Here is a 100,196-nt window from a genome sequence, read left to right on the forward strand (position 1 = left end):
CCTTTCAAAGCTTCAACTTCTTGACGTAAAGCTGCATCATACAGTTCGTCATACATCATTGCAACTGGGTTTACCCAATCCAGGTTCGGTTTGCCAGCGCCACCTAAAGTGAACTCTAAACCACCGTAACCGTAAGAGTATTTGTCACGTGATGGATAACCTCTTTTTAATGCATCTAAGTTATCGTCATCAGTGAAGTTCATGGTGTAACCTAAGTTCAAGGCAACTGCATCAGATAATCTGAATTTAACACCTGCACCAACTGGGATTACTAAGCTTTTTACATAATGTTTGTCGCCATCAGCGTTCAGGTATTCACCAAAAGCACCGTTAGCTGTGTGGTAAGTTGGGTGATACCAAACCATACCCGCACCACCTGTAACGAAGAAGTTAACAGAGTTTTTACGACGAATGAAGTCGATAGTAGCAACGTTAACAACACCGCTTAAAGTAGCAGACCAGATACGGGTATCATAATCTTGCATACCATCACGGTAACGGTTAGTAGCGCTAAAGTTATCGCCAGATACGCTACCACCATGTCCGTCTAATTGTAAGCCGAATGAGTGAGCCAGCTGCCATCTTGCAGACACGCCATAACCTAATTCAATGTTTTGGTCAGTATAATCATGTACTCCGCCGATAGCAACTACTGGTGATAATACACCTGCGTTGATACCTAAGCTAAAGGTTTTGTACTGGCCTCTGCCACCGAATACTTTTGCAGTACCGATAGATCTGCTCGCTGTTGAGTCTGTAGTTGAAGTGGTAGTAGTGGTTGAAGTTTGAGCTTTTGCCGCACCAACTGCCATTAAAGACGCAAACGAAAGAGCGACTGTTTTCTTTAATGTAGAATAGTTCATAGTTTTAAGATTAAACAATTTTAATTGTGATTTTACTTTTAAAAATTAGTACTTATGTTTGATGCACTACCAAACATTGTTCCAATTCATCTGATATTGGAGACAAATAAATGGAAAATATTGTTTTATAAAAATTAAAATCAACATAACCATGAAATATCTGCCTATAAGCGAAAACTTATTTATATATAATAGAAAAAATTTCGTTTCAGGTATAAAAGCCAATTCTGTAGCTTTATTCTATGCCAGTGACGAATTTCCGCGCAGCGGCGATCAAACCTTTTTATTCAAGCAAAATGCCGACTTCTTTTATTTAACAGGCATCGATCAGGAGCAAAGTATTTTGTTGCTGTACCCGGATTGTCCTAATCCACTGTACAGAGAAGTACTCTTTTTAAGACAAACGAGTGAACACATTGCCATCTGGGAGGGACACAAGTATACCAAAGAGGAGGCACGCAAGGCATCGGGAATACAAAATGTTTATTGGCTGCAAGACTTTGATGCCATTTTGCAAAGTATAATATATTATGCTGACAATATATATATCAATACTAATGAAAATGACCGCTACGCGCATACCGTGCCTTACCGCGATTTGCGTATGCTTCAAGAATTGCGCGCTAAGTTTCCATTGCACAACTATGAGCGCTCGGCGCCTTTACTGCGCAACTTACGCGTAATAAAATCGGATGTCGAAATTGAATTGACGCAAAAGGCCTGCAACATTACCCGTGATGCCTTTGTACGTGTGCTGAAGTTTGTAAAGCCCGGTATAGCCGAATATGAAATTGAGGCCGAAATTATTCACGAGTTCACTCGTCAGCGGGCAACCGGCCATGCTTATAACCCCATCATAGCGTCGGGCCGTAATGCTATAGTACTACATTATAATGATAATAACCAGATTTGTCAGGATGGCGATGTCATTCTGTTTGATTTTGGTGCCGAGTATGCCAATTACAACGCCGACCTTAGCCGGTCTATCCCGGTAAATGGCCGGTTTACGCCGCGCCAGCGTCAGGTATATGATGCAGTATTGCGGGTGATGAAAGAAGCTACCCAGATGATTGTAGCCGGTGCTGTCTGGAATGAATACCATGAAGAGGTAGGTAAAGTAATGACCAGTGAATTGATTGGCTTAGGCTTGCTGGACAGGCATGATGTGGAAAAACAGGATCCTAAAATGCCATTATATAAAAAGTACTTTATGCACGGCACCTCGCACCATTTGGGATTGGATGTGCACGACTATGCCAGTCGTTACAAGCCATTTGAAGTGGGTAACATCCTTACCTGTGAGCCTGGCATTTATATAGCCGAAGAAAATCTGGGCATCCGTTTAGAAAATGATATACTGATTACCCATGATGGTAACATTGATTTAATGGCCGATATACCATTAGAGGCCGAGCATATTGAGGGAATCATGAACGGATAACCTTTGCAGTTAGGCTAACTACCTTTTGCACTTATATATAACTAAAGGAAGTTGAAACATGTGGTGCCCATATATTTGATAATGTATGGGCACCACATGTTTTAAACTGTTTGTGTGCCTCAGTCAAAAAGCGCTTCATCTATTATTCTTAATTATAGAGGCAAACATTCAATAAAAACCTATATGTTATTTATACTTAAGTGAGTATAACTTATGAGTTTATTGTTGAGATTGCTTTTTCGAAGATGAGTCATTCAGGCAAATGGACTACTGATGCGGTTAAAAGAGGTCAAGCAATTAATTAAGTACAAAATTGTAAGTAAATTTGACACCTGAATACAATTTTTCAGTGCGTTAATTAAGAAATGACCGATACTCCATTAGTTTCTATTGCTTTATGTACCTACAATGGTGCTAAATATTTGAAGCAGCAAATAGATACCTTATTAAATCAAACCTATACAAATATCGAGATTGTGATCACCGACGATCAGTCGTCTGATGATACATTATCTATACTTGAGCAATATGCAGCAGCAGATAGTAGGATCATTATACACAAAAACGAAAAAAACCTGGGCTATGCAAAAAACTTTGAAAAGGCCATACACCTTTGCAAAGGAAAATATATCGCATTATCCGATCAGGATGATATCTGGGCGTTAAATAAGATAGAACTGTTGGTAAATGCCATTGGTAATGCTTTGCTTATTTACCACGATTCGGAATTTGTAGATAATGAGGAACAAAGTTTAGGTAAAATGTCTGATGTGCTTAACATGTATTCAGGCAATGATCCGCTGGCTTTGGTGTTTGATAATTGTGTTTCTGGGCATAGCTGTATGTTTAAGGCCGAATTATTGCCACAATTAGGGCCGTTCAATCCCAAATTATTTCATGATTGGTGGATAGCCTTTGTGGCAGCCAATAAGGGCAGCATCGTTTATTTAAATGAAGTGCTGGTAAAATACCGGAGGCATCATGAGGCTATAACCACTATATTAACGGCCAACATGAAGGTGGCAAAGGTAAAGCAGAAGTTTCCGGAATTAAATATACCTTGGATAGAGCATTGCAGTACCTTTAAAGGAAAACGACAGGTTGTTATTAAGCAGGTGTTGGATAATTATGATAAAAAAGGATTGAAAAGTAATTTAAAGTTTTTCTTCTTTTTGGTTAGATATCTGAAGCCATTGTTTTTTACAAAGAAGAAAAGTGATGGAAGCAAGTTTAATTATGCTCGCAAAATGGCCTTTCGAAAATAATAAGGAAGAATTTGTTATAAAAGTTTAAGAGCTGTTTTATTTAATTATTACATTAAAATATAAGCGTGAAAGTTGCCGGGTTCACTTTTATTCGAAATGCTATCAGTAATGATTACCCTATTGTGGAAGCTATTACATCTATCTTACCTGTTTGCGACGAATTTGTTATAGCGCTGGGTAACAGTGATGATGATACTACCAAGTTGATTGAAAGCATTGGTTCTCCTAAAATTCGGGTAATTCATACCTTTTGGAATGAAAGCCTACGTGAAGGTGGGTCGGTATTTGCTGCCGAAACAGATAAGGCTTTTGCAGCTATATCCCCTGATGCCGACTGGGCGTTTTACATTCAGGGAGATGAATGCATACACGAAAAGTATCTGCCTGTAATAATGCAGGCTATGGAGCAAAATTTAAACGACCAAAGGGTAGAAGGGTTACTGTTTAAATATCTGCACTTTTATGGCTCGTACGATTATTATGCACAGTCGCGCCGTTGGTACCGCCGCGAGATACGTATTTTACGCAACAATAAACATATTCATTCCTACCGGGATGCGCAAGGCTTTAGATGGGATAACCGCAAAATACAGGTAAAGCTTATTGACGCATACATTTACCATTATGGTTGGGTAAAGCCGCCTGCCGGTTTAAAAAATAAGGTGCGCAATTTTAACCAGTTTTACCATGATGACGCCTGGCTGGCTGAAAATATGCCTGCCGAAACTTTTAAATTTGACTTTGGCAACGCCGACCGTTTACTGCCGTTTGAGGGCACGCACCCGGCTGTAATGCAAAGACGGATTAACGCCCAAAACTGGAAGTTGGAGGTGGATGCTAAAGAGCTGGAAAGGAAAATGTCGTTGCGCAGGCGCATACTGCAAAAGATTGAAGATATAACCGGCTGGCGTATAAGTGAGTATCGTAACTACAAAATTATAAAATAATTAAGCCGGCCAATTAAGGTATGCTATCAGTTAGCTTTTAAATATTGCTTAAAGACGTAGTGGTGTAACTTAAAAAATAAAGCAGGCCATTTGTATAGATAGATATAATTACGCCACAATTCAGCATAGGCAATTTTAGCAGGCAGCTTAAGCGATATCAACGTATTTATAAAGTCTTTAAAAGTTTCTTTTTCTATTTTATATTGTTGTTTGCTGCTTAAGGTAACGGTGGCAGCAGGCAAGTACTTTTTCCACTTTTTATGAAATTTTAGGTTTTCCAGAAGCCATGTTTTATCGCAGCTCCCTTCAGACAAATGAAGCAGCAGCACATCAAACGTAATGGCCACTTTATAATGTTGCAAAACAGCTAAGCAAAAGTCCAAATCATAAGCATGGAAGTTACGAAAAGTATGATCATCAAATTGAGCCTTTAGCATTACCGATTTGGTGGTGCAAAGCCACACGCCATCCAATGTTACGGCTTCTACCAGGCTTTCGCCTTCAGGGTTTCTTAAATAGGGTGATGGCGGTAAACTACTGCGTTTATGCCCCTGTATTATATTAACATAGTCAAAGCGCATACCTGAACCATGCCAGCCCGATGGTGCCATGGCTTTGTATTTACTGCCCGCCACACCAAGCAGCCCAATGTCCGGGCGGCTCTGAAAAATACCTGTAACTACCTGCCCCCAGTTAGGTGTTTGGAATAATACATCCTCATGCACAAAGCATAAAATCTCGTATCGTGCCTGCCGTGCACCTAAATTATAAACTTCACATATCCCTCTGGATATATTGCTATTATCAATGCCTATAATTTCGAACGGAACGCCTATTGTATTGGCAATGTTAAGGCTAACGTTGTTCAATAAACATTTGTCAACAGAGCAAATAATTACAGAGATCATTAAAAAAGGCGTTAAAGCATGCCAAAGCTATATAATTTCAAAAGAAGGCTGTTCGTTAAATTTTAATTAATTTTGCCGAATTTAATTTTCGAATGAAAACGTATTTCCGGTTACTCTCCTTTGCCAAACCCATTGAAAAGTTTGCTATACCATATATCATCTGTACTATTTTTTCAGTCATTTTCAGTACACTGAATTTGGCCTTACTGGCGCCTTTGCTGCAAACGCTGTTTCATGAAAGTAGTAGCAAGGGCCAAGTGGTTAAGCATTTTACAGAAAGGCCATCTATACTGCACCTAAGCGACTTTTTTACTTATCATGTTGATATAATTATAAAACAGTACGGCGAATTTGGTGCATTGCAGTTTGTATGTGGGGTTATTGTTGTATCAGTAGTACTTAGCAATGTGTTCCGTTATTTTTCGCAACGCATTATGGAAAACCTGCGGGCACATACTCTGCTAAACCTGCGCAAGGCCGTATTCAGTAATGTGATGAATTTGCACATGGGATACTTTAGCAACGAGCGTAAAGGTAACATCATCTCTAAAGTTTCGTCGGATGTTCAGATAGTGCAGTTTACCGTTACCGGAACCTTGCAGGTAGTATTTAAAGAGCCGCTACAATTGATCGCTTTTCTGGTAATGCTTTTTTTACTTTCTGTAAAACTTACTTTATTTTCATTGCTGGTTATACCTATTTCAGGCTTTGCTATTTCGCGTATTGTTAAAAGGCTTAAACAACAGGCAGTGTTGGCTCAGCAAGTATATGGTAACATGATCGGATATCTTGATGAAGCTTTGTCGGGCATTAAGGTTATTAAGGCCTTCAATGCGGTTGATTATACCAAAGAGAAGTTTCAAAACGAGAACGAACATTATACAGCGTTGGTTAAGGCTATGGCCCGTCGTCAGCAAATGGCTTCACCGGTATCCGAAGCGTTGGGGGTAAGTATGGTAGCCGGTATTGTGTTGTACGGCGGTTATTTGGTACTTAATCATACATCACCGTTAGGTGCAGCTGCATTCATCAGTTACATTGCTCTTTTTTCGCAGCTGATGCGGCCGGTTAAAGCCATATCCGACTCATTTACATCTATACATAACGGTATTGCTGCAGGTGAGCGGGTGCTGGAACTAATTGACGAGAAGCCACAAATTGTTGATGCGCCGGATGCTGTTGTTCTTAATGATTTCACCGATAGTATTCAGTTCAACAATGTTTCTTTTGCCTATGGTGAAAAGCCGGTATTAAACCATGTCAATCTGCATATTCCGGCAGGTAAAACGGTGGCATTGGTAGGCCCATCGGGTGGGGGAAAATCTACTCTGATGGATTTGATACCCAGATTTATTGAACCTAAGGAAGGCGAAATATTAGTAGACGGGCATAATATTAATCAGGTAACAATGCACTCGCTTCGTAATTTAATGGGGGTTGTTAACCAGGAGTCTGTTTTGTTTAATGATACCATTTATAATAACATTGCCTTTGGTAAGCCCAATACTACGCCTCAAGAAGTGGAAGCTGCCGCCCGCATTGCCAATGCGCATAATTTTATAGAAGCTACCGAATTGGGATACCAAACTAATGTAGGCGACCGTGGTACTAAACTGTCGGGTGGACAAAAGCAGCGCATCAGCATTGCCAGGGCTGTGTTGAACAACCCGCCCATTATGTTACTGGATGAGGCAACCTCAGCATTAGATACCGAATCAGAAAAATTGGTGCAGGAAGCGTTAAACAACCTGATGAAAGACAGAACCTCACTTATTATTGCTCACCGTTTAAGTACTATTCAAAGTGCAGACCTGATTGTGGTGCTTGAAAACGGCAGCATTGTAGAACAAGGTACGCATGCAGAATTGTTGCAGAACAACGGCTTGTATCGTAAGCTGATTGATATGCAAACTTTTCAGACAGAGTAAATTGGTATTGAACATACTTTCAAATAAAAATTAAAGCCCCCGGTAATTTTACCGGGGGCTTTTTAGTAAACTAAATAACAAGCTTAGAATTTAAAGCCTAAGCCAATTTGCCAAACCTGGTTACGGTAATCGGGCACGCCACCTGATCCATCAGGATTGTTTTCATGCAGGTCGATAGCATAACGGCCACGTAATTCTACATTTCTGTTCAAATCAATACCCACACCTACTACACCGGTTACAAAGTTTTTGTCGCCATTGTATTTGTACTTTTCTTCGTAAATTGTTTCAAAACCATCGTAATAAGTATTACGGGTTGAGGTTAAAAACGAAAACTGCGGACCAGCTAAAATGTTAAAACCTGGTGTTACCTTCAATTTTAGCAGCAGGGGCACATCAATAAAGTTGGCGCGTTGTGCAAATTCACCATCAAGGGTAGTAGCACGGTATCCTTTTTGTGAGTATAAAGCCTCTGCATCAATTGACAGCGGGTAGGCGATAGGAATGTCAACAAAAATACCACCGACAAAACCGGCTTTAGTGCGGGTGCTAAAATCAGAGTTGTGTGAACTTATGGTGTTGGCAATATTTACGCCACCAGTTAAACCTACTCTAACATTATTAAAATCATCCGACCGTTGTTGCGGACGATACCAACGGCGTTGTGCATTGGCAGCCACTGCTGTGGTTAACACTATGGCTAAAAGGAATAATTTTTTCATAATCTTGTTATGTTTTTAGTGTATCTGAATGCAGATTAGATGATAACTTTGGCCCTTGGTTTATTCGGCATTAAAAAAAATAAACAAATACTTAAAAATTGCTTTATCCATCTGGTAATAAAACTATTTAGAAGCTTTTTATATATGAAACTGTTCTATACCGCTACCTTGTTTATCCTGCTCAATGTATGTGCTTTTAACCAGGTATCGGCGCAATCCGCATCGTACATCCAATCATTGCAGGCACAAAACCATTGGGTCGATTCGGTATTTAACACCTTAAATATGCGCTGTAAAATAGCGCAGTTGTTTTTTATCCGGGCGCACACCAACCGTGGTCAGGCGTATGCCGATTCAGTAGCGCAGGTGATTAAAAAACAGCAACCCGGTGGGCTGGTATTTTTTCAAGGTGGCCCGGTAAGGCAAGTTAATTTAAGTAACCAATATCAAAAGTTGGCCAAAATTCCGTTACTGATTGCCATGGATGGCGAGTGGGGCTTGGGCATGCGGTTAGATTCCACCATATCTTACCCATACCAAATGGCTTTGGGGGCGGTACAGGATAATACCCTACTTAACCAAATGGGACAGCAGGTAGCCTATGATTTTAAACGCATAGGCATGCACCTCAACTTTGCCCCGGTAATGGATATCAACAACAATCCGGACAACCCGGTGATTAACTACCGCTCTTTTGGCGATAACAAATACAACGTGGCCCAAAAAGCGATTGCTTATATGCAGGGCATGCAGCAGGGCGGCTTGCTAACCACAGCCAAGCACTTTCCGGGCCATGGCGATACCAACGTAGATTCGCATATGGATCTGCCGCTGCTTAACTTCACTCGTCAGCGGCTGGATACTTTGGAAGAATATCCTTTTAAGGAAGCCATTGCGGCTGGTATCAGCGGTATTATGGTAGCACACATGAGCATTCCGGTACTAGACAATACGCAACATTTGCCTTCAACTTTATCCCGTCCAATTATTACTAATTTATTAAAAGACGAACTGGGGTTTAAAGGACTAGTCGTATCTGATGCGATGGAGATGAAAGGGGTAGTTAAATACTTTCCTGGAGGTGAAGCTGATGTAAAAGCCTTTATTGCCGGTAACGATATTTTGGAGCTGTCGGAAAATTCGGCTCGCGCCATCAAAAAAATTAAACAGGCCATTCACAGTGGACAGGTAACCGAACAGGAACTTGATGCCAAGGTAAAAAAAGTATTGGCTGCTAAATACTGGGCAGGTTTAAATCAGTATCAGCCTAGTAATCCAATAGGTACCGTAGCTGATTTAAATCGGCAACAAGCAAAGGCGTTGGTACAGCAATTGAGCAACGCTGCTGTAACCTTGTTACAAGGTGATAGTGTAATACAGCAATTAGATTTTGGCCAAAACACCGCTTTGGTGAGTATTGGCACCGAAGGCCCCAGCGTTTATCAGTACGAGCTAGGCAAAGTATTTACCAATGCCCGTATGTTTAATGTGGGTAAAAGCGCTTCCGCTGCCGAAATCAGCCAATTGCTGGCCATGTTGCATGGCTACCCCCAAATTGTTATTGGCATACATGATAGCCGCCTGCGCCCGGCCAGCAAGCTCGATTTTTCGGCCAGTGTAAAACAATTAATTGCGCAACTAGCAGGTAATAAGGGCAGCGTGATAAGTGTGTTTGCCAACCCCTATACACTGGCTAACTTACCCGGTATTGAAAAAGCAGGCGCCATACTGGAATGTTACCAGAAAGACGAAAGCATGCAGCGTGCTGCCGTAAAAGTTCTTACCCGTCAGTTAATACCGCAAGGTAAACTGCCAGTAAGGATAAATGCTTTTTGGGCAAATGGCACAGGTTTGGTGTTGCCGTAAGCCTAATTTATATAAAATAAGAATAGACTTATTTGTATATTTAAATACTTATGAAGATTGTTCCAATTGTAAGAAAAGCTAAATTGAAGGATTTAGACCAGGAGATGGAAGATATTCAATATTGGCTATCCCGGCCGCCTTATGAACGTATGGCAGCTGTAACCCGGCTAATTGCCATGCACTTACAACCGGGGCAGCGGATGGATAAAATGTTTGTAACTCGACGCAAGCTGCACTCATGAATTTGGAACAGGATTTTATAGACTTTGTAGAAATGTTAAACAAGCACAACGTTGAGTACATGATTGTAGGCGGCTATGCACTAGCATTTCATGGAAAGCCAAGGCATACCGGCGACCTTGATATTGGATAAACTTATCTAACACAAATGCCGAGCGTATGTGCGCAGTAATTGCCGACTTTGGCATGTCATCTTTAGGGATGACTAAAGATGATTTTTTAGAAAAGGGTATCATAACGCAAATTGGTTATCCTCCTTTACGTATAGATATCCTTAACGAAATAGACGGAGTATCTTTTAAAGAAGCTTATGTAAACAAAGAGGTAATTGACATTGATGGGTTGTTGATTAACTATATTGGGCTGGATGATTTGATCAAAAACAAAACTGCCAGTGGCCGTCATCAGGACATCAGTGATATCAATGCATTAAGAAAGCTCAAAGGATAGGGTGAATATATAAAATAGATTTACGTTAAGATCAACCAGAAGTTGTAAGAGTAACCATTTTGCTAGAGCCAAGCGGTTGTAAATGATGATCAGAGAACTTTACTAAAAATATACGCAATCAGCCTAAACTTCATCCATCAACCTGTATCTTTACACTTGTAATGATGCAGTCCTCTTCCGAAAAATATAACCAGAAATTTGAGCAGATAATAAGCCAGTTAAACAACGAGCAATTGGCGGCCGTGAACAGATTAGACGGTCCGGTGCTGGTGGTGGCCGGTCCGGGTACGGGCAAAACCCAGATACTGGCCGCCCGCATTGGTAAAATATTACTGGAAACCGATGCACAGCCTAATGAAATTTTGTGTTTAACCTACACAGATGCCGGTGCAGTGGCTATGCGCAAACGGTTGTTTGAATTTATTGGTCCGGATGCTTACCGCATCAATATTTATACCTTCCACGCTTTTTGTAATGATATTATTCAGGAAAACTTAGAATACTTTGGTAAGCTGAGCCTGGAACCGTTGTCAGACCTGGAATCGGCTATGCTGTTTCGGGAACTGGTAGATGGATTCGGTAAAGATCATTTGCTCAAACGGTTCACGGGCGATATCTATTACGATGTACCCCGGCTAAAAAGCCTATTCAGCACCATGAAGCGCGAGAACTGGGAAATGGAAATGATTGAAAAAGCCGTAGCTGAGTATATTGACGATCTGCCCAATCGCGAAGAGTTTATCTACAAGCGCCCCAACGCTGCAAAAGGTATTCAAAAAGGCGACGTTAAGCAGAAAGAAATAGACGCTGCTAAAGACGTAATGGAAAAGCTGCTGTGTGCCTGCCGCGAGTTTCATAACTATGAAGCCAAAATGACAGAGCGCAGCCGGTACGATTATGATGACATGATTATCTGGGTACTGCGTGCCTTTCGCGAAGATGAAAACATACTTCGCCGTTATCAGGAACGGCATCAATATATTCTGGTAGACGAGTTTCAGGATACCAGTGGTTCGCAGAATGAATTGTTAAAGTTTTTGCTGTGTTACTGGCAGGAACCAAATGTGTTTGTGGTAGGCGATGATGACCAATCTATCTTCCGTTTTCAGGGCGCCAACATGAAAAACATCCTGGATTTTGCAGGTGATTATGTGAATACGCTATATACCGTAGTCTTAAAAAATAACTACCGTTCTAACCAAGCCATTCTGGACATATCCAAGGCGCTGATTAACAATAACCGTGAGCGATTGACCAGTCAGCTTAACTTGGATAAAAACTTGAGTTCATCACATCCGCGGTTCGATGTCACCATTGTAGAGCCGGAGATAAATGAATATGCCAATCCAGACCAAGAACTGGTGCATGTGGCCAGCCAGATCGAAAAGCTGATAGCCAAAGGTACCGAACCATCAGAAATAGCTGTCATCTACCGAAACCACAATCAGGTAGAAGAACTGATACATTACCTCGACGCACAAAAAATAGCCGTTAATACCAAACGTAAAATAGATATCCTGGCGCTGCCTTTTGGCGAAAAGATTATCAACATACTGCGCTACCTGGCTATGGAACTCGATTCGCCTTTTAGTGGTGATGAACTGCTGTTCGAGATTATGCACTATGATTTTTTTGATATTCCGCCTATCGAAATAGCCAAAGTGAGCATAGCAGTATCCAAAGCCAATTACAGCATGGGGGTAGATGAACCCAAAACGTCCATCCGCCGCCATGTAAGCGAAATGATACCCACGCGGCAACCCAGTTTGTTTGAAGAGCCTCAGGATGCAGCCATGCGCCAGTTGGTTACGGATATAAACTTTTTGCTTAAAGCTGCGGTAAGCCTTAGTTTGCAACAGCTGTTTCAGCAAGTAATTACCTGTTTGGGCATACTGCGCTACGTGATGCAGCAGCCGGATAAGGGCTGGCACATGGAGGTGCTAACTACCATTTTTAACTTTGTGCGCGATGAAGCCCGCAAAAGTCCGGAAGGTAAGCTAAAAGACATCATCAACACCATTGAGCTGATGAAGAAAAACAACATCCGGCTGGAACTGAACCGGATGATTGGCACCGAGAATGGAATTAATTTCCTTACCGCTCATGGTTCTAAAGGGTTAGAATATGAGCATGTATTTTTGATAGGCTGCACCAAAAAAATATGGGATACCAAGGGCCGCAACATGGGCTTCAGCTTCCCGGATACTTTGATGCAGTCATCTGCCGATGACACTGCACAGCAGGAAGAATCTCGCCGGTTATTTTACGTAGCCCTTACCCGTGCCAAGCAGTGTTTGGTCGTATCTTATGCCTCACATGATCGTAATGGCAAAGACCAGGAAGCCTCACAGTTTTTGGGTGAGATACTGGCCGAAACGCATTTGCAGGTAAAGCACCCGCAGGTAAATGAAGATGCGATGATGAACTACCTGGCTACCCAGTTTAATGAAGCGGATAAGCCGGTGGTGGAGCTGTTAGATAAAAACTACATCGGCCAGTTGCTGCAAAGCTATGTGCTGTCGGTAACGCACTTAAATAGCTATCTGGACTGCCCGCTTAAGTTTTATTTCCAGAACCTGATACGGGTGCCGGCGGGTAAAAGTCCGGCAATGGCCTTTGGATCGGCGGTGCACCACGCATTGTACCGGGCTTTTGATAAGATGGGAAAGAACGACAATCAGTTCCCGTCGGCAGAAGATTTCATCAAGGAATTTCGTTGGTTTATGATGCGTAACCGTGATGCTTTTACCAGTGACGAGTTCCGCTTACGGATGGATTACGGCGATAAGATATTGCCTGCTTTTTACCAGCAGAACGTAAACCAGTGGAATAAGATTGTACGGGTGGAACATCCTATCCGCAACCTTACCATCAACGGCATACCCGTAAAAGGGCATTTGGATAAAATTGAGTTTAACGGTAATCAGGTTACCATTGTAGATTATAAAACCGGCAAGCTTAAATACGCCAAAGAAAAGCTGCTGCGCCCTACCAGCAACCAACCCAATGGTGGGGACTACTGGCGACAAGCTGTATTCTACAAAATGCTGATTGATAATGACCGCAGCAAAAGCTGGGAAGCTACCAGTGTGGTATTTGATTTTATTGAACCTGTAAATGAGGGCGAGTACCACAAAGAGAAAATTGTAGTAATGCCCGAAGATGTAGAAACCGTAACCCGTCAGCTTACCGATACTTACCAAAAAATAATGAACCATGAATTTGCCACCGGCTGTGGCAAAAAGGATTGCGACTGGTGCCACTTTGTGCGTAGCAACTTTAAACAGCCCGGCAAAATTATGGAACTAAACGAAGGCGCAGAATAAAAAAGACGCAGTCGCATTTAAGAAATTAGCTATTGATGAAAAGCAAAGTACTGTCAATCCTATATATTTTTCTGATAAGTGGCGCCCTGCTGTCTTGTAAATCCAGAGCACATGACGTTTGGGCAGAAGGATGGGAAAGTTATCCGATACCTGAAACCAGAGATGAAGTTGCGGAATATGCTGCCTCAAATAAAGCTTTACAAGTGTATTTAAAGCATGACAGCGTTTTAGTTAGAGCTCAGCCCAAGGTCAACAAACAACCGTTGCCTTTTGAAATCAATATAGCTAATAACGATGATGCCTGGCAATTTGGCGGTGACCGTGCGGTTACTGCCGTAAACAATGGTTATCTGGTAGGCTTCAACAGAGGCGAATGGGGCGGCCATTTATACTGGTTTTCAAAAGATGGCAAACAGCATTACAAAATATCTGACCATCAAGTGGTGCAGTTTATACAAAATGGCGGCAACCTATACGCCATTGAAGGTCTGGTACATGGCGGGTCTTCTGAGGGGAGTATGATTATCATCAATCAAGAAAAAGATAAGTGGAGGGCCCAAACGTTTGTCAAGCTGCCTTATGCCCCAGTTGCTGCAGCTGTAAATCGTCATCAAAACTTTATTATCGCAACCTCAAGTAGTTTAGTTCAGGTAAACCAGCAAGCCAAGGTGCGTACTTTGGCTGTCAACAGATTGCTCCGTTATATGCCGCCGGCAAATTCTTTGGTTATAAAAGGGGATGAGGTTTATGTGGGTATGGTTAAAGGTGTTTTTAGATATGATTTGCAAGCGGGTAAGCAGGAATGGTTAATGAATGATGGGTTGCAGTTGAATTAAGAAGGTAATCAATACTAAAGCTGATAAAACCAAAAGCTAATAATTAGGAGTAACTATAAATTATTAAAAGCAAGCGGGTACCTTTAATAAGGTGTTTATAAAGAATTTATATTAAACGTTAGTTTTACTTAATGATTCAGAAAGGCAAGTGTATCATCTTGAAAAGCTTAAATAATCTTTTTTATCACATTATAAAGTGTTGGCTATTATGCACTGTTAATATCATTGCAGTTATTACGTTATGTTGTGTTTCATTGAGGGGATACAGTCAAGTTACAGTGCCATATATCAAGTTCGAACATATTGGCACGGAAGAGAAGCCAATATGGCCTTTAATCATATCCACAAAAAAGGTAGAGATACCTTTAAGCTACTCTGAAGTAGAAATGCTGAAGCAAATGGGTAAAAAAGTAATTAAAGATGAAGACAAAGCGCTTTTCCAAAAAAACATAATAACTAATCAAATTTCATATCAACTTTTTAAGGATTATATATTTAAACACATTGGTTTCTTTACTAAGAAACAACCTGTTAATTTAGAATATGCAACTTTTAAAGTAAGTGTTGAACAGCGTGTTTTTTATTTGAATAGCGTAAACTCATGGCAATTTTTTGCTCAAGCTATTCATTATCTACAAAAATTAAAGTCAGATAAGCATCTGATAAATGGTTTGAATAATACCTTACATGTTACTAATTAACATCCATTAAATCATCAATCTTTTTATGTTCCTTAAACTTTAAGGATTATAATGGCAAAAAGCCAATGTGTTATCAATCAATACATTGCAATAGGTGTTCAATAAATGTTAAAATTTGTTAAACAGCCTCTCAACAGGCCGGTTTTCGAGTATTTTTGTTGAAACATGAAAAAAAGAAGTATTGGTTTTATTATTGGCTTGATGGGATTTGCACTGTTGGGTGTGGTGGCCATGCAATACTTTTTTTTGCGTCAGTCGTACCAACTGCAATCCAAACTGTTTGACCGCGATGTGCGCGAAGCACTAAATACCGTAGTAGCCAAAGTGGCCCGGCATGATGCCAACCGCTTTTTTATTCATAAAGCCACCGGGGTTAGCGATAAGGGCAGGGTAGGATATATTAAAATTGTTAGTCAAAAAATCAACACCGCCCAAAATCTGGCGGCTCGTTTGCAGGCCGATAGTGCCCGCAACCGTCAGCGGCACGATAAACGAATCGCCCATCTGCGTGACAGTTTAAAGAAGCTGATCCGCCACCAGCAGGAAGACGATGAACTATATGGTCTTAATGTACAATGGCAAATTGAAGAATTTACCGATGAATTTGGTAACGTGCACCAGCGGCCTTTGCCGCCTAAAATTACGACATCGCGCCTTACCACAAAACCTATAAATCCTGCCAAACTGCACAAATACGATACTTTGTATTACAAGTACGTTGACCCGGTAATGGGGCAGCAAATTGTAACTCATCTGCGAATCAATCCGATTTGGCAGCGCGAGCATGATCGTCGTGAACGTGAGCACCAGTTGAGACAAATTCGCAAAATGCTGGCAGACGATTCTATTTCCAGCTTAAAATCGGCCAATGTAACGATAATGCAAAATTTAGCCGATGAGTACAAGCGCGCCAATAAATCGCTTAAAGACCGGGTGGATGCGATGTGGATTGATTCATTGCTGCGTTTTGAACTGGCCAACAAAGGCATCGATTTGCCTTTTAGCTATGAAGTGGCTACCGCCAGCAAAGATTCATTGATATTTTCCAAAGCGTTGGATGTGAGTGGTGCAAGACCGGTGTTTAGTGCAGCCAACGCATCTGATACTTACCAAACCCCGATTTTTGCCCAAGAAGTGGTGAATGATCCGGGAAACCTAAAGTTATATTTTCCGGAGAAGAACGCCCACATTCTTAAAACCATGACTTATACCATGGCTACCAGCGGTGGCTTGCTGCTGGTACTGGTATTGTGCTTTGGTTATACTTTATTTTCCATCCTGAGGCAGAAAAAAATATCGGAGATGAAAACAGATTTCATCAACAACATGACTCACGAGTTTAAAACGCCGGTATCAACCATCATGATTGCTGCCGAAGCCTTGCGGGACGAGGATATTATTGCTGATAAAAACAGGGTGTCACGACTGGCCAATATCATTTTTGAAGAGAACGAACGTTTGGGCAGTCACATTGAACGGGTACTGAACATTGCCCGCATTGAGAAAAACGATTTTAAACTGGATAACAAACCGGTTGAGGTAAACGAATTGATTACTGACGTGCTGGATAGTATGGCCCTGAAACTGCAGAAGTATGACGCCCAGGTAGATTTACACCTGGAGGCCGACCATTCGGTAATTGAGGCCGACGAACTGCATTTTTCGAACGTATTGTATAACTTGATTGATAACGCCATTAAATACAGCCGCGAGGCACCGCAGTTAACCATTACTACGCTCAACAAAAATGATGAGTTGGTAATACGCGTGGCCGACAAAGGCATTGGCATGAGTCGTGATCAGCAAGCTAAAATATTTGAGCAGTTTTACCGCGTACCTACTGGCAACCTGCACGATGTAAAAGGCTTTGGCCTGGGCCTTAGCTATGTTAATACCATTGTGAAGAAACTCAACGGTATGATCAGCGTAAAATCCGAAAAAGACAAAGGGTCAGAATTTGAATTGAAATTTGGCCTTTTGGCAACCTAACCACATGAAGAAAATATTATTGGCAGAAGATGATCCGAACCTGGGCGCCCTGTTGCAAGACTACCTGCAGCTAAAAGGTAAGTTTGATGTAGTACTTTGTAAAGACGGCGACGAAGGTTTACGCGAGTTTACCAAAGATAACTTTGACTTGCTGATACTAGATGTAATGATGCCTAAAAAGGATGGATTTACTTTAGGCAAAGAAATTCGTAAAATAAACCAGCAGGTGCCCATCATCTTTGCCACCGCCAAAGGTATGATAGAGGATAAAACCCAAGCCTTTAATTTAGGTGGCGATGATTACATTACCAAACCTTTTCGCATCGAAGAGTTATTATTACGCATCAATGCCCTGCTTAAACGTGCCGGAAGCAGTGCTGAAAAAGAAACTGAGAAACCTACCCAGTTTGATATCGGCAAATATCACTTCGATTTTACCCAGCAGGTAATTACCCACGAGGGTGCACAGCAAAAGTTATCCACTAAAGAAGCTGCCCTGCTGCGCCTGTTGTGCCTGCACAAAAATGAAGTCCTCACCCGCGAAGAAGCTTTGCTGAACATCTGGAATGATGACAACTACTTTAATGGCCGCAGCATGGATGTATTTTTGAGCAAAATACGCAAGTATTTGAAAGATGATCCCAGCGTAGAAATCATTAATGTACACGGCAGGGGCTATAAGCTGCTGGTCAACTAAGCTTTCTACAGGGCTTGCCCAAAGTGAATGATATTGCCATTGTTATCCAGTACGCTGAATTGCCGTCTGCCCCAGGGTTTGTCTTCTAACTTTGCGTTAGGATGTACAATACCTAGCGGTTCGTACTCAGCATATAAATTCTCAATATCATTTACATTGATGTAACAGCCAGTGCTCTGTGCAATGTAAACGTCATTGCAGGGCCATAAGTGTAGGTAAATATCGTCCCTACTCAATATCAGGTAGCCGGTCCAGTTAGCTTGAAGGGTAAATTTTAGTTTTTCGGTATAAAAAGTAATGGATTCTGCTTCATTTAGCGAAGCTAGTATAGGAATAGCTGTTTGTAGCATGGGTTATGCGGTTGTTTGCAATTAATTAGTTACAAACTTATCATTTCTACTTGCTTTTGGTAGATTTGGTAACCGCTAAAACAAACTATATGAAAAAAACTTTACTTTTTGCTGCTTTGTTAGCAACCGGCATGAGCTTTTCGGCCGTTGCACAAGAAGTAGTAGACCAAGCCGCTGTGCAAAAAATACGCGAAGAAGGGCTTAACCATTCGCAGGTTATGCAAACGGCATTTTATATTACCGATGTGGCCGGTCCGCGTTTATCTAATTCACCCGGATTAAAGCGTGCACAGGAATGGGCTGTTAGTCAGTTTAAAGCTTGGGGCTTGTCTAATGTAAAGCTGGAGCCTTGGGGAAAGTTTGGTAAAGGCTGGGAAGTGCAAAAAAACTATGCTGCTATTACGGTACCTTACTATCACGCCATCATCGCTATCCCTAAAGCCTGGACACCCAGCACAAACGGCGCTGTTAAAAGTGAAGTAATATTATTAAAAGCCGATACCATTACCGATTTAGATAAGTACAAAGGCAAGCTGGCTGGTAAGATTGTGATTTTTGATACCAAAAACGAGCTTACCCGTAACCCGCAGCCCGATTCAAAACGTTATACCGACGAAGAGCTGGCCCAAATGGCCGCTGCCACCGCACAACCTGCCGGACAACGTCGTGGCGCACCGGATGCCAATTCTGCCTTTGCACAACAAATGGCAGCCCGCCGCCGTGCTTTGGCCATGCGTACAGCCATGAATACTTTCATAAAAGCCGAAAACGTAGCACTGGTATTAAGCCAGGGCCGTGGTACCGATGGTACAGTATTTACCACAAACGGTGCATCATATGCCGATACAGCCAAAGCTGTAGCCCCCGAACTAGAAACCAGTGGCGAGGATTATCTGCGCATTGTACGCTTGTTGAAAGCCGGCCAAAAAGTAGAAATGGAAGCAGAGGTTAAAACGCAGTTTTTTACCGATGATATGAACGGCTATAATGTTATTGCCGAAATTCCGGGTACGGATAAAAAGTTGAAAGATCAGGTGGTCATGATTGGCGGACACTATGATTCATGGCATGGTGCCACTGGTGCTACCGACAACGCAGCAGGCAGCGCCGTAATGATGGAAGCTATGCGCATCCTGAAAACCATTGGCTTTAAACCGAAACGTACTATCCGTATTGCATTGTGGAGTTCGGAGGAGCAGGGCTTATTTGGGTCACGTAACTATGTAGCCAGCCACTTTGGTACCGCTTCGGCCATTAAGCCAGAACAGGCTAAAGTATCTGCTTATTACAATCTGGATAACGGTACTGGCAAAATCCGTGGTGTATATCTGCAAGGTAATTCGGCTGTAGCCCCTATATTTAAAGCATGGCTAGAGCCGTTTAAAGATTTAGGTGCTGCTACTACAACCATCAGCAATACCGGCGGTACCGACCACCTTTCGTTTGATGGTGTAGGCATCCCTGGCTTCCAGTTTATCCAAGAGCCTATGGATTACAACACCCGTACGCACCACAGCAATCAGGATACCTATGATCGCTTATCGGCTGATGATTTGAAACAGGCTGCTACCATTGTGGCATCATTGGTTTACAACACCGCCCAACGTGCAGAAATGCTGCCCCGCAAAGAGGCCCCAAAACCGGCGGGCACCAACTAAGTTAATTGTCGATTTACTTTTATACGTGAAGCAGGCTGCCGCAAGGGTAGTCTGCTTTTTTATTTATGTTGTTAATGACAGAAGATTTAATATGAATTTGTTAAGTGAACAACTTATCTTAGCTATATAACTCAACAACTTTATCATGATTAAAATCAATTTTAAGTTTCTTGCCGGTAATGTTTTTCTACTGCTGGCGATGATGGCCTTATTTACTACAGCCACTAAAGCACAGGACACCACTGCTCAAAAACAAATTTTCAAATCGGTAGACGTAGCTCCTAACTTTCCGGGCGGCCTTAATAAGTTTTATGAATTTATAGGTAAGTCACTAAGATATCCCCGAACTGATTTAACTAATGGTACACAGGGGCGAGTGTATGTTACCTTTGTAGTAGAAAAAGATGGTTCGTTAACTAATGTAAAATACGAGCGTGCACCTAGCCGAACTTTGGGCGACGAGGCTGTTCGTGTGGTAAGTGCAAGCCCTAAATGGATACCCGGTACGCAAAAAGGACAAACAGTTAGAGTGCAGTATACAGTTCCGGTTGCGTTTACTTTACAAGGAACAAGTTCTGGTAGGGACCCATTTGCTCGTGGATAACATTCCCCTGCCTTTATAAAAGTTTTACTAATGCGCCAAATTGACGAAGATATTACTTTTACCAATGTCAAACCCGAAGAGTTAGCTGGTTTTGACCGTACGTTTGATAATTGCCAATTCATCAATTGCGATTTGTCTTATGCTGATCTTTCTAATAAAACCTTTGTAGATTGCCGGTTTAATAACTGTAACTTATCGTTAGTGAAACTTGGTGGTGTGGGGTTACAAGGCGTATCATTTACAGACTGCAAGTTATCTGGCGTTAATTTTAGCGTGTGCGCTAATTTTTCGTTTTCGGTAAGCTTTACCAATTGTAATTTAGATTATACCATTTTTGCAGGCAAAAAGTTGAAGGGCGTTAAACTATTAAACTGTACTCTGAATGAGGCTGACTTTTCGGAAGCCGACCTCACCAATGCTGTTTTCGACCAGTGCAATCTTAATCGTACAGTTTTTAACCGGACTATTTTGAAAGGTGCCAATTTTTTAACGTCGTACAACATGGTTATTGATCCGGAGATTAACACGATGGACAAGGCTAAGTTCAGTCATGAAAGCTTATCCGGCTTACTTACCAAGTATAATTTAGTGATCAAATAAAAAAGGCGGGTTTAATACCCGCCTTTTTTATCAATCTGCCGCTGTAGTTTGCGCTGTATTTACATTGCCTGTACGCTTTAACACGCCCCAGCCGCTCAATTCTCCTTTTAGGGCACGGCGGATAGATTTAAACAGAATATAGTACATCAGTTGCCGCCATACAAAACGTTGCGGAATGATGTAGATAAGTTTTTTCAAATTCTCGCGCTCCATCCGGAAGGCAATAATCGCCACTATAAAGTCAATCAGAATGAACGCCAGGTAATAGCCAAATATCTTTTCGGGATGGTCGCTGAAGAATCCGGCAATCATCATCAAATCGGCCAGTGGCGAAAATAACGGCAAAACAATCTGGAAGATCAGGATATTAGGCATGCCCACCATTCCAAAGAAACTGTATTTGCGGCTAAACAGGGCATCGCGGTTTTTCCAGAAGCTTTGTATCACACCAAAACTCCAGCGGAAGCGCTGCTTTAGCAAAGCCTGCAAAGTTTCAGGTGCCTCAGTATAAGCTATAGCTTCAGCCGCGTTGCGGATGATGTAACCCTGCTTTAAGATACGCATGGTTAAATCGCAATCTTCGGCCAGTGTATCGGTAGTAAAGCCGCCTGCTTTTATGATAGCCGCCTTGCGGAAAGCGCCGATAGCACCAGGTACTACGGTAATACTATTCAGCAAATCAAACGCACGGCGGTCCATATTTTGGGCCGTAATATATTCGATAGACTGCCAGCGGGTAATCAGGTTAGTTTCATTACCTACCTTTACGGTACCTGCCACCGCACCAATTTCCTCATCTGTAAAGTAGGCCATCAGGTGTAAAATGGCATCGTTTTTTAATAACGTATCGGCATCAATACATACCACGTACTCATACCGGGCATGCGAAATACCAAAGTTTAAGGCAGATGCTTTACCGCCGTTAGGCTTGGTAAGCACCTGAACAGCAGGATGATTTTGGTAGGCTAAACCTACCACCTCAAAGGTTTTGTCTTTCGAACCATCATCCACAAAAATAATTTCCATGGCTGGGTACTCCAGTTCAATAAGGCTTTGTATGGTTTTAACAGCCGTAATTTCTTCATTATATGCTGGTACAATGATGCTTACCGGCGGTAAGTTGGTTTGGTCAATTACACGGTCGGGTGCGTTCTTATTAGCTGAAAACTGTCGTAAGGCCAGTATGCCAATTAATATGATACGACCTACGGCTAAAAAGATGGCTGTTAAAAACAGGTACAGGAAAAACCAGTTGGCGTAAAACAAGCCTCCAGTAAACCAGTCGTACAAGGTGCCGGTAACGCCGCTGTTGGCGTCATCGTGTACGGGTGGCATCAGGTCGTCTTTCTTTTTGTGCAGTACATCGGCAATAGTGGTAAACTGGTAGCCATGGCTTTTAAAATAACGGATAATAGCCGGTAAAGCCTTAATAGTTTCCTCACGGGTATCGCCACCTGCATCGTGTAGCAGTATCATCGAGCCGTTTTCATGCTGAGCTACGGTACGGGCGATAATGGTATCGGCGGTTACACCGGGTTCCCAATCGTGCGGGTCAATAAACTCACCGATATTAATGTAGTTTTCTTTACGGCTTTGTGCCACCGGAATAATTTCGGCCAGTGTTTGCGGCTCGGCATCGGCATTAAACGGTGCACGAAACAAAACGGTGCTATGGCCGGTGATAGATTCAATAAGCTTACGTGTTGAGTTAAGTTCCAGGCTTACCCGTTTTAAACTGATTTGCGAAATATCTGGGTGAAAAAACGTATGGTTACCTATTTCATACCCTTCATCGTAAATGCGCTTCAGCAACGGTATGTTTTTTTCAACCATCGATCCTACCACAAAAAATGATGCGGGTACTTTTTCCCGTTTCAAGATATCCAGAACGCGTGGCGTATAGTTAGGGTCGGGGCCGTCGTCAAAAGTCAATACTACTTTATTAGGTGCATAGCCATACCGCCTGATTACGTATTTGGTTGGCAGCTTGATGTAAGTTTGACTGGTAATCGTAAACGTTTTAGGATCAATTTTTACATCTATCTTTCCGGTATCCGGTTGCGAAACTAAATCCAATACTTCACCATCACCTGCATAATCTATACGGGTATTTATTTCGGGTGTGGTTAACTTTCTTAACTCAACACCGGTTTTACGAAGCGAGTCGATAGACAGGTTTTTTTGGAAGAAAGTCCACAAACGCGGATCTTCCATACCCAAGCGCCACAAAGCCACACCACCGGTAGCCCAATCATCGGCCATGCGGATGATGTTGAAATTGGTAGCCGCATCGGCAAAATAAACCGTATGCTGCAACGTGTCTGTGCCTTTGTAAGTATAGCTTAGGTTGGCCGACTCGGGGTTGTATGTAATTTTACTACCATGCTCTTGAGCCGTACTGATGGCCTGCTGATAGCCAACGGCTTGCCCTACACGGCTTTCCGGCCAGTCATAACCTCCGCCGACTACGGTTAGAATTACTTTTTCGCTGGGTATTTTGGCACATACATTATCCAGTAATTCCTCAACCCAATGTTGGTGCGATACATCGCCTGCGTTGGTTGCATCGGTATGCTGGTCGATAGCCATGATGAACAGGTAATCGTTCACATCTTTTAAAAACGACAGGTCATATTCATCATCCTCGGGTGCTACATTTTGCGTAACCAAAAAGCCTTTGCTGTGTAAGTTGCTGTACAACTCTCGCTGAAATGCCTTGTAAGCAGCTGCGTTACGACTACCCACATCTTCAAAACCTAAATTAAGCCCTTTAAAATTGTGCTTTTGCAGATTGTCGGCCAGATTGTTAATAAAGGCAGTTCGCAGCTTAGGTGTGTTGATGATACGTTTAACATCCTTAGTGTCATAATACCCCGAAATATTATTGGTATTGATGTAATTGGTGAGCGATACAATGACCGGTTTTTTGTATTTCTTATTCAGGTTAACCAATCCGGTATCCAGGCGTACGGTGATGGTATCTTTGCCAGGCGTCATGGCAAAACCTTCGCTTACAATCATATCCAGGCGGGCAATATGGTCAACCAGCGAGTTGTAGGCTTGTGGTTCCCAGGCATGGTAAAAGCCTGCATTAATACGATGAGCGTTATTAGGATGCTTGCGCTGGTGCAGGTAACGGGCCCGCTCAAGCGCTTTCAGCTCTTCTTTCTGAATTGTAAATGAGCGATAGCGGGTTGAGCGCTGTAAGCGGTTCAACTCTTTTTTATCCAGCTTTTTAGCTGTAGGGGTAAGGTTGGGTAAGCTTGGGTATTTGGTAGAGGTTACCGTTATGGCAGCAGCTACTACGCCGCTAATGAGAAGCACCAGTAAGATGCGGCTCAGCCATTTAAAACGGTTCCATCTGCTAGGGTTATCTGCTTGAAAAATTTGCCTTCCAGCCATTAAATATGAATTAGGACTTCAAAACCGCAAAGGTAACAGTTTTGTTATCAAGATGGTAGTAAAATAGGGGTAGAGCTTGTTTAGCGGTTTTTGCCCGGTTCGATATTTGAAAAATCAACACCGCATTTGCAATCGCTGCCGCATCCTTTTTTTGCCGACATACTTCTGTATATCATGCGGCCTACATAAAATACTGCCGCAGCAAAAAGTAAAACGATTATAACTGTTTGCAGAATCATTGTACAAATTTAATATATCACTTATGATATATACGCTTAAAAGTTGGTGATATTGTGAAGTTTACTTTGGCATGAAGGCCGTTGTGCCACCTACCCATTCAAAATCTTTATTATAGCGCACACCAATCATTTTACCCCGGCTCAGTCGGGCCAGGTTAATGGCCAAGGTTGGCTCACTGTTGCCATCAGGCCATAAGTATAGCAAACGTATTTCTGCTTTCACGCCGCCATCCGGCGCTTGCACTACCGGCTCGTATTGTACCTTCTGCTGTAATATCCAGTTTTCGGGGTCGGCAATGGCTTCAATGTCCTTTGGCGTTACATCGATAATAACACCTTGACCGGCAAAAGAGAATAAGGGTTTAAGTACATAATTTTCTAAATCGGTAGGTATGTCTGTTAGTTCACTCAGGAAATATGTTTTGGGAATGGCGCCGCCCTTTAGATAAGGCATAGTAAATTTGCTGATGCGGTAAAACCAGTTAGGGTGGGTAATCCATTCTACATCCAGCGGCAGGCGCAAATCTACGTTGCCTTCAAACGGTGTACCTTCGGTTTCAATCTCATCAAAAATCAGGCGGTTATAAATACGCTTGATGAGTTTTTCTTCACCATTTGCTTTATAATACAGTTGATTGCCTTTTTGCTTTAAGTCACTTAGTGATACAATGGGAATGCCCAGGTATTGTTGCGTAATATAAAAATCAACAAATGTTTTTTGCTCAAATGCGTTTACATCCATCAGCACTACCTCATCGGGCTGATATGGGCCTATAATAGTCTTTTTTAGCAGTTCTAAATAACCAGCTTGGTCCAAATTGCTGAAAAAGATAGTCCAATCATCGCCCATATCAAAAATGCTTTGGTAGGTATCGCCCAGCAAAACCTGAAAGCCATACAATGAAGGGAAGCCCTGCAGTTCTATCAGTTTAGGTACAATATTACCGGCTTCATCTTTGCAAACCCCAAAATCAAGCGCAATAAAATGCGGATGATCATTCTCGTTAGCTACTTTCCATTTTTCAGGAATGGCCCGATCGGTGAGCTGTTTAAAATCAGGTTGCAAAATGGTTTGTATGATATCCTGTCCGGCAGCCAGCAGTCTGTCGCGAAAGTCGGCTGTTAGAAATATAGGTGTTTCGGCCACCCGGAAAGCTATGTCATTCGGCATCCCTTCGTTAAGCTGCTGTAGAAACTGCTGATATTTTTCCTGGCTAAAATTGGCGTTGAAAGTTTGACGGGCTGCGGGTTGCATAGGCTGTGATGGAATGGTAATTTGTTAAAAGTAACTGGTTTGGTTGATAGTTTGTTTTGTTAGTTAGTTAGTTAGTTAGTTAGTTAGTGCTTTGACTTTTGGTTGTGCCTTGTTAGGATGGGGGTGTTCTTATACCACAGCCTGTGGAAGTTACTTTTTCTTTTACCGGAAAAGAAAAAGTAACCAAAAAGAAACCTCTCGGCCGCACCTTCTTTCTACTCAATGCAGTACTTGTACTTAGTACAGTAGTTACCGAAAGAAGCTGAATGCCGATTCTTTTGTTGGCTTGTTCTGGCAGTGCTTTACGTTAAATAAAAAGAAGAGGAAAAGCAAAAAGGAAGCGCAGAGGCCCGCTATCGCGCCCGGGCCAGCGTTGGGTTGGTGGGCAGACAGGGGATCGCGAGAGCTAGGCCTTTTGCTTACTTTGTGGCTATGACAAAGTAAGTAGCCTCCGCGGCAATGAGCGGACTGCAAGAAGTGAATACCACCACAGGAAGTTAAGTTACAGGCACAAACTAAGTGACAAGTACTTAATTAAATAAACTTAATTAGGAGCATCAATAAAACCTTAAAACTCCACATGTGCCCTTAATGAAAACACATTTACTGGCCCTCTATCTTTGTTATAAGCAGGGTGAAGAATAAACTGATAATCAGGCGTGAGCCAGAACTTTTGTTGAAAAGCATCCAATTTGTAATATAATTCGGCAATCATTTCGGTGCTATAATTTAAGCGGCCGTCGCCAATAATAAAGCCGTAGCCACCTGCTGCTAAATAATCGCGGTGTGGGCTGGATATGCCGTTTCCTACAAATGCCAGTCCTACTTCATCGTCTTTACGCTTCCAGGAGTTGCCTTTCAATACACCGCCCAAACTTAATGATCGGTCAATCTCGGTAAAAGCCCAGGTTTCGGTTTTACCATCGTTCCAGCTGGCTTTGGCAAACACCCCAAAGGTTTTGCTGATGAACTGCTCGGCATTGATTCCAAAGCCGTATTTGTGATGTCCGTAGGCCAGTACCGTATCAATAACCGGTGGCTGGCTAAACGCTAACGCATCGCGGTATTTACCCATTTTGCCGTTGTTACGAAAACCTAGTAAACGTACCGCACCAGGTTGACTGTTGAATATATAGCGTTTTTCAAATTCCAGTGTTTGAGTATTGGCTTTGCCGATGCGCTCGTCCCAAACAGAGCCATTGGCTGTGGTGGTGGTCATGGTATAAGCAAAGCGAAGCGTCCAGGTAGGCATGCCTAGTTCGGTAAAAATGCCCATTACGTAGCCACGGGTGTTGGCCGGATAGTCCCAGGCACCGTTGCTCATCAACGACCAGTTCATAAACTGGTTGCGCGGATCATGGCTAAAAGTATTGGCATCAAAAAAATCGGACATACCAAATTTACCTACCGTAACCGAAAAATAGCGTTTGCTTTTGTAGCCTGCCAGCTGGTTTAAATCATCAGATACGGTATCACGTTCATTACCCCAGCTAAATGCCTGACTCAGGTATAAGCGGGCTATGTAAATCTTGGGCTCGGTGCTACCCACCCTGAACGTTTCGCCGTTTGGGAAGCCCGCCACACCTAACGTTTTACTAAAGCCCGATCCGCCTGCCAATTCCGGATTAAAATAAGCTTGTGCACCTTTCCATAAACGGGCACCGCCAAACAGGGTAGTGGTAAGTGAAGTGGCTGTTTCTTTATTTGTGATTAAGCTGTTTTCGCCACTATATGGCGCACTAAACGAAGGTTTATGCTGTGTGATGGTAGTTTGCTGAAAGTGAAAATTAAAGCGTTGCTGTTTAAGCGTATCCTGCTGTGCAAACAGGGTGGTAGTGTAAACTAAACCAATAAAAAGCAGGTAAAAGTTTTTCATGAAAACAGTATTGTGAAAAGTGGCGCTATATGTGTTTGATGCATACAACGCACTTAGTTGCAATCATGTTTTTGAAGGGGATATTTATTAAGCAACGGGCTAATATACCGTTTGCCCAAGAAAAGAATTAAATAAATAAAACGATCTTACCGCTCACCGTTCCACTCAGCATAAAACTGATTTAAGTACGTTTCCATAAATTGGTGGCGTTCTTCTGCCAGTTGGCGGGCCGTAGGGGTATTCATTTTGTCTTTAAGCAACAGCAGCTTTTCATAAAAATGGTTGATGGTGGGTGCTGTAGACTTTTTATATTCCTCTTTGCTCATGTTCAGGTTAAAAGCAATCTCTGGATTATACAGCTCGCGGCCCTTGAATCCACCATAAGTAAAGGCGCGGGCAATACCAATGGCACCGATGGCATCCAGCCGGTCGGCATCCTGCACTACCTTCAATTCTTTGGAATGAAAGGTAACGGCATCAAAGCTCGCTTTAAAAGACATATGTCGGATAATTTGCTGTACATGATGAATTACCCCGGCATCAACACCCTGGCTTTGTAAAAACTTACCGGCCGTTTCGGGACCTATATCTTCATTACCATCATGAAACTTGCTATCGGCAATATCATGCAGTAAAGCAGCCAGCTCTACAACCAGCATATCGGCCGGTTCGGTTTGTGCTATCAGTTTGGCATTGTTCCAAACACGCAGTATATGCCACCAATCGTGGCCACCTTCGGCCTGTTTAAGGGTTTCCTGTACATAGGCAGCGGTTTTTTCAATAAGTTCGGCTGGAGACATATGAGCTATATTTACGATTGAAGTCGCAAATATAGCTCATATGCTTAACTTGCCAGAGCTGTGTCCAGCGATTTTAACAGTTGGGTATGATCATTTTGCAACAAGTCAACCAAGTCGACATTTAGTATAGATGCAATCTGAAAAATTCTTTCCAAAGTAATTTTGGTGTATCCCAATTCAATTTTACTGTACGCATTCTGCGAAATATCCAGCTTCATGGCCAGGTATTCTTGCGTATAATTACGGTACTCTCTTACTTTGCGAATATTAATCGCTACGGCTTTAATTTTTCCGCCCAGCACATCTTTCACCATTCTTAATATGTATTAGGTTCAGATATACTTACGAGATGAAACAACGACTGGTTTTAGAACTTTTTTGTTTCAATTAAATTTATTAGTAAAAAGTAAATAACGGCAAGTATTAAGGCGTTACGTTATACGTTACTGTAACAGCCGGTAATAAAGTAGCCATATCTAACGGTACCGGGTTAAATGCCAGAATAGGTTTACGTTGCTGGTAATACTTGTACATGGCTTTTTGCAATTCCGGATTAGGTTTGCCGTCAGGCACGTTAATATTCAGCGTAAAGTAAATGATAAAATCATGCACTTTTTCCTGATCTAAAATAATCCATTTACGATCTGACTTCTTTAGCGCTTCAATAAAAGGTATGGTTAACAAGTAATCATCAGCGTAGTACACGATAATTTTTTGGATATTGCCTTTAAGATCAGCAGTAAATTTAAAAACAGCCGTGCCGGTAGCCCGTTTGCTGATGATATCGTTAGAAATGACAACGTTGTTGTTAAAAAACTGTGTCATGGCTTCTTTACCGCCCTGAAACGGAAAAGGCATTTCTTTTTTCTGTGCTACGGCAAAAATAGACGAGCAAACAATTGCTGCAAGTAAGATGATCTGTTTCATTTATTCTGATTTCGGTTCGCGTTTGCTGCCTTCATAAATAGTGTACTCCAACAGGCGGCAATCAAGCTTACCATTGTAAAATTCAATTCTGCGCGACGCCTGTAGTCCTATCTTTTTAGCCAGATCGGGGTTGCCCGTAAATACATAACCTTTATAGCCTTTGCACTTTTGCTTTAAGTAATCGCCAATGCGGGCATAGGTTGCTTCCAGTTTAGTATGTGTACCCAAGCGTTCGCCATACTCGGGGTTAAACATCACAATACCATGCTGTTCGGGCACTTCAGTGTCGGCAAAATCACAAACAGCAAAATCAATTAAATGTTCTACGCCGGCCGTTCTGGCATTTTTACGGGCTATATCCACAGCATCGTCAGATAAATCGGTGGCAATGATTTTAAAGCCGGTTTCTTTTTTGGCATTGTCTTTTAGTTTACGGCGCTCCACAAAAAACACCTGCTCATCGTAACCCATAATGTGCATAAAAGCGTAGTTCATCCGAAACAAACCCGGACTTTTATCGGTTGCCAGCAACGCCGCCTCAATAGCCAGCGTACCCGAACCGCACATGGGGTTGATGAAAGTGCTGTTACGATCCCAGCCAGTAGCCATAATGGTTGATGCGGCCAAAGCTTCAAGCATAGGCGCTTTGCCAGGTATTTTACGGTAGCTGTGTTTAGCCAAAGTTTCGCCCGAGGTATCAATAAAAATTTCGGCGCGGTTATCCTGCCAGTACAGGTGCAGTACCGCTTTGTTTAACTCTGGACCAGAATTTGGCCGGATGCCAATTTTACCTTTAATGCGATCAACTACGGCATCCTTCACTTTAACGTTAGCAAACAGTGGCGTGCGGATGTGCTCGTTGTTGACGTTAGAGGTAATAGAAAAGTATCCTGAAAAATCAATTAGTGTTTCCCATTCTATCTGTACCAGCTCGTCATACAGCTGTTGCGGGTCGGCAGCTTCAAAGGTTTTTAACGAATACAAAATCTGGCTGGCACAGCGTAGATTAAGGTTGAGCGGTATACAATCGTTAACCGTTCCAATGAGTTCAACGCCTGTTGAAAAGGCGCGTGTTATGGTATAACCTAAGGCTTCAACCTCCTGTTGCAGGTAGGATGAAAGGCGCTTATTGCAGGTTATGATGATCTTACTTTCGGTGTTGAAAACTTGCATTTTGTGTACAAATTTATGAATTTAATATGCCCGATTTACATTTCTAAACATTAACTTTACGTTTTATAAAGAAGTATCATGGATATTAAAGGAAAAGTACACGAGGTGTCACCAACCCAACAGGTTACCGACTCCTTAAAGAAGAGAGAGCTGGTTGTAGAATATATTGAAAATCCGCAATACCCTGAGTATATCAAATTTGAGGCTATTCAAGACCGTTGCAATTTGTTGGATAACGTACGCGTTGGCGATGATGTAGAAGTGTTTTTTAACCTGCGCGGCCGTCCATGGACAGACAAAACCGGTAAAAAAAGCTACTTTAACTCATTGCAGTTATGGCGCATCAATGTATTAAGCGGCGGTGCCAGCAGTGCTACTCCTGAGTATGCTCCACCGGTTGATATCAACTCTGCACCAGACGACGACGATTTGCCATTCTAAGGCATTAGCTTGAGTCCTTTAAAGGATTAAAAGCATATAAAAACATCGAATTTTGAACGAAAGAATAAAGCGATTTATTCGGTTCAAAGTTCGATGTTTTTTCGTTTTCATATGAGCTTCTTAGCTTTGAGCTTCTGCTTTAACGCCTTTTCGTTCTTTGTTAGGATAGGAATGTTCTTGTACCACAACCTGTGGAAGTCACTTTTCTTTTTCCCGCTAAAAAGAAAAGTAACCAAAAGAAAAAGGCTCTCGGCCGCACCTTCTTTCTACTTAGGTCAGTACTTATACTTAAGTCAGTAGCTACCGAAAGAAGCTGAATGCCGATTCTTTTTAGAGGGCTTGTTCTATCAATTCTTTAATTCGATAAATTCCGGTTCAGACAAAGAAACAAAAAGCGCAAAGGCCCGCTGTTGCGCCCGGGCCAGCGATGGCCTTGTGAGCGGAGAGGTGATCGCAACAGCTAGGCCTTTTTGTTTCTTTTGTGGCTATGACAAAAGAAATAGCCTCCGCGGCAATGAGCGGACAAAGTAGGTAAAGAACTACTGTCTTAAGTTAAAAACGCACTAAATAGCGATAGTTGCAAAATCACTAGCTAAGTATACCTTTTTATTACTTTAACTTCAGGCCTTATCTACTACTTATCAAGTAAAAATCTTGTTTCTAACCGCAAACATCCAGCAGCTAACCCTTATCTTGCCTTATCAAAACGCTGCGATTACATGAAATATAAATTTTTACTCCCCTTATTGTTTGCCATGCCGGCTATGGCACAAACTACCATTAAGCCCGATGCAATAATTAAGCAGATGGACGATGAGGTGTCATCTCAAAATATAGAAACTACTGTACGGAAATTGGTAAGTTTCAAAACCCGTCATACATTAAGCGATACCACTAGTAAAAAGGAAGGCATAGGCGCTGCCCGTAACTGGATCAAAGCAGAAATGGAGCGCTATGCAGCTGCATCAGGCGGACGCATGCACGTAGAGTTTGACACCTTTACCCAGCCAGCCGGGGGACGGATTGATAAGCCAACCGTGCTGAAAAACGTATTGGCTATATTGAAAGGAACAGATCCGACCGATACCCGTGTATATATTGTATCAGGCCATTACGATTCGCGGGTGAATGATGTGATGGATGCCAAATCTTTTGCGCCGGGTGCAGTGGATGACGCATCAGGTACGGCCGTGTCTATGGAGCTGGCAAGGGTAATGTCAAAACGCTCATTTCCGGCTAACATTATTTTTATGGCGGTGGCAGGCGAGGAGCAGGGATTGAACGGATCAACCAACGTAGCCAAACGTGCCAAAGCCGAAAACTGGAACGTGGATGCTATGCTTAATAATGACATTGTGGGTAATACCTATGGTATGGAAACCGGTTTAAAAGATAACCGTAGTATCCGTGTATTTAGCGAGGGCGTACCCTCAACCGTTGCCGGGGCTGGTAATGAACGTGCGCTGGCCAGCCTGATTGGTAATGGTGGAGAAAACGATGCGCCATCGCGCCAGTTAGCCCGTTATATTAAAGAAGTTGGCGAGCGTTATGTAAGCCAGCTGGATGTAAAGCTGATTTACCGCCGTGATCGCTTTTTGCGCGGTGGCGATCATACGCCGTTTCTGCAAAATGGCTTTACCGCTGTTCGGTTCACCGAGATGAATGAAGACTTTAACCGTCAGCATCAAAACGTACGCAAAGAAAACGGCGTTGATTATGGCGACATGCCCGACTATGCCGATTACGATTACATCCAAAAAGTAGCCCGTATGAATTTGTCAGTATTGGCCAACCTAGCCCTGGCACCAGCCGAGCCGCAAAACGTAGGCGTAACCACCAGCGGGTTAACCAACAAAACTACCTTGAAATGGGAAGCACCCAAAGCCGGTAAACGCCCCGCTGGTTACTATGTACTGATGCGCGAAACTATTAGTCCGTACTGGGAAAAGAAGTTTTATGTAACCGGTACTGAGGCCACGCTTGATTACTCAAAAGATAATTACTTTTTTGCCGTACAAGCGGTAGATGCTGATGGGCATGAAAGTTTGCCGGTATATCCGAAACCGATTAGGTAAGCAGCCCTATTAACCATATAGAAACAAAAAGGCATTAACAAATTAAGTTTTTAATACAGAAGGCACCTAATTGGTGCCTTCTGTATTGTGATAAGGTTAAGGATAGTATGATAGGGTTTAGGTTATTTTACACTTTTACGTTGCACAATAAAGTAGCCGATAATGAAAATGGCGATTGCTATAATTAAGCTGGCCGATACTTCTTTAGTTAACAAATCAACACCCACCTTGGCCTGATGAGGTTTGCCAGTACCCATGATAGCTAATAATGGTTGTGAGAAAGGTATCAGGTAAGCATACTCCCATTTTACAGTGCCTGATAATATTACACCGGCTATGGTACCCACAAAGCCAATTCCCATGGGCTTCAAAAAATCTTTCCAAAGCAAGCTCAAAAGAAACTGTAAAGACACGATGCCCAGCGATGCTAAAAAGAGTTTAAAGTAAAGCAGATAAAGCTCTTTTTCCATATGAAAGGCTCCGAATTTTAATTCGGGCTTCATTGCGGCCAGCAAATTAGCCCACCCTATAGTAAAGGTTGCAAACAGCATCATGCACATAAGTACCAAAAACGCAGTGTACACAAATTTGGCGCTATATATGGCCCATTTAGATATGGGCAGCGTAAACAACATTTTCCACGTATCTGCTTTATGCTCAATGCTATTTACTGAATAAGCTATAAAAACCACAAACATTGGTAATAGTAAAGAACCCATAATACCAATTGGTATACTGGAAAACTTTAGCCACAGCATCATTGGTGGATCATGTACAAACTTTTCGCTTTTTAGAAAAAAGCCCAAAAAAACCAGAAAGGTGATGATGAGGGGGAGTATTATAGGACTCCAAAATCCTAGTGTTTTGCGGCTTTTATAAAATTCAGATTGCAGGGATAGTAAAAATCCTTTCATGTGATCAGGTTCAGGCTTGTTGCGTAATGTTCAGGAATAATTCTTCCAGGTCTTTTTGTACTTTATAAATACTGTACACCTGTTGCCCTTTTTGGTGCAGGCTGGCGTTTATCTGGGCCATGTCCTGTTTGGTGGTATAAGGCAAGGCCAGGTAATCGTCGGCCACATGGCTGATGTTATAACCGCGATCTTTCAAAAAGTTGGCTGCCTCTACTGTGTCGTCAGTTTCAATTTGTACCAGGGGTTGACTAAGAGCTTCCAAGTCGCGGATACTTCCCTGAAACAGCATGGTGCCTTTGTTAATGATACCTACATGGGTAGCCATACGCTCAATTTCGGCTAGTAAGTGGCTGGATACAAATACCGTTTTGCCTTGCTGCGTACATAACTTAATCAGCAACTCCCGCATTTCGATGATGCCATTAGGGTCTAAGCCATTGGTAGGCTCATCCAGTAATAGTAATTTAGGGTCGGCCAGTAAAGCCAGCGCTATACCCAGGCGCTGTTTCATGCCTAATGAGTAGTTGCCGGCTTTTTTATGGGCGGCATCTGTCAGGTGCACCAGCGTTAACATGTCGTCAACCCGGCTGGTATTTACCTGTAATAGCCGCGCCCGGTTAATTAAGTTTTCTTTACCGGTTAAGTGGGTATATATGGCAGGCTGCTCTATCAATGAACCAATCTGGCGCAAAATGCCAATACGGTTGCTTTGCAGTTCCTGCCCGAAAATATGAATACTGCCTTGCTGGGTTTTCAGCAAGTTGAGCAGTAGTTTAATAGTAGTGGTTTTACCAGCGCCATTAGGACCTAAAAAGCCGAAGATACTGCCTTCAGGTACTTGTAAATTTAATGATTTAACTACGGGCTGATCTCCAAAGTGGTGAGTTAAATCGTTGGTGCTGATTACCATACGTTATCCTGAGATATGGCACACACTGTTTTTACCAACTGTACGCCTTTGGTAAACAAAGATTTGGTTTGACGTACAGAAGCTAAGCCATTTTCAGAATAAGCTTTGGCTTGCTGAAACTGGTAGCTTACCCCCATTACCAAAGCAAATAATACCGGAATTAACAGTAGTATAAAAGGGTTAAGGTTAGATACAAACTTTTTCATTGTGACTGATTTGATGAAACAAAGAAAAAGTAAATAATCAACCCGCTAAAATCATTTAGACCAACTGCCTTCAATTATAGATGAACTGTCATTTTTATCCACTATTCTGTTCGTAGATAAGTTTTGCCTGTTCATCGGTAAAATTTGGGTATGTATATAAATGCACTATTAAGTTAAATGTAAGCGTTAACTTAGTTGCAATGAAAAAAGGCTGGCAAATATTTTGGCACGTAGTGTTCTGGACAATTATGTTTTCGTTTTTGATTTCAGTAGTCCACAATAATTTAAAAGCGAGCGTGCTTAAAGTAGTGGTTACCTTTGGTGTTTTTGGTATTGCAAACATTGGGTTATTTTACCTTAACTACCTGTTGCTGATCCCTAAATATTTAGATCAGAAAAAATACCGGCAATATATTCTGGCCGTATGCTTTAGCTTAATTACTGTAGGACTTTTGAAATATGGCCTGCGTTTGTTATTTGATCATCATATCATTTCCTCGGCCGAAAAAGAAGAACATATCAGTTTTATACAATACTTTTTAGGTACGCTGTTTACCAGTATTCTGTTCATTTTTTTAAGTATTGTGTTACAATTTACGGTAGATTGGTTTTTGAACGAACGTATACAGCGCGATCTGGAAACCCAGCGCTTGACCGCCGAATTAGCCCTGCTTAAATCACAGATTAATCCGCATTTTTTGTTCAACTCGCTCAATAGTATTTATTCCCTGGCCTATCAACGGGCCGACAATACGCCCGAAGCCATTTTGAAATTATCAGAAATTATGCGCTACATGCTGTATGAGTGCAATGATAATAAGGTGGATTTGGCAAAGGAACTTCAGTATCTGCAAAATTATATCGACATGCAGAAGATACGTTTTGGTAAAAATGCTTTTGTTAGCTACCAGGTAGAAGGGGTAGTTACCAATCAGCAAATTGTACCGTTAATGTTGATATCCTTTGTGGAGAATGCTTTTAAGCATGGCGTAGCTAATGACCCACTGTCGCCTATTCAAATTCGAATAACAGTTTCTGATGGGCACCTGGAGTTTTACATGTATAATAAAAAGCATCTGTTAAATCGCGATGCCGCAGGTGGGATAGGGCTTAATAACGTAAAACGCCGGTTAAACTTGCTGTATCACAATAAATACAACCTCGATATAAATGATACAACAGATAGCTATAGTTGCGAATTATCCTTAATTTTATAACATGATCCGTTGTTTGGTAGTTGATGATGAGCCTTTGGCTTTGCACATCGTTGAAGATTACATTGCCAAGGTGCCCTTTATGGAACTGGTTAAATCAACCACCAGCCCTATAGAGGCATTAACGCTGGTGCAAAAAGGCGATATTGACCTGGTGTTTCTGGATGTGCAAATGCCTGAGCTGACCGGTATTCAGTTTTTGCGCATTGCCAACGGCAAAGCCAAAGTAATTTTAACTACGGCCTACCCGCAATATGCGCTGGAAGGTTATGATTTGGATGCGGTGGATTATCTGCTGAAACCTATCGCCTTTGACCGTTTTTTTAAGGCAGCGCAAAAAGTGCAGGCCACATTACAACCGGCGGCTAAATCTGCTGAAAAGGAAGAACCGCAACCAGCCGTTCAGCAGCACGATTTTATTAATGATTTTATCTTCGTAAAAACCGAGCACAAAATACAGAAAGTTTACCTGCATGATATATTGTTCATTGAGGGGTTAAAGGATTACATCTCCATATTTACTCCCGCCGAGCGCATCATTACTCTGCAAAATATGAAAAAGGTAGAGGATGCCTTGCCCGAGCCGCATTTCATCCGCGTTCATCGCTCGTATATTGTGGCGCTCAACAAAATTGACAGCATTGAACGTAGTCGCATTTGTATTGGCGAAAAGATTATCCCTATTGGTGATACCTATCGTGATGAGTTTTTCAGGGTAATTGAAGAAAAGAATATTTAAACTATCCTTTCTTTTTTAAAGGGAAGGAATAAAACAAAGCATAAGTAAACAAGAAAGGCCTGTTATTTTAACAGGCCTTTCTTGTTTACTTATGTAAGGAATATCATCCTGTAAATTAGAAGTCCTTTCTTAGAAGGCATAGGGGCTAACTTTCTTTCTGATCGTTTCCTCAACCTGGTTTACCAACACCTCGGCTGTTTGTCCGTTAGGTTCAATTGGCGGAAGTACTTCAAAAGTTAAATGCTCAAAACTGCTCAGCGGATAAATGCCGTATTGTACCATTTTCCAGGCGTTGTTGATGGCAATAGGAACCAGCAAGGCATTTGGACATTTCTTTAAAATAGTGGCTACCCCGGCCGACTGGAACTTGCGCACTTGTCCGTCTTTAGAGCGGGTACCCTCTGGGAAAATAACAGTAGACCAATTGTTTTCTTTCATCCGGGTTCCCAGCTTTACCAGCTCGGTGATAGACTGGCGCGGATCTTTACGATCAATATTGGCACCGCCACCTACTTTTAGGTTATATGAAATAGACGGGATCCCTTTAGTTAATTCTATTTTAGATATAAACTTGGCATGATACTTCCGTAAATAATAAATCATGGGCGGAATATCGTACATACTCTGATGGTTGGCAATAAAGATAATTGGGCGGCCCAACGGCAGGTTTTGACGGTTAGTAAAAGTTACCCGGTTGCCTAACAGGTAATAGGTGCTGGTTAAAAACCAGTTTAATATATCCACCGATTGTTTATGCGCAGCATATCCCACAAAACGATAGCAAAACCATTGTATAGGCTGAAAAATAACTAGCAGTAAACCAAATGCCGGATAGTGTATGGCAGATAATATAAAACCGAAAAACTTTTTCATCAACCAGCAAAGTTAAAAAACGCGGTTAATACTAAGAATACAGGGCTTAGAAATTTAAAGCCCTTTCTATTTAGAGAGGGCTTTTGAATAGCAATTTATTTATTTAAAACTTTAGCTAATGCTAGATCTTTCCTTCCAGAATCAGTAACTGTACTTTTAATACGGCGGCTACCGTTAGCGAATCGGTGATTTCGTTGTTACATACCATGCGGTATACATCGGCAAAGGGTACTTTGCGTACTACCAGTTGCTCTGTTTCTTCAGGTTCGGCTTCAAATTGTTCAAGTCCGCGGGCCAAATATACTACACCAGCTTCGTCGCATACAGAGTTAGATAAATGCAGGCGTTGCAATTCAGTCCATTCGCTGGCCTTTAATCCGGTTTCTTCCAGCAGCTCGCGCTTGGCCGATTCCAGGGGTTCTATGCCCAGCGGGCCACCACCTTCGGGCATTTCCCAGCTGTATTGGTTGATTGGAAAACGGTACTGGCCCACCAGGTAAGTATTCATATTCTCATCCAGCGGTAAAACGCCAATGGCTATGTTTTTAAAATGGACCTTACCATAAATTCCCGGATTACCAGCGGGATTAAGTACCTGGTATTCGGTTACGCTAATCCATGGATTGTCATAAATGTCTTCCTGACTTTTTATTTGCCATGGGTTGGTGGTAGTGTCATACTGCATGACCGTAAAAGTAATAATTCCCCAGTGTCATTATCTACCTAAGGTGAAAAACCTTATCCATTCGCAATAGCATTGTAAGTATTTGTTTACGCATTGTTACTCAATTGTTAAAAGCGTACCTTTGCAGCAAAAAACCAGAGGGTTCCCCGTTCATGAAACTGAATATCGATTACCAGGAAAAATTTCAAGCCCGTCACATCGCTCCTAACGATGCCGATACTGCTAAAATGCTGAAAACCGTTGGCGTTAATTCGCTTGACGAGCTGATTGATCAAACCATTCCGGCCAAAATTAGGCTGCAAAAACCGTTGAATTTACCGGCTGCCAAAAGCGAGTCCGATTACCTGAGCACCCTGAAGCAAACCGCTTCTAAAAACAAGGTGTTCAAATCATTCATCGGTCAGGGTTATTATGATGTGATTGTACCGGGCGTTATCCAGCGCAACATTCTGGAAAACCCGGGATGGTATACCCAGTATACCCCCTACCAGGCAGAAATTGCCCAAGGTCGTTTACAGGCACTGTTAAACTTCCAAACTATGGTAATTGATTTAACCGGTATGGAAATAGCCAACGCATCGTTACTTGACGAAGGTACTGCAGCGGCCGAGGCGATGTTTATGCAATACAGTCTGCGTAAAAATCAAAAAGCCAATACGTTCTTTGTTTCAGAAGAACTGTTTTCGCAAACTATTGATATCTTAAAAACCCGTTCAGAACCTTACGGTATTCAACTGGTAGTGGGCGACCACCGCACGGTTGAACTGACCGATGAGATGTTTGGTGCTATTGTGCAGTATCCTGCCAAAGATGGTTCTGTTTATAACTATACCGATTTTGCCGCTCAGGCTCACGCCAAAAATATTAAGCTTACGGTTGTTGCCGATTTACTAAGCTTAACCTTGTTAACCCCTCCGGGTGAATGGGGTGCCGATATTGTAGTAGGCACCAGCCAGCGGTTTGGTGTGCCAATGGGCTTTGGTGGTCCGCACGCTGCTTTTTTTGCTACGAAAGAAGAGTACAAGCGCTCAATGCCAGGCCGTATTATTGGTGTTACCATCGACAGCGCAGGCGATTACGCCCTGCGTATGGCTTTGCAAACCCGCGAGCAGCACATTCGTCGTGATAAAGCAACTTCAAATATTTGTACTGCACAGGCGTTATTGGCTATTATGGCCGGTATGTATACCGCTTACCATGGCCCTAAAGGTTTAAAACTGATTGCCGAGCGCGTACATGGTTTGTCTATCTTATTAGCACAATCACTGGAGCAATTAGGATATCAGCAATTAAACGGAGCTTATTTTGACACTGTTAAGTTTGATTTAGGTAACCTGGCTGGTTCAATCCACGCCGAGGCATTAAACAATGAGATGAACCTGAACTATAACGGTTCGGTAGTGACCATCTCTTTAGACGAAACTACTTCACCAGAGGATATCAAAACCATTATCCGCTTTTTTGCTAAAGTAAAAGGCAAAAACCTGAATGATGTAAGTTTTGACGATCTGAAAAATAACATTGAAACCGTTATCCCGGCCGAATTACAGCGTCAGTCATCATACTTAACTCACCCGGTATTCAACTCGCATCACTCCGAGCACGAGATGCTGCGTTACATCAAATCATTAGAAGCAAAAGATTTATCACTTTGCAATTCTATGATTCCGCTGGGCTCTTGTACCATGAAACTGAATGCGACTACCGAAATGGTACCGGTTACCTGGGCCGAGTTTGGCCGTATGCATCCATTTGCCCCGGTTGACCAAACTGGCGGTTATATGCAACTATTTGACGAACTAGACCAGTGGCTGAGCGAAATTACCGGCTTTGCCGCCATGAGCTTACAGCCTAATGCTGGTGCACAAGGCGAGTATGCTGGCTTGATGGTTATCCGCGCGTATCATAACGATAGGGGCGACCATCACCGTAATGTAGCGTTGATTCCGGCTTCGGCACACGGTACTAACCCTGCATCAGCAGCAATGGCCGGTATGAAAATCGTGGTAGTAAAATGCGACGAAAGCGGTAACATTGACGTTGCTGATTTGAAAGCCAAAGCCGAACAATATAAAAACGAATTATCGTGCCTGATGGTAACTTATCCATCAACCCACGGTGTATATGAAGAGGCAATCATTGAAATCTGCGAGGTTATTCACCAGAATGGCGGCCAGGTTTATATGGATGGTGCTAACATGAATGCTCAGGTAGGCTTAACCAGTCCGGCTAATATTGGTGCTGATGTTTGCCACTTGAACCTGCACAAAACCTTTTGTATCCCGCATGGTGGCGGTGGCCCTGGCATGGGCCCAATTGGTGTGGCTAAGCACCTGGTGCCTTACCTGCCAGGTCATGCTGTTGTGGATATTGATAAAGGTAAATCTATTCACGCGGTATCAGCAGCACCTTGGGGTTCAGCTTCAATTTTAGTTATCTCTCACGCCTACATTGCAATGATGGGTGCCGAAGGTTTAACTGACGCTACTAAATACGCTATCCTGAACGCTAACTACATTAAAGCGCGTTTAGAGCAGCACTACCCGGTATTATATGCTGGTGCTAACGGCCGTTGTGCACACGAAATGATTTTAGATTGCCGTGCCTTTAAAAACTTTGGTATAGAGGTTACTGATATTGCCAAACGTTTAATGGACTACGGTTTCCACGCGCCAACTGTATCGTTCCCGGTAGCGGGTACGCTGATGGTTGAACCAACTGAATCAGAACCTAAGCACGAACTGGATCGTTTCTGTGATGCCATGATTGCTATCCGTCATGAAATTGACGATGTAGAAAAAGGCTTGTCAGACAAAACTGATAACCCATTGAAAAATGCACCGCACACCGTTACTGTAATAACCGGTAATGAATGGGCGCATCCTTATACCCGCCAAAAAGCGGCCTTCCCGTTGCCTTACGTGGCGGCGCACAAATTCTGGCCATCAGTAGGCAGGGTTAACGATACTTACGGTGATCGTACGCTGATTTGCTCTTGCCCTCCGTTGAGCGAGTACGAGTTTGAAGAAACCGAGGTGAACACCACCGAATGGGGTACCTGATAAATTAAACCCAAGCAGGTTAGTAGTACGAATTACTAGCCAATTGGTATTTTGAATATAAAGCGTTGTTGTTTGAGTGGCTTGGTATAACCAAGTGATTAAGCAACAACGCTTTTGCGTTATTAGACAATTGGTTTAAAGAACAGCATCTTCCTTTATTATCGTTATAATTGTTAGTATGAAGAAAAGTATTGTATTCTCTTTTGTGCTCCTGTTTTTGGGTATAAAAACATATGCGCAACATTCTGTGCTTGCATCAGACACCACACTGCAGCAATCGTATAAAAGCAAATATTTAAGCACACATAAAACTTTAAAAACAGTGGGTTGGGTTTCGTTAGGAACGGGGGTGCCATTAGTTGTTCTTGGGCTTCTTTATGAAATTGGAAGTATAAATAGTTCGAATGGTAAAGGCTTAGAAAAAACTGGTAACTGGATGATGGCAAGCGGCGCCGGACTTACTGTTGCAAGTATACCCTGTTTTATAATTTCACACCATTATAAAAAGAAAGCGGCATCCCTATCTTTAGGGAACCAACAGGTTTTTATACCGCAACAATATGGCTTTATTTCCAGAATACAGCCAGCGCTATACTTGAGAATTCCATTATAGTAACTGTGTGGCTCATAGGTACACGCTTTTAATAGTTGAAATATTAAAAAAAAACACACGCTTCGGTGGCATTTTAAGAATTACTGAATTTATGGCCTAGCAAATTGCCTGGCAAAACCGGCTCTATTTCTTAACAAGTTGATGTAGCAGCTGTTGTATTTTGATGCCTGTCTTATATAACAATTCTGTACGTTAGTAAGCAGTGTCGCAACTAAAATTAAGTTGCTTTGTATTATTACAGCATGATTACTAAAGGGCAGCAGGTTATTCACAAATGGTTTACGCAAAAAGGCTGGCAGCAATTCCCGTTTCAGCAGGAAATGCAGGATGCCTATTTGGGGGGCTATTCGGGCTTGTTAAATGCGCCCACTGGTAGCGGTAAAACGTTCGCGCTGTTTTTGCCTTTTTTGGTAGGTTACATTAACCAATACCCCGATACTTATCAAACCCGTACCAACAATGGTTTGCTGATGCTATGGATTACGCCTTTACGGGCATTAACCAACGACATCCGTAAAGCCATGCAGGAAGTATGCGATGAACTGGGTTTGCCCTGGCGCGTAGGCACCCGCACAGGCGATACCTCACAAGCCGAAAAGCAGGCCCTACGTAAAAAGCTTCCTGAAGTGTTGCTTACTACTCCAGAAAGCTTGCACCTGATGCTGGCTCAAAAAGATTATCCCAAATTGTTTCAAAATCTGCAAGTGGTAGTGATTGATGAATGGCACGAATTGTTAGGTACCAAGCGCGGCGTACAGGTGGAGTTGGGATTATCAAGGCTGAGGGAGTTGTCTGTTGTCAGTAGTGAGTTGTCAGGCCAAAAAAAAGAACCGATAACCCACAGTTTACAACCCAAAACTGATAAGACACAACTTAAAATATGGGGCATCAGCGCCACCATTGGTAATTTAGAGCAGGCCGCCGAGGTACTGCTAGGCAATAATTTCCCACCGGACAGAATACGAATGGTGCGGGCGCATATCAGCAAAAAGCTGCAAATACAATCGGTTATTCCAAAGAATATTGAAAACTATTCGTGGACGGGGCATATTGGTTTGAAACTGTTGCCCGAGGTAATGGAGATTGTGGCTGAAAGCAAAACCACACTTATTTTTACCAATACCCGTGCGCAATCCGAAATCTGGTATCATGCTATACTGAATAGTTATCCAGAGTATGCTGGCATTATGGCCATGCACCATGGTTCGTTAGATAATGAGTTGCGTAATTGGGTGGAGCAGGCTTTGCATCAGGGGATTTTGAAGGTAGTGGTGTGTACTTCAAGTTTAGACTTAGGTGTAGATTTTCGGCCGGTAGATACCGTTATACAGGTAGGTAGCCCTAAAGGGGTGTCGCGGTTTATGCAGCGAGCGGGTAGGAGTGGTCACCACCCCGGCGCATTATCAAAAGCGTATTTTATTCCAACGCATTCACTTGAATTAATGGAGGGTGCCGCCTTAAAGCAGGCCATAACCAACCAAACTTTTGAAAGTCGCGACCCTATTTTACTGGCTATGGATGTGCTGATCCAGTACATGGTTACACTGGCTGTGTCAGACGGTTTTCGGGCCGATCAGTTATACGCCGAGGTAAAAAGTACCTTTGCCTATGCCGATTTGCGCCGTAGCGAGTTTGAAGAGCTGCTGGCCTTTATCACCACTGGCGGCGCCACGCTATCGCAATATGATGAGTACCTGAAGGTGGAAGTGGAAGACGGGTTATATAAAGTAAACAGTCGCCGCGTAGCCATGCGCCACCGCATGAGCATAGGTACTATTACCAGCGAAATGAGTCTGCGGGTAAAGCTGATGCATGGTGGCAGTTTGGGTACTATCGAGGAAGGCTTTATATCGAGCCTTAAACCCGGCGATACATTTTGGTTTGCCGGCCGTAGTCTGGAATTTATGTATGTGAAGGAGATGACAGCCTTTGTCAAAAAATCTAATGTTACCAAAGGGCGTATTCCAAGTTGGGCGGGTGGGCGTATGCCTTTGTCATCGCAACTGTCGGACGTATTACGGCAAAAGCTGAATGAGGTAGCTTTGCATCAGGAAAAAGATGAAGAGTCTATCGCCTTGCGTTCGCTGTTTGATTTGCAGGGCCACTTGTCGCACCTGCCTAAACAAAACGAACTGCTGATCGAGGCATTTGAATCGCGCGATGGTCACCATCTTTTCTTTTATCCATTCGAAGGGCGATTGGTGCATGAAGGTATGGCATCCTTAATTGCCTACCGCATTGGCCAAATTAAAAGTGCCACTTATAGCATTGCCATGAACGATTATGGCTTTGAACTGCTTACTGATGAGCCCATTCCGTTGATGGAGGCCCTAGAAGAGGATTTATTCAGAATTACCGACTTGCTTCAGGATATCCAGAACAGCTTAAATGCTAACGAAATGGCCCGGAGGCGTTTCCGGGATATAGCACATATCGGAGGGTTGGTATTCACCGGTTATCCGGGTCAGCAAATTAAAAACCGGCATTTGCAGGCATCTACCTCATTGCTGTTTGATGTATTTGAAGAGTACGAACCTAACAATTTACTGGTACGTCAGGCTTATAACGAAGCGCTGGCTTATCAGTTGGAAGAGTTTCGGCTGCGTGCTGCCTTGCAGCGCATCCAAAAGCAAGAAATTGTGATCAAGCAAATTCCCCGACCCACGCCGTTTGCCTTCCCTATACTAGTAGATGGCCTGCGCGAAAAGCTTTCGCTTGAAAGTTTAGAAGATCGTGTTGCTAAAATGGCACGCCGTTATGATGCCTTTGAAGATTTTGATGAAGAGCTGCCCAAACAGAAAGAACCGATAGTGCGAAAAAGAAAGCGCATCAGGGGACTGTAAATCGCATATTACTTTACGCTTTAAATTACATTTTTCCCATTGGGGAATGTTATGGCCAATATTTCCACAAGCATGGCTATTGGGGTGGGGAAACACTTGCTCAAATTTAACAATATCAGTTAATATAGCCCTTTTCGAACGGTTTAGAGCGTTTTTTTATCATGGAACGCTGTTTGTCTTATACTTATCAGAATTGATTAAACTATTAAACAAAGAGATATGATCGCCTTAATTACAGGATTAGTTGTAGCCAACGTAGTAGTTGCCGTTAACAACCAAAGTGCCCGAAATAAATAAGAAGCTTACCCTTTCCCCTGATTTAATATAGTAATAGTGTTGTTTGTTTATTAGCCGATACGGATAATTTTTAGCCGATACGGAAAAGGCCCTGCTAGCAATAGCGGGCCTTTTGTATTTAGAAGCCATTTGAATGATTTTGGCCCCACTGTTAAATGTGTTTATTTTTTGTTTTATTTTAGCCTTACATACTTTGCACCAGAACTGGCATCGATACCCAAAAACGCACCGTCTATGATTAATGTATCCGGCTTACCTGGCCGAATGGTGTAAGTACCTATTATTTTATTATTTACAAATATGGCCTTACCATTATAGTAACGGTCGTGATAATCATCCACCACTTTGTATGAGCCGTTTACTGTTACTTGAGCATTTTCACTGGCCGTATAATTTTTATTGTTGTCGAAAGTAATGATGACTGGCTTTTGTAAATCGGCCGGGTAGCGATTCAATCCGGCAATCGTAATCTCAACCCTTTCGTTTAATAGCCATGAACCTTTTAAGGCAGTAGAGATATGATTTTCTTTTTTGCATGATAGCGATAACAAGCTTACAAAAAGGATGATTAAGTATGAATTGGCTTTCATTAGTTTAGGGAATTGGTACACATCCTTACGCAAACGAGGTACAAAATGCAATAGGCCAATTCTTTAAAACTTATTAAGCTGTAAAAATTTAATAGCGGTAATTCATGGCCAGGCTGTTGATCTGGCTAATCTCTTTATTCAGCCAATTAATCCAGGCATCTTGTTGCTTGCGGTCGAGCATGTGGTTGGTGTCGTCATCATAGTCGGCGTTCAGCTGTTTATATTTTTCGTTTACCCGGCTAAATATGGCGTTTACCTGGGCCTGGTAGTTAGCAGTGTAACGTGCCTGGCTTAAACTGCTCAGCATCTCTTGCCGCATCAGGTAAGCTAATTGGTAATGCCCTTGCTCGTGACGTAACACCTCGGCCATCATTTCGGGCGTGTTAATGATTTTGCGGTTCATCCACGATTTGTTCCGGTTCATTACCAGCTGTACATCGAAGGCCAGTTGGTAATAGCCGTTTCGGCCGGGACTAGCCTGATAATTCATGCTAACGCTACAACTTGTGTAAGCAACATACATACCGCTACCTGCAGGTATGGTGCCAGTAAAATCATTAGGAGTTAACTGCCGGTAAGCTTGTTGTGCCTTAACCGTACTTATTCCCAGCAGGCATAGCGCTACTGTACACATCATCCGCACCCAACTAAATTTCATCTATAAATCAGGAGTAAATCTTTTATGCTGTTTTGACATTTTCCCTTATTAAAGGTTTAATGCCAAAATACCTGCTTTAACGAAATTAAAGTATTGATGTTTGCTTGATAGTTAATAAATGTAAACTTATACCTGCTTATTACCAGCGTTGTGCAGCATGTTTAAGCTCATCATTTCCTTCATAGTACGTTCCATATTCTCAGCCGAACCATCTAAGAATATTACGTTGCCTTTAGAGTTCTCCGAAAAATGCTTGATAGCTTCGGTCCACATGGTAAATAGGATAACAGAGGTATCCATATCGGCCTGATGCATCTCTTTGGCAGCTACTGTCATACCTTTAGCCACCTCTTCGCGGAATAATGCTACGCCCTGACCACGTAACTGCGATGCCTGGCGCTCGGCTTCGGCGGCAATTTTAATGGCGTTACCTTCGGCCTCGGCAGCTTTGGTTTTGGTAATCAACAATGCCTGACCTTCATTTTCGGCGGCTGCCTTTAGGTTATTCGAGGCAACTACCTGGCTCATCGATTTCATGATAACATCGTCAAAAGTGATATCATTTAACTGCAGATCCTGCAAATGATAGCCCCAGCCTTCAAGTATATTATCAATCTGTTCTTTTACATGCTCCACAATTTCGCGGCGTAATATCAGTACATCGCTTTGGCGCTTGGTGGCTACATAAGCACGGATAGAACCTTCAACTGTACGCACTAAAGCTTGCATCAGGTTACGTTCATCCACAAACTTAAAAGCTACCGCTTTGATAGCTTCTTCGCTCTGATTTAGTACAGAATACAGTAACATGGCCTTAAAATATACATTGGCTTGGTCTACCGTTACAGCCTGAAATTCCAGTTCTACTGAACGATTTTGAATAGATATTCTGGAATATAATACCTCAATCAGCGGAATTTTAAAATTAAGGCCCGGCAATAATATGCGGCGATACTTTCCAAAAACGGTTACAACGCCGATTGTTCCTTGCCTGATGGTTACAAATGAGGTGAAACCAATTATTAATAAAATAAACAGAATAATCCAAACGGTAATCATAAAATGGTGTTAATAGCCAATAAATATAGTTAATAAACTATAGCAATAATAATTATAAGATCAAATTATAAACAGATAACTATGAATCTAAAACGAACTTTCGGTTTTGTACTTACCGTGCTGGGTATTGTAGGGTTAATTTATACCGGTGTGGAGGTAATACAGCAGTCCAGAAATATTACTACGCTGGTAGTGATAGGCTTGATAGGACTTCTGTTTTTCTTTTCGGGTATCGGGCTAATCAAAAATACCAAAGACACCGAGTAAATAAAAAAGCTCCCGTTTTTGGCGGGAGCTTTTTATTAGTTTTGTTCTTGCTTATTTTCTGCGTCCGATAGTAAGCGACCGCCTTTAAAGTAATATCTGGTCCAGTATGGATCGGCAAGGTAGCTAATCATAACCCCTTTGCTGGATGAAGCATGGGCAAATTTGCCGTTGCCAATATAAACACCCACATGGGTAATGGCGCGGCTATGAATTTTAAAGAAAACTAAATCGCCTTCTTTTAAATCTTCCTTGTTAACCGGATTAGCCATGCTGAAAATGTTGCGGCTATTATTGCCGATGGCAGTATTGAACACCTTGTTATATAACTGGTAAGCAAAGCCCGAGCAATCAATGCCGCGTTTAGTGTCACCGCCTAAGTGGTAAGGGGTACCAATCCAGTCATATACGAATTGAAATAATTTAACGTTAGAGGTTGCAGACATCGCAACACCCATTATTTGTGAGAAGTAGTCTTTAGCTAAGCTTTCTTGTTCGTCAGGTTCCTTGCTGTTTGTATTTGGAACGTTTTTTGTTTGTGCAGATGCACTTAAAATACTCAAAGTTAAGGCAATAGCTAGGCTCAATTTCTTCATCTAATCAGCAGTTTTTAGGGTTATTTTCGTAACTTGTTTATTAAACTGGACACGGGTGTCTATTGTTAAAGACAAAGCTATAGATTATTTTCAAAAAACCAAATCTTGAAAATAATTTATGCTAAAATTAATTTCCGCTTGTCCGGTAGTTAACCTTGTACGCAAGAATGTAACAAAAGGATAAATATTTTTGAGAAAAGTTGCATGCTATGGATTTTTTTCGCGGATATAATTAGATTTGCGCATTCTCAAAAAACAGAAATTGATTCTTATATAATGAGTTCAATCGAAATTACAAAAGACACCTACCTGATGTGGTACGAATCGATGCTGTTGATGCGCAGATTCGAAGAAAAAACAGGACAGTTATACGGACAGCAAAAAATCAGAGGATTTTGTCACTTATACATTGGGCAGGAGGCTGTATTGGCCGGAGCCATGTCAGTGTTACGCCGCGAAGACGGTATGATTACCGCATATCGCGATCATGCTCACGCTATAGCTAAAGGTACAGCGCCAAAAGCAGTAATGGCCGAAATGTATGGTAAAGCTACCGGTTGCTCAAAAGGTAAAGGTGGTTCCATGCACATGTTCGATAAAGAAAATAACTTTTACGGTGGTCACGGTATCGTAGGTGGACAAATTCCACTGGGTGCCGGTGTTGCATTTGCCGAAAAGTTTAAAGGTACAGACAACGTATGTGTTACCTATATGGGTGATGGTGCTGTTCGCCAGGGCGCTTTAAACGAAACCTTTAATATGGCTGCGCTGTGGAACCTGCCTGTAATTTTCATTTGCGAAAACAACGGCTATGCAATGGGTACTTCAGTAGCACGTACTACTAAAGAAACTGATATCTATAAGTTAGGCTTACCTTACGGTATCCCTTCATCACCTGTTGATGGTATGGACCCAGTAGCTGTACACAACGCTATGGACGAGGCTGTACAACGTGCCCGTAACGGTGAAGGTCCAACTTTCCTGGAAATGCGTACTTATCGCTACAAAGGTCACTCGATGTCCGATCCGCAAAAGTACCGTACTAAAGATGAGGTTGAATCTTATAAAGCAAAAGACCCTATCGAGGTAGTAAAATTAGCTATCGAAGAAAAAGGTTATGCCGACGAGAAATGGTTTGAAGAGATTGCCGCTAAGATAAAAGGCATAGTTGATGAATCAGTTCAATTCTCTGAAGAATCACCATGGCCGGATGCTTCTGAACTATACACTGATGTATATGTGCAGAACGACTATCCATACATCAGAGACTAACCTATTTAAAAATATTTAATTAAACTATTCATCAACATCATATGGCTGAAGTAGTTAAGATGCCGAAAATGAGCGATACCATGACCGAAGGGGTTATCGCAAAATGGCATAAAAAAGTTGGCGACAAGGTAAAATCCGGCGATTTATTGGCCGAGGTAGAAACTGATAAAGCCACTATGGATTTTGAATCTTACCAGGAAGGTACACTATTATACATAGGTGCCGAAGAAGGTTCTGCTGCACCTGTTGATTCTGTAATTGCCGTTATTGGTAACGACGGTGAAGATTATAAAGCTGCTTTGGAAGGTGCCGGTTCTAATGCACCTGCTGCTAAAGAAGAAAAACCTGCTGCACAGGCAGAATCAGCTCCGGCTGCAACGCCTGCGCCTGCTGCTGCAACCGCGGTTGACACTTCAAACATTCCTGCTGCCGTTATCCGTATGCCGCTTTTAAGCGATACCATGACGGAAGGTATTATCAACAAATGGAACTTTAAAGTTGGTGACAAAGTGAAAGCTGATGACTCGTTAGCTGACGTTGACACTGATAAAGCTACCATGGAAGTAGTAGGTTACGAAGATGGTACCCTGCTGTATATTGGTGTACAAGAAGGCGAAGCAGCTAAAGTAAACGATATTATTGCCATTGTAGGTAAAGAAGGTACAGATGTTACCCCATTACTGCAAGGTGGTGGTTCAGCTCCTGCAGCATCATCTGCTCCAGCTGCCGAAGAAACTAAACCTGCTACCGAAGAGGCTGCTGCACCGCAAGGTTCAACCGCTGATGATAGCCGCGTAAAAGCTTCTCCGTTAGCTCGTAAAATTGCACAAGACAAAGGCATCAACCTTAACGATGTTAAAGGCTCTGCCGAAGGCGGCCGTATTGTGAGGAAAGATGTGGAAAGCTTTACGCCTTCTGCTAAATCTGCTGCTCAGCCTACCGCTTCTTTATCAGAAGTACAGGCCGAAGAAGCTGCCAGCGCTAAAGCTAAAGAAGGTGCTGCTAAAGCAGGCCCAACTATCACTTTGGCTCCGTTTGTAGGCGAAGAGAAATTTACCGAAAAACCGGTTACACAAATGCGTAAGGTGATTGCTAAACGCTTGTCAGAAAGCTTGTTTACTGCACCTCACTTCTTTGTAACCGTTTCTATTGATATGGATGCTGCTATAGTAGCCCGTACCAAAATGAATGACGTTTCTCCGGTTAAAATTTCCTTTAACGACTTAGTAGTTAAAGCTTGTGCTGTTGCTTTAAAACAACATCCTGCTATCAACTCATCATGGTTAGGCGATAAAATTCGTTTTAACGAGCACGTAAATATCGGTATCGCTGTTGCTGTTGACGAAGGTTTATTAGTACCGGTTGTTCGTTTTGCTGATGGTAAATCACTAAGCCGCATCAGCGCCGAAGTGAAAGAGTTTGCCAAAAAAGCGAAAGACAAAAAACTGCAACCTGCTGATTGGGAAGGTTCAACCTTTACTATCTCTAACTTAGGTATGTTTGGTGTAGATGAGTTTACTGCCATCATTAACTCACCTGATTCTTGTATCCTGGCTGTAGCTGGTATACAACAAGTACCGGTTGTTAAAAACGGGGCTGTAGTACCAGGCAACGTTATGAAAGTTACCCTGAGTGCTGACCACCGTACCGTAGACGGTGCAACTGCTGCCTCATTCCTGCAAACTGTTAAATCATTGCTGGAAGAACCTGTTAGATTGTTAATCTAAGATTTTAATTAAATCAATATATTAAAGGCCATGCACATTGCATGGCCTTTTTTGTTTATATGTGTGTATGGAAACCTTTGCTGATAGAGTTCTGAATTTTAACAAAAGTCTGGTATATACTGGCGGTGCGCTGCCGCCCGGCATCCGCATACTTAATACTTATCAGGAGTTACCTCAGGCTGTGCAGATAGCTGAGCAGTTTTATCACAAATATTTCCATGATACTAATAAGCGGCATATTATCCTGGGCATTAACCCCGGCAGGTTTGGTAGCGGTTTAACAGGCGTTCCTTTTACCGATCCTAAACGGTTGCAAAAAGAATGTGGTATATCTTACAACGGCCCATCCGCACATGAACTATCATCGGTTTTTGTTTACGATATGATTAATGCCTTTGGCGGCGTAGACGCATTTTACCGCAATTTCTATATCAGCTCGGTTTGCCCGCTGGGCTTTATCACTGTTGATAATAACGGTAAAGAAAAGAACTATAATTATTACGATAGCAAAGAGCTAACACAGGCAGCGTACCCATTCATTGTTGAAACGCTACCAAAGCAAATTGCACTAGGTGTACATACCGATGTTGCCTTTTGCTTTGGTAACGGTAAAAATGAAGCATTTCTGCGTAAGCTGAATGCAAAGCATAACTTCTTCGGGCGGATTATTGCTTTGGAGCACCCTCGGTTCATTATGCAGTACAAGCTCAAAAACAAACAATATTATATAGATAAGTATCTGGATGCTTTTCAATCAGTGCTTAGCTAGATTATATAAGTAAATTTGTTTTTAACTCAAGTTGAAAAGATGTTTATAAGTCACCACTTAAAGTTCATTAAACTATAATTGTGTTATGAAGCCTTTTTCACTAATGTGGTTATTGATTATTGTAAGCTCGACGGTATATTCTCAAACGCTACTTATCCGAGGAAGATTGCAACCTGGGAGAAGCACTGGTATGTCAAGCGTCGTTGTCAATGATACACTTTATAAAACTCATTATAAAAGCTTTTTAAACGGAGATCAATTTGCTCAATTGCGAAAAACGCTGATAAAAGATAGTTTACTTTTTGAACCAGATAGCACTGGGGCATTCTATATCAGGGCAAAACTTAAAGACACACTATATTTTTATTGTTTAAACTATGTGACAAAGAAGTATGCCGTTGCAGATTTGCTCAAAAGGCGTAACATTCTTATCCGTCTGAAAGAGGTGCCTTGTATAAAATATAAATTGTGCAAGGATACAGTCCCCAGAAAAACTTATGTGTTTCTTGGGGAGAAGGTAACCTTGAAAGCTTTACCCGATCCACGGTATTGTGAAGTTAATGGTGTACTACGCATTGGAATGGATGCTGTTTATTTGGCTACTTACCACATCATAAAAAATATTTATGGCAAGTATAAAAAAAAGTACAATAACGTTTAAAGTTTATGATCATTATGGAGCGCCAGATTTTTCTAAATTTAAATATGTAATGCTTTTTGTATCCGATTACTGCGGAGAGCTAATTCATGAAAAGTATCAATACTTTGAAGTTTATCCAACCAAAAACCACCGATGGGCCACTCCGGATGATCCGTACAGAATGGATCATGTAGAAATGAAAGATATAAAAGCAGTACCTGTAGAATTTGCCAGCCCAGTTTACTATGATACTAAAAAGTTGCACTTAACATTCAAAAGAAAGTTTCAAGACCCTTATTATTTTAAAGTAAACGATACTACAGCTGTGCCGTTGTTGGGTACTTATTCAGAAGACTTATTGCGTATAAAGATGGATGGGAATTTAAAGAGAGTGTTTGCGAAGAAGCGTTAATTAAGTACCCTGCCAAAAAAAGTACTTTCTCGACAGGGTACTTAATTTGATAAATTACTTTTCTACCGCTACTAAACTGCTTTTACTTAACAGCTTGGCACTTTCGGCAAGTTTAATAAATTCGGCACGATATCCTTCCCTGTCTTCACCTTTGGCTGCTCTGGCAATTTCAATGGCTTGATTAAAATTTGCCTTTTGTTTGTAGTCCGATTCTCGTAGTAACAAGCCTATTTCGGCAACCGCTGTTGCAAAGCGAAAATCAGTTGAGGTGCTTTCAAAAATGGTGGGTTTGTCCATCACCACAACCTGGCTCAATTTGCTTTGTGAAGATGTGGGTTCTTTATACCGAAATTTTATGGTCATCATCTCGCCGGAATTACTAGCTACCGGTGCTTTTTCGACCTTTTGGTATTTTAAAGGATCAACCGTAGAAGCAAAATTGTCTTTTACGCCCACAGGGATAATTTCATAAAAGGCTGTAACGGTGTGACCGGCTCCCATATCGCCGGCGTCTTTCATGTCGTTATTAAAATCTTCCTTGTTCAGTAAGCGGTTTTCATAACCAATCAGCCTGTAGGCTTGTACAATGGACGGATTAAACTCTATTTGTAATTTGACGTCTTTAGCTACTGTGAACAAGGTGCTGCCAAACTCGTTCACCAAAGTTTTGCGTGCTTCGGTAATGTTATCGATGTAAGCGTAGTTGCCATTACCTTTATCGGCTAAGGTTTCCATCTTGCTGTCTTTGTAGTTACCCATACCAAAACCAAGCACCGACAAAAAAACGCCGCTTTTGCGTTCCTGCTCAATAAGGTGTTCGATGTCTTGGTCAGACGATGCGCCGACGTTGAAATCGCCATCTGTAGCTAATATCACCCGGTTGTTACCATTCTTTAAAAAGTTATCTTTTGCTATCTGGTAAGCTAGCTGAATACCTTCGCCACCTGCTGTTGAGCCACCAGCGTTCAGCCGGTCAATGGCATCTTTAATGGTTGTCTTTCGGTCGCCAGGAGTAGAGGGTAGTACCAGTCCGGCTGCACCAGCATAAACTACCAGGGCTACTTTGTCTTGTGGCCTTAGCTGGTCTACCAACATTTTTAATGATGATTTAACCAGTGGCAGTTTGTTATAGGCATCCATTGAGCCTGAAACATCAATTAGAAATACGAGATTAGAAGCTGGCAGTTTGTCTGTTTTGATTTCTTTAGCTTTTAATCCGATACGCAACAACCGGTGCTGTGAGTTCCATGGAGCGGTAGCCAGTTCGGTATGAATGGCTACCGGTTCGTTATTAGTGGGAGCCGGGTAATGGTAACCAAAGTAATTAACCATTTCTTCAATACGTATGGCATCTTTGGGTGGTAGTTGCCCGTTGTTAATATAACGGCGAATATTGCTGTAAGATGCCGCATCTACATCCACTCCAAAGGTGGAAAGCGGGTTGTCTTTCGGATTTTGATAGGTATTTTCTACTAGTGGTGCGTACGACTCGTCAATTAAATCGCGTTGCGGCGCAAAGTAGCCTGGATTTGGTACGGTTACTTTTTTGTTTTTTGATTTGCCATTTTTCGTGGTAACAATGATGACGCCATTGGCTGCCCTTGATCCATAAAGCGCTTTGGCTGATGCATCTTTTAATACCTCAAGTGCTTTGATATCTTTTGGCTGAAGACTCTTTGGCATGGCATTGGCTGCAACGCCGTCTATTACATATAAAGGTTGTGTACCACTAACGGTGTTGATGCCACGGATACGGATCTGCGTGTTGGCACCCGGTACGCCTCTGGGCGGTGCAACTGTTATCCCGGCTACTCTGCCTTGTAAAACATTCCTAGAATAAATCGCTGGGTTGCCAGTTACTGTAGCAACACTACCCGTTACAGATACCTTGCGTTGTGTGCCGTAACTTATAACAGCAACCTCGTTTAAAGTTTGTGTAGATGCTTTTAAAGTTGCATCAATTTGTTTTTGATGGTGAATGGATATGGTTAATGTCTCGAAACCCAGATAGCGGAATGTTAGATTTTTAGAAGTTTCAGGTACGTTGATTTTATAATGCCCATAGGCATCAGCCTGCGTTTTGAAATTTGTGCCTTCAGCAGATACAGTTACACCCGGTAGCACCTGTTTCTGTTCGTCATAAACGGTACCGGTAATAGTACGCATGGTAATGGGCTTAAACGCGGTTAAGCTAACCAGCGTTAAAAGTAATAGTGTAAGCTTTTTCATGGTTGTTTAGTTTGGTTTTGTAATGAAGATGCCGGACGCACACGATTTCCATAAGCCATGAAAAAAAATTAATTTACACCTGTTCATGAAGCTGTTCAGCCTACGCAAAACCAAGCCCCAGGCAGGTGATGAAGACCTGTTGCAGCGCTATCGCCAAACCGGCGACCTGGCGCTGCTGGGCGAGCTTTATGAACAGTACATGCCGTTGGTATATGGCGTATGCCTAAAATATTTGCAGGATGAGGAGCAAAGCAAAGATGCCGTAATGCAGATATTTGAGGAACTGATTGTGAAAGTTACCCGGCATGAGGTAAAGCAATTTAAAAGCTGGTTGTACGTGCTGGCCCGTAACTTTTGCTTGATGCAACTGCGTGCCGGTAAAAAAATGGAAACGTTAAGCATAGATGAGGTTATGGAATTTCCGTTTGTTTTGCATCCTGATGAAAGTAATGAGGCACAGTTGAAGCAACTGGAATGCTGTATGCGCAAGCTAACCGCCCCGCAGCAGCAAAGTATTGATTTGTTTTACCTGCGCGAAAAGTGTTATAAAGAAGTGGCCGAAATTACCGGCTATAGTTTAAACGAGGTAAAAAGCTACATCCAAAACGGAAAGCGAAATTTGAAAATTTGTTTGGAGGCCAACCGTGAGCGCTAAGAAAACCGACATATCGCAAATTGAAAAGTACCTGGCCGGCGAGCTGGATACCCGCGCTATGCACGAGTTGGAACGACAGGCACTTAATGATCCGTTTTTAATGGATGCGCTGGAAGGATATGAGCGCGCCAGTAAGAACCAGCAGGCCAACCTTACTGATCTGAGTAATCGTTTGCAGCAACGTGTACATACAAAGAGGCGAATGGTGCTTTGGCCTGCCATAGCTGCGTCTGTATTATTGTTTGCAGGGCTAGGAACATGGTGGTTGTTGCGCTCACCAAGGATACAACCGAGGCCACCTCAGTCATCAATTGTGCAGTCAAAATCTGTAACCCCGAAACCAGCCGTTTCGGATTCGGCAATTAAGCAAAATGCACCTCAAATAGCTCAAACAAAGCATAAATTTAAAAAAGCACATCGAACACTTAAAACTTCGGTTGTTAATGAACAGGTATTGGCCGCTGTGTTGCCGCCGGCCGACAAATCAGCCGCTTATGAACGCCAAAAATTTACAGATACACTGACTACTCCAAATGAGTTAAAAGAGGTAGTAGTGATAGGCTATGGCGCACAAAAAAAGGTATCTATAACTGGCGCTGTAGCTAGTATTAAGGCAGATAGCCTGACCAGCACCTTATCTGGCAGAGTTGCTGGTGTTAACGTCGTTACTAAAAATGGCCGCCCAGGTACGTCATCCCGTATTCAGATAAGGGGTATAAACACTCAATCTGGTGTGGAACCATTATATATCGTTGATGGCAAATTAGCGGATAAAATATCTGATTTAAAACAGAATGATGTGGCTTCGATAAATGTATTGAAAGATACATCCGCGACAGCTATTTATGGCTCGCGGGCAGCAAATGGGGTAATCATCATCACCACTAAAAAAAGTAAGTTAGATAATTTAAGCGAAGTAGAAAGTAAGCAAACACAACTGATTGCTGGCCGGATTTTATCCAAATCGGGTAATGAGCCTTTGCCTGGTGTTGCCGTAAAGTTAGCTGGTAAAAATACAGGCGTTACAACTGATGCTAACGGACGTTTTAAAATACAGGCTCAGAAAGGAGATGTGCTGGATATAGCTTATGTTGGTTATCAAAATGAAAAAGTTAAGGTCAAGGGGCACGATTCATTGCAGATTAAGCTAAATGAGAGGCAGAGTGCATTATCGGAAGTAGTAGTGGTAGGTTATGGTACACCACGTGAGGTAATAGAGGAAGCACACCCCACCAACGGTTGGCAAGAGTTTAATAAATACTTGAAAGAAAACGCCAATTTAGCCGATGGTAAAACCGGCGTAGTAAAACTTACTTTTGTGGTAAATGCTGATAACTCGCTAAGTGATTTTAAGATTGTGAGAAGCCTAAATGCACAGGCCGATCAGGAAGCAATTGAGCTGATTAAAGACGGCCCCTCCTGGCAGCATAATGTGAACGGCCAGCCAGAAAAGGTAACGGTGCGTATTCGCTTCCGAAAATAACATACATTTTACAAGGTATTACCACAATATCATTCGTCTTATTTTATACATTTAACTTTCACCAGTTAACATCATGAAAAAAATTGGAATGCTGCTTGGCGCAGCTGCGTTGATAGTTGCCTGTAAGCAACCTGCTCAGCAACAGGGCAACAAAAACTTTGACAAGGTATTGAGTAATTACTACGAAGAACGTATAAAGCTTTTTCCGCTGGAAGCCACTTATGCCGGCGATAACCGTTATAATGATTTGTTACCTAATGATGGGTCGCAACAATTTATCAACCAAACTAAGTCATTCTATGCCAAGTACTTGGATGAACTGCATCAGTTTAAGCGCGAAGATTTAAGCGAGCAGGATCAATTGTCCTACGACATATTAAATTATCAGGTAGGTGTACAGCTTGGAGGTTACAAGTATCATCTTGAATATCTACCTTTCAACCAGATGAACGCTTTGCCGCTTGTTATAGGGCAATTAGGCTCGGGCACCGGTGCGCAACCTTTTAAAACCGTTAAGGATTATGATAACTGGTTAAAGCGCCTGTCGGCCTTTTCGGTATGGGCCGATACGGCGATTGCTAATTTCGATAGGGGGATAAAGGCAGGTGTTGTACTTCCGAAAGCATTAGTGGTAAAAATGATTCCACAAATGCAAAGCATGCTGGTAACTGACGGAACCAAGAGCCTGTTTTATGAGCCGATTAAAAACATGCCCAAAGAGTTTTCTGCTGCCGACAAAGAAAGGCTTACACAAGCTTATAAAGAAGCTATATTGAAGGATGTTGTACATACTTATGGTAAACTGGCCGATTACTTAAAATACAAGTACCTGCCGCATGCACGCACAACATCCGGCTTGTCATCATTGCCTAATGGTACAGCCATGTATACTTACTTAGTTAAGCAGCAAACTACAACTAACAAAACGCCCGAAGAGATATACCAAATTGGTTTAAAAGAGGTTGCCCGCATACGTAACCAAATGGATAGCATTAAAAATAAGGTAGGCTTTAAAGGCGACCTGATGGCCTTTTTTGAGTATATGCGGAATGATAAAAAGTTTATGCCTTACAAAACTCCTCAAGAGGTGCTGGCAGCTTTTGAAAATATACATAAACGCATGGAACCTAGCCTGAAAAAAATGTTTAGCCATGTGCCTAAAACACCGTTTGAGATACGTCAAACCGAAGCTTTTCGTGCGGCATCGGCTAGTGCTGAGTATTATCCGGGAAGTGCCGATGGTAGCCGTCCGGGTATATTTTATGTTCCTATTTTAGATGCTACTAAGTTTAACACTACCTCGGGCATGGAGTCGTTGTTTTTACATGAGGCTATACCGGGGCATCATTACCAGGTATCATTAACACAAGAAAATACCGGGCTGCCTGAATTCCGTCGTTTTGGCTTGGATAATGCTTATGTAGAAGGTTGGGCCTTGTACTGCGAATCGTTGGGTAAAGAGTTGGGCTTATACCAGGATCCATACCAGCATATGGGGGCTTTGGGTGATGAAATGCACCGTGCCGTGCGCCTGGTAGTTGATGTAGCCATCCACAGCAAAGGCATGACCCGTGAGCAGGCTATAAAGTATATGATGGATAACGAACCTATAAGCGAACAAGGTGCCACCGCCGAAATTGAACGCTACATGGGCATACCGGCGCAGGCCCTAGGCTATAAAATAGGCGCACTAAAAATTCGTGAACTACGTAACAAAGCCGAAAAAGCTTTAGGTAGTAAATTTAACTTAGCCGAGTACCACGATCAGGTACTGAAAGACGGGTCGTTACCTTTAAGTGTATTTGAAGCAAAAATTAACCGCTGGATAGACAGCAAAAAATAAGAAGTAAACAAAAAGGCCGGTTCATTGAACCGGCCTTTTTGTTTAAGATAATCTTTATAAAATTAACCCTTCACTTTTTGCTGCACATAGCCAAACACTTTTTGCAGCAAAGGTGTAGTACGCGATGAAAGGTTGGTGCGTATGTTCAACTCCTCCTGTGCTATACGGTAAAACAGGCCGTCAATAGCTTTTTGTGTAACGTAAGCGCTCAGATCGGGGTTAAGTTTGGTAAATACCAGCGGTATTTTGTTGTATTGTGTAGCTAGTTGGCCGTAATATTTAGTGGCCCCTGCCTGACTTAAACTGGTATTGATTATTGGCTTAAACTCTGTTGTTAGCTGTGTATTAGTAGTACGTTTGAAGTATTGTGTAGCCGCATCCTTTTCACCGCCCAGCAAAATACTGGTTACATCTTGTATAGTCATTTGTTTAATGGCAGATACAAAAATGGGCTTTGCTTTGCCTGCTGCATTTTCGGCCGCGCGGTTAAGCGATAGAATGGCATCATCACACAATTTATTAAAGCCTAGTTTACGTAACGTGGTTTCGGCTTTTTGTGCTTCGGGCGGTAACAAAATTTTTATTATGGCATTTCCGAAAAAGCCGTTAACCGCCGAAAGCTCTGAACTGCTTTTATTGGTGCCCAGCTCCAGCGCCTGTTTTAAGCCGCTTACCATCTCAAATGTAGTAGGCGTAGCGCTTTGTGTTGGTGTGTATACCTTACCATAACCGCTGTTAGCTGCGGCAGCATTTAACGTATCGCAACTGCTACTAAAAGCCGAAAGGAATAGTAAGGGAGTGAAAGCAAATAGTTTTTTCATACAATAAGTATGACACAAAAATTGGAGGATGGTTTTACTGTAAAAAATGGATAATGCTAAATACAGCCGCTGCTACTATGGCCGAAATAGGAATAGTGATGATCCATGCCCACAGCAGGTTGATAGTAACACCCCAACGTACAGCAGATACCCGTTTGGTTAAGCCCACACCAATAATAGAACCGGTAATGGTATGCGTAGTAGAAACCGGGATACCCAAACGCTCGGTAATAAACAAGGTAACCGCGCCGGCAGATTCGGCAGCTACACCTTCCAGCGGAGTAACTTTAGTAATTTTGCTACCCATAGTTTTCACAATCTTCCATCCACCCGACATTGTACCTAACGCAATGGCGCTGTAACAAGCCAACGGAATCCAATCGGGCATATGGGCTGTTTTGCCAATTACATTTTCGGCAACCAAGGCTACGTAAATAATACCCATCACCTTTTGCGCATCATTACCACCATGCGTAAAGCTTAACGCAGCCGATGAAATCAGCTGTGCGCCTTTAAACCAGCGCTCAGCAGAAGCGGGCCTGGAATTTTTAAAGGCATGCAGAATGATAATAGTGATGACGTAGGCAATAAACAAACCAATAAATGGCGCCAAAAATATATAGGCAGCAATTCTTAATATAGATTGTGTATCAATGGCGCTAAGTGCGTTGGCTCCCATAAACAGCGCATTAGTCATACCAGCACCGGCAAAACCGCCAATGAGTGTATGTGATGAACTGGAAGGAATACCAAACCACCAGGTGATTAAGTTCCAGGTGATGGCTGCAATAAGTCCGGCCAAAATTACGTGCATGGTGATGAATTCTTCATGTACGGTTTTGGCAACGGTATTGGCTACTTTATGATCTTTAATCAGGAAGAAAGCCAAAAAGTTGAAAGCAGCAGCCCATAATACTGCCTGAAACGGCGTTAATACTTTGGTAGATACGATAGTGGCTATAGAGTTAGCCGCATCGTGAAAACCATTAATGAAGTCGAATACAAGTGCCAGCAGAACGACTACAACAAGAAGGGAAGTAACCATGTAGGTAAGTGTTGAAACAATTAAGCGTTTTTAACCAGTATTGATTCCATTACGTTGGCTGCATCTTCACACATATCCGTAGCTGTTTCCAGCGCAGCAAGTATCTCTTTGTATTTAATGAGTTTTAAGGCGTCTTTTTCGTACAAAAACAAATCGGCCACTGCACGGTCAAATACATAATCAGCTTGGTTTTCCACACTGTTAATGCGAATGCACGAGTCGGCAATGGCGCGTATGTTTTTCAAATCTTTCAGCTCTCTCACCGCTTTTTCCAAGTCGTTACTGCCTTGCAAAATCAGGTCGCTCAATTTGCAGATTGGCTCCGTATATTCTTCAATGTTATACAGCAGCATGCGGTTGGCCGAACCTTGAATGTAATCAGCCACGTCATCAATGGCGGTAGCCAGGGCGTGGATATCCTCACGGTCAAACGGCGTGATGAAGTTTTTACCCAATTCCAAATATATCTGATGGGTTACTTCGTCGCCTTTGTTTTCCAGTTTGTCAATTTGCTTGAACAGTTCCTGACGAGCGGTAGCATCTTTAGAGTTTACCGCCTCTACCAATACAGTAGCCATAGCAACTACGTTGCTGGCAGCTTGCTCAAACAGAGGGAAGAAAACCTTTTTATCTTTAGGTACGAAGTACTGAAATATACTGTTTAACGACATTTTAAATTAATTATTTAAGCAAAGGTACGTTTGCAATGTTAAATTAATGTTAACTGTTTAATATAGGTATAAGCGGTATCGCCGGTTGCTTGGCTTTTTGTAAAGTAAATCCAAAAGTTGAACCCAACCCTTCGGTACTGCGTACGTTAATTACCTGCTGATGGGCTTCTACAATATGTTTTACAATAGCCAACCCCAAGCCCGATCCGCCAATTTGCCGCGAACGGCTGGCATCTGTGCGGAAAAAGCGTTCAAATAACCGGGGTAAGTATTTTTCCTCAATACCTATGCCATCATCCGTTACTTCTACCAAAACCTGGTCGTGCAGTTCAAATACACTCACCGAGGTATTGCCACCTTGCTTGCCGTATTTAAAAGAATTGTCGATAAGGTTGATGAGTACCTGGCAAATTTTATCACGGTCGGCGTTAACAGGTATAGGGTCATCGTATTTTTGCTTAAACACAAGTTTGATGTTGTGCTGCTTCGCCTTAATTTCTAACGATTCAAAAACCTCTTTAATTAAGTCATTGATTTTGAATCTGGAAAAATTGATAGGTATTTCACCCGATTCCAATTTAGAAATTTCGTCCAGATCTTTAATCAGATAACTTAGGCGGTCTACATTTTTTGATGCCTTTTGCAAAAATTGTTCGGCCATGTCGGTGTCTTCAAAGTTATCATCCAGAATGGCCTCAATATACCCTTGTATAGCAAACAGCGGCGTTTTAAACTCGTGTGAAATATTTGATAGGAATTCACGGCGAAATTTTTCCTGACTGCGCAGGGCTTCAATCTCCACCTTTTTCTCCTTAGCCCAAGCTTTTACTTCCTGTTCTACATCTTGTATAGGATCTGTACTTACCGATTCGCCCAAGGCATCGCGCAAATCACGACCCAGTTTTAAGTTGTGTATAAGCTTATAAATAAGTTTAATTTTAGAATAGACGTATTTTTCAATCAAATAGTAAAATACAATGTAGCTGGTTACAAAGCTGATAGCAAAAGTAATGCTGCTATCGTACCAACTGTGCCTGAAGTAGAAGTTAACAATGGATAAGGCCAGCGCCACGGCCAGCGCGTTGATAAAAACCAGTACGCTTAGTTTCATGAAACAAAGCTATGATTTATATATGATTACCTCCCAACGGAAAGCCCATTTCCATTTTATTTTATAATTGGTAATACCGGCACGTTTCAGTAACTGCTTTAGTTCTGCTTTGGTGAAGCTGCGTTGTACAGATAGTGGCGCATCATACCGCATCATTTTATTAGGAATGATGATAGTAGTAATAAATATAAGGGCGTAATATAATAGCCAGTGCCGGTGTAAGTCAGTGATGATAATGCCATGTTTGGCGGTTTTATACATCTTTTGAATGAGTTGTATCCATTGCTCGTCCTCAAAATGGTGGGTAAACAGACTGGAAACTACAATATCAAACTGATTTTCCTGCCACTGGTCACTTAAAACATCGGCCTGCAGGTATTTAATGTTGGAGTAATTGCGTGTTTCTTTTTTGGCAAAAGTAATAGCAGCAGGGGCGGCGTCTATGCCTGTTAGTTGCAGAGGGACTTGCCGATTTTGCGCCCAGATAGCAACAGCTTTTAAGGTATCGCCACCACCACAGCCCCAATCGCTGATATGATAACCCGGTTTAACGGGAAACTGTTCCAGTGCTTTGATAAGGGTTTGATGTCCGCCAAACCAGGCGTTCAAATTACCCAGACCTTTCAGTACCGGTTCCAGCTCGCTGGCCGGTAGGGCAAAATCGTCCATTATTTCATCAACACCTGTAATACGTTTGCTTAAGTTTATCATAAAGCCCTCTTTTTAACCCTTTGCAGTATAAAAGGGCCTTTGACTGAACACCAGATTGCTTATGTTGATTGCCAAAATCAAATTTATTATCTGGCAAAGCTAAATGGATTACTTAAACCGAAAGGCTTGCCATGTGTGCGTTCCATTACAGAGCGCGATAAAGCTGGCACTTGGTTTAAGCTGCGGATTGCTAAATCAATCATGGTATTGCTGCCGAACAAGTTCTGCAACTGTCTGCCCAGCCATAAACGCCGGGCAAATTGCTGGTTCCAGGTTTGTTCATAAGCTTGTTCCAAGGCCGCGCGTTGCTGTGCAGGGAAGGGCCTGTTGGGACGGTAGTATCGGTAAATAGTTTCCGACAGTATCTTGGCCGAGTGCATAGCCATCGTCATGCCGTTGCCGCATAAAGGCGCAATCATGCCGGCGGTATCGCCACTCATCAGGATATGGTTTTCTACCGGCTGTTTTTTCTCGAAAGATATTTCGTTGATTACTTCCGGTTTGTCCATCAGTATTTCGGCATGGTCAAATAACTCTTTCTGATATGGATTCTGACAGATTATTTTTTCTTGTAAGGCCTCCAGGCTACCGTACTTACGCAAGTCATCGCGGTGGGCAAGTGAGCACATGCAATACCTGTCACCGTCTACCTTTATCACACCACAATAGCCATCCTTATAATTATTCAGTTGTATTAAATCATCCGGGAAATTAATTTTGGCATGTACCTTAATACCCACATATGGGCTTCGGCGGTAAAAAAACGGCCGCTTTAACTTACGGTCAATGTTGGAACGTTTGCCAAAGGCTCCAATAACCAGCGGCGCAGTTAACGTATCCTGGTTAGTTATTACCTCAAAGCTGTTGTTTGTGAAACGGATATCTTCTACCTGGGTATCCAGTAAAAAAGTTACGCCTTCGGCCTTAGCTTTTTGATACATGTAATGATCAAAAGTGTATCGGCTCAGACCAAAGCCACCTAAATCTAACGGATAAGAAAACTTGGCACCTGATGCTGCCGTTACTTCGAGCCGGTTGATGTGCGAAACCTTGAATGGCGCAACGTCAATACCCAATTGATCAAAAAAGGGAAGAACTTCATTAGATATGTATTCGCCACAAACCCGATGAAAGGGGTAAACCTTTTTTTCGATAAGCGTAACCTGCAAGCCTGCTCGGTTTAGCAGCAGGGCGTTAAACAACCCGGCTAGTCCGCCGCCCACAATAATAACGTCGGCCATGAGGTTACTGCATTTTTAATACCATGCCCTCAACCGTTAAACCCGGACCAAAGGCAAAACTTAACACATGCTGATTGGCCAGCTTACCAGCCTTCATCATTTTTTGCAGTACAAACAAAATAGTGGCCGACGACATGTTGCCATACTGGCGCAATACTTCGTATGCAAAAGCGTTGCTTTCTTCTGGTAATTCCAGCGCCTCTTCTACCGCTTCCAATATCTTGCGGCCACCCGGATGGATGGCGTAAGAGCTGATTTGCTCGATAGCCAAGTTGGCCCGTTGCAGCAAGCGGTCGGTAACGCCACGGATATGTTTTTTGATTTGCTTAGGTACTTTAGCCGTAAGTTTCATTTCAAACCCGGTATTGCCTACATACCAGCCCATCTCGTCGCGGCTTTCGGGCATAAATTCCGAATAAAAAGTTGATAGTTCTAAACCGGGATGCGGGTTTAGTTTGTTAGCGGTATTTTCAATCAGCGCAGCTGCAGATCCATCCGAGAATAGTGAGTTGGCAACCCAATTATCCAGCGTGTTATGCTTTTGAAAGTGGAGCGTGCAAAGTTCTACACTCACCACCAGTACTTTAGCATTAGGGTTAGCCCGGCAAATATAGTCGGCAGTTTTAAGGCCGTTAATAGCGCCGTAGCAGCCCATAAAGTTAATGCAAATACGTTCGGTGGTACGTGGCAGGCCCAGTTGTTCTACTAGGTCAATGTCTAACCCTGGTGCATACATGCCCGTGCAACTTACAGTAACTAAGTGAGTAATCTGATCGATTACACCAGTTTCAAAGTTGCCAAAGCAATTATGTGCGGCTTGCAAAGCTATTTGTATGGCATTTTCCTGATATACCTTCATCCGCTTTTCGGTAGTTACAAAAGGCTCCAAATCCACGGTAGGTTCGAAAAAGGTGTAGTCGGCACGATCCGATCCGAAATCGCTAACAACTGAATACCGGCTGTCGATGCCGGAGTTATCGTAAATACTTTTCAGACGGGCAGCATGGTCAGGGTTTAATCCGAATGCATCTACCATAAACTGGTAAGCGTCTTGTTGGGTTACCTTGTTTTGTGGATTGGCAATTCCGATGGCACTAATACAACTGCCCATATGCGATTAATTTTTATGTCTTATTGGTCTCTACACTTAACAGTATAGTGGCTTCGTCGGCCAGCACCATGCTGTTGCCGCCAACGCCGTAATCGCGCCGGTTTATTTTAAAGCTGCCTTTAAACAAGCCAATGCTACCACTTTCTGTATAGGTAAAAGGTACTTCAACCGCTTTTGTTTTGCCCTTTATGGTTATATTAAAAATTCCAACAAAGTTGTTACCACCCTTATGTTTAAAGCTGGTCGATTTCATGGTAATGCGCGGATATTTGGCCACATCAAAGTAGTCTTCGGCCTTTAAATGATTGTCGCGCATGGCGTTATCCGAGTCTATGGTGGTTACATCAATACTGGCATCAATGCTGCTGCTATCCAGCTTGGCTTTGTCAAACCGGATGTTGGCCTGTAAGCCGCCAAACTTGCCATCGGTTTTTATACCCATGTTTTTGATTTCATAAGTAACCGATGATTTGTTGACCGTTTGCTTGATTTGCGCAAAAGCGTTAAAGCCAATTATGAATGCTATAAATAGAAAGAATCCTTTTTTCATGAAGCTCAAAATATCTTATCAAACGTAACAAAAATAATGGCCTCACCCAAACGCTCCTTATAAGGAAGGATGTTTGAATATGCTTAAAAATAAAATGTCATTTCGAGTGATAACGAGAAATCTTTCGACAACGATAGGCTAATATTATTTGCTTCAAAAGATCTCTCACTATCTTTCGAGATGACAATGGTTTAAGCCCTTTCTTTTGTAGATTATTTAAGAGGAGCCTCTACCCAATCGCCCACAATCTTGGCCGACAGCAAAGCCAGCGGAATACCGCCGCCCGGATGCACACTGCCACCACAGAAGTAAAGGTTTTTGATTTTAGACGAGCGGTTAGCGTGCCTTAAAAACGCCGCAAACTGGTTGTTGGAGCTGTTGCCGTATAATGAACCTTGATAGGATGAGGTGCGGCTTTCAATACTGCGCGGGTCGAGTATGCTTTCGCTGGCTATCAGGGCACTGATGTCTTCTTGTAAAATGCCCGAAAGTTTAGTAATGATATTGTTTCGGGCTTCCGCTATCAGCGAATCCCAATTTTGATTGGTATTGGCCGGTACATTAATCATCACAAACCAGTTTTCGTGCCCAGTCGGTGCATCGTCGGGCTTGTATTTGGAACTGATGTTTAGGTAAACCGTCGGGTCGTGATAAATAGATTTTTGTTTCCAGATTGCATTAAATTCCGCCTCATAATCGGCACTGAAAAATATGTTATGCAAATCCAGGTTGGCGAACTGTTTACGGATGCCCCAGTAGAATATAAGGGCCGAACTGCTGCGCTCCTGACCTAAAATCTTTTCAGGAAACAAGTTAGGATGCTGATGCAATAATTTGCGATAGGTAAACCAAACATCCATGTTTGATATTATAATATGGCCCTGTATAAATCCTTCGGTAGTTTGTACGCCGGTAGCTTTATAGTTTTCTAATACAATTTCAGTAACAGGTGTTTGGTAATGGAAAATTACACCTAATGACTCTGCCAGTTTTACCAGGCTATTAGTGATTTGATACATGCCGCCATCCGGAAAGTAAGCGCCGAAGTGTTGTTCCAGATGTGGAATGACATTTAACGTAGCCGGTGCCTGGTAAGGGTTTGACCCATTATAAGTGGCGTACCTGTTATAAAACTGCACCAATCGCTTATCTTTAAAAAAGCTATGATTAGCCTGGTTCATACTCCTGAATGCATCTATCTGGAATAATCTGAGCACCGATTTTACCGTTTTTAAATTTAGAAACGTGCTAAGTCGGTGCAATGATTTTTCCAGAAAAACATGGTTGGTGATGTTGTAAATGCGTTGGCTATTACGTGCATATTTTTTGGTGGCGGCTGGCGGCTCTCCTGTTTTTTGCATTACCTCTCCGGCAAACTTTTTAGGGTCGGCATAGGCGGTTAGTTGGCTACCATCAGGGTAAAAGTATTGGCAAACCACATCCAGCTTTTGGTAGGTAAAATAATCGGATGGGTTTTTACCGGCCAGTTTAAACAGCTCATCCACATATTGCGGCATGGTAAACAAGCTGGGGCCCGCATCAAAGCGATACCCCTGTTGCTCAAATTCTGACAATTTGCCCCCCGCATAGGCATTGGCTTCAAAAATCTCAACGGCATATCCTTTTACCGCCAAACGAATGGCGGTAGCAATACCGGCAATACCGGCCCCTATAATTGACGCTTTTTGCTGAGGCATTGGGCAAAGATATAAATATGCTGAGTTGCTGCTGTGCTATCAAACACCTAGCAGCTTCAACTGTTTTCTGCATCCAAAATAACATCAAATTAACTATAATTGCCCCTTTATGGCATTTTTACAGCTACCCAATTTAGGCAAAGTACATTATTACGAGTACGGCACAGGCACGAGGCCCATGCTGGCTTTTCATGGTTATGGAATGACGGGGCGGCAATTTGAGGTGCTGCAAAAGTCTATCCTGACAGAATATCGCGTTTATAGTTTCGATCATTTTTTTCATGGCCAAAGCGCAATTAATTGGCAAGAACCGGAAATATTAAACGGTATGCCCAAGCCTTTAATCAAAGCTTATCTGGAAGAATGGTTTAAGATCCATGGGCGACAACGCATCAGCCTGATGGGCTACTCTATAGGTGCAAACATAGCACTGGTATTGGTCGAGGAATTTGCCGGCTTAATAGATGAGATTTACTTAATGGCACCCGATGGCCTGTCGGTTTATAAAGGGTTTCATTTTATTATGCACCAACCTTTGGGTAAATACCTGTTTAAGCGGGTAACCAAAAGCAACTGGCTGGCACCGGGTGTATTAAAAATGTTGAAAAGAGTGCGGTTTATTGATGAAAGCCTTTACAAAATTGCTTATCATGAAATGGATACATCTCAAAAGCGGCTGGATGTGTATTATACCCTTAACCTCATCAAACAGTTACAACCCAATGTGGTTAAGATAACAAGCCTTATTAACGAGCATCATATTAAATGCCATTTGATATTTGGGCAATATGATATGTTGTTTCCAAGATCGGGCGCTGCTAATTTTATCAGCCGGTTAGATAAACCTTTGGTACATGAAGTGCCGATGGGACACTGGATGGTTACACCGCAACTGGATGAGTATTTAGTAAACTGTAAGCCATGATACCACACCGACGGAAGGGACTGGTGCACAAATTGTTTATGCCTTATGTAGGTTATCGCCTGCGTAAAGATTTTAATAAATTTGAGTACAATAAAATAGATATACTACCCGACCATTCCATTTTGCTGTTATGCAATCACTTTAGCTGGTGGGATGGCTTTTGGGCCGGTCAGCTTACTCATATTTACCTGGACCGCAAGTTTTACATCATGATGCAGGAAGATCATCTGCAACAGCGCATGTTTTTCAATCTGGTAGGGGGCTTTTCTATCAACAGGCAATCAAAAGAGGTAGTACAATCGCTGCAATATGCGGCCGATTTGCTTAGTGATCCCGAAAACCTGGTTACTGTTTTTCCGCAAGGTGCGCTGGTGTCTAATCATGCTACTGAAATTGATATTGAACGCGGTATTGCTTACATCGTTAAGAAGATAAAAGGCAAATGCCAGATCATCTACTACTCGGCACTGATAGATTACTTTGAAAGTTTAAAACCATCAGTGTACTTGCATTTAACCCATTGTGGCACCAATTACGATTTTGATTACGATAAGTTAAAGCAACATATCAATGCACACCATAAGCAAGCATTGATAGACCAGGTGAATGTTGATCACTAATATTGTCTATTCTTCTCTTAAAAGGAGGACGTTTTAAAAAATACATTATCTATCTTGCCTCCGCATCATGATCCGGCCTAAAGAAAATAAGTTTATTCATTGGTTTTTTCATCATTACATCCGCTTAATCATTAGCCGGAATTTTTATACGTTTCAGTTTAATAATATTCAGATTAATCCCAATAAATCAGTACTGCTGTTAGCCAATCATTTTGGTTGGTGGGATGGCTTTTTGCTGTACTGGCTTAATTATAAGCTATTAAAGAAGAAGTTTCACATCATGATTTTAGAAGATACCGTGCGGGACGTATTTTTCTTAAAATACATGGGAGCTTTTTCCATTACCAAAAGTTCAAGAGGAATGATCGAGTCGCTGGACTATGCGGCCGAACTGCTGAAAGATCCGAAAAACCTGGTACTTATTTTCCCACAAGGTAAGCTGTACTCCAATTTTTCGGACGAGGTGGTGTTTGAAAATGGCTTGGTAAAGGTTATTAAGCAGGCTGCCGGAAAGTTTGAGTATGTATTTGCGGCAACATTTATTGAATATTTTCAGCACAAAAAGCCCGGTATAAACGTTTATGTGCAAAGCAGCAATGCCGATAGTACGTCTGTTGATGATATCCAGCAATTATATCAGCAACACTATCAGCAGGCTAAACAGCGTCAAACTCAAATTATTGTATAAAAGGTGATTATTGCCATTTCTATTGTTTTCCTGTTTCTGATTTTACGTTTCGCTGTTACCGTATTTAACTTTGTATCCGATCCGAAACTTCGAAAAATTAAAAGAGGCCACCAAGAACTGGTGTCTATCTTAATCCCCGCCCGTAATGAAGAGGCTAATATCATCCGGCTTTTGCAGTCTATCGAGCAGCAAGATTATAAAAACTACGAGGTAATTGTGCTGGATGATGATTCGTCTGACCAAACCTATAACCTGTGCACCGCTTTTGCAACCGGCAAGCAGCGTTTTAACGTTATCAAAGGGCAGCCATTGAAAGAAGGCTGGCTGGGTAAAAACTTTGCCTGCCATCAGCTGGCATTACAAGCAAAAGGGCAGTACTACTTGTTTTTAGATGCTGATGAAAAAATATATCCCGGCCTAATCAACAGTTCGGTACACCGCATGCAAGTGCGCAAGCTGGCGTTGCTCAGTTTATTTACCAACCAGGTAATGGACACTTTGGGTGAAAGGCTGGTGGTGCCACTGATGCATTATGTGTTGCTTAACCTATTGCCCATCCGGTTAATTTATATGGCTAAAAATCCGGCTTTTGCAGCCGCAAGCGGTCAGTTTATGTTGTTTAACGCTGGTGATTACCGCACGCACCGGTGGCACCAAATGGCTAAAGACAAGGTAGTAGAGGATATTGAAATCACTAAAATGGTAAAATCAACCAATTTTAAATGCGAAAGCCTGCTGGCCAATGGTTTTATTACCTGCCGTATGTATACAGGTTATAGCGATGCCATCAATGGATTTAGCAAAAACTTTTTAGCCGCATTTAATTACAGTATTCCAGGTTTTATTTTATACCTGCTAGTGATTATAGGTGGCCCGTTACTGGTTATATCTACCCTTAACATACAGCTTATTATAATGATGTGCAGCTTGATTGTATTGAGCCGCATCATGATTTCGTTTTTATCGGGCCAGAAAGTATGGTATAACGTTTTGCTGCACCCCTTGCAAATGCTAAGCTTAGTGGTAGTAGGAGTTTTTGCCATTAAAAGCCACTTAACCAAAAATACGTTGTGGAAAGGCCGTCCGGTATAAGTATGAGCAAAGTTAAAGTTTCTATCATCATCATTATTTTGTTTCATGCGGTGGGATTGATGGGTTTTCTGGTACCGGCATTTAGGCCATTGTTTTTGCAACTGGTGCCCTTTCATTTGCTGTTAATGCTGATAGTAGTTATGGCTAATCATTACCGGATGAGCGAGCGGTTTTTGTTATTTGTGCTATTTGTATTTGTTACCGGTATTGTGGCCGAATGGATAGGCGTACACAAGCACTGGATTTTTGGTGATTATGCATACGGGAAAACACTTGGTACAAAAGTATTTGATATCCCATTAATGATAGGCGTAAACTGGTTTGTACTGGTTTATGCAACAGGTGTATCATTGCAGCGCAGCCGAATGATTAATAAAACCGCGCGAGTTTTGATTGGCGCAGGTATGCTGGTGGTGTTAGATTTGTTAATAGAACCGGTAGCTATCCGTTTTGATTATTGGCATTGGGCTAATAATGTCATTCCGCTTAAAAATTACCTATCCTGGTTTGGGTTAAGTGCTGTGTTTTTAGTTGTATTTGAGCAATTTAAATTTAAAACACAAAACATGGTAGCACCCATATTGCTGTTGGTGCAGTTTGTGTTTTTCGCTTTGTTGCAGTGGACGTAAGGCTTGCTGTATATCTCAGGTTTTTACCGTAAATTTGTATTACTATGGGAGCATATCAGTTACAGGTTCAGATTGACGCAGATTCGGGTTTTTGCTTTGGTGTGGTGTATGCCATTGATATGGCCGAAGAGATACTGGAGCAAGATGGTTACCTGTACTGTCTGGGCGATATTGTACATAATGATGAAGAGGTGGAACGCTTAAAAGCCAAAGGGTTGCGTATTATCGATCATTCGCAATTGGCAGGCTTGCACAATGAAAAAGTACTGATCCGTGCCCACGGCGAAGCGCCTGAAACTTACCGGATGGCTCTTGAAAATAACATTATGCTGATTGACGCCTCATGTCCGGTGGTACTGAAACTGCAAAACCGCATCAAAACTTCACATGATGATAACGAGAAGATTGTAATCTTTGGTAAACATGGCCATGCCGAGGTAATTGGTTTGCAAGGCCAAACGAATGGAGAAGCTTTGGTATTTCAGGACATTGCCGAATTGGATAATGTTGAGTTACCTCAAAAGTTTACCCTTTATAGCCAAACTACCAAAAGCACGGACAAATTTTACGGTATTAAAAGCGAACTGCTGAACCGTGGCTACGAAGTAAAGGCCAATGATACTATTTGCCGCCAGGTGTCTAACCGCGATAAAGATTTACCTGAGTTTGCCGCACGGTTTGATAAAATTGTGTTTGTGTCGGGCAAAAAATCATCAAATGGCAAGGTGCTGTTCGAGGTTTGCCGTAAGCATAATCCTAATACCTATTTTGTATCAGCAGTAGATGAGCTGAGTCCTGATATGTTTGCGCCGGGCGATAAGGTAGGTATCAGCGGCGCTACATCAACCCCAATGTGGTTAATGGAGCAGGTAAAAGCTGAACTGGAAAGATACTAATTGTGTTCTAGTTTTCTAAGGAGGAACAATACAAGTTGATTCGTGTTGATTGATTAAGGTTATGCAGGGAACTCCGTCTGAACATATAGCAGTTAAAAACTCATTTGCTGCTCATCAAACCCCTCCTTTAGGTGAGAGAGGGGCTGGCATATGGATTGCCCTGCTGGTTATTGGTGCTTGGCTAACTTCAACTATACTGCTGATGCGCTGGCAGGTAACGTTTATTAATCCTTTGCTTTACCTGTTTATTCTGTTGCAAATGCACCTTTATACCGGGCTGTTCATTACCGCGCATGATGCCATGCATGGTACGGTATCACCCAACAGAACTTTAAACAACTTGGTTGGCTATGTTACTACTTTTTTATACGCTGCTTTTTGGTATCCGAGGTTATTAACCAAGCATCATAAGCATCACAAGCATGTGCATACCGATGATGATCCGGATTATCATCAGGGTAGTTTTATTGCCTGGTATTTTCGGTTTATCCGCAATTACCTTTCTATATGGCAGGTAGTTTTTATGGCGGCTTTGTTTAACGTGCTTAAAATATGGATGCCGCAGCCTAATCTAATCCTGTTTTGGGTGGTGCCATCGTTACTAAGTACCTTACAGTTATTTTACTTCGGCACTTATCAGCCGCATAAAGGTGAGCATGATAATGAGCATCACTCGCGCACACAAAACAAAAACCATTTATTTGCTTTTTTATCCTGTTATTTTTTCGGCTATCATTATGAACATCATGCCTCACCGGGTACACCTTGGTGGCGGTTATGGCAATCTAAAAAGTAGGGCTTTGTCGTAAATAGCGTCGCATATTGTCGTATTTATACCTTTGTTGGCAAGACTAAATCTGTTTACTTTGTGTTAACCCAAACACATAAGGCATGTCATTTCAAGCTTATATCAACAACATCCAGGCAAAAACAGGTAAGGGGCCAGAAGATTTTAAAAAACTGGCTCAAGAAAAAGGCTTTACCGAGAATGGTACTATTAAATCAGGTGTAAAAGCCGGAGATATTACCAACTGGCTTAAAACTGAATTTGAGCTGGGACATGGACACGCTATGGCTATTTATGCGTTGTTAAAAGGTACGAAAGAATAAACCTGTCGTTGTAACCAATCAGTATTACACCGTATTGACAAAAAATATCGGATATTTGCACCGATGGGAAAAAAAGGAGTTTTACTGGTTAATTTAGGTACGCCAGACAGTCCGAAAACGTCGGACGTGCGCCGTTACCTGGATGAGTTTTTAATGGACGCACGTGTGATTGACGTTAATCCGGCTTTGCGTACGTTTTTAGTGAAAGGCATTATTGTACCCTTCCGCGGACCAAAATCAGCCAAAACTTATCAGAAAATATGGACCGAAGAAGGTTCGCCTTTAATGGTATATAGCGTAAAGGCCGCCGAACTGTTGAAGCAGCGCTTGGGCGACGAGTATCAGGTGGAACTGGCCATGCGTTATCAAAACCCATCTATTGCATCTGCTTTAGATAAGCTTAAAGCAGCACAGGTTGATTCCATTAAAGTAATTGCCTTATTCCCGCAATATGCATCGGCAACAACCGGTTCTGTACATGATAAAGTGATGGAAATTGTACGTACTTGGCAGGCTATACCGGATATCAGCTTTGTGAATTCCTTTTATGATAACGATATCATGATTGAAGCTTTTGCTGAGAATGGTGCTAAGCACAATCCCGAAAGTTACGATCATATACTGTTCAGTTTTCACGGGCTGCCGCAACGCCAATTGATAAAGGGCGATGATACCCATAATTATTGCCTTAAGGTAGCCAGCTGCTGCGAAACCATTACCGAATCAAACAAGTTTTGCTACAGTGCGCAAAGCCATGCTACAGCCAAATTGATTGCCGAAAAACTGAATATTCCTAAAGATAAATATACTGTTACCTTCCAGTCCCGCTTAGGCCGCGACCCGTGGGCGCAACCTTACACTAGTGAAATCATTACTGAACTAGCCAACAAAGGCAACAAACGCATTCTGGTGTTTTGCCCGGCCTTTGTGGCCGACTGCTTGGAAACCATCTACGAAATTGCCGATGAGTACGACGAAGAGTTCCGCCATCTGGGTGGCGAAAAAGTTCAGCTGGTTGAAAGCCTGAACGATTCGCCGTTGTGGATTGATGCATTGGAGCAGTTGGTGGTAGGGTAGTTAAACGCTTTTGTATTATTATTAATGCTTTGACTTTGGGTTGTGCCCTGTTAGGATGGGGATGTTCTTTGACCACAGCCTGTGGAAGTTACTTTTTCTTTTACTGGAAAAGAAAAAGTAACCAAAAAGAAACCTCTCGGCCGCACCTTCTTTCTACTTAGGTCAGTACTTGTACTTAGTACAGTAGTTACCGAAAGAAGCTGAATGCCGATTCTTTTTTTCTAAGTTATTCTGTCATTGCTTAACGCTATAATTCGAAAAAAAAGATTGGATGACAAAAGAAGGGCAAAGGCCCGCTGTTGCGCCCGGGCCAGCGATGGCCTTGCGGGCGGAGAGGTGATCGCAACAGCTAGGCCTTTTTGGATACTTTTGTGGCTATGACAAAAGTATCTAGCCCCTGCGGCAATGAGCAGACGATGTAAGTTTATTAATACTAAAAGATGTTAAACTTGCAGCACTAACCAACGATAGGAGCACAATTAACTCTCAATAAAGCCCGCTAATAACCGAAACCTTATCTTTTCAACTCCTCCATAATCACCGCCGTAGCCCCTTGATGCTCATCTACGTATTGTCCTGCCTTAGCACCGGCTCCTTTACAAAAGCTGTCATCTGAAATCAACTTTTCAATCACCAAATCAAGTTCCTGTTGTGAGTTGATAGTAAAACCTGCTTGCAAGGCAATTAAATCTTTAGCCTCTTTAAATTTTTCATAGTTTGGGCCGAACACAACGGGTATGCCAAATGCAGCTGCCTCGAGCGTGTTATGAATGCCTGTACCAAACCCGCCGCCTATGTAAGCAATATTACCATATTGGTAAAGTGATGAAAGCATACCTATGTTATCAATTATTAAAATCTGATAATATTCTAAAGGCCTGTTGAGAGTGGCTATTTGTGAAAATTGAACTATTTTATCTGCGGGTAGCAGGCTAGCCAACCGGTTAATTTTATCCGCACCTATTTCATGTGGAGCAATTACAAACTTCCAATCGGGATAAAATACAGCCAGTTGTGCTATTAACTCTTCATCAGGTGGCCAAGTGCTGCCAGCTACTAGTAAGGGTTGATTGTTCTTAAATTGTGCAATAATAGGCAATTCTTTGGGCTGTTGTGCGTTGGCCCAAACCCTATCAAAACGGGTGTCGCCACTGATGGTTACTCGGTTGATGTTGATGGATTGCAGTAAGCTTTTAGATGACTCATCCTGCACAAATAAATGCGTAACGTAGGTGAGCATGCGGCGATGCAGGCCACCATACCATTTAAAGAATATCTGGTTGGGCCTGAATATCGCTGAGATGACATATAGCGGAATCTGCCGGTTATGCAATTCTTTATAAAAATGATACCAGTATTCATACTTAGTAAACACCGCAAACCGGGGCTGAATAGCGTTGATAAATTCACGTGCGTTGGCGGCTGTATCCAAAGGCAAGTAGTACACCGCGTCGGCCAGTGGTGTGTTTTTTCTGATCTCAAAGCCCGATGGTGAAAAAAAAGTTATGATTATTTTTTGGTTAGGATAATGCGCACGAATAGCTTCTAAAACCGGGCGACCTTGTTCAAATTCACCAAGCGATGCAAAGTGGAACCATATACAATCGATTGTTTTGTGAATATTTTGCGTTCGCCTTCCAGATAACCATTTTTTGGCCTTTACGTTAAAGGCTGATGCAATAATGATAATGAAACGGTATAGCCAAATACCAAAATTATATAATATAAGCATATTAAATGGAATTCTTATATTCGTCGGATATAAGAGTAATTTTCACAAAACTAACAGAAAAATAATACTATGAGAATTGCAGTAGTAGGTACGGGTTACGTTGGATTAGTAACCGGCACGTGCTTAGCCGAAACAGGTAACGAGGTGGTGTGTGTGGACATCAACGAGGCCAAAGTTGAAATGATGAAAGCGGGTAAATTACCCATTTATGAGCCTGGCTTAGAGCAGCTTTTTCATCGTAACATTGCCCAGGGCCGTTTAACTTTCACCACCAATCTGGCCGAAGGTATTGCGCAAGCCCGTATCATTTTCTTGGCCCTGCCAACCCCTCCGGGTGGTGATGGTGCTGCCGACCTGTCATACGTGCTGGGTGCTGCTGCGGATATTGCTAAAATTATTACCGATTATAAAGTTATCGTAACAAAATCGACCGTACCAGTAGGTACTGCCGATAAAGTTACCGCTGCAATGCAACAGCATGCAGCACCTGGTATAGAATATGCGGTAGTATCTAACCCCGAGTTTTTACGTGAAGGTGTAGCGGTAGAAGATTTTATGAAGCCAGACCGTGTAGTGGTTGGTACTTCTGATGAGCGTGCACGCAAACTGATGGGCGAGCTTTATGCACCATACGTACGTCAAGGTAACCCAATCATCTTTATGGATGAGCGTTCTTCAGAGTTAACTAAATATGCTGCTAACTCATTCCTGGCTACTAAAATTTCGTTCATGAACGAAATTGCTAACCTGTGCGAACTGGTGGGTGCCGACGTAGATATGGTACGCCGCGGTATTGGTGCCGATGAGCGTATTGGCAGACGTTTCTTGTTTGCCGGTATTGGTTACGGCGGTAGCTGTTTCCCTAAAGACGTACAAGCTCTGGCTAAATCGGCCGAAGAAAACCAATACGACTTTAGTATCTTAAACTCGGTAATGAAAGTTAACGAGCTGCAAAAAACAGTATTGGTAGACAAAGTTAAAAAATATTACAACGGCGATCTGACAGGCAAACACTTTGCCATGTGGGGCTTAGCCTTTAAACCAGAAACTGATGATATCCGTGAAGCACCAGCTTTGTATATCATTGATGCACTAGTAGCAGCAGGCGCCACTGTAACTGCATTTGACCCAGAAGGTATGCAAAATGTTAAAAACCTGATTGGTGATAAAATCAACTACGCAGCAGATCCTTATGAGGCACTTCAGGAGGCTGATGCGTTATTGATTGTAACCGAGTGGTCATTGTTCCGCACACCAGACTTTAACAAAGTGGAAGAAACATTGAAAGCCAAAGTGATTTTTGACGGTCGTAACCTGTACGATTTGGATAAAATGATTGACTGTGGTTTTTACTATAACTCTATTGGCCGTAAGGTAATTGCCTAAATTCGTACTTCAGGCAAGGTAGTACATGGTGGGTGATGAAGGGAGCGTTGTAATTTGTGCAAACAAAATGCAGCGTTATCTGCTTAATCACTCACCATATTATTAATAGCCCCTTTGAGTTATTTTGCCGCTTGCCTAAAAATTATTAAATTAATCAACTCATCCCCTTAACGACCCCAAACTCACAAAGCTATGTCAGTAAGAAAAAGAGTACTCATTACAGGCGCGGCCGGCTTTTTAGGCTCGCACCTTTCAGATCGTTTTATTAAAGAAGGATACCATGTAATTGGTATGGATAACCTAATTACCGGCGACCTGCGTAATATTGAACACTTGTTCAAGTTAGAGCAATTTGAATTCTATAACCACGACGTGTCTAAATTTGTACACGTACCCGGCGAACTGGATTACATCCTGCACTTTGCTTCGCCAGCGTCACCTATTGATTACCTGAAAATTCCTATTCAAACACTTAAAGTAGGTTCATTGGGTACACACAATTTATTAGGTTTGGCGCGTGCTAAAAACGCCAGAATTTTAGTAGCATCTACTTCCGAAATTTATGGTGACCCAACTGTAAATCCTCAGCCCGAAGAATATTGGGGTAACGTAAACCCGGTAGGCCCTCGTGGTGTTTATGATGAGGCTAAGCGTTTTCAGGAAGCTATTACTATGGCTTACCATACCTTCCACGGCGTTGAAACCCGTATCGTGCGTATCTTTAATACTTATGGCCCACGTATGCGACTGAATGACGGACGGGTATTGCCGGCTTTCATCGGTCAGGCTTTGCGCGGCGAACCATTGACTATGTTTGGCGACGGTTCACAAACCCGTGCTTTCTGTTACGTAGATGATTTGGTAGAAGGTATCTATCGTTTGTTGTTAAGCGATTATGTACAACCGATGAATGTTGGTAACCCTGATGAAATCACCATCCGCGAGTTTGGTGAAGAAATTATTAAGCTTACCGGTACTGATCAGCAACTGATTGCTAAACCATTGCCCACTGATGATCCGAAACAACGCAGACCGGATATTACTAAAGCTAAGGCTATTTTAGGTTGGGAGCCAAAAGTATCGAGACAAGAAGGTTTGAAAATTACTTATGAATACTTTAAAAGCTTGCCTGAGCACGAAATTCAGCACAAAGAGTTTTCTCAGTATATTAAATAGTAAGAAAAAATATCTATCATCGCATCTATGAAAAAAATATTAGTAACCGGCGGTTTGGGCTTCATCGGCTCGCATACCGTAGTGGAACTGGTACAGGCTGGCTACGAGCCTGTTATTATCGACGATTTGTCTAATTCTCATGTCAGCATATTAGATCAGCTAACTGCAATTATCGGGTACAAACCTGTTTTTCATCAGCTTGATTTATGTGACGAGGCTGCCGTTCAAAACCTGGCTGCCACCGAAACTGATATTGAAGGTATTATTCACTTTGCTGCCTTTAAAGCAGTTGGCGAGTCGGTGCAGTTTCCGTTAAAGTATTATCGCAACAATTTTTACTCGTTAATAAACCTGCTGAACGCATATGCAGGCAAGCCGGTAAATTTTGTATTTTCGTCGAGCTGTACCGTATATGGCCAGCCAGATCAGCTGCCGGTTACTGAAGATGCACCTGTTAAACCAGCACAATCGCCTTACGGCAACACCAAGCAAATTGCCGAAGAGATGTTGCAGGATATGATGGCATCCGGTAGTAAGTATAAAGTAATATCTTTACGCTACTTTAACCCGGTAGGTGCGCATGAGTCGGCCCTGATAGGTGAGTTACCTATCGGCGTTCCGCAAAACCTGGTGCCATTCATCACGCAAACCGCTATAGGTAAGCGTGAAAAAGTAACTGTTTTTGGAAACGACTATAACACACCCGATGGTAGTTGCGTAAGAGACTATATCCATGTGGTAGATTTGGCCAAAGCCCACGTTGCTGCGCTGAGATTGATGGAGCAGGACAGCTTTACCGGATACGATGTGTTTAATATAGGTACTGGTAAAGGTACCAGCGTGCTGGAAATAATAACTGCTTTTGAAAGAGCTACCGGTGTAAAGCTAAACTACGTAATTGGCCCTCGCCGTGATGGTGATGTTGAGCAGGTTTGGGGCGATGTAACCAAATCAGAACAAGTGCTGCAATGGCGGGCTGAACTGGGTGTGGATACCATGATGTCGTCGGCTTGGGCATGGGAGCAGGCAATAGCTAAAAAGCCTTTATAACATACTGATATGAAAAAAATTATTATCACCGGCGGAGCCGGATTTATAGGATCGCACGTGGTGCGCCGCTTTGTTAAATCTCATCCCGAGTATAACATTGTTAACCTGGATAAATTAACTTATGCAGGCAACCTGGCTAATTTAAGAGATATCGAAAATGAGCCTAACTATAAATTCGTAAAAGGTGATATAGTAGATGCGGCGTTTATTGATGAGTTGTTTGCTGCCGAGCAACCTGATGCAGTAATTCATTTAGCAGCCGAATCGCATGTAGATAGGTCTATTGCCAGTCCGCTGGAGTTTGTAATGACCAACGTTATCGGCACCGTTAATTTGTTAAACGCTGCCCGCTTTCATTGGAAAGGCCGTTATGAGGATACTCGCTTTTACCATGTATCAACCGACGAGGTATACGGTACATTAGGCGAAACCGGTATGTTTACTGAAGAAACTGCTTATGATCCGCATTCTCCATACTCGGCATCTAAAGCCAGTTCCGACCACTTTGTAAGAGCTTACCAGGATACCTACGGCATGAATGCTGTCATATCAAACTGCTCTAACAATTATGGATCATACCATTTTCCGGAAAAATTAATTCCACTGGCTATCCACAACATCACGCAAAACAAACCTATCCCGGTTTATGGTAAAGGTGAAAATGTGCGCGATTGGCTGTGGGTGGAAGATCATGCCCGTGCTATTGATGTAATTTTCCATAACGCTAAATCTGGTTCTACCTATAATATTGGTGGACACAATGAGTGGAAAAATATCGATTTGATAAAATTGCTTTGCCAGATTCTGGATAAAAAATTAGGCCGCGAGCAAGGTACATCTGAAAAACTGATTACCTATGTAACCGACCGTGCCGGACACGATTTGCGTTATGCTATTGATGCCACCAAATTGAAAGACGAATTAGGTTGGACACCAAGCATAACCTTTGAAGAAGGTTTAGAAAAAACAGTAGATTGGTATTTAACCAACGAAGAATGGTTAAATGATGTAACATCTGGGCACTATCAAACGTATTACGAGGAACAGTATGATAACCGTTAGGTTATACGGCTGCTTTTGATAAGCCCTATCAATTTAACTATATCCTTTACAGAATGCAGGACCTGACTTCAGGTACCTGCATTTTTTATTTAGTGGCATATTCCTTTTCGGCCAAATAGTAATAAGGCCAGAACATATGGTGTGTAAATACATTTTTTGGATTGTCTGGGAATAGCTTCCGGTAACCATCATCGGGCATCAATATAACCGGTGTGCCGCAATGTACAAACAAGTTGTTGGGTGCATAATCTGGTTCCTTAAATTGTGGTAATGATTTTTTGATGAACTTGTATACCATGTGTCCCAAGTATTTTTCATTATTTTTAACAGCTCTTTCAGCTGGTTTTTTTAACCGGTTATAAATATGCTTTACATAAAGCTTTACAAAAAACGATTGACTTTTGAGCGCGCTATTAATATTGGCAAACGGGTTTAAACTGTTAAAATCATTTATAGTTTGAATGGAAAACGGCGTTTCGGGTACCCAATCGGCGGCATTAATTACGGATATAGCCCACCCACCGCGAGTGAGGTAGTCAAAATCGTATCCGTAATAAGTATTGCCGGGTTTGGGCGGCGCACTGCAATAAGTTTTGTAAGTTAACCCGGTGGGCAGTTGTCCGCTTTTTTCAAGCCAATCTATGTGCGACCGCAGTAAGTAAACAATAGCCGCCCCTTGGCTATGCCCCATAATGATAAAGTTTTTAATACCTTGTTGAACAGCCAACTCCCTGATTTTCGGAATAATGGTTTTAGACAAATCTGCCATGCCCAACAGCCAGCCTATGTGTACCGTTGCTTTAGGATTGTTAGCTAAGTGGTAGGCAAAGTTCGTAGTATCATTAATGTGCAGCTGACCTACAGCCGGTACCATAGCAGCATAAAAATTTTCCAGCCAACTTACCTGCGAGCCAGTGGTACCACGTATGCTTATTACAGCTGTATGATTATTATCAACCCATAAATCCCACCGGTTTTGCAACGGGCCTACTGCCGACCGGTATACCATGCGGTGATCCATAGGTTGTGGAACCTTATCACCCTTAATTACGGTATCCATCTGCTTGCGCGATATACGCAGCAATTCTAAATATTCTTTAGAATCAAATCCTGGTTTAAGTTGCCCGTAAGTATTTATGCTTAGTGATAACAGTAATAATATGTATAATAATATGTGTTTAGTAGTGGTGTATAAGTGGTGAAGTGTGCACTTTATCGGGTAGTATAGCATCATTTAAGGGGTTTTATATTTGAGTATTACTGTTTATGATAATATGAAAAGTATATTCCGCTCCGCCGTTATTGCTTTGACGTTCAGTGCAATTACAAATGTCGCTCAAGCTCAAAATAACATTGTATCCGCAAAAAAGGTTTACAAGCTGTCTAAGCTTAATGAACATTCCATCGTCAAAGATTCATCAGGTAACCGGTGTAATTATACCGCTTGGAATAACATGTTGGCATCAGGGCGTTATGGATTAAAAGTGGCTGAGTCAGCTAATGACAAACCATCGCTAATTATTGTAAAATTGAGTAAAACCGAACGGGAGGACGCTTTAGCAAAATTACCCAAGCCGGCGGAAAGTCCATTTTTTAAAACCGGAGAATTATTAAAACGCTTTAAAGTACAAGATGTCAATAGTCAGATATTTGACTCAAAAGAACTGGTCGGAAAAGTTGTAGTGCTGAATTTCTGGCATCTCAATCATCTGCCGAGCATGATGGACATTAATAATTTAAACGAATTGGCCGATGTCTATAAAGATGATCCAAATGTGGTGTTTTTAGCTATCCCTGCCGATAATCCTGACGAGGTAAAAGAATTTTTGGCCCATACAACTTTCAAATATCACATTATCGATAAAGGCAAAAGCATTATATCTAAATATAATATAGAGACCTACCCAACCAGTGTGGTGGTTGACAGGAATGGTAAAGTGCAGTATCACAGCAGTGGCTACACGCCTAACACAAGTTATTGGATAACTAAAACTATTGAGCAGTGTAAGCGCTATAATGAAAACGCTGCCTTATAATGTTAGATAACGCTTAGAAGCACAACAGCCGCATAGTAATACTATGCGGCTGTTGTTATTTTGATAGCTTGTAAGCTATTATACCGAAAAAGATGAACCGCATCCGCAAGTGCTTGATGCGTTAGGATTATTAAAGGTAAAACCGCGGGCGTTTAAACCATCCTGAAAATCAACTTGCATGCCTACCAAATACATACCATGCGCCTTGTGCATAAAAACACGAATGCCTTCAACGTTGTATTCCTGGTCGCCTTCTTTTTTCTGATCAAAGCCCAGTACGTAATTCATACCTGCACAACCGCCGCCTTCAACGCCAACACGCAAGCCAAAATCATCACCTAACTCTTGCTGGTCTTTTAGTTTTAATAATTCTTTCACCGCACCTTCGGTAAAACTAACTGGTGCTAATGCAGTTTCAACAGCTGTACTCATGTTATTTTTAATTTTACGCTATACAAATATAAACTAAAATACAGAGTTTTGTTGTGGCTGCACTATTTATGACGCATGCCTAACATTTAAAAACTTATGGTATTTTATAACTTATTGCTAGACATTGTAAAGTTAACGGTTGCCGGTTTAGGCGTAGTATGGGCAGCCATTTATATGATTAAGCCTTACCTGGATCGAAGCGAGCGCCTGCAGGTGCTGGAACTTAAAAAGGCTGCCGATAATCAAACGTTGCCTTTGCGGCTGCAAGCTTACGAACGTGTAATTTTATTTGTAGAACGTACTAACCCGTCTAATCTGTTAATCCGCTTAAACGGCGGCGCTTATCCGGCAGTAGAATTATACCGCATAGCCGTGCAGGAAGTGCGCGATGAGTATCAGCATAACATTACCCAGCAAATTTATGTGAGCAGCCGGGCCTGGGCTGTGGTTAGGCGTTTAAAAGATGACACCATTAATTTATTAAACAGTACACTGGCTACTTTGCCCGAAACGGCCACCGGACTGGATTTAAGCCGGGCACTGCTAACCCATTTAGGCCAGCTTGAAAATAATCCGTACGAAATAGCGGCAGATATGATTCACCGGGACCTGGAAGAGCTTTTCTAAATAATTTAGAGCCTGTAGTTTTGAATTCATGGCCAGTGCAATAAGCACTGTCAATGCAGTTGTATACCATAGTATATAGCTGCATTGTTTTTTATATTAACTGGCAGTTTAAAGTTTTTACCGGAAAATATTATACGCCGCTGCTTCAATACATTACATTTTTAACCGCGTTTAAGTAAGGGTTGTGGCTTAACAATTGATAGAATGCTGGTGTGAAAACGATGTAAGTGCCAGGTTATTTTGGTGTTGCAACACGTTAACAGAACGTAAAAATTATCTTAACTTTTAGTGTAATAGTGAAAGTGTAATTGCTTATTATTGTATCAATAGCTACGATATTATAAGCCCATAAGACAAAAGTTGCACTCCTGCAAATTTTAAATTTTATTTTTTAATCCGCTTTTTTTTCGAATATTCGATGTTCCGTAGAGGTGACATTGAAAGTTGAGGCTCGGGTTTGGAAATCAGTATTTTAGGTAAATGAATATGGAAAAAACTTGTACAAATGTTTGGGACAGCTGCTTACAAATCATCAAGGACAACATTCCGGCCCAAAGTTTCAAAACTTGGTTTGAGCCGATCAAAGCCTTGAAATTGGAGGGAAGCGTACTAACCATACAAGTACCAAGTTTATTTTTTTATGAGTGGCTGGAGGAACATTACGTAGGCTTACTTCGTAAAACCATTAAAAAACAACTAGGTGATGACGGCCGGCTTGAATACAATATTGTAGTAGAGCAGTCATCGTCAAGCAAGCCTTTTACAACTAACATGCCCTCGAACGGAAATGGTGCTGAAGCCAAAAATCAATCCATGCCGATACCTATTTCTCTAAATAAGGATATAAAAAATCCGTTTGTGATTCCGGGGCTTAAAAAGTTGCATGTTGATCCACAACTGAACCAGCATTATACCTTCGAAAACTTTGTAGAAGGTGATTGCAACCGTTTGGCCCGATCTGCCGGTTATGCCGTTGCTGCAAAACCCGGTGGTACTTCATTTAACCCGTTAATGATTTATGGCGCGGTAGGTTTGGGTAAAACTCACTTAGCGCAAGCCATAGGTAATGAAATAAAACGTACGCTACCTGATAAGTTGGTTCTTTATGTATCCTGCGAGAAATTTACCCAGCAGTTTGTAGACGCCCTGAAGCATAATAACATTAATGACTTTGTGAATTTTTACCAAGCCATTGACGTACTGATTATGGACGATGTGCACAACTTTGCCGGTAAAGAGAAAACACAGGATTTCTTTTTTCACATCTTTAACCACTTGCACCAATCGGGCAAGCAGCTGATTATTACATCAGATAAAGCACCTAAAGATTTAGCGGGTTTAGAAGAGCGTTTGTTATCCCGTTTCAAGTGGGGCTTATCTGCTGATTTGCAAGTGCCCGATCTGGAAACCCGTATGGCTATCCTGAAAAACAAAACCTATCAGGATGGTATCGAACTATCAGACGAGGTGATTGAATACGTAGCGCATAATATTGATAACAACATCCGTGAGCTGGAAGGCGCTATGGTATCACTGTTGGCACAATCAACCCTAATGCGTAAAGAAATTGATTTGGATCTGGCCAAATCAATGCTGCGCAACTTTGTAAAGCATACTACTAAAGAAATTTCAATTGAATATATCCAAAGCTTGGTGTGCGAATATTTTGAGGTACCGGTTGAGATGATTAAATCACAAACCCGTAAACGCGAAATTGTACAGGCTCGCCAGATTTCTATGTACCTGGCCAAGGCACATACCAAAAGCTCGCTAAAATCTATCGGTAACTTCTTTGGCGGTCGCGATCACTCTACCGTAATTTATGCTTGTCAAACGGTAGAAGATTTGATTGATACCGATAAAAAGTTTAAAGGCTATGTAGCCGATATTCAGAAAAAGCTAAAAATGTCTTAATTGAACCGTGTCTTTTTACTAACCAATTATAACCCTGATAGCCCTGCCATATGTGCGGGGCTTTTTCTATTTTAGAAAGGTAATTAATTAGTTTATGAAAAAAGCGTTACTGTTATTAAGCATACTCATCAATGCCGGTATGGCCTTTAGTCAATCACAAGAGCATGGCGCGGTAAAGCAGGTTGTCGATAACTTATTCACCGCCATGCGTACCAGTGATACTACTTTGCTAAAATCGGTTTTTCATGAAGATATGGTATTGCAAAGTGTGGCTAACAAAAGGGAGGGCGGTACGGCACTGATAACCGAAAAAGCTGCCGACTTTATCAAATCTATCGCTGCGCTACATAAAGAAGTTTACGACGAGCGTATTGAAATTAAAGATATCAAGATAGATGGACAATTAGCCAGCGTATGGGCTAACTACAAGTTTTACGTAGGCAGCACCTTTAGCCATTGCGGCGTAGATGTGTTTCAGTTGATGAAAATGGCGGATGGCTGGAAAATTATTTACATTGCCGACACCCGCCGGAAAGGTAATTGCCCGGAGTAGTTATTTCATCTCTCCGAGCTTTATGAGCGCATAAAACAGCGTAGTGCAATGCAGTGCTTGGGTTATTTTGTTTTCGGCTAGTAATTGCTTAACCTCATCAATGGTGTATTCTTCTACAATTATTTCTTCCTGCTCATCTAAGTGTTGAACCTGTACCTTTTTGCCGCCACGTGCCATGTAGCAATGGGTTAGGTTGTTGGCGGTTGACGGGTTGGCGTGTATTTTACACAAAAATTCTATGTTGTTAAACTCGTAGCCGGTTTCTTCCAGCAATTCCCGTTTCACGGCATTTTCGGGGCTTTCGCCTGCTTCAATTACCCCACCGGGTATCTCAAGTGATACTACACCGGCGGCATGGCGGTATTGCCTCACCATAATAATTTTATTGTCTTCGGTTAATGCTACGGCATTGGCCCAGTCTGGATATTCTAAAACATAGTAACCCGGAACCAGCCGGCCGTCGGGCATGCGGCATTTATCAATACGTAATGTGGCCCAAGGGCCTTTATGAACATATTCGGATGAGAGTAACTCCCATTTTAATTCAGGCATTTTGTTGTAGTAGGTATAGGATTTTGTTTCTTAATGCAATATTATCAAACGACTGTATGTGATGCTCTTGTTCCAGCATGTCAAAAATAAGCAGTGTTTTTTCAAGCAATGATTTAGCCTTGGCCGGATGCTTTAATGGTGTAGTGGCATCCTGAAAAAGTAGTTGAGCTAAAATGTCCAGCTTGCCGGCGCTATATCCTTTTTGCCGGATTAGTTGCATAAAGTCTTCGTTGGATAGGTGAGGTAGTTCGTTGGGTTGTAGGCCAAACGAACTGCGCATGGTATCTTCATATAACTGTTGCGCTTCCTCGTGCTCATTATTGTTTTTTAAGCCTAGTAGTTTCGCCAGGAATTGAGTTAGCCGCTCTACTTCGGTTAGGATAGTGTCTTTACGATACATACTGTTTCGAATTTAATTACCAGCTGCCACTGCTACCGCCACCGCCGGCACTGCCACCGCCAAAGCCGCCCCAGCCACCGCCGCTGTCGCCTCCTCCCCAGCCGCCACCGCCGCCAGAAAAACCGCCCCAATCACCGCCACGGCTACTGCGCCCCAGCATATTACCAGCCAATAACCACCAAAACGGACTTGCACCACCACGGCTGCCAATTACCCGGCCGCCACCACCGCCGCCACCCCTGTTGCGGAAAATAAGAATTAATACAACAACAATGATAATAATGATGATACCTGAACTGCCGCCTCCGTCGCCATTATCACGTGCACGGCGTTTGGGCTTTGCATCCGCCTTAAACTCACCCTTTACGGCTTGTATAACATGATCGGTAGCCGCATCTAAACCGGCAAAGTAATTACCCTCTCTAAAATTAGGTTTTAAATCTTTTTGGATAATTTGTTGTGTAGCGGCATCTGTTAATGAACCTTCTACGCCATAGCCGGTTTGAATGGTAACCTTACGGTCGTTAAGCGCTACCAGAATAAGCACACCGTTATTTTTACCTTTTTGCCCGATGCCCCAGTTGCGAATAAGTAAGGTGCCATACTGACTGATGTCATAATCGCCAACCGATTTAATAATTACAACGGCTATTTGAGTAGATGTAGAATCTTCAAAACCCATGAGCTTTTGTTCCAAGCGTTGCTTCTCATCAGCCGATAAAGTATTGGTGAAATCGGCCACCGGCGAATCCGGCTTGGATGGAAACTCCTGTGCAAAACACATCAGGCTGCAAAACAGAAAGCTAATCAGTAACAGTAATTTTTTTGGCATCTTCGTTAATTTACTCGCCATCCATAAAGGCGATATCATCAGAAAGTTCATTCTTGTCTTTGAGGGCGTACGGGAAATACTGCTTTAGCTGCTGGCCAGCCATGGATACACCGGTAATGATCCCATTTACTAGGTTATCTTGCTTAAACTCGGTTAGCATAGCTTCTTTAGTAGTATCCCAAAAGTTATCGGGTACTACTTGGTTAATACCGGCATCACCAATAATGGCAAATTTTCTGTCGGCAATGGCCAGGTAAATTAATACACCGTTCCGCAGTTTGGTTTTATCCATTTCCAGCTGGTAAAAATACCGGGCAGCCCTGTCAAGCGCTTCATCTTTGCATGATTTTTCAAGGCAAACTCTTATCTCGCCCGAGGTGTTTCTCTCAGCTTCTTCTACCGCACTGCGTATGCGCTGCTGGGCTTCTTCGTTAAACAAGTTCATAAGTGTTGAGGTAATCTATGGAATGAGCGCTTGAATGATTAAACAATAAAATATTCAAGCGCTCATTTAAAACCTTAAGTGTTAAAACTGAACTTTAGGCGCATTTTGTGCACCGGCTTCGGCTTCAAAATATCCTTTGGGCTGAAAACCAAACATCTTGGCAGTTAAGTTAGCCGGAAACTGACGTATCTTGCTATTGTAAGCTTGTACGGAATTGTTAAAATCCATCCGGGCTACGCTAATACGGTTTTCGGTGCCTTCCAACTGGCCTTGCAGGGCGGTGAAGTTGTCGTTTGCCCGCAGGGTAGGATAGGCTTCGGTAACCCTTAACAATCTGCCCAGTGCAGCACTCAGCTCACCTTGCGCTTGTTGATACTTTTGAACATTTTCGGGCGTTAATTTATCCGGGTCAACCTGTATAGAAGTGGCTTTTGCACGGGCTTCGGTTACTGCGGTTAATGTACCCTTTTCAAAATTAGCTACACCTTTTACGGTAGCAACCAGGTTAGGTATCAAATCGGCACGACGCTGATACTGACTTTGTACAGCTCCCCATTTAGCTTTAGTGTCTTCTTCGGATTGTACAATGCTGTTGTAGCTGCATGAACTGAAGGACATAGCGACCATAATCAATAATATCGCTGAGAATAACTTTTTCATTGCTCTGAAAATTTTGTTTTAAGTTGATTGATTGTTAGATTACAAATAATATACCGTTGTTACAAATATCAATATGGTAATTATGTTTGATAAAGTTATTTTATCGTACTGGTTTATCGTTTTACCTAGTATATTTGAAGCATTCTCTTTACTTTATCTAAATTCATGAAAAAACTGCTGACTGCCGTAATGGCGTTATCTGTCTTTACGGCTTATAGCCAAAATAGGGAAAAACTGGTTCCATATGTAAAACCCATTATTGGTACACAACGCATGGGGCATACTTACCCAGGTGCTACGGTGCCTTTTGGTATGGTTCAGTTAAGTCCTGAAACTGACACTATTGGCTACGAGCAAAACGGAAAATACAACCCCGACGTATATAAATATTGCGCCGGTTACCAGTATGATGATAAAAGCATTGTAGGCTTTAGCCATACCCATTTTAGTGGAACAGGCCATTCAGATTTAGGCGACTTTTTGATAATGCCTACAGTTGGGGAATTGAAACTAAACCCCGGCACAGCCGATAAACCCCGTAGCGGTTATCGCTCGGCTTTTTCGCACCAAAATGAAGTAAGCCAAGCCAACTACTATAAAGTGAAGCTGGATGATTATAATATCCAGGCCGAACTGACTACTACCACTCGAGTAGGCTTCCATCAATACACTTTCCCTAAATCAGATCAATCGCACATTGTGCTCGATTTGATGTCTGGCATTTATAATTATCCCGATAAAAACGTATGGACTTATGTTCATGTAGTGAACGACACTTTGGTAACCGGCTATCGCCAAACCAATGGCTGGGCTAAAAACCGGGTGCTGTATTTTGCTATGAGTTTTTCTAAGCCGTTTACACAGCATGGTTTCCGCAACTACTCTAAACGTGAGGTATACCGGGGCTTTTGGGGAAAATTCAATCAAACCAAAAACTTTCCAGAAATAGCCGGACCGCAAATTAAGGCCTATTTCGATTTTAAAACAGAAGAGGGCGAAAAAATTAAAATCAAATTCGCACTATCGCCGGTGAGTATGGACGGTGCTTTAGCTAACATGCGGGCCGAAGCTACCAGTTGGGACTTTGATAAAGTGAAAGCTGCCGGTCAGCAACAGTGGGAAAATGAACTGGATAAAGTTGTTATTCAGTCTAACAACCGCGAGCAGAAAGAAAACTTTTATACAGCGGTTTATCATACCCTTATTAATCCTACCATTTATATGGATGTGGACGGCCAGTATAAAGGGCTTGACCAAAATGTGCACAAGGCCAACGGTTTTACTAATTACACTACCTTTTCGTTGTGGGATACTTATCGTGCCCTGCACCCGCTGTTTAACGTAATTGCGCCCGAACGTAATGCAGACATGATTAAATCCATGATTGCACACTATGAGCAAAGTCCTGAACACATGTTGCCTATCTGGTCAAACTCGGGTAATGATAACTGGTGTATGTCTGGCTATCATGCCGTTGCCGTAATTGCCGATGCTGTGGCAAAAGGCAATACTAACTTTGATGTGAATAAAGCACTGGAAGCTTGCGTAGTTACAGCTCGCCATCGTGATTATGAAGGTATCGGTCTGTATATGGATAAAGGTTACGTGCCAGATGAAAGAAGCGGCGTATCGGTATCCAATACTTTAGAGTATGCTTATGACGACTGGGCTATTGCACAAATGGCTAAAAAGCTTGGCCGGAATGATATTTACGAGGAGTTTAACAAGCGTGCGCAGAATTACAAAAATGTGTACGATCCAGCTGTTGGCTTCATGCGCCCTAAACTGGCCAACGGTACGTTTCGTAAAAACTTTGATCCATTAACAACCATTAATCAAGGCTTTATTGAGGGTAATGCCTGGAACTATACCTTGTTTGCTCCGCAAGACCCGCAAGGTTTAATTAACCTGATGGGTGGTAGCAAACGTGTGGTGCGTTACCTCGACTCGTTGTTTACCATGCACCTGCCCGACGCCTTCTTTGCCGAAACCGAAGATATTACCCGCGACGGTATTATCGGTAACTATGTACATGGCAACGAACCATCGCACCACGTAGCTTACTTATATAACTGGACCGATCAGCCCTGGAAAACGCAGGAGCGTGTGCGCATGATACTACCTAAAATGTACAAACCTACGCCTGATGGCTTAGGCGGTAACGACGATACCGGCCAGATGAGTGCCTGGTATATTTTTACCAACTTAGGTTTTTATCCCATGGCACCAGGTAATGACGAATATGCATTAGGCAGCCCGGCCGTAAATGGTGCAACTTTAAACCTGACCAACGGTAAGGTATTTAAAGTAACTGTTAAAAACCAAGGGGATAAAAACGTATACGTACAAAAAGTATTGTTGAACGGTAAGCCGCTAACGGGTTTATCCATTAAGCATGCCGATATTATGAATGGAGGAGAGCTGGTGTTTTATATGAGTAATAAGCACAAGTAATCATTTAAAAAGGAGGCCTCAAGTAAGGCCTCCTTTTTTGGTTAGTGCTTTTACTTCTTTTAGTGTTTCATTAGGACAGGGATGTTCTTAAACCACAGCCTGTGGATGTCACTTTTCTTTTTACCGCAAAAAGAAAAGTAACCAAAAGAAAAGCTCTCGGCCGCACCTTCTTTCTACTCAAGACAGAATCAGTACTTCGTACAGTAGCCACCGAAAGAAGCTGAATGCCGATTCTTTTTTGTCTATTATGTTCTGCCAGTGCTGTACATTATTAGATAAGAAAAATGCAATTGGACGAAAAAAAGAAGGGCAAAGGCCCGCTATCGCGTCCGGGCCGGCGGCTGCCTGCGTTGTTGGGTAGGGATCGCGAGAGCTAGGCCTTTTTGGATACTTTTGTGGCTATGACAAAAGTATCTAGCCCCTGCGGCAATGAGCAGACGAAGTAAGTTCGTCACCACTAAAAGAGGTTAAACTAACTATACAAGCCGAACAATAGTAGCACAAATTCATATAACGTAAATAATTAATTCAACTCGCTAAACATCTGCGTTCACGAACATCTAACCGGCTCAATTTATTTTTCAAAACACCCCTTGCGCGGCACAAAGTAGTGCGCGATACCAGCTCACTGATACCTAAAGTCTCGCCAATTTCCTGATGAGAATAACCTTCGATGGCATATAAATTAAACACCGAGCGGTAGTGATCTGGCAATTGCTGAATCAGTTTTAGCAAGTCTTTTGATTCCAGGTCATTGTTATGATAACTCATTTGTAAGGTTACACCCTCCGGTAGTTCCTCAGATAGAATAAGAGGTTTCAATTTACGGTATCTCGAAATAGCGGTATGCACCATAATGCGGCGAATCCAACCTTCCAAGCTGCCTTCTTTACGATATTTTTGCATCGAGGTGAAAACCTTTACAAAACCTTCCTGCATAATATCTTGTGCTTCATCACGGTCTGTAGCGTAGCGCATACAGGCAGTTAGCATGCGTGGCGCTAATATTTTGTAAAGCATTTCCTGTTGCTTGCGGTCATTATTCAAACATCCTTCCCAAATCCGGTTTAAACTATTTTCAGCGATCATGATAATCAATTTAAGATAACACCGCTATGCCAATTATAGAACCAAACGTTAAATTATTGATAATCAATAATCTTCGTTGGTGTGCTGTGTTTTAAACGTTCGGAAGCGAACACTTGACACGAACACCGAACACTTCATAGCCTCGTAGATATTGCATATCTTTGCAACATCCGGGATAAAAACCCGGCAACCGTTATGATAAAAGAAATAGAGATAGTGTGCTCGCCCGAGCAGCACGAAGATGAAACTGCCTTAAAAGCCCTAGCCGCAACGGCGCTTAAACTTTCGCCCAAACGTATTTCCGGAGTTAGGATTTTGAAACGCTCTATTGATGCGCGTGGACGCAAAGTGGTTTACCGTATGCAAACGCGGGTGTTTGTAGATGAGCCGGTACAGGCAGAAAGTTACGTGGTTAACTATCCGAATGTTAAAGAAGCCAAACCGGTAATTATTGTAGGTGCTGGTCCGGCAGGTATATTCGCTGCGTTGCAATGTGTGCTGTCGGGCTTTAAGCCAATTGTTATTGAGCGCGGCAAAGATGTAAAACAACGTCGTCGCGATTTAGCGAACATTAATAAGCAGGGGTTGGTTAACCCCGAATCTAATTACTGTTTTGGCGAAGGTGGTGCCGGAACGTATTCGGATGGTAAGTTATACACCCGGTCAACCAAGCGGGGCGACGTAAACCAGGTACTCAAAATGTTTGTAGAACATGGCGCGTCTGAAGATATTTTGGTAGATGCCCGTCCGCACATTGGTACTAACAAGCTACCGCAAATTATTACCGCCATGCGCGAAACTATCTTAAATGCAGGCGGTGAAATTTTGTTTGATACCAAAGTAACTGAATTGATTGTGCAATTCAGTAAACTTAAAGGCGTGAAAACAGCAAGCGGTAATCAGTTAATGGCCGATGCTGTGATACTGGCTACCGGTCACTCCGCCCGCGATGTGTTTTATATGCTGCATCGTCAAAATATTTTGGTAGAAGCTAAGCCATTTGCCTTAGGCATACGCATCGAGCATCCACAAGAAATTATTGACAAGGCTCAATATCACTGTGATGTGCGCGGACCGCATCTGCCGCCATCTTATTATAGTTTGGTAGAACAGGTAGACGAGCGCGGTGTATTTTCATTTTGCATGTGTCCGGGTGGTATTATTGCTCCTTGTTCAACCGAACCGGGCGAAATTGTGGTGAATGGCTGGAGTCCTTCTAAGCGGAATAATCCTTTTGCCAATTCGGGCACGGTGGTGCAAATTAACTTTGAAGATGTGGCTGGCGATGACAATGATCCGTTCAAGCTTCTTAAATATCAGCAGCAAATTGAGCAAGCTGCTTTTGCGGCCGGTGGTGGCAACCTGGTAGCCCCCGGTCAGCGGATGGTTGATTTTGTAGAAGGCAGGGTATCAGCCGATATTCCAAGAAACTCTTATTTGCCCGGTGTAGCCAGCGTTGACTTAAAAGATGTGCTGCCATCTCGCATACACCAGCGTTTGCAAAAGGCTTTACCTGTATTTGGTCGTAAAATGAAAGGATATTACACTAACGAGGCGGTATTGGTAGGGGTTGAGTCGCGTACCTCATCGCCCGTAAAAATTCCGCGAGATCGGGACACGTTGCAGCATCCGCAGGTAAAAGGTTTATACCCTTGCGGAGAGGGGGCAGGTTATGCCGGTGGTATTATCTCGGCTGCTATTGATGGAATAAATTGTGCCGTAGCTGCCATAAAGCAGGTAGGCTAAAATGTATTTAATAGTAAAGGGCGATTGATAATTATACAATCGCCCTTTGTTTATATTGTGCAAGGTTAATCTGCTGTTTCATCTGCTGGCTTCTTAACATCTTCATCCCATTCACGCCGCCATCTGGAACCTCGGCCATGGCACATTCGGTCGGCAAATTGTTCTTTGAACTTGGCGCGTTCTTCGGGACTCATGTTTTTAAACTTTTCGGCCATCCGTCCGCGTCCCCATGGCGCACCGCCGCCAAACCGGCCACCCCGGCCAAAGCCAAACAATACTTTGCACAGTACAAAAATACCCATGGCTTGCCAAAAGGTAATAGAACTTACATGCAGTACATCGGGCAAAATGTTGTTCCATAGCTGCATAACTATCAAACTGGCAATAGCCAGTACTGCCGCAGCTATCAACGGGATAAAAATAAAACGTCCTTTATAAAATGCTTTTTTCATGATTTTTAAATATTAATCGTTAATCAAATCGTCATACAATTGCCTGAGTCGCTCGCGAAGGTGCAATACCGCATACCGTTTGCGCGATACCAAAGTTTGTATGTTTACGCCGGTTTTATCAGCAATCTCCTGAAAAGATAAATCTTCCAGTTCCTGCCAGATGAATACCTGCTTTTGCTCTTCGGGTAGTTCGTTTAGTGCTACAAAAAGCTGCTCCCAAAAAAGATTACGCACATACTCGGTTTCAGGTGTGCGGGTATCGCTAAGCAAAATCTCGCTAAAATTGGGTTCGTCATCAGTTTCATCGCCATCAGTTAGCAGATCATCCAGCAACCATTCGGTGTGCTTGCGGTATTTGTCGGTAATTTTATTGCGGGCCACGCGATACAGCCACGCGCCGGTTTGCTCAATGGGTGATGTGTTAATTACGGCACTTAACTGATACCAAACATCCTGCAGTATGTCTTCGGCATCAGCATCGCTTTTTACCCTGCGGCGAATAAACGACAGCAGGTTTTTACCATAAGCTGCAATAGCTTTTAGTACGTTGCTGTTTTTATCTTCGGTCATCAGGGCGGTTACCAATTTTATATGCTTTAGTTATCAAGGCAGACGATTGATCTAGAAAAAGATTTTAAGAAATGTTAAAATAATGAGAATGTAGATTGAAAGCATTTCTTAAAGCATAAAACAATATATAGTTAAGCATAGTTAGCCATAAACATTTTAGCTTTTTAGAGCATGACAACTGCTGATAAGTTACAAGCCGAATTGGAAAACACATTTTCGGGGCAACCCTGGTACGGAAACAACATCTATTCTATTATAGAGCAGATAACCTTTGAGGCGGCATACGAAAAACCTGCGGGTTCGGTGCACAGTATTGCCGAAATAGTATTGCATATGCTGGGCTGGACCGAAGAAGTAATCAACCGTATGCGAGGCAAACCAGCTGGTGTTGCAAAACGTGGCGACTGGCCCGATGCCGGTACACCCGACGAACAAAAATGGCAGCAGTTGGTTAGTGATTTAAAGCTGGCTAATGTAGATTTGATTGGCAAGATGCAGCATCTGGCTGACGAAAAATGGGATGAACTTATAAACGATCAGCGTGGAACTGAGCCGGTAACCAGTTATAAACAACTGATACGAGGTTTTATTCAGCATCAAATTTACCATGCCGGCCAGATTGCATTATTAAACCGAATGATTTATGGCAGATAAAAAAACCTTAATACTGGGCGCTACGCCCGATCCGAGCCGATACGCTTACCTGGCCGCTAACCGTTTGGTACGCACCGGTCATACCATTGTTAACGTAGGTATAAAAAAAGGTGAAGTAGCCGGCGTGCCCATTGAAAAGCCGGAGACTATTCATGATGATATAGATACGATTACTTTGTATGTTGGTCCGCAAAACCAGCCACAGTTATATGATTATATCATCAACACCAAGCCAAAGCGTATTATTTTTAATCCCGGTACCGAAAACTACGAGTTACAGCAAATGGCAAAAGCGCAAGGTATAGACACCTTATATGCCTGTACGCTGGTGATGTTATCTACAGGGCAGTACTAGTTGTAAAAGAATCATGTTATCTTATTAAAGTATAATAGCAAAAAGGTCATTCTTGAAATTGAATGATCTTTTGTTTATAAATTGTCTTTGGTAACTCTGGGTTCCTGGCTTTCCGATGGTGCTTGACTCAAAATCCGTAGTTCTTTCGGATAGTAATTATTTATACGGTTAGGCAGTAGCTTGGCCCAACCCAAAGCAAAACCTTTATAAGTCATCAGGCTCCAGCCTTTAATTGGCGTATCTAAATCGTTGACGTTGTCGCGGCGTAAATAAGCAATGGCTTGATCGTATGTAAGTTCGGTTTGCATGAATGCATCTTTGTTAATCAATAAACTTAACGCCAGTTCATGGTCGGGTATTAATTCTTTGCCTGCCAGTTTTCCCAACCTAACGCCAGACTTTTTAATATATAGATATTGTTGTAAGGTTTCCAAGCTATCGCGATGATCCCGGTTGATAGCCAGCCAATCTTCGTTTTGTTTAAAAAAGTATAGAGATGAAGGGTTAAGAACGTACTCCTTTACCATATCTATTTCTTTGTAGTTGGGCTTAGGTGCTTGTTTGTTCTTTTTGACTAACAGCTCACCATTGCTCTCTTTTTTTTGAAGACAAGCTATAAACAAACCTTCGCCTTGCACCTTGTCTGGGTAAAAGCGATATCCCCAAGCCTTATGCTCTGCCGACTGGCTTTCTACAATACCCCAATTTGCATCAACTGAAATGCGAATACTTTCCAGTTCAAATTCATTGCATAACCAATCTAAAACAGCTTCATCTTCTTCATAAGAGTAAGAGCAGGTTGAATAAACAAGATAGCCATCCTCTTTCAAGGCCGGATACACATCCGCCAAAATGCGCTCCTGCCGTTGCTGGCATAAGTTTACATTTCCTTCCGACCATTCCTCCATCGCAGCCGGATCCTTACGGAACATACCCGAACCTGAGCAGGGCGCATCAACTACGATGATATCGAAAAATCCTTTAACCCTTCCAAATGCCTTTGGGTCGTTATTTGTAACAATGGTATTAGTTCGTCCCCATCTGGTTAAGTTATCTGCTAAAATAGGCACACGGGTTTTAATAATCTCGTTTGCAACCAGCAAGTCGTCATCTTGAATAAAAGAACTGATTAATGTACTCTTGCCGCCAGGAGCCGCGCATAAGTCGAGCACCTTGAGCGGACCATCGTCATTACTATATATATAATGTAATATGTGGTCTAAAAACATGGATGATGCTTCCTGTACATAATAGCAACCGGCATGGAACAACGGGTCGAACGTAAAAGATGGCCGGGAATTCAAGTAACGCCCCTCTTCACACCACAGCACAGGCTCGCTACTATCAAACGAAATTGATTTTGCAGAATTAATACGTATTGAAGTCGGCGAATGTGCCTCATCATGCACTTGTACAAAAGCATCCTGACTAAAGCCAGGTGTGTGCTGAAGGGATGAAACAAAGCCTTCCGGAAATTTAGTTGCTTGCATATAGTATCGCAAAGATATGAAATCAACATACAGGATAACGAAGTTACGAAGCTGATAAAGGTATGTACATCTTAACTGTAAAGGGATGTTAATTAAAGATTAAAATAATTGCAAAAAGATTTGTAAAGAAGTGAGCAAAGTTGTTACCTTTGAAGCCCTGCAAGCGAATAATGCAGGGAAGTAGTTCTGACAAAGGAAGAAAAATAGGCGGCGTAAACCACCAAGTGCAAAGAAAGTTTGACGTTTTTAAAATAAAATTCGCAGCTTTGAATAATTTTTCTACTTTTGCACTCCCACAGCGGCGGGGGAATGTACATTGAAAGAGGAAGCGGAACAGCAGTTGGCTGCAGCCACGAGGCGGCAGGTGACTGGTCAGGGACGGGGCTTTGGAAAGGCAGTTAA

At 42.3% G+C, this 100,196-nt stretch carries 97 protein-coding genes (1 of these 97 cut by a window edge); 53 read left to right on the forward strand and 44 right to left on the reverse strand.

What is annotated here, in order from left to right; translation table 11 throughout:
* Nucleotides 1-863: the 5' portion of an OmpA family protein gene (locus GPM24_RS19110; RefSeq protein WP_158828760.1), read on the reverse strand. The gene continues 499 nt to the left of window position 1, outside the view; 863 of the gene's 1,362 nt are visible here — the first part of the coding sequence; its start codon is at nt 861-863; its stop codon lies beyond the left edge, outside the window.
* Nucleotides 864-1,014: 151 nt separating this feature from the next.
* Here GPM24_RS19110 and GPM24_RS19115 point away from each other — a divergent pair, with 151 nt between their 5' ends.
* From GPM24_RS19115 to GPM24_RS19125, 3 genes are all read left to right on the forward strand, one after another.
* Nucleotides 1,015-2,304, forward strand: coding sequence for an aminopeptidase P N-terminal domain-containing protein (locus GPM24_RS19115; RefSeq protein ID WP_158828762.1), 1,290 nt, complete (start codon nt 1,015-1,017; stop codon nt 2,302-2,304).
* Between the two features lie 365 nt (nt 2,305-2,669).
* Nucleotides 2,670-3,569 (forward strand): glycosyltransferase family 2 protein, encoded by a 900-nt coding sequence (locus tag GPM24_RS19120; RefSeq protein WP_158828764.1) that lies wholly within the window; start codon nt 2,670-2,672, stop codon nt 3,567-3,569.
* Nucleotides 3,570-3,634: 65 nt separating this feature from the next.
* On the forward strand, nt 3,635-4,516 hold the full coding sequence (locus tag GPM24_RS19125) for a glycosyltransferase family protein (RefSeq protein WP_158828766.1): 882 nt from the start codon (nt 3,635-3,637) through the stop codon (nt 4,514-4,516).
* Between the two features lie 26 nt (nt 4,517-4,542).
* Here GPM24_RS19125 and GPM24_RS19130 read toward each other — a convergent pair whose 3' ends face one another.
* Nucleotides 4,543-5,424, reverse strand: a complete 882-nt coding sequence (locus GPM24_RS19130; RefSeq protein WP_158828768.1) for a glycosyltransferase — start codon at nt 5,422-5,424, stop codon at nt 4,543-4,545.
* A gap of 92 nt (nt 5,425-5,516) precedes the next feature.
* Between GPM24_RS19130 and GPM24_RS19135 the strand changes: the two genes are divergently transcribed.
* Nucleotides 5,517-7,352 (forward strand): ABC transporter ATP-binding protein, encoded by a 1,836-nt coding sequence (locus GPM24_RS19135; RefSeq protein WP_158828770.1) that lies wholly within the window; start codon nt 5,517-5,519, stop codon nt 7,350-7,352.
* An 83-nt stretch (nt 7,353-7,435) separates the two neighbouring features.
* Here GPM24_RS19135 and GPM24_RS19140 read toward each other — a convergent pair whose 3' ends face one another.
* Nucleotides 7,436-8,074, reverse strand: a complete 639-nt coding sequence (locus GPM24_RS19140; protein ID WP_158828771.1) for a porin family protein — start codon at nt 8,072-8,074, stop codon at nt 7,436-7,438.
* Between the two features lie 144 nt (nt 8,075-8,218).
* Here GPM24_RS19140 and GPM24_RS19145 point away from each other — a divergent pair, with 144 nt between their 5' ends.
* The 9 genes from GPM24_RS19145 to GPM24_RS19180 all read left to right on the forward strand — a co-directional run bounded on the left by GPM24_RS19145 (nt 8,219) and on the right by GPM24_RS19180 (nt 18,179).
* A complete protein-coding gene (locus GPM24_RS19145) occupies nt 8,219-9,940 on the forward strand; it encodes a glycoside hydrolase family 3 protein (RefSeq protein ID WP_158828773.1) in 1,722 nt (573 codons plus the stop codon).
* A 50-nt stretch (nt 9,941-9,990) separates the two neighbouring features.
* Nucleotides 9,991-10,182, forward strand: coding sequence for a hypothetical protein (locus GPM24_RS19150; RefSeq protein WP_158828775.1), 192 nt, complete (start codon nt 9,991-9,993; stop codon nt 10,180-10,182).
* Entirely contained in the window at nt 10,179-10,313 is a 135-nt protein-coding gene (locus GPM24_RS22325; RefSeq protein ID WP_255459135.1) for a hypothetical protein, read from the forward strand. Before GPM24_RS19150 ends, GPM24_RS22325 begins: the two co-directional genes overlap by 4 nt.
* 26 nt (nt 10,314-10,339) lie before the next feature.
* A complete protein-coding gene (locus GPM24_RS19155; protein ID WP_233268907.1) occupies nt 10,340-10,630 on the forward strand; it encodes a hypothetical protein in 291 nt (96 codons plus the stop codon).
* A 161-nt stretch (nt 10,631-10,791) separates the two neighbouring features.
* Entirely contained in the window at nt 10,792-13,956 is a 3,165-nt protein-coding gene (locus tag GPM24_RS19160) for an ATP-dependent helicase (RefSeq protein ID WP_233268908.1), read from the forward strand.
* 35 nt (nt 13,957-13,991) lie between these two features.
* On the forward strand, nt 13,992-14,792 hold the full coding sequence (locus tag GPM24_RS19165) for a hypothetical protein (RefSeq protein ID WP_158828777.1): 801 nt from the start codon (nt 13,992-13,994) through the stop codon (nt 14,790-14,792).
* A 158-nt stretch (nt 14,793-14,950) separates the two neighbouring features.
* Entirely contained in the window at nt 14,951-15,493 is a 543-nt protein-coding gene (locus GPM24_RS19170) for a hypothetical protein (RefSeq protein WP_158828779.1), read from the forward strand.
* 165 nt (nt 15,494-15,658) lie between these two features.
* Nucleotides 15,659-17,482, forward strand: a complete 1,824-nt coding sequence (locus GPM24_RS19175) for a sensor histidine kinase (protein WP_233268909.1) — start codon at nt 15,659-15,661, stop codon at nt 17,480-17,482.
* Nucleotides 17,483-17,486: 4 nt separating this feature from the next.
* On the forward strand, nt 17,487-18,179 hold the full coding sequence (locus GPM24_RS19180) for a response regulator transcription factor (RefSeq protein ID WP_158828781.1): 693 nt from the start codon (nt 17,487-17,489) through the stop codon (nt 18,177-18,179).
* Nucleotides 18,180-18,184: 5 nt separating this feature from the next.
* Here the strand turns inward: GPM24_RS19180 and GPM24_RS19185 are convergent, their stop codons facing one another.
* Nucleotides 18,185-18,529: a bleomycin resistance protein gene (locus GPM24_RS19185; protein ID WP_158828783.1), complete on the reverse strand. Its 345-nt coding sequence runs from the start codon at nt 18,527-18,529 to the stop codon at nt 18,185-18,187.
* An 89-nt stretch (nt 18,530-18,618) separates the two neighbouring features.
* Between GPM24_RS19185 and GPM24_RS19190 the strand changes: the two genes are divergently transcribed.
* From GPM24_RS19190 to GPM24_RS19200, 3 genes are all read left to right on the forward strand, one after another.
* The gene (locus GPM24_RS19190) at nt 18,619-20,187 is read left to right on the forward strand and encodes a M28 family metallopeptidase (RefSeq protein WP_158828785.1); all 1,569 of its coding nucleotides are present in this window, start codon (nt 18,619-18,621) and stop codon (nt 20,185-20,187) included.
* Nucleotides 20,188-20,332: 145 nt separating this feature from the next.
* On the forward strand, nt 20,333-20,791 hold the full coding sequence (locus tag GPM24_RS19195; protein ID WP_158828787.1) for an energy transducer TonB: 459 nt from the start codon (nt 20,333-20,335) through the stop codon (nt 20,789-20,791).
* 30 nt (nt 20,792-20,821) lie between these two features.
* On the forward strand, nt 20,822-21,391 hold the full coding sequence (locus tag GPM24_RS19200) for a pentapeptide repeat-containing protein (RefSeq protein WP_158828789.1): 570 nt from the start codon (nt 20,822-20,824) through the stop codon (nt 21,389-21,391).
* Between the two features lie 30 nt (nt 21,392-21,421).
* Here GPM24_RS19200 and GPM24_RS19205 read toward each other — a convergent pair whose 3' ends face one another.
* From GPM24_RS19205 to GPM24_RS19240, 8 genes are all read right to left on the reverse strand, one after another.
* Nucleotides 21,422-24,793, reverse strand: coding sequence for a trifunctional glycoside hydrolase family 18/polysaccharide deacetylase/glycosyltransferase family 2 protein (locus tag GPM24_RS19205; RefSeq protein ID WP_158828791.1), 3,372 nt, complete (start codon nt 24,791-24,793; stop codon nt 21,422-21,424).
* A gap of 80 nt (nt 24,794-24,873) precedes the next feature.
* A complete protein-coding gene (locus GPM24_RS19210; RefSeq protein ID WP_158828793.1) occupies nt 24,874-25,032 on the reverse strand; it encodes a FeoB-associated Cys-rich membrane protein in 159 nt (52 codons plus the stop codon).
* A 61-nt stretch (nt 25,033-25,093) separates the two neighbouring features.
* Nucleotides 25,094-26,287 (reverse strand): hypothetical protein, encoded by a 1,194-nt coding sequence (locus GPM24_RS19215; protein ID WP_158828795.1) that lies wholly within the window; start codon nt 26,285-26,287, stop codon nt 25,094-25,096.
* Nucleotides 26,288-26,855: 568 nt separating this feature from the next.
* Entirely contained in the window at nt 26,856-28,163 is a 1,308-nt protein-coding gene (locus GPM24_RS19220) for a carbohydrate porin (RefSeq protein WP_158828797.1), read from the reverse strand.
* A gap of 146 nt (nt 28,164-28,309) precedes the next feature.
* Complete coding sequence (locus GPM24_RS19225; RefSeq protein ID WP_158828799.1) at nt 28,310-28,963, reverse strand: HD domain-containing protein; 654 nt, start codon at nt 28,961-28,963, stop codon at nt 28,310-28,312.
* A gap of 44 nt (nt 28,964-29,007) precedes the next feature.
* Nucleotides 29,008-29,277 carry a helix-turn-helix domain-containing protein gene (locus GPM24_RS19230; RefSeq protein ID WP_233268910.1) on the reverse strand — a complete coding sequence of 90 codons (270 nt, stop codon included), beginning with the start codon at nt 29,275-29,277 and terminating at the stop codon, nt 29,008-29,010.
* A gap of 109 nt (nt 29,278-29,386) precedes the next feature.
* The gene (locus tag GPM24_RS19235; protein WP_158828801.1) at nt 29,387-29,890 is read right to left on the reverse strand and encodes a hypothetical protein; all 504 of its coding nucleotides are present in this window, start codon (nt 29,888-29,890) and stop codon (nt 29,387-29,389) included.
* Complete coding sequence (locus GPM24_RS19240) at nt 29,891-31,063, reverse strand: THUMP domain-containing class I SAM-dependent RNA methyltransferase (protein ID WP_158828803.1); 1,173 nt, start codon at nt 31,061-31,063, stop codon at nt 29,891-29,893.
* Nucleotides 31,064-31,141: 78 nt separating this feature from the next.
* Between GPM24_RS19240 and GPM24_RS19245 the strand changes: the two genes are divergently transcribed.
* A complete protein-coding gene (locus GPM24_RS19245; protein WP_158828805.1) occupies nt 31,142-31,504 on the forward strand; it encodes a DUF3127 domain-containing protein in 363 nt (120 codons plus the stop codon).
* 719 nt (nt 31,505-32,223) lie between these two features.
* Nucleotides 32,224-33,579: a M28 family metallopeptidase gene (locus tag GPM24_RS19250; protein ID WP_158828807.1), complete on the forward strand. Its 1,356-nt coding sequence runs from the start codon at nt 32,224-32,226 to the stop codon at nt 33,577-33,579.
* A 122-nt stretch (nt 33,580-33,701) separates the two neighbouring features.
* Here GPM24_RS19250 and GPM24_RS19255 read toward each other — a convergent pair whose 3' ends face one another.
* The 3 genes from GPM24_RS19255 to GPM24_RS19265 are packed head-to-tail and all read right to left on the reverse strand — an operon-like array spanning nt 33,702 to nt 35,609.
* On the reverse strand, nt 33,702-34,493 hold the full coding sequence (locus GPM24_RS19255) for an ABC transporter permease (protein WP_158828809.1): 792 nt from the start codon (nt 34,491-34,493) through the stop codon (nt 33,702-33,704).
* Nucleotides 34,494-34,503: 10 nt separating this feature from the next.
* A complete protein-coding gene (locus GPM24_RS19260) occupies nt 34,504-35,403 on the reverse strand; it encodes an ABC transporter ATP-binding protein (protein WP_158828811.1) in 900 nt (299 codons plus the stop codon).
* Nucleotides 35,397-35,609 carry a hypothetical protein gene (locus GPM24_RS19265; protein ID WP_158828813.1) on the reverse strand — a complete coding sequence of 71 codons (213 nt, stop codon included), beginning with the start codon at nt 35,607-35,609 and terminating at the stop codon, nt 35,397-35,399. The genes GPM24_RS19260 and GPM24_RS19265 overlap by 7 nt, the downstream gene beginning before the upstream one ends.
* Nucleotides 35,610-35,809: 200 nt before the next feature.
* On the opposite strand from GPM24_RS19265, the gene GPM24_RS19270 reads away from it, so the two are divergent.
* Together GPM24_RS19270 and GPM24_RS19275 are read left to right on the forward strand one after the other, a co-directional pair.
* On the forward strand, nt 35,810-36,826 hold the full coding sequence (locus GPM24_RS19270; RefSeq protein WP_158828815.1) for a sensor histidine kinase: 1,017 nt from the start codon (nt 35,810-35,812) through the stop codon (nt 36,824-36,826).
* Between the two features lies 1 nt (nt 36,827).
* Nucleotides 36,828-37,562 carry a LytR/AlgR family response regulator transcription factor gene (locus tag GPM24_RS19275; RefSeq protein ID WP_158828817.1) on the forward strand — a complete coding sequence of 245 codons (735 nt, stop codon included), beginning with the start codon at nt 36,828-36,830 and terminating at the stop codon, nt 37,560-37,562.
* 129 nt (nt 37,563-37,691) lie between these two features.
* On the opposite strand, the gene GPM24_RS19280 is transcribed toward GPM24_RS19275, so the two are convergent.
* The gene (locus GPM24_RS19280) at nt 37,692-38,435 is read right to left on the reverse strand and encodes a lysophospholipid acyltransferase family protein (RefSeq protein ID WP_158828819.1); all 744 of its coding nucleotides are present in this window, start codon (nt 38,433-38,435) and stop codon (nt 37,692-37,694) included.
* A 121-nt stretch (nt 38,436-38,556) separates the two neighbouring features.
* A complete protein-coding gene (locus GPM24_RS19285) occupies nt 38,557-39,120 on the reverse strand; it encodes an NUDIX domain-containing protein (protein WP_158828821.1) in 564 nt (187 codons plus the stop codon).
* A 152-nt stretch (nt 39,121-39,272) separates the two neighbouring features.
* Between GPM24_RS19285 and gcvP the strand changes: the two genes are divergently transcribed.
* The 3 genes from gcvP (at nt 39,273) to GPM24_RS19300 (ending at nt 45,638) form a co-directional block, all read left to right on the forward strand.
* The gene (gcvP, locus tag GPM24_RS19290) at nt 39,273-42,182 is read left to right on the forward strand and encodes an aminomethyl-transferring glycine dehydrogenase (RefSeq protein ID WP_158828823.1); all 2,910 of its coding nucleotides are present in this window, start codon (nt 39,273-39,275) and stop codon (nt 42,180-42,182) included.
* Nucleotides 42,183-42,360: 178 nt separating this feature from the next.
* Nucleotides 42,361-42,795, forward strand: a complete 435-nt coding sequence (locus GPM24_RS19295) for a hypothetical protein (RefSeq protein WP_199269807.1) — start codon at nt 42,361-42,363, stop codon at nt 42,793-42,795.
* 242 nt (nt 42,796-43,037) lie between these two features.
* The gene (locus tag GPM24_RS19300) at nt 43,038-45,638 is read left to right on the forward strand and encodes a ligase-associated DNA damage response DEXH box helicase (protein WP_158828826.1); all 2,601 of its coding nucleotides are present in this window, start codon (nt 43,038-43,040) and stop codon (nt 45,636-45,638) included.
* Between the two features lie 470 nt (nt 45,639-46,108).
* On the opposite strand, the gene GPM24_RS19305 is transcribed toward GPM24_RS19300, so the two are convergent.
* From GPM24_RS19305 to GPM24_RS19315, 3 genes are all read right to left on the reverse strand, one after another.
* Nucleotides 46,109-46,525 carry a hypothetical protein gene (locus GPM24_RS19305; RefSeq protein WP_158828828.1) on the reverse strand — a complete coding sequence of 139 codons (417 nt, stop codon included), beginning with the start codon at nt 46,523-46,525 and terminating at the stop codon, nt 46,109-46,111.
* Nucleotides 46,526-46,613: 88 nt separating this feature from the next.
* Nucleotides 46,614-47,183, reverse strand: coding sequence for a DUF922 domain-containing protein (locus GPM24_RS19310; RefSeq protein WP_158828830.1), 570 nt, complete (start codon nt 47,181-47,183; stop codon nt 46,614-46,616).
* A gap of 126 nt (nt 47,184-47,309) precedes the next feature.
* Nucleotides 47,310-48,242: an SPFH domain-containing protein gene (locus GPM24_RS19315; protein WP_158828832.1), complete on the reverse strand. Its 933-nt coding sequence runs from the start codon at nt 48,240-48,242 to the stop codon at nt 47,310-47,312.
* Between the two features lie 81 nt (nt 48,243-48,323).
* Here GPM24_RS19315 and GPM24_RS19320 point away from each other — a divergent pair, with 81 nt between their 5' ends.
* Nucleotides 48,324-48,509: a hypothetical protein gene (locus GPM24_RS19320; protein WP_158828834.1), complete on the forward strand. Its 186-nt coding sequence runs from the start codon at nt 48,324-48,326 to the stop codon at nt 48,507-48,509.
* A gap of 35 nt (nt 48,510-48,544) precedes the next feature.
* Here the strand turns inward: GPM24_RS19320 and GPM24_RS19325 are convergent, their stop codons facing one another.
* Nucleotides 48,545-49,102, reverse strand: coding sequence for a C40 family peptidase (locus GPM24_RS19325; protein ID WP_158828836.1), 558 nt, complete (start codon nt 49,100-49,102; stop codon nt 48,545-48,547).
* A 276-nt stretch (nt 49,103-49,378) separates the two neighbouring features.
* Between GPM24_RS19325 and pdhA the strand changes: the two genes are divergently transcribed.
* The 5 genes from pdhA to GPM24_RS19350 all read left to right on the forward strand — a co-directional run bounded on the left by pdhA (nt 49,379) and on the right by GPM24_RS19350 (nt 53,922).
* Nucleotides 49,379-50,374 carry a pyruvate dehydrogenase (acetyl-transferring) E1 component subunit alpha gene (pdhA, locus tag GPM24_RS19330; protein ID WP_158828838.1) on the forward strand — a complete coding sequence of 332 codons (996 nt, stop codon included), beginning with the start codon at nt 49,379-49,381 and terminating at the stop codon, nt 50,372-50,374.
* 41 nt (nt 50,375-50,415) lie between these two features.
* A complete protein-coding gene (locus GPM24_RS19335; protein ID WP_158828840.1) occupies nt 50,416-52,101 on the forward strand; it encodes a dihydrolipoyl dehydrogenase family protein in 1,686 nt (561 codons plus the stop codon).
* 67 nt (nt 52,102-52,168) lie between these two features.
* Complete coding sequence (locus GPM24_RS19340) at nt 52,169-52,870, forward strand: uracil-DNA glycosylase family protein (protein WP_158828842.1); 702 nt, start codon at nt 52,169-52,171, stop codon at nt 52,868-52,870.
* 85 nt (nt 52,871-52,955) lie between these two features.
* A complete protein-coding gene (locus tag GPM24_RS19345; protein ID WP_158828844.1) occupies nt 52,956-53,531 on the forward strand; it encodes a hypothetical protein in 576 nt (191 codons plus the stop codon).
* A gap of 49 nt (nt 53,532-53,580) precedes the next feature.
* On the forward strand, nt 53,581-53,922 hold the full coding sequence (locus tag GPM24_RS19350; protein ID WP_158828846.1) for a hypothetical protein: 342 nt from the start codon (nt 53,581-53,583) through the stop codon (nt 53,920-53,922).
* A gap of 54 nt (nt 53,923-53,976) precedes the next feature.
* On the opposite strand, the gene GPM24_RS19355 is transcribed toward GPM24_RS19350, so the two are convergent.
* Nucleotides 53,977-56,151, reverse strand: coding sequence for a VWA domain-containing protein (locus tag GPM24_RS19355; RefSeq protein ID WP_158828848.1), 2,175 nt, complete (start codon nt 56,149-56,151; stop codon nt 53,977-53,979).
* Nucleotides 56,152-56,236: 85 nt separating this feature from the next.
* Here GPM24_RS19355 and GPM24_RS19360 point away from each other — a divergent pair, with 85 nt between their 5' ends.
* The 3 genes from GPM24_RS19360 (at nt 56,237) to GPM24_RS19370 (ending at nt 60,132) form a co-directional block, all read left to right on the forward strand.
* Entirely contained in the window at nt 56,237-56,806 is a 570-nt protein-coding gene (locus GPM24_RS19360; RefSeq protein WP_158828850.1) for an RNA polymerase sigma factor, read from the forward strand.
* Nucleotides 56,796-58,289, forward strand: a complete 1,494-nt coding sequence (locus GPM24_RS19365; protein WP_158828852.1) for a carboxypeptidase-like regulatory domain-containing protein — start codon at nt 56,796-56,798, stop codon at nt 58,287-58,289. The genes GPM24_RS19360 and GPM24_RS19365 overlap by 11 nt, the downstream gene beginning before the upstream one ends.
* Nucleotides 58,290-58,362: 73 nt before the next feature.
* Nucleotides 58,363-60,132: a DUF885 domain-containing protein gene (locus GPM24_RS19370; protein WP_158828854.1), complete on the forward strand. Its 1,770-nt coding sequence runs from the start codon at nt 58,363-58,365 to the stop codon at nt 60,130-60,132.
* A gap of 62 nt (nt 60,133-60,194) precedes the next feature.
* Here the strand turns inward: GPM24_RS19370 and GPM24_RS19375 are convergent, their stop codons facing one another.
* The 9 genes from GPM24_RS19375 to crtD form a co-directional block, all read right to left on the reverse strand.
* Complete coding sequence (locus GPM24_RS19375; RefSeq protein ID WP_158828856.1) at nt 60,195-60,953, reverse strand: DUF4197 domain-containing protein; 759 nt, start codon at nt 60,951-60,953, stop codon at nt 60,195-60,197.
* A gap of 34 nt (nt 60,954-60,987) precedes the next feature.
* Nucleotides 60,988-61,998 carry an inorganic phosphate transporter gene (locus GPM24_RS19380; RefSeq protein WP_158828859.1) on the reverse strand — a complete coding sequence of 337 codons (1,011 nt, stop codon included), beginning with the start codon at nt 61,996-61,998 and terminating at the stop codon, nt 60,988-60,990.
* A 20-nt stretch (nt 61,999-62,018) separates the two neighbouring features.
* Nucleotides 62,019-62,669 carry a DUF47 domain-containing protein gene (locus GPM24_RS19385; RefSeq protein WP_158828861.1) on the reverse strand — a complete coding sequence of 217 codons (651 nt, stop codon included), beginning with the start codon at nt 62,667-62,669 and terminating at the stop codon, nt 62,019-62,021.
* 49 nt (nt 62,670-62,718) lie between these two features.
* On the reverse strand, nt 62,719-63,780 hold the full coding sequence (locus tag GPM24_RS19390) for a sensor histidine kinase (RefSeq protein WP_158828863.1): 1,062 nt from the start codon (nt 63,778-63,780) through the stop codon (nt 62,719-62,721).
* 9 nt (nt 63,781-63,789) lie between these two features.
* Nucleotides 63,790-64,491, reverse strand: coding sequence for a methyltransferase domain-containing protein (locus GPM24_RS19395; protein WP_158828865.1), 702 nt, complete (start codon nt 64,489-64,491; stop codon nt 63,790-63,792).
* An 86-nt stretch (nt 64,492-64,577) separates the two neighbouring features.
* A complete protein-coding gene (locus GPM24_RS19400; protein ID WP_158828868.1) occupies nt 64,578-65,732 on the reverse strand; it encodes an NAD(P)/FAD-dependent oxidoreductase in 1,155 nt (384 codons plus the stop codon).
* 4 nt (nt 65,733-65,736) lie between these two features.
* Nucleotides 65,737-66,843 (reverse strand): type III polyketide synthase, encoded by a 1,107-nt coding sequence (locus GPM24_RS19405; RefSeq protein WP_158828870.1) that lies wholly within the window; start codon nt 66,841-66,843, stop codon nt 65,737-65,739.
* A 13-nt stretch (nt 66,844-66,856) separates the two neighbouring features.
* Nucleotides 66,857-67,393, reverse strand: a complete 537-nt coding sequence (locus tag GPM24_RS19410) for a YceI family protein (RefSeq protein WP_158828872.1) — start codon at nt 67,391-67,393, stop codon at nt 66,857-66,859.
* A gap of 212 nt (nt 67,394-67,605) precedes the next feature.
* Nucleotides 67,606-69,090: a 1-hydroxycarotenoid 3,4-desaturase CrtD gene (gene crtD / locus GPM24_RS19415; protein WP_158828874.1), complete on the reverse strand. Its 1,485-nt coding sequence runs from the start codon at nt 69,088-69,090 to the stop codon at nt 67,606-67,608.
* 109 nt (nt 69,091-69,199) lie between these two features.
* Between crtD and GPM24_RS19420 the strand changes: the two genes are divergently transcribed.
* The 9 genes from GPM24_RS19420 to hemH all read left to right on the forward strand — a co-directional run bounded on the left by GPM24_RS19420 (nt 69,200) and on the right by hemH (nt 76,127).
* Nucleotides 69,200-70,015 carry an alpha/beta fold hydrolase gene (locus GPM24_RS19420; protein WP_158828876.1) on the forward strand — a complete coding sequence of 272 codons (816 nt, stop codon included), beginning with the start codon at nt 69,200-69,202 and terminating at the stop codon, nt 70,013-70,015.
* A complete protein-coding gene (locus GPM24_RS19425) occupies nt 70,012-70,635 on the forward strand; it encodes a lysophospholipid acyltransferase family protein (RefSeq protein WP_158828878.1) in 624 nt (207 codons plus the stop codon). The genes GPM24_RS19420 and GPM24_RS19425 overlap by 4 nt, the downstream gene beginning before the upstream one ends.
* Before the next feature lie 67 nt (nt 70,636-70,702).
* A complete protein-coding gene (locus tag GPM24_RS19430; protein WP_158828880.1) occupies nt 70,703-71,323 on the forward strand; it encodes a 1-acyl-sn-glycerol-3-phosphate acyltransferase in 621 nt (206 codons plus the stop codon).
* 3 nt (nt 71,324-71,326) lie between these two features.
* Nucleotides 71,327-72,415, forward strand: coding sequence for a glycosyltransferase family 2 protein (locus tag GPM24_RS19435; protein ID WP_158828882.1), 1,089 nt, complete (start codon nt 71,327-71,329; stop codon nt 72,413-72,415).
* Between the two features lie 2 nt (nt 72,416-72,417).
* Complete coding sequence (locus GPM24_RS19440; RefSeq protein WP_158828884.1) at nt 72,418-73,044, forward strand: carotenoid biosynthesis protein; 627 nt, start codon at nt 72,418-72,420, stop codon at nt 73,042-73,044.
* Nucleotides 73,045-73,088: 44 nt separating this feature from the next.
* On the forward strand, nt 73,089-73,940 hold the full coding sequence (locus GPM24_RS19445; RefSeq protein WP_158828886.1) for a 4-hydroxy-3-methylbut-2-enyl diphosphate reductase: 852 nt from the start codon (nt 73,089-73,091) through the stop codon (nt 73,938-73,940).
* Nucleotides 73,941-74,001: 61 nt separating this feature from the next.
* Complete coding sequence (locus GPM24_RS19450; RefSeq protein ID WP_158828888.1) at nt 74,002-74,736, forward strand: fatty acid desaturase; 735 nt, start codon at nt 74,002-74,004, stop codon at nt 74,734-74,736.
* Nucleotides 74,737-74,831: 95 nt separating this feature from the next.
* Complete coding sequence (locus GPM24_RS19455) at nt 74,832-75,050, forward strand: DUF4287 domain-containing protein (RefSeq protein ID WP_158828890.1); 219 nt, start codon at nt 74,832-74,834, stop codon at nt 75,048-75,050.
* 63 nt (nt 75,051-75,113) lie between these two features.
* The gene (hemH, locus tag GPM24_RS19460) at nt 75,114-76,127 is read left to right on the forward strand and encodes a ferrochelatase (RefSeq protein WP_158828892.1); all 1,014 of its coding nucleotides are present in this window, start codon (nt 75,114-75,116) and stop codon (nt 76,125-76,127) included.
* A gap of 514 nt (nt 76,128-76,641) precedes the next feature.
* Here the strand turns inward: hemH and GPM24_RS19465 are convergent.
* Nucleotides 76,642-77,859, reverse strand: a complete 1,218-nt coding sequence (locus GPM24_RS19465) for a 3-deoxy-D-manno-octulosonic acid transferase (protein WP_158828893.1) — start codon at nt 77,857-77,859, stop codon at nt 76,642-76,644.
* Nucleotides 77,860-77,928: 69 nt separating this feature from the next.
* Here GPM24_RS19465 and GPM24_RS19470 point away from each other — a divergent pair, with 69 nt between their 5' ends.
* The 4 genes from GPM24_RS19470 to rfbB all read left to right on the forward strand — a co-directional run bounded on the left by GPM24_RS19470 (nt 77,929) and on the right by rfbB (nt 82,533).
* Nucleotides 77,929-79,245: a UDP-glucose dehydrogenase family protein gene (locus tag GPM24_RS19470; RefSeq protein WP_158828895.1), complete on the forward strand. Its 1,317-nt coding sequence runs from the start codon at nt 77,929-77,931 to the stop codon at nt 79,243-79,245.
* A 192-nt stretch (nt 79,246-79,437) separates the two neighbouring features.
* Nucleotides 79,438-80,421 carry a UDP-glucuronic acid decarboxylase family protein gene (locus tag GPM24_RS19475; RefSeq protein WP_158828898.1) on the forward strand — a complete coding sequence of 328 codons (984 nt, stop codon included), beginning with the start codon at nt 79,438-79,440 and terminating at the stop codon, nt 80,419-80,421.
* A gap of 27 nt (nt 80,422-80,448) precedes the next feature.
* Nucleotides 80,449-81,471: a UDP-glucose 4-epimerase GalE gene (gene galE, locus GPM24_RS19480; protein WP_158828900.1), complete on the forward strand. Its 1,023-nt coding sequence runs from the start codon at nt 80,449-80,451 to the stop codon at nt 81,469-81,471.
* Nucleotides 81,472-81,480: 9 nt separating this feature from the next.
* Entirely contained in the window at nt 81,481-82,533 is a 1,053-nt protein-coding gene (gene rfbB, locus GPM24_RS19485; RefSeq protein ID WP_158828902.1) for a dTDP-glucose 4,6-dehydratase, read from the forward strand.
* An 85-nt stretch (nt 82,534-82,618) separates the two neighbouring features.
* On the opposite strand, the gene GPM24_RS19490 is transcribed toward rfbB, so the two are convergent.
* Nucleotides 82,619-83,767 (reverse strand): lipase family protein, encoded by a 1,149-nt coding sequence (locus tag GPM24_RS19490; RefSeq protein ID WP_199269808.1) that lies wholly within the window; start codon nt 83,765-83,767, stop codon nt 82,619-82,621.
* A 40-nt stretch (nt 83,768-83,807) separates the two neighbouring features.
* On the opposite strand from GPM24_RS19490, the gene GPM24_RS19495 reads away from it, so the two are divergent.
* Complete coding sequence (locus tag GPM24_RS19495; protein WP_158828904.1) at nt 83,808-84,569, forward strand: peroxiredoxin family protein; 762 nt, start codon at nt 83,808-83,810, stop codon at nt 84,567-84,569.
* A gap of 78 nt (nt 84,570-84,647) precedes the next feature.
* Here the strand turns inward: GPM24_RS19495 and GPM24_RS19500 are convergent, their stop codons facing one another.
* A complete protein-coding gene (locus GPM24_RS19500) occupies nt 84,648-85,001 on the reverse strand; it encodes a HesB/IscA family protein (protein WP_158828906.1) in 354 nt (117 codons plus the stop codon).
* A gap of 96 nt (nt 85,002-85,097) precedes the next feature.
* Here GPM24_RS19500 and GPM24_RS19505 point away from each other — a divergent pair, with 96 nt between their 5' ends.
* From GPM24_RS19505 to GPM24_RS19515, 3 genes are all read left to right on the forward strand, one after another.
* On the forward strand, nt 85,098-85,628 hold the full coding sequence (locus tag GPM24_RS19505; protein WP_158828908.1) for a DUF7935 family protein: 531 nt from the start codon (nt 85,098-85,100) through the stop codon (nt 85,626-85,628).
* A gap of 486 nt (nt 85,629-86,114) precedes the next feature.
* The gene (gene dnaA, locus GPM24_RS19510; RefSeq protein WP_158828910.1) at nt 86,115-87,542 is read left to right on the forward strand and encodes a chromosomal replication initiator protein DnaA; all 1,428 of its coding nucleotides are present in this window, start codon (nt 86,115-86,117) and stop codon (nt 87,540-87,542) included.
* A gap of 94 nt (nt 87,543-87,636) precedes the next feature.
* Nucleotides 87,637-88,095, forward strand: coding sequence for a nuclear transport factor 2 family protein (locus tag GPM24_RS19515; RefSeq protein WP_158828912.1), 459 nt, complete (start codon nt 87,637-87,639; stop codon nt 88,093-88,095).
* On the opposite strand, the gene GPM24_RS19520 is transcribed toward GPM24_RS19515, so the two are convergent.
* The 5 genes from GPM24_RS19520 to GPM24_RS19540 all read right to left on the reverse strand — a co-directional run bounded on the left by GPM24_RS19520 (nt 88,096) and on the right by GPM24_RS19540 (nt 90,984).
* On the reverse strand, nt 88,096-88,647 hold the full coding sequence (locus GPM24_RS19520) for an NUDIX hydrolase (RefSeq protein ID WP_158828914.1): 552 nt from the start codon (nt 88,645-88,647) through the stop codon (nt 88,096-88,098).
* On the reverse strand, nt 88,640-89,047 hold the full coding sequence (locus tag GPM24_RS19525) for a hypothetical protein (RefSeq protein ID WP_158828916.1): 408 nt from the start codon (nt 89,045-89,047) through the stop codon (nt 88,640-88,642). The genes GPM24_RS19520 and GPM24_RS19525 overlap by 8 nt, the downstream gene beginning before the upstream one ends.
* A gap of 16 nt (nt 89,048-89,063) precedes the next feature.
* Nucleotides 89,064-89,879 (reverse strand): TPM domain-containing protein, encoded by an 816-nt coding sequence (locus GPM24_RS19530; protein WP_158828918.1) that lies wholly within the window; start codon nt 89,877-89,879, stop codon nt 89,064-89,066.
* A 10-nt stretch (nt 89,880-89,889) separates the two neighbouring features.
* Nucleotides 89,890-90,324, reverse strand: coding sequence for a TPM domain-containing protein (locus tag GPM24_RS19535; protein WP_158828920.1), 435 nt, complete (start codon nt 90,322-90,324; stop codon nt 89,890-89,892).
* Nucleotides 90,325-90,405: 81 nt separating this feature from the next.
* Nucleotides 90,406-90,984, reverse strand: coding sequence for a LemA family protein (locus GPM24_RS19540; RefSeq protein WP_158828922.1), 579 nt, complete (start codon nt 90,982-90,984; stop codon nt 90,406-90,408).
* 165 nt (nt 90,985-91,149) lie between these two features.
* On the opposite strand from GPM24_RS19540, the gene GPM24_RS19545 reads away from it, so the two are divergent.
* A complete protein-coding gene (locus tag GPM24_RS19545; protein ID WP_158828924.1) occupies nt 91,150-93,438 on the forward strand; it encodes a GH92 family glycosyl hydrolase in 2,289 nt (762 codons plus the stop codon).
* A 528-nt stretch (nt 93,439-93,966) separates the two neighbouring features.
* Here GPM24_RS19545 and GPM24_RS19550 read toward each other — a convergent pair.
* Complete coding sequence (locus GPM24_RS19550) at nt 93,967-94,527, reverse strand: RNA polymerase sigma factor (RefSeq protein WP_158828926.1); 561 nt, start codon at nt 94,525-94,527, stop codon at nt 93,967-93,969.
* Nucleotides 94,528-94,722: 195 nt separating this feature from the next.
* Between GPM24_RS19550 and GPM24_RS19555 the strand changes: the two genes are divergently transcribed.
* Complete coding sequence (locus GPM24_RS19555) at nt 94,723-96,273, forward strand: NAD(P)/FAD-dependent oxidoreductase (protein ID WP_158828928.1); 1,551 nt, start codon at nt 94,723-94,725, stop codon at nt 96,271-96,273.
* 65 nt (nt 96,274-96,338) lie between these two features.
* Here GPM24_RS19555 and GPM24_RS19560 read toward each other — a convergent pair whose 3' ends face one another.
* Nucleotides 96,339-96,725 (reverse strand): hypothetical protein, encoded by a 387-nt coding sequence (locus tag GPM24_RS19560; protein ID WP_199269809.1) that lies wholly within the window; start codon nt 96,723-96,725, stop codon nt 96,339-96,341.
* Between the two features lie 12 nt (nt 96,726-96,737).
* Entirely contained in the window at nt 96,738-97,295 is a 558-nt protein-coding gene (locus tag GPM24_RS19565; RefSeq protein ID WP_158828930.1) for an RNA polymerase sigma factor, read from the reverse strand.
* Nucleotides 97,296-97,466: 171 nt separating this feature from the next.
* Between GPM24_RS19565 and GPM24_RS19570 the strand changes: the two genes are divergently transcribed.
* Nucleotides 97,467-97,949: a DinB family protein gene (locus GPM24_RS19570; protein WP_158828932.1), complete on the forward strand. Its 483-nt coding sequence runs from the start codon at nt 97,467-97,469 to the stop codon at nt 97,947-97,949.
* Complete coding sequence (locus GPM24_RS19575; protein WP_158828935.1) at nt 97,939-98,304, forward strand: CoA-binding protein; 366 nt, start codon at nt 97,939-97,941, stop codon at nt 98,302-98,304. Before GPM24_RS19570 ends, GPM24_RS19575 begins: the two co-directional genes overlap by 11 nt.
* A 74-nt stretch (nt 98,305-98,378) precedes the next feature.
* Here GPM24_RS19575 and GPM24_RS19580 read toward each other — a convergent pair whose 3' ends face one another.
* Entirely contained in the window at nt 98,379-99,794 is a 1,416-nt protein-coding gene (locus GPM24_RS19580; RefSeq protein WP_158828937.1) for a methyltransferase RsmF C-terminal domain-like protein, read from the reverse strand.
* A gap of 88 nt (nt 99,795-99,882) precedes the next feature.
* Nucleotides 99,883-100,196: hypothetical protein (locus GPM24_RS19585; RefSeq protein ID WP_158828939.1), on the reverse strand; the 314-nt coding region annotated here is incomplete at its 5' end.

This window comes from Mucilaginibacter lacusdianchii, from assembly GCF_009770985.1.
Lineage (GTDB): Bacteria > Bacteroidota > Bacteroidia > Sphingobacteriales > Sphingobacteriaceae > Mucilaginibacter > Mucilaginibacter lacusdianchii.

Coding starts and splice junctions, on each gene's coding strand:
- GPM24_RS19115 (WP_158828762.1), top strand. CDS start 1,015: ATGAAATATCTGCCTATAAGCGAAAACTTATTTATATATAATAGAAAA.
- GPM24_RS19120 (WP_158828764.1), top strand. CDS start 2,670: ATGACCGATACTCCATTAGTTTCTATTGCTTTATGTACCTACAATGGT.
- GPM24_RS19130 (WP_158828768.1), bottom strand. CDS start 5,424: ATGATCTCTGTAATTATTTGCTCTGTTGACAAATGTTTATTGAACAAC.
- GPM24_RS19135 (WP_158828770.1), top strand. CDS start 5,517: ATGAAAACGTATTTCCGGTTACTCTCCTTTGCCAAACCCATTGAAAAG.
- GPM24_RS19140 (WP_158828771.1), bottom strand. CDS start 8,074: ATGAAAAAATTATTCCTTTTAGCCATAGTGTTAACCACAGCAGTGGCT.
- GPM24_RS19145 (WP_158828773.1), top strand. CDS start 8,219: ATGAAACTGTTCTATACCGCTACCTTGTTTATCCTGCTCAATGTATGT.
- GPM24_RS19150 (WP_158828775.1), top strand. CDS start 9,991: ATGAAGATTGTTCCAATTGTAAGAAAAGCTAAATTGAAGGATTTAGAC.
- GPM24_RS22325 (WP_255459135.1), top strand. CDS start 10,179: ATGAATTTGGAACAGGATTTTATAGACTTTGTAGAAATGTTAAACAAG.
- GPM24_RS19155 (WP_233268907.1), top strand. CDS start 10,340: ATGTGCGCAGTAATTGCCGACTTTGGCATGTCATCTTTAGGGATGACT.
- GPM24_RS19160 (WP_233268908.1), top strand. CDS start 10,792: ATGATGCAGTCCTCTTCCGAAAAATATAACCAGAAATTTGAGCAGATA.
- GPM24_RS19165 (WP_158828777.1), top strand. CDS start 13,992: ATGAAAAGCAAAGTACTGTCAATCCTATATATTTTTCTGATAAGTGGC.
- GPM24_RS19175 (WP_233268909.1), top strand. CDS start 15,659: ATGAAAAAAAGAAGTATTGGTTTTATTATTGGCTTGATGGGATTTGCA.
- GPM24_RS19180 (WP_158828781.1), top strand. CDS start 17,487: ATGAAGAAAATATTATTGGCAGAAGATGATCCGAACCTGGGCGCCCTG.
- GPM24_RS19185 (WP_158828783.1), bottom strand. CDS start 18,529: ATGCTACAAACAGCTATTCCTATACTAGCTTCGCTAAATGAAGCAGAA.
- GPM24_RS19190 (WP_158828785.1), top strand. CDS start 18,619: ATGAAAAAAACTTTACTTTTTGCTGCTTTGTTAGCAACCGGCATGAGC.
- GPM24_RS19195 (WP_158828787.1), top strand. CDS start 20,333: ATGATTAAAATCAATTTTAAGTTTCTTGCCGGTAATGTTTTTCTACTG.
- GPM24_RS19200 (WP_158828789.1), top strand. CDS start 20,822: ATGCGCCAAATTGACGAAGATATTACTTTTACCAATGTCAAACCCGAA.
- GPM24_RS19205 (WP_158828791.1), bottom strand. CDS start 24,793: ATGGCTGGAAGGCAAATTTTTCAAGCAGATAACCCTAGCAGATGGAAC.
- GPM24_RS19210 (WP_158828793.1), bottom strand. CDS start 25,032: ATGATTCTGCAAACAGTTATAATCGTTTTACTTTTTGCTGCGGCAGTA.
- GPM24_RS19215 (WP_158828795.1), bottom strand. CDS start 26,287: ATGCAACCCGCAGCCCGTCAAACTTTCAACGCCAATTTTAGCCAGGAA.
- GPM24_RS19220 (WP_158828797.1), bottom strand. CDS start 28,163: ATGAAAAACTTTTACCTGCTTTTTATTGGTTTAGTTTACACTACCACC.
- GPM24_RS19225 (WP_158828799.1), bottom strand. CDS start 28,963: ATGTCTCCAGCCGAACTTATTGAAAAAACCGCTGCCTATGTACAGGAA.
- GPM24_RS19230 (WP_233268910.1), bottom strand. CDS start 29,277: ATGGTGAAAGATGTGCTGGGCGGAAAAATTAAAGCCGTAGCGATTAAT.
- GPM24_RS19235 (WP_158828801.1), bottom strand. CDS start 29,890: ATGAAACAGATCATCTTACTTGCAGCAATTGTTTGCTCGTCTATTTTT.
- GPM24_RS19240 (WP_158828803.1), bottom strand. CDS start 31,063: ATGCAAGTTTTCAACACCGAAAGTAAGATCATCATAACCTGCAATAAG.
- GPM24_RS19245 (WP_158828805.1), top strand. CDS start 31,142: ATGGATATTAAAGGAAAAGTACACGAGGTGTCACCAACCCAACAGGTT.
- GPM24_RS19250 (WP_158828807.1), top strand. CDS start 32,224: ATGAAATATAAATTTTTACTCCCCTTATTGTTTGCCATGCCGGCTATG.
- GPM24_RS19255 (WP_158828809.1), bottom strand. CDS start 34,493: ATGAAAGGATTTTTACTATCCCTGCAATCTGAATTTTATAAAAGCCGC.
- GPM24_RS19260 (WP_158828811.1), bottom strand. CDS start 35,403: ATGGTAATCAGCACCAACGATTTAACTCACCACTTTGGAGATCAGCCC.
- GPM24_RS19265 (WP_158828813.1), bottom strand. CDS start 35,609: ATGAAAAAGTTTGTATCTAACCTTAACCCTTTTATACTACTGTTAATT.
- GPM24_RS19270 (WP_158828815.1), top strand. CDS start 35,810: ATGAAAAAAGGCTGGCAAATATTTTGGCACGTAGTGTTCTGGACAATT.
- GPM24_RS19275 (WP_158828817.1), top strand. CDS start 36,828: ATGATCCGTTGTTTGGTAGTTGATGATGAGCCTTTGGCTTTGCACATC.
- GPM24_RS19280 (WP_158828819.1), bottom strand. CDS start 38,435: ATGAAAAAGTTTTTCGGTTTTATATTATCTGCCATACACTATCCGGCA.
- GPM24_RS19285 (WP_158828821.1), bottom strand. CDS start 39,120: ATGCAGTATGACACTACCACCAACCCATGGCAAATAAAAAGTCAGGAA.
- gcvP (WP_158828823.1), top strand. CDS start 39,273: ATGAAACTGAATATCGATTACCAGGAAAAATTTCAAGCCCGTCACATC.
- GPM24_RS19295 (WP_199269807.1), top strand. CDS start 42,361: ATGAAGAAAAGTATTGTATTCTCTTTTGTGCTCCTGTTTTTGGGTATA.
- GPM24_RS19300 (WP_158828826.1), top strand. CDS start 43,038: ATGATTACTAAAGGGCAGCAGGTTATTCACAAATGGTTTACGCAAAAA.
- GPM24_RS19305 (WP_158828828.1), bottom strand. CDS start 46,525: ATGAAAGCCAATTCATACTTAATCATCCTTTTTGTAAGCTTGTTATCG.
- GPM24_RS19310 (WP_158828830.1), bottom strand. CDS start 47,183: ATGAAATTTAGTTGGGTGCGGATGATGTGTACAGTAGCGCTATGCCTG.
- GPM24_RS19315 (WP_158828832.1), bottom strand. CDS start 48,242: ATGATTACCGTTTGGATTATTCTGTTTATTTTATTAATAATTGGTTTC.
- GPM24_RS19320 (WP_158828834.1), top strand. CDS start 48,324: ATGAATCTAAAACGAACTTTCGGTTTTGTACTTACCGTGCTGGGTATT.
- GPM24_RS19325 (WP_158828836.1), bottom strand. CDS start 49,102: ATGAAGAAATTGAGCCTAGCTATTGCCTTAACTTTGAGTATTTTAAGT.
- pdhA (WP_158828838.1), top strand. CDS start 49,379: ATGAGTTCAATCGAAATTACAAAAGACACCTACCTGATGTGGTACGAA.
- GPM24_RS19335 (WP_158828840.1), top strand. CDS start 50,416: ATGGCTGAAGTAGTTAAGATGCCGAAAATGAGCGATACCATGACCGAA.
- GPM24_RS19340 (WP_158828842.1), top strand. CDS start 52,169: ATGGAAACCTTTGCTGATAGAGTTCTGAATTTTAACAAAAGTCTGGTA.
- GPM24_RS19345 (WP_158828844.1), top strand. CDS start 52,956: ATGAAGCCTTTTTCACTAATGTGGTTATTGATTATTGTAAGCTCGACG.
- GPM24_RS19350 (WP_158828846.1), top strand. CDS start 53,581: ATGCTTTTTGTATCCGATTACTGCGGAGAGCTAATTCATGAAAAGTAT.
- GPM24_RS19355 (WP_158828848.1), bottom strand. CDS start 56,151: ATGAAAAAGCTTACACTATTACTTTTAACGCTGGTTAGCTTAACCGCG.
- GPM24_RS19360 (WP_158828850.1), top strand. CDS start 56,237: ATGAAGCTGTTCAGCCTACGCAAAACCAAGCCCCAGGCAGGTGATGAA.
- GPM24_RS19370 (WP_158828854.1), top strand. CDS start 58,363: ATGAAAAAAATTGGAATGCTGCTTGGCGCAGCTGCGTTGATAGTTGCC.
- GPM24_RS19375 (WP_158828856.1), bottom strand. CDS start 60,953: ATGAAAAAACTATTTGCTTTCACTCCCTTACTATTCCTTTCGGCTTTT.
- GPM24_RS19380 (WP_158828859.1), bottom strand. CDS start 61,998: ATGGTTACTTCCCTTCTTGTTGTAGTCGTTCTGCTGGCACTTGTATTC.
- GPM24_RS19385 (WP_158828861.1), bottom strand. CDS start 62,669: ATGTCGTTAAACAGTATATTTCAGTACTTCGTACCTAAAGATAAAAAG.
- GPM24_RS19390 (WP_158828863.1), bottom strand. CDS start 63,780: ATGAAACTAAGCGTACTGGTTTTTATCAACGCGCTGGCCGTGGCGCTG.
- GPM24_RS19395 (WP_158828865.1), bottom strand. CDS start 64,491: ATGATAAACTTAAGCAAACGTATTACAGGTGTTGATGAAATAATGGAC.
- GPM24_RS19400 (WP_158828868.1), bottom strand. CDS start 65,732: ATGGCCGACGTTATTATTGTGGGCGGCGGACTAGCCGGGTTGTTTAAC.
- GPM24_RS19405 (WP_158828870.1), bottom strand. CDS start 66,843: ATGGGCAGTTGTATTAGTGCCATCGGAATTGCCAATCCACAAAACAAG.
- GPM24_RS19410 (WP_158828872.1), bottom strand. CDS start 67,393: ATGAAAAAAGGATTCTTTCTATTTATAGCATTCATAATTGGCTTTAAC.
- crtD (WP_158828874.1), bottom strand. CDS start 69,090: ATGCCTCAGCAAAAAGCGTCAATTATAGGGGCCGGTATTGCCGGTATT.
- GPM24_RS19420 (WP_158828876.1), top strand. CDS start 69,200: ATGGCATTTTTACAGCTACCCAATTTAGGCAAAGTACATTATTACGAG.
- GPM24_RS19425 (WP_158828878.1), top strand. CDS start 70,012: ATGATACCACACCGACGGAAGGGACTGGTGCACAAATTGTTTATGCCT.
- GPM24_RS19430 (WP_158828880.1), top strand. CDS start 70,703: ATGATCCGGCCTAAAGAAAATAAGTTTATTCATTGGTTTTTTCATCAT.
- GPM24_RS19440 (WP_158828884.1), top strand. CDS start 72,418: ATGAGCAAAGTTAAAGTTTCTATCATCATCATTATTTTGTTTCATGCG.
- GPM24_RS19445 (WP_158828886.1), top strand. CDS start 73,089: ATGGGAGCATATCAGTTACAGGTTCAGATTGACGCAGATTCGGGTTTT.
- GPM24_RS19450 (WP_158828888.1), top strand. CDS start 74,002: ATGCAGGGAACTCCGTCTGAACATATAGCAGTTAAAAACTCATTTGCT.
- GPM24_RS19455 (WP_158828890.1), top strand. CDS start 74,832: ATGTCATTTCAAGCTTATATCAACAACATCCAGGCAAAAACAGGTAAG.
- hemH (WP_158828892.1), top strand. CDS start 75,114: ATGGGAAAAAAAGGAGTTTTACTGGTTAATTTAGGTACGCCAGACAGT.
- GPM24_RS19465 (WP_158828893.1), bottom strand. CDS start 77,859: ATGCTTATATTATATAATTTTGGTATTTGGCTATACCGTTTCATTATC.
- GPM24_RS19470 (WP_158828895.1), top strand. CDS start 77,929: ATGAGAATTGCAGTAGTAGGTACGGGTTACGTTGGATTAGTAACCGGC.
- GPM24_RS19475 (WP_158828898.1), top strand. CDS start 79,438: ATGTCAGTAAGAAAAAGAGTACTCATTACAGGCGCGGCCGGCTTTTTA.
- galE (WP_158828900.1), top strand. CDS start 80,449: ATGAAAAAAATATTAGTAACCGGCGGTTTGGGCTTCATCGGCTCGCAT.
- rfbB (WP_158828902.1), top strand. CDS start 81,481: ATGAAAAAAATTATTATCACCGGCGGAGCCGGATTTATAGGATCGCAC.
- GPM24_RS19490 (WP_199269808.1), bottom strand. CDS start 83,767: ATGATGCTATACTACCCGATAAAGTGCACACTTCACCACTTATACACC.
- GPM24_RS19495 (WP_158828904.1), top strand. CDS start 83,808: ATGAAAAGTATATTCCGCTCCGCCGTTATTGCTTTGACGTTCAGTGCA.
- GPM24_RS19500 (WP_158828906.1), bottom strand. CDS start 85,001: ATGAGTACAGCTGTTGAAACTGCATTAGCACCAGTTAGTTTTACCGAA.
- GPM24_RS19505 (WP_158828908.1), top strand. CDS start 85,098: ATGGTATTTTATAACTTATTGCTAGACATTGTAAAGTTAACGGTTGCC.
- dnaA (WP_158828910.1), top strand. CDS start 86,115: ATGGAAAAAACTTGTACAAATGTTTGGGACAGCTGCTTACAAATCATC.
- GPM24_RS19515 (WP_158828912.1), top strand. CDS start 87,637: ATGAAAAAAGCGTTACTGTTATTAAGCATACTCATCAATGCCGGTATG.
- GPM24_RS19520 (WP_158828914.1), bottom strand. CDS start 88,647: ATGCCTGAATTAAAATGGGAGTTACTCTCATCCGAATATGTTCATAAA.
- GPM24_RS19525 (WP_158828916.1), bottom strand. CDS start 89,047: ATGTATCGTAAAGACACTATCCTAACCGAAGTAGAGCGGCTAACTCAA.
- GPM24_RS19530 (WP_158828918.1), bottom strand. CDS start 89,879: ATGCCAAAAAAATTACTGTTACTGATTAGCTTTCTGTTTTGCAGCCTG.
- GPM24_RS19535 (WP_158828920.1), bottom strand. CDS start 90,324: ATGAACTTGTTTAACGAAGAAGCCCAGCAGCGCATACGCAGTGCGGTA.
- GPM24_RS19540 (WP_158828922.1), bottom strand. CDS start 90,984: ATGAAAAAGTTATTCTCAGCGATATTATTGATTATGGTCGCTATGTCC.
- GPM24_RS19545 (WP_158828924.1), top strand. CDS start 91,150: ATGAAAAAACTGCTGACTGCCGTAATGGCGTTATCTGTCTTTACGGCT.
- GPM24_RS19550 (WP_158828926.1), bottom strand. CDS start 94,527: ATGATCGCTGAAAATAGTTTAAACCGGATTTGGGAAGGATGTTTGAAT.
- GPM24_RS19555 (WP_158828928.1), top strand. CDS start 94,723: ATGATAAAAGAAATAGAGATAGTGTGCTCGCCCGAGCAGCACGAAGAT.
- GPM24_RS19560 (WP_199269809.1), bottom strand. CDS start 96,725: ATGAAAAAAGCATTTTATAAAGGACGTTTTATTTTTATCCCGTTGATA.
- GPM24_RS19565 (WP_158828930.1), bottom strand. CDS start 97,295: ATGACCGAAGATAAAAACAGCAACGTACTAAAAGCTATTGCAGCTTAT.
- GPM24_RS19570 (WP_158828932.1), top strand. CDS start 97,467: ATGACAACTGCTGATAAGTTACAAGCCGAATTGGAAAACACATTTTCG.
- GPM24_RS19575 (WP_158828935.1), top strand. CDS start 97,939: ATGGCAGATAAAAAAACCTTAATACTGGGCGCTACGCCCGATCCGAGC.
- GPM24_RS19580 (WP_158828937.1), bottom strand. CDS start 99,794: ATGCAAGCAACTAAATTTCCGGAAGGCTTTGTTTCATCCCTTCAGCAC.